Source organism: Brevundimonas sp. GW821-FHT12C05 (assembly GCF_058807475.1).
This window is the reverse complement of record NZ_JBXAQS010000001.1, coordinates 1,771,390-1,877,530: the sequence shown is the minus strand read 5'-3', so window position 1 is coordinate 1,877,530 and position 106,141 is coordinate 1,771,390. Positions and strand designations below refer to the sequence as shown.

General features: G+C 68.5%; 123 protein-coding genes, 5 tRNA genes and 1 pseudogene (2 of these 129 running past the window's edge). 88 read left to right on the top strand and 41 right to left on the bottom strand.

Annotated features, from left to right (window positions below; translation table 11 throughout):
• On the bottom strand, positions 1 to 653 hold the 5' portion of the coding sequence (locus AC1RRF_RS09165; RefSeq protein WP_492834090.1) for an NmrA family NAD(P)-binding protein. The gene continues 247 nt to the left of window position 1, outside the view; only the first 653 of its 900 coding nucleotides appear in the window; it begins with the start codon at positions 651 to 653; its stop codon lies beyond the left edge, outside the window.
• A 189-nt stretch (positions 654 to 842) separates the two neighbouring features.
• On the opposite strand from AC1RRF_RS09165, the gene AC1RRF_RS09160 reads away from it, so the two are divergent.
• Complete coding sequence (locus tag AC1RRF_RS09160) at positions 843 to 1,961, top strand: ankyrin repeat domain-containing protein (protein ID WP_492834089.1); 1,119 nt, start codon at positions 843 to 845, stop codon at positions 1,959 to 1,961.
• Positions 1,958 to 2,524, top strand: coding sequence for a hypothetical protein (locus tag AC1RRF_RS09155; protein WP_492834088.1), 567 nt, complete (start codon positions 1,958 to 1,960; stop codon positions 2,522 to 2,524). Before AC1RRF_RS09160 ends, AC1RRF_RS09155 begins: the two co-directional genes overlap by 4 nt.
• A gap of 15 nt (positions 2,525 to 2,539) precedes the next feature.
• On the opposite strand, the gene AC1RRF_RS09150 is transcribed toward AC1RRF_RS09155, so the two are convergent.
• A complete protein-coding gene (locus tag AC1RRF_RS09150; RefSeq protein WP_492834087.1) occupies positions 2,540 to 3,193 on the bottom strand; it encodes a TrmH family RNA methyltransferase in 654 nt (217 codons plus the stop codon).
• Positions 3,194 to 3,363: 170 nt separating this feature from the next.
• Here AC1RRF_RS09150 and AC1RRF_RS09145 point away from each other — a divergent pair, with 170 nt between their 5' ends.
• Positions 3,364 to 5,028 carry a serine hydrolase domain-containing protein gene (locus AC1RRF_RS09145; RefSeq protein WP_492834086.1) on the top strand — a complete coding sequence of 555 codons (1,665 nt, stop codon included), beginning with the start codon at positions 3,364 to 3,366 and terminating at the stop codon, positions 5,026 to 5,028.
• A 1-nt stretch (position 5,029) separates the two neighbouring features.
• Here AC1RRF_RS09145 and AC1RRF_RS09140 read toward each other — a convergent pair whose 3' ends face one another.
• Positions 5,030 to 5,839, bottom strand: a complete 810-nt coding sequence (locus AC1RRF_RS09140; RefSeq protein WP_492834085.1) for a hypothetical protein — start codon at positions 5,837 to 5,839, stop codon at positions 5,030 to 5,032.
• 180 nt (positions 5,840 to 6,019) lie between these two features.
• On the opposite strand from AC1RRF_RS09140, the gene AC1RRF_RS09135 reads away from it, so the two are divergent.
• Together AC1RRF_RS09135 and AC1RRF_RS09130 are read left to right on the top strand one after the other, a co-directional pair.
• A complete protein-coding gene (locus tag AC1RRF_RS09135; protein WP_492834084.1) occupies positions 6,020 to 6,226 on the top strand; it encodes a hypothetical protein in 207 nt (68 codons plus the stop codon).
• A gap of 68 nt (positions 6,227 to 6,294) precedes the next feature.
• Positions 6,295 to 6,630: a hypothetical protein gene (locus AC1RRF_RS09130; RefSeq protein ID WP_492834083.1), complete on the top strand. Its 336-nt coding sequence runs from the start codon at positions 6,295 to 6,297 to the stop codon at positions 6,628 to 6,630.
• A 3-nt stretch (positions 6,631 to 6,633) separates the two neighbouring features.
• Here the strand turns inward: AC1RRF_RS09130 and AC1RRF_RS09125 are convergent, their stop codons facing one another.
• Complete coding sequence (locus AC1RRF_RS09125) at positions 6,634 to 8,271, bottom strand: pectate lyase (protein WP_492834082.1); 1,638 nt, start codon at positions 8,269 to 8,271, stop codon at positions 6,634 to 6,636.
• A 209-nt stretch (positions 8,272 to 8,480) separates the two neighbouring features.
• On the opposite strand from AC1RRF_RS09125, the gene AC1RRF_RS09120 reads away from it, so the two are divergent.
• Together AC1RRF_RS09120 and AC1RRF_RS09115 are read left to right on the top strand one after the other, a co-directional pair.
• Entirely contained in the window at positions 8,481 to 10,175 is a 1,695-nt protein-coding gene (locus AC1RRF_RS09120) for a terminase large subunit domain-containing protein (RefSeq protein ID WP_492834081.1), read from the top strand.
• Positions 10,176 to 10,237: 62 nt separating this feature from the next.
• On the top strand, positions 10,238 to 10,738 hold the full coding sequence (locus tag AC1RRF_RS09115; RefSeq protein ID WP_492834080.1) for a hypothetical protein: 501 nt from the start codon (positions 10,238 to 10,240) through the stop codon (positions 10,736 to 10,738).
• Positions 10,739 to 10,759: 21 nt separating this feature from the next.
• Here AC1RRF_RS09115 and AC1RRF_RS09110 read toward each other — a convergent pair whose 3' ends face one another.
• The 3 genes from AC1RRF_RS09110 to AC1RRF_RS09100 all read right to left on the bottom strand — a co-directional run bounded on the left by AC1RRF_RS09110 (position 10,760) and on the right by AC1RRF_RS09100 (position 14,914).
• Positions 10,760 to 11,128, bottom strand: coding sequence for a hypothetical protein (locus tag AC1RRF_RS09110; protein WP_492834079.1), 369 nt, complete (start codon positions 11,126 to 11,128; stop codon positions 10,760 to 10,762).
• A gap of 237 nt (positions 11,129 to 11,365) precedes the next feature.
• On the bottom strand, positions 11,366 to 12,829 hold the full coding sequence (locus AC1RRF_RS09105; protein ID WP_492834078.1) for a RelA/SpoT-related domain-containing protein: 1,464 nt from the start codon (positions 12,827 to 12,829) through the stop codon (positions 11,366 to 11,368).
• Between the two features lie 102 nt (positions 12,830 to 12,931).
• Positions 12,932 to 14,914: an acetyl-CoA carboxylase biotin carboxylase subunit gene (locus AC1RRF_RS09100; RefSeq protein WP_492834077.1), complete on the bottom strand. Its 1,983-nt coding sequence runs from the start codon at positions 14,912 to 14,914 to the stop codon at positions 12,932 to 12,934.
• Positions 14,915 to 15,098: 184 nt separating this feature from the next.
• Here AC1RRF_RS09100 and AC1RRF_RS09095 point away from each other — a divergent pair, with 184 nt between their 5' ends.
• The 3 genes from AC1RRF_RS09095 (at position 15,099) to AC1RRF_RS09085 (ending at position 17,937) form a co-directional block, all read left to right on the top strand.
• Entirely contained in the window at positions 15,099 to 16,598 is a 1,500-nt protein-coding gene (locus AC1RRF_RS09095; RefSeq protein ID WP_492834076.1) for a S41 family peptidase, read from the top strand.
• Positions 16,599 to 16,824: 226 nt separating this feature from the next.
• Positions 16,825 to 17,301 carry a peptide-methionine (R)-S-oxide reductase MsrB gene (gene msrB / locus AC1RRF_RS09090; RefSeq protein WP_492834075.1) on the top strand — a complete coding sequence of 159 codons (477 nt, stop codon included), beginning with the start codon at positions 16,825 to 16,827 and terminating at the stop codon, positions 17,299 to 17,301.
• Between the two features lie 48 nt (positions 17,302 to 17,349).
• A complete protein-coding gene (locus AC1RRF_RS09085; RefSeq protein ID WP_492834074.1) occupies positions 17,350 to 17,937 on the top strand; it encodes a hypothetical protein in 588 nt (195 codons plus the stop codon).
• A gap of 38 nt (positions 17,938 to 17,975) precedes the next feature.
• On the opposite strand, the gene AC1RRF_RS09080 is transcribed toward AC1RRF_RS09085, so the two are convergent.
• From AC1RRF_RS09080 to AC1RRF_RS09065, 4 genes are all read right to left on the bottom strand, one after another.
• Positions 17,976 to 21,143, bottom strand: coding sequence for an efflux RND transporter permease subunit (locus AC1RRF_RS09080; protein WP_492834073.1), 3,168 nt, complete (start codon positions 21,141 to 21,143; stop codon positions 17,976 to 17,978).
• Between the two features lie 2 nt (positions 21,144 to 21,145).
• Positions 21,146 to 22,285 (bottom strand): efflux RND transporter periplasmic adaptor subunit, encoded by a 1,140-nt coding sequence (locus AC1RRF_RS09075; protein WP_492834072.1) that lies wholly within the window; start codon positions 22,283 to 22,285, stop codon positions 21,146 to 21,148.
• A 103-nt stretch (positions 22,286 to 22,388) separates the two neighbouring features.
• Positions 22,389 to 22,733, bottom strand: a complete 345-nt coding sequence (locus AC1RRF_RS09070) for a hypothetical protein (protein WP_492834071.1) — start codon at positions 22,731 to 22,733, stop codon at positions 22,389 to 22,391.
• A gap of 409 nt (positions 22,734 to 23,142) precedes the next feature.
• Positions 23,143 to 26,454, bottom strand: coding sequence for an RHS repeat domain-containing protein (locus AC1RRF_RS09065; protein ID WP_492834070.1), 3,312 nt, complete (start codon positions 26,452 to 26,454; stop codon positions 23,143 to 23,145).
• Between the two features lie 478 nt (positions 26,455 to 26,932).
• Between AC1RRF_RS09065 and AC1RRF_RS09060 the strand changes: the two genes are divergently transcribed.
• Positions 26,933 to 27,184, top strand: coding sequence for a hypothetical protein (locus tag AC1RRF_RS09060; protein WP_492834069.1), 252 nt, complete (start codon positions 26,933 to 26,935; stop codon positions 27,182 to 27,184).
• A gap of 154 nt (positions 27,185 to 27,338) precedes the next feature.
• Here AC1RRF_RS09060 and AC1RRF_RS09055 read toward each other — a convergent pair whose 3' ends face one another.
• On the bottom strand, positions 27,339 to 27,890 hold the full coding sequence (locus tag AC1RRF_RS09055; RefSeq protein WP_492834068.1) for an RHS repeat domain-containing protein: 552 nt from the start codon (positions 27,888 to 27,890) through the stop codon (positions 27,339 to 27,341).
• Positions 27,891 to 28,247: 357 nt separating this feature from the next.
• Positions 28,248 to 28,322 (bottom strand) — tRNA-Thr (locus AC1RRF_RS09050).
• 177 nt (positions 28,323 to 28,499) lie between these two features.
• Here AC1RRF_RS09050 and AC1RRF_RS09045 point away from each other — a divergent pair.
• The 16 genes and pseudogenes from AC1RRF_RS09045 to AC1RRF_RS08970 all read left to right on the top strand — a co-directional run.
• Complete coding sequence (locus AC1RRF_RS09045) at positions 28,500 to 28,739, top strand: hypothetical protein (protein ID WP_492834067.1); 240 nt, start codon at positions 28,500 to 28,502, stop codon at positions 28,737 to 28,739.
• A gap of 102 nt (positions 28,740 to 28,841) precedes the next feature.
• Positions 28,842 to 30,131: a UDP-N-acetylglucosamine 1-carboxyvinyltransferase gene (murA, locus tag AC1RRF_RS09040; RefSeq protein WP_492834066.1), complete on the top strand. Its 1,290-nt coding sequence runs from the start codon at positions 28,842 to 28,844 to the stop codon at positions 30,129 to 30,131.
• Positions 30,121 to 30,621: a DUF2948 family protein gene (locus AC1RRF_RS09035; protein ID WP_492834065.1), complete on the top strand. Its 501-nt coding sequence runs from the start codon at positions 30,121 to 30,123 to the stop codon at positions 30,619 to 30,621. The genes murA and AC1RRF_RS09035 overlap by 11 nt, the downstream gene beginning before the upstream one ends.
• The gene (locus AC1RRF_RS09030) at positions 30,618 to 31,079 is read left to right on the top strand and encodes a UPF0262 family protein (RefSeq protein ID WP_492834064.1); all 462 of its coding nucleotides are present in this window, start codon (positions 30,618 to 30,620) and stop codon (positions 31,077 to 31,079) included. Before AC1RRF_RS09035 ends, AC1RRF_RS09030 begins: the two co-directional genes overlap by 4 nt.
• Before the next feature lie 222 nt (positions 31,080 to 31,301).
• Positions 31,302 to 31,661 carry an endonuclease domain-containing protein gene (locus AC1RRF_RS09025; protein ID WP_492834063.1) on the top strand — a complete coding sequence of 120 codons (360 nt, stop codon included), beginning with the start codon at positions 31,302 to 31,304 and terminating at the stop codon, positions 31,659 to 31,661.
• A gap of 187 nt (positions 31,662 to 31,848) precedes the next feature.
• Positions 31,849 to 32,067 carry a translation initiation factor IF-1 gene (infA, locus tag AC1RRF_RS09020; RefSeq protein WP_003164348.1) on the top strand — a complete coding sequence of 73 codons (219 nt, stop codon included), beginning with the start codon at positions 31,849 to 31,851 and terminating at the stop codon, positions 32,065 to 32,067.
• A gap of 12 nt (positions 32,068 to 32,079) precedes the next feature.
• Positions 32,080 to 32,655, top strand: coding sequence for a Maf family protein (locus AC1RRF_RS09015; RefSeq protein ID WP_492834062.1), 576 nt, complete (start codon positions 32,080 to 32,082; stop codon positions 32,653 to 32,655).
• Positions 32,652 to 33,686 (top strand): ribonuclease E/G, encoded by a 1,035-nt coding sequence (locus tag AC1RRF_RS09010; protein ID WP_492834061.1) that lies wholly within the window; start codon positions 32,652 to 32,654, stop codon positions 33,684 to 33,686. The genes AC1RRF_RS09015 and AC1RRF_RS09010 overlap by 4 nt, the downstream gene beginning before the upstream one ends.
• Entirely contained in the window at positions 33,686 to 33,865 is a 180-nt protein-coding gene (locus AC1RRF_RS09005) for a DNA gyrase inhibitor YacG (protein WP_492834158.1), read from the top strand. Before AC1RRF_RS09010 ends, AC1RRF_RS09005 begins: the two co-directional genes overlap by 1 nt.
• 64 nt (positions 33,866 to 33,929) lie before the next feature.
• Positions 33,930 to 34,005, top strand: a tRNA-Phe gene (locus AC1RRF_RS09000).
• A 640-nt stretch (positions 34,006 to 34,645) separates the two neighbouring features.
• Positions 34,646 to 35,551, top strand: coding sequence for a MotA/TolQ/ExbB proton channel family protein (locus AC1RRF_RS08995; protein WP_492834060.1), 906 nt, complete (start codon positions 34,646 to 34,648; stop codon positions 35,549 to 35,551).
• A gap of 5 nt (positions 35,552 to 35,556) precedes the next feature.
• The gene (locus AC1RRF_RS08990; RefSeq protein ID WP_492834059.1) at positions 35,557 to 35,994 is read left to right on the top strand and encodes an ExbD/TolR family protein; all 438 of its coding nucleotides are present in this window, start codon (positions 35,557 to 35,559) and stop codon (positions 35,992 to 35,994) included.
• A 12-nt stretch (positions 35,995 to 36,006) separates the two neighbouring features.
• On the top strand, positions 36,007 to 36,726 hold the full coding sequence (locus tag AC1RRF_RS08985) for a TonB family protein (protein WP_492834058.1): 720 nt from the start codon (positions 36,007 to 36,009) through the stop codon (positions 36,724 to 36,726).
• Between the two features lie 143 nt (positions 36,727 to 36,869).
• The gene (locus AC1RRF_RS08980) at positions 36,870 to 37,613 is read left to right on the top strand and encodes a M48 family metallopeptidase (RefSeq protein ID WP_492834057.1); all 744 of its coding nucleotides are present in this window, start codon (positions 36,870 to 36,872) and stop codon (positions 37,611 to 37,613) included.
• A gap of 72 nt (positions 37,614 to 37,685) precedes the next feature.
• Positions 37,686 to 37,762, top strand: a tRNA-His gene (locus AC1RRF_RS08975).
• Between the two features lie 219 nt (positions 37,763 to 37,981).
• A pseudogene (locus AC1RRF_RS08970) lies at positions 37,982 to 38,413 on the top strand (methyltransferase domain-containing protein); the annotation flags it as partial.
• A 238-nt stretch (positions 38,414 to 38,651) separates the two neighbouring features.
• On the opposite strand, the gene AC1RRF_RS08965 reads toward AC1RRF_RS08970, so the two are convergent.
• Positions 38,652 to 40,490, bottom strand: a complete 1,839-nt coding sequence (locus AC1RRF_RS08965) for a patatin-like phospholipase family protein (RefSeq protein WP_492834056.1) — start codon at positions 40,488 to 40,490, stop codon at positions 38,652 to 38,654.
• Between the two features lie 123 nt (positions 40,491 to 40,613).
• A complete protein-coding gene (locus tag AC1RRF_RS08960; protein ID WP_492834055.1) occupies positions 40,614 to 41,012 on the bottom strand; it encodes a DUF1489 family protein in 399 nt (132 codons plus the stop codon).
• Positions 41,013 to 41,144: 132 nt separating this feature from the next.
• On the opposite strand from AC1RRF_RS08960, the gene AC1RRF_RS08955 reads away from it, so the two are divergent.
• Positions 41,145 to 41,444, top strand: a complete 300-nt coding sequence (locus tag AC1RRF_RS08955; RefSeq protein ID WP_492834054.1) for a putative quinol monooxygenase — start codon at positions 41,145 to 41,147, stop codon at positions 41,442 to 41,444.
• A gap of 1 nt (position 41,445) precedes the next feature.
• Here AC1RRF_RS08955 and AC1RRF_RS08950 read toward each other — a convergent pair whose 3' ends face one another.
• The 6 genes from AC1RRF_RS08950 to AC1RRF_RS08925 form a co-directional block, all read right to left on the bottom strand.
• Entirely contained in the window at positions 41,446 to 43,434 is a 1,989-nt protein-coding gene (locus AC1RRF_RS08950) for an acetyl/propionyl/methylcrotonyl-CoA carboxylase subunit alpha (protein ID WP_492834053.1), read from the bottom strand.
• Positions 43,435 to 43,541: 107 nt separating this feature from the next.
• Complete coding sequence (locus tag AC1RRF_RS08945) at positions 43,542 to 44,678, bottom strand: DUF3667 domain-containing protein (RefSeq protein ID WP_492834052.1); 1,137 nt, start codon at positions 44,676 to 44,678, stop codon at positions 43,542 to 43,544.
• Positions 44,679 to 44,729: 51 nt separating this feature from the next.
• Positions 44,730 to 45,719 carry a DUF3667 domain-containing protein gene (locus AC1RRF_RS08940; protein ID WP_492834051.1) on the bottom strand — a complete coding sequence of 330 codons (990 nt, stop codon included), beginning with the start codon at positions 45,717 to 45,719 and terminating at the stop codon, positions 44,730 to 44,732.
• A gap of 6 nt (positions 45,720 to 45,725) precedes the next feature.
• A complete protein-coding gene (locus tag AC1RRF_RS08935; protein ID WP_492834050.1) occupies positions 45,726 to 46,631 on the bottom strand; it encodes an enoyl-CoA hydratase-related protein in 906 nt (301 codons plus the stop codon).
• Between the two features lie 182 nt (positions 46,632 to 46,813).
• Positions 46,814 to 47,194, bottom strand: coding sequence for a hypothetical protein (locus AC1RRF_RS08930; protein ID WP_492834049.1), 381 nt, complete (start codon positions 47,192 to 47,194; stop codon positions 46,814 to 46,816).
• A 67-nt stretch (positions 47,195 to 47,261) separates the two neighbouring features.
• A complete protein-coding gene (locus AC1RRF_RS08925) occupies positions 47,262 to 48,854 on the bottom strand; it encodes a carboxyl transferase domain-containing protein (RefSeq protein WP_492834048.1) in 1,593 nt (530 codons plus the stop codon).
• Between the two features lie 240 nt (positions 48,855 to 49,094).
• On the opposite strand from AC1RRF_RS08925, the gene AC1RRF_RS08920 reads away from it, so the two are divergent.
• The gene (locus AC1RRF_RS08920; protein ID WP_492834047.1) at positions 49,095 to 50,441 is read left to right on the top strand and encodes an MATE family efflux transporter; all 1,347 of its coding nucleotides are present in this window, start codon (positions 49,095 to 49,097) and stop codon (positions 50,439 to 50,441) included.
• Here the strand turns inward: AC1RRF_RS08920 and AC1RRF_RS08915 are convergent.
• Positions 50,407 to 50,796: a bleomycin resistance protein gene (locus AC1RRF_RS08915; RefSeq protein ID WP_492834046.1), complete on the bottom strand. Its 390-nt coding sequence runs from the start codon at positions 50,794 to 50,796 to the stop codon at positions 50,407 to 50,409. The two genes, AC1RRF_RS08920 and AC1RRF_RS08915, sit on opposite strands and share 35 nt — an antisense overlap.
• Positions 50,797 to 50,894: 98 nt before the next feature.
• Between AC1RRF_RS08915 and metG the strand changes: the two genes are divergently transcribed.
• Together metG and AC1RRF_RS08905 are read left to right on the top strand one after the other, a co-directional pair.
• Entirely contained in the window at positions 50,895 to 52,601 is a 1,707-nt protein-coding gene (metG, locus tag AC1RRF_RS08910) for a methionine--tRNA ligase (RefSeq protein WP_492834045.1), read from the top strand.
• Positions 52,602 to 52,681: 80 nt separating this feature from the next.
• A complete protein-coding gene (locus AC1RRF_RS08905; protein WP_492834044.1) occupies positions 52,682 to 53,071 on the top strand; it encodes a lysozyme inhibitor LprI family protein in 390 nt (129 codons plus the stop codon).
• A 141-nt stretch (positions 53,072 to 53,212) separates the two neighbouring features.
• On the opposite strand, the gene AC1RRF_RS08900 is transcribed toward AC1RRF_RS08905, so the two are convergent.
• Genes AC1RRF_RS08900 through rlmB form a run of 4 tightly spaced genes read right to left on the bottom strand, consistent with a single transcriptional unit; the run spans position 53,213 to position 56,439 of the window.
• Positions 53,213 to 54,337, bottom strand: coding sequence for a glutathionylspermidine synthase family protein (locus tag AC1RRF_RS08900; RefSeq protein WP_492834043.1), 1,125 nt, complete (start codon positions 54,335 to 54,337; stop codon positions 53,213 to 53,215).
• Positions 54,337 to 54,645 carry a hypothetical protein gene (locus AC1RRF_RS08895; RefSeq protein WP_492834042.1) on the bottom strand — a complete coding sequence of 103 codons (309 nt, stop codon included), beginning with the start codon at positions 54,643 to 54,645 and terminating at the stop codon, positions 54,337 to 54,339. Before AC1RRF_RS08895 ends, AC1RRF_RS08900 begins: the two co-directional genes overlap by 1 nt.
• A 2-nt stretch (positions 54,646 to 54,647) precedes the next feature.
• Complete coding sequence (locus tag AC1RRF_RS08890) at positions 54,648 to 55,496, bottom strand: TerC family protein (RefSeq protein ID WP_492834041.1); 849 nt, start codon at positions 55,494 to 55,496, stop codon at positions 54,648 to 54,650.
• Positions 55,497 to 55,527: 31 nt separating this feature from the next.
• Positions 55,528 to 56,439, bottom strand: coding sequence for a 23S rRNA (guanosine(2251)-2'-O)-methyltransferase RlmB (rlmB, locus tag AC1RRF_RS08885; RefSeq protein ID WP_492834040.1), 912 nt, complete (start codon positions 56,437 to 56,439; stop codon positions 55,528 to 55,530).
• Positions 56,440 to 56,589: 150 nt separating this feature from the next.
• Between rlmB and AC1RRF_RS08880 the strand changes: the two genes are divergently transcribed.
• The 3 genes from AC1RRF_RS08880 to tuf all read left to right on the top strand — a co-directional run bounded on the left by AC1RRF_RS08880 (position 56,590) and on the right by tuf (position 58,074).
• Positions 56,590 to 56,673, top strand: a tRNA-Tyr gene (locus AC1RRF_RS08880).
• A 76-nt stretch (positions 56,674 to 56,749) separates the two neighbouring features.
• A tRNA-Gly gene (locus tag AC1RRF_RS08875) sits at positions 56,750 to 56,823 on the top strand.
• 60 nt (positions 56,824 to 56,883) lie between these two features.
• A complete protein-coding gene (gene tuf, locus AC1RRF_RS08870; protein WP_492832663.1) occupies positions 56,884 to 58,074 on the top strand; it encodes an elongation factor Tu in 1,191 nt (396 codons plus the stop codon).
• Between the two features lie 165 nt (positions 58,075 to 58,239).
• On the opposite strand, the gene AC1RRF_RS08865 is transcribed toward tuf, so the two are convergent.
• From AC1RRF_RS08865 to AC1RRF_RS08855, 3 genes are all read right to left on the bottom strand, one after another.
• Entirely contained in the window at positions 58,240 to 59,277 is a 1,038-nt protein-coding gene (locus AC1RRF_RS08865) for a L,D-transpeptidase family protein (protein ID WP_492834039.1), read from the bottom strand.
• A 73-nt stretch (positions 59,278 to 59,350) separates the two neighbouring features.
• On the bottom strand, positions 59,351 to 60,112 hold the full coding sequence (locus AC1RRF_RS08860) for an SGNH/GDSL hydrolase family protein (RefSeq protein ID WP_492834038.1): 762 nt from the start codon (positions 60,110 to 60,112) through the stop codon (positions 59,351 to 59,353).
• On the bottom strand, positions 60,109 to 60,276 hold the full coding sequence (locus AC1RRF_RS08855; RefSeq protein WP_492834037.1) for a hypothetical protein: 168 nt from the start codon (positions 60,274 to 60,276) through the stop codon (positions 60,109 to 60,111). Before AC1RRF_RS08855 ends, AC1RRF_RS08860 begins: the two co-directional genes overlap by 4 nt.
• A gap of 164 nt (positions 60,277 to 60,440) precedes the next feature.
• Here AC1RRF_RS08855 and AC1RRF_RS08850 point away from each other — a divergent pair, with 164 nt between their 5' ends.
• The 3 genes from AC1RRF_RS08850 to AC1RRF_RS08840 all read left to right on the top strand — a co-directional run bounded on the left by AC1RRF_RS08850 (position 60,441) and on the right by AC1RRF_RS08840 (position 63,546).
• Positions 60,441 to 61,589: a GNAT family N-acetyltransferase gene (locus AC1RRF_RS08850; protein ID WP_492834036.1), complete on the top strand. Its 1,149-nt coding sequence runs from the start codon at positions 60,441 to 60,443 to the stop codon at positions 61,587 to 61,589.
• Positions 61,590 to 61,597: 8 nt separating this feature from the next.
• Positions 61,598 to 62,506: a cupin-like domain-containing protein gene (locus AC1RRF_RS08845; protein WP_492834035.1), complete on the top strand. Its 909-nt coding sequence runs from the start codon at positions 61,598 to 61,600 to the stop codon at positions 62,504 to 62,506.
• 146 nt (positions 62,507 to 62,652) lie between these two features.
• The gene (locus tag AC1RRF_RS08840) at positions 62,653 to 63,546 is read left to right on the top strand and encodes a GIN domain-containing protein (protein ID WP_492834034.1); all 894 of its coding nucleotides are present in this window, start codon (positions 62,653 to 62,655) and stop codon (positions 63,544 to 63,546) included.
• Positions 63,547 to 63,703: 157 nt separating this feature from the next.
• Here AC1RRF_RS08840 and AC1RRF_RS08835 read toward each other — a convergent pair whose 3' ends face one another.
• The 3 genes from AC1RRF_RS08835 to AC1RRF_RS08825 all read right to left on the bottom strand — a co-directional run bounded on the left by AC1RRF_RS08835 (position 63,704) and on the right by AC1RRF_RS08825 (position 66,497).
• Positions 63,704 to 64,456 carry an outer membrane beta-barrel protein gene (locus tag AC1RRF_RS08835; protein ID WP_492834033.1) on the bottom strand — a complete coding sequence of 251 codons (753 nt, stop codon included), beginning with the start codon at positions 64,454 to 64,456 and terminating at the stop codon, positions 63,704 to 63,706.
• A 275-nt stretch (positions 64,457 to 64,731) separates the two neighbouring features.
• Positions 64,732 to 65,490, bottom strand: a complete 759-nt coding sequence (locus tag AC1RRF_RS08830) for a porin (RefSeq protein WP_492834032.1) — start codon at positions 65,488 to 65,490, stop codon at positions 64,732 to 64,734.
• Between the two features lie 305 nt (positions 65,491 to 65,795).
• The gene (locus tag AC1RRF_RS08825; protein WP_492834031.1) at positions 65,796 to 66,497 is read right to left on the bottom strand and encodes a hypothetical protein; all 702 of its coding nucleotides are present in this window, start codon (positions 66,495 to 66,497) and stop codon (positions 65,796 to 65,798) included.
• Between the two features lie 358 nt (positions 66,498 to 66,855).
• On the opposite strand from AC1RRF_RS08825, the gene rpsJ reads away from it, so the two are divergent.
• The 29 genes from rpsJ (at position 66,856) to rplQ (ending at position 82,848) form a co-directional block, all read left to right on the top strand.
• The gene (gene rpsJ, locus AC1RRF_RS08820; protein ID WP_003164367.1) at positions 66,856 to 67,161 is read left to right on the top strand and encodes a 30S ribosomal protein S10; all 306 of its coding nucleotides are present in this window, start codon (positions 66,856 to 66,858) and stop codon (positions 67,159 to 67,161) included.
• A gap of 22 nt (positions 67,162 to 67,183) precedes the next feature.
• The gene (gene rplC / locus AC1RRF_RS08815) at positions 67,184 to 67,942 is read left to right on the top strand and encodes a 50S ribosomal protein L3 (protein ID WP_492834030.1); all 759 of its coding nucleotides are present in this window, start codon (positions 67,184 to 67,186) and stop codon (positions 67,940 to 67,942) included.
• A complete protein-coding gene (rplD, locus tag AC1RRF_RS08810) occupies positions 67,942 to 68,613 on the top strand; it encodes a 50S ribosomal protein L4 (RefSeq protein ID WP_492834029.1) in 672 nt (223 codons plus the stop codon). Before rplC ends, rplD begins: the two co-directional genes overlap by 1 nt.
• The gene (locus tag AC1RRF_RS08805) at positions 68,613 to 68,918 is read left to right on the top strand and encodes a 50S ribosomal protein L23 (protein ID WP_056450366.1); all 306 of its coding nucleotides are present in this window, start codon (positions 68,613 to 68,615) and stop codon (positions 68,916 to 68,918) included. Before rplD ends, AC1RRF_RS08805 begins: the two co-directional genes overlap by 1 nt.
• Before the next feature lie 5 nt (positions 68,919 to 68,923).
• Complete coding sequence (gene rplB, locus AC1RRF_RS08800) at positions 68,924 to 69,757, top strand: 50S ribosomal protein L2 (protein WP_492312739.1); 834 nt, start codon at positions 68,924 to 68,926, stop codon at positions 69,755 to 69,757.
• Positions 69,758 to 69,759: 2 nt separating this feature from the next.
• Positions 69,760 to 70,038 (top strand): 30S ribosomal protein S19, encoded by a 279-nt coding sequence (rpsS, locus tag AC1RRF_RS08795; protein WP_141626256.1) that lies wholly within the window; start codon positions 69,760 to 69,762, stop codon positions 70,036 to 70,038.
• A 3-nt stretch (positions 70,039 to 70,041) separates the two neighbouring features.
• Positions 70,042 to 70,422 (top strand): 50S ribosomal protein L22, encoded by a 381-nt coding sequence (gene rplV / locus AC1RRF_RS08790; protein ID WP_291837498.1) that lies wholly within the window; start codon positions 70,042 to 70,044, stop codon positions 70,420 to 70,422.
• Positions 70,422 to 71,177 carry a 30S ribosomal protein S3 gene (rpsC, locus tag AC1RRF_RS08785; protein ID WP_492834028.1) on the top strand — a complete coding sequence of 252 codons (756 nt, stop codon included), beginning with the start codon at positions 70,422 to 70,424 and terminating at the stop codon, positions 71,175 to 71,177. Before rplV ends, rpsC begins: the two co-directional genes overlap by 1 nt.
• Before the next feature lie 3 nt (positions 71,178 to 71,180).
• On the top strand, positions 71,181 to 71,621 hold the full coding sequence (rplP, locus tag AC1RRF_RS08780) for a 50S ribosomal protein L16 (RefSeq protein WP_183203626.1): 441 nt from the start codon (positions 71,181 to 71,183) through the stop codon (positions 71,619 to 71,621).
• Positions 71,621 to 71,818: a 50S ribosomal protein L29 gene (rpmC, locus tag AC1RRF_RS08775; protein ID WP_291837507.1), complete on the top strand. Its 198-nt coding sequence runs from the start codon at positions 71,621 to 71,623 to the stop codon at positions 71,816 to 71,818. The genes rplP and rpmC overlap by 1 nt, the downstream gene beginning before the upstream one ends.
• A 9-nt stretch (positions 71,819 to 71,827) precedes the next feature.
• Positions 71,828 to 72,079 (top strand): 30S ribosomal protein S17, encoded by a 252-nt coding sequence (rpsQ, locus tag AC1RRF_RS08770; RefSeq protein ID WP_141626261.1) that lies wholly within the window; start codon positions 71,828 to 71,830, stop codon positions 72,077 to 72,079.
• 18 nt (positions 72,080 to 72,097) lie between these two features.
• Positions 72,098 to 72,466 (top strand): 50S ribosomal protein L14, encoded by a 369-nt coding sequence (gene rplN, locus AC1RRF_RS08765; RefSeq protein WP_055832151.1) that lies wholly within the window; start codon positions 72,098 to 72,100, stop codon positions 72,464 to 72,466.
• A 1-nt stretch (position 72,467) separates the two neighbouring features.
• The gene (gene rplX, locus AC1RRF_RS08760; protein ID WP_291837519.1) at positions 72,468 to 72,776 is read left to right on the top strand and encodes a 50S ribosomal protein L24; all 309 of its coding nucleotides are present in this window, start codon (positions 72,468 to 72,470) and stop codon (positions 72,774 to 72,776) included.
• On the top strand, positions 72,776 to 73,333 hold the full coding sequence (rplE, locus tag AC1RRF_RS08755) for a 50S ribosomal protein L5 (protein ID WP_291837521.1): 558 nt from the start codon (positions 72,776 to 72,778) through the stop codon (positions 73,331 to 73,333). Before rplX ends, rplE begins: the two co-directional genes overlap by 1 nt.
• A gap of 19 nt (positions 73,334 to 73,352) precedes the next feature.
• Positions 73,353 to 73,658 (top strand): 30S ribosomal protein S14, encoded by a 306-nt coding sequence (gene rpsN / locus AC1RRF_RS08750; RefSeq protein ID WP_291837526.1) that lies wholly within the window; start codon positions 73,353 to 73,355, stop codon positions 73,656 to 73,658.
• A 15-nt stretch (positions 73,659 to 73,673) separates the two neighbouring features.
• Positions 73,674 to 74,072 (top strand): 30S ribosomal protein S8, encoded by a 399-nt coding sequence (rpsH, locus tag AC1RRF_RS08745; protein ID WP_141626265.1) that lies wholly within the window; start codon positions 73,674 to 73,676, stop codon positions 74,070 to 74,072.
• Position 74,073: 1 nt separating this feature from the next.
• Positions 74,074 to 74,607: a 50S ribosomal protein L6 gene (rplF, locus tag AC1RRF_RS08740; RefSeq protein ID WP_291837532.1), complete on the top strand. Its 534-nt coding sequence runs from the start codon at positions 74,074 to 74,076 to the stop codon at positions 74,605 to 74,607.
• Between the two features lie 3 nt (positions 74,608 to 74,610).
• The gene (rplR, locus tag AC1RRF_RS08735; protein WP_492834027.1) at positions 74,611 to 74,967 is read left to right on the top strand and encodes a 50S ribosomal protein L18; all 357 of its coding nucleotides are present in this window, start codon (positions 74,611 to 74,613) and stop codon (positions 74,965 to 74,967) included.
• Between the two features lie 12 nt (positions 74,968 to 74,979).
• The gene (gene rpsE / locus AC1RRF_RS08730) at positions 74,980 to 75,588 is read left to right on the top strand and encodes a 30S ribosomal protein S5 (RefSeq protein WP_492834026.1); all 609 of its coding nucleotides are present in this window, start codon (positions 74,980 to 74,982) and stop codon (positions 75,586 to 75,588) included.
• Between the two features lie 5 nt (positions 75,589 to 75,593).
• Positions 75,594 to 75,791: a 50S ribosomal protein L30 gene (gene rpmD / locus AC1RRF_RS08725; protein WP_291837541.1), complete on the top strand. Its 198-nt coding sequence runs from the start codon at positions 75,594 to 75,596 to the stop codon at positions 75,789 to 75,791.
• 168 nt (positions 75,792 to 75,959) lie between these two features.
• Complete coding sequence (gene rplO / locus AC1RRF_RS08720) at positions 75,960 to 76,550, top strand: 50S ribosomal protein L15 (protein ID WP_492312741.1); 591 nt, start codon at positions 75,960 to 75,962, stop codon at positions 76,548 to 76,550.
• A 105-nt stretch (positions 76,551 to 76,655) separates the two neighbouring features.
• Entirely contained in the window at positions 76,656 to 78,032 is a 1,377-nt protein-coding gene (secY, locus tag AC1RRF_RS08715; protein WP_492834025.1) for a preprotein translocase subunit SecY, read from the top strand.
• 21 nt (positions 78,033 to 78,053) lie between these two features.
• Positions 78,054 to 78,614, top strand: a complete 561-nt coding sequence (locus AC1RRF_RS08710; RefSeq protein WP_492834024.1) for an adenylate kinase — start codon at positions 78,054 to 78,056, stop codon at positions 78,612 to 78,614.
• A gap of 87 nt (positions 78,615 to 78,701) precedes the next feature.
• Complete coding sequence (locus AC1RRF_RS08705; RefSeq protein WP_492834023.1) at positions 78,702 to 79,430, top strand: energy transducer TonB; 729 nt, start codon at positions 78,702 to 78,704, stop codon at positions 79,428 to 79,430.
• Between the two features lie 103 nt (positions 79,431 to 79,533).
• Complete coding sequence (locus tag AC1RRF_RS08700) at positions 79,534 to 80,337, top strand: TonB family protein (RefSeq protein ID WP_492834022.1); 804 nt, start codon at positions 79,534 to 79,536, stop codon at positions 80,335 to 80,337.
• A gap of 110 nt (positions 80,338 to 80,447) precedes the next feature.
• Entirely contained in the window at positions 80,448 to 80,816 is a 369-nt protein-coding gene (gene rpsM / locus AC1RRF_RS08695) for a 30S ribosomal protein S13 (RefSeq protein ID WP_492312745.1), read from the top strand.
• 9 nt (positions 80,817 to 80,825) lie between these two features.
• Entirely contained in the window at positions 80,826 to 81,215 is a 390-nt protein-coding gene (gene rpsK, locus AC1RRF_RS08690; protein WP_300292379.1) for a 30S ribosomal protein S11, read from the top strand.
• An 85-nt stretch (positions 81,216 to 81,300) separates the two neighbouring features.
• The gene (locus tag AC1RRF_RS08685) at positions 81,301 to 82,320 is read left to right on the top strand and encodes a DNA-directed RNA polymerase subunit alpha (RefSeq protein ID WP_492834021.1); all 1,020 of its coding nucleotides are present in this window, start codon (positions 81,301 to 81,303) and stop codon (positions 82,318 to 82,320) included.
• A 108-nt stretch (positions 82,321 to 82,428) separates the two neighbouring features.
• Positions 82,429 to 82,848 (top strand): 50S ribosomal protein L17, encoded by a 420-nt coding sequence (rplQ, locus tag AC1RRF_RS08680; protein ID WP_492834020.1) that lies wholly within the window; start codon positions 82,429 to 82,431, stop codon positions 82,846 to 82,848.
• A 92-nt stretch (positions 82,849 to 82,940) separates the two neighbouring features.
• On the opposite strand, the gene AC1RRF_RS08675 is transcribed toward rplQ, so the two are convergent.
• Both AC1RRF_RS08675 and AC1RRF_RS08670 read right to left on the bottom strand, forming a co-directional pair.
• Positions 82,941 to 83,204: a hypothetical protein gene (locus AC1RRF_RS08675; RefSeq protein ID WP_492834019.1), complete on the bottom strand. Its 264-nt coding sequence runs from the start codon at positions 83,202 to 83,204 to the stop codon at positions 82,941 to 82,943.
• Positions 83,186 to 83,692 (bottom strand): hypothetical protein, encoded by a 507-nt coding sequence (locus AC1RRF_RS08670; RefSeq protein WP_492834018.1) that lies wholly within the window; start codon positions 83,690 to 83,692, stop codon positions 83,186 to 83,188. Before AC1RRF_RS08670 ends, AC1RRF_RS08675 begins: the two co-directional genes overlap by 19 nt.
• 96 nt (positions 83,693 to 83,788) lie before the next feature.
• Between AC1RRF_RS08670 and AC1RRF_RS08665 the strand changes: the two genes are divergently transcribed.
• Both AC1RRF_RS08665 and AC1RRF_RS08660 read left to right on the top strand, forming a co-directional pair.
• Positions 83,789 to 84,169: a DUF4180 domain-containing protein gene (locus AC1RRF_RS08665; protein WP_492834017.1), complete on the top strand. Its 381-nt coding sequence runs from the start codon at positions 83,789 to 83,791 to the stop codon at positions 84,167 to 84,169.
• Between the two features lie 83 nt (positions 84,170 to 84,252).
• On the top strand, positions 84,253 to 84,729 hold the full coding sequence (locus AC1RRF_RS08660) for a GNAT family N-acetyltransferase (protein ID WP_492834016.1): 477 nt from the start codon (positions 84,253 to 84,255) through the stop codon (positions 84,727 to 84,729).
• A 3-nt stretch (positions 84,730 to 84,732) separates the two neighbouring features.
• Here the strand turns inward: AC1RRF_RS08660 and AC1RRF_RS08655 are convergent, their stop codons facing one another.
• Together AC1RRF_RS08655 and AC1RRF_RS08650 are read right to left on the bottom strand one after the other, a co-directional pair.
• On the bottom strand, positions 84,733 to 85,605 hold the full coding sequence (locus tag AC1RRF_RS08655; RefSeq protein WP_492834015.1) for an ABC transporter permease subunit: 873 nt from the start codon (positions 85,603 to 85,605) through the stop codon (positions 84,733 to 84,735).
• Positions 85,595 to 86,506, bottom strand: coding sequence for an ABC transporter ATP-binding protein (locus AC1RRF_RS08650; protein ID WP_492834014.1), 912 nt, complete (start codon positions 86,504 to 86,506; stop codon positions 85,595 to 85,597). The genes AC1RRF_RS08655 and AC1RRF_RS08650 overlap by 11 nt, the downstream gene beginning before the upstream one ends.
• Before the next feature lie 97 nt (positions 86,507 to 86,603).
• On the opposite strand from AC1RRF_RS08650, the gene AC1RRF_RS08645 reads away from it, so the two are divergent.
• The gene (locus AC1RRF_RS08645; RefSeq protein WP_492834013.1) at positions 86,604 to 87,839 is read left to right on the top strand and encodes an alkaline phosphatase family protein; all 1,236 of its coding nucleotides are present in this window, start codon (positions 86,604 to 86,606) and stop codon (positions 87,837 to 87,839) included.
• A gap of 21 nt (positions 87,840 to 87,860) precedes the next feature.
• Here AC1RRF_RS08645 and AC1RRF_RS08640 read toward each other — a convergent pair whose 3' ends face one another.
• A complete protein-coding gene (locus AC1RRF_RS08640; RefSeq protein WP_492834012.1) occupies positions 87,861 to 89,258 on the bottom strand; it encodes a serine hydrolase domain-containing protein in 1,398 nt (465 codons plus the stop codon).
• 79 nt (positions 89,259 to 89,337) lie between these two features.
• Here AC1RRF_RS08640 and AC1RRF_RS08635 point away from each other — a divergent pair, with 79 nt between their 5' ends.
• The 3 genes from AC1RRF_RS08635 to AC1RRF_RS08625 all read left to right on the top strand — a co-directional run bounded on the left by AC1RRF_RS08635 (position 89,338) and on the right by AC1RRF_RS08625 (position 92,995).
• Complete coding sequence (locus AC1RRF_RS08635) at positions 89,338 to 90,174, top strand: helix-turn-helix domain-containing protein (RefSeq protein ID WP_492834011.1); 837 nt, start codon at positions 89,338 to 89,340, stop codon at positions 90,172 to 90,174.
• 61 nt (positions 90,175 to 90,235) lie between these two features.
• Positions 90,236 to 91,552: a TCR/Tet family MFS transporter gene (locus AC1RRF_RS08630; RefSeq protein WP_492834010.1), complete on the top strand. Its 1,317-nt coding sequence runs from the start codon at positions 90,236 to 90,238 to the stop codon at positions 91,550 to 91,552.
• Between the two features lie 69 nt (positions 91,553 to 91,621).
• The gene (locus AC1RRF_RS08625) at positions 91,622 to 92,995 is read left to right on the top strand and encodes a trypsin-like peptidase domain-containing protein (RefSeq protein WP_492834157.1); all 1,374 of its coding nucleotides are present in this window, start codon (positions 91,622 to 91,624) and stop codon (positions 92,993 to 92,995) included.
• Here AC1RRF_RS08625 and AC1RRF_RS08620 read toward each other — a convergent pair.
• Together AC1RRF_RS08620 and AC1RRF_RS08615 are read right to left on the bottom strand one after the other, a co-directional pair.
• Positions 92,992 to 93,411 (bottom strand): VOC family protein, encoded by a 420-nt coding sequence (locus tag AC1RRF_RS08620; protein ID WP_492834009.1) that lies wholly within the window; start codon positions 93,409 to 93,411, stop codon positions 92,992 to 92,994. The two genes, AC1RRF_RS08625 and AC1RRF_RS08620, sit on opposite strands and share 4 nt — an antisense overlap.
• 1 nt (position 93,412) lies before the next feature.
• Entirely contained in the window at positions 93,413 to 93,835 is a 423-nt protein-coding gene (locus tag AC1RRF_RS08615) for a VOC family protein (RefSeq protein WP_492834008.1), read from the bottom strand.
• A 71-nt stretch (positions 93,836 to 93,906) separates the two neighbouring features.
• On the opposite strand from AC1RRF_RS08615, the gene AC1RRF_RS08610 reads away from it, so the two are divergent.
• The 6 genes from AC1RRF_RS08610 (at position 93,907) to AC1RRF_RS08585 (ending at position 97,878) form a co-directional block, all read left to right on the top strand.
• Complete coding sequence (locus AC1RRF_RS08610) at positions 93,907 to 95,208, top strand: replication-associated recombination protein A (RefSeq protein WP_492834007.1); 1,302 nt, start codon at positions 93,907 to 93,909, stop codon at positions 95,206 to 95,208.
• A 27-nt stretch (positions 95,209 to 95,235) separates the two neighbouring features.
• The gene (locus AC1RRF_RS08605; RefSeq protein WP_492834006.1) at positions 95,236 to 95,625 is read left to right on the top strand and encodes a hypothetical protein; all 390 of its coding nucleotides are present in this window, start codon (positions 95,236 to 95,238) and stop codon (positions 95,623 to 95,625) included.
• 50 nt (positions 95,626 to 95,675) lie between these two features.
• Complete coding sequence (locus AC1RRF_RS08600) at positions 95,676 to 96,125, top strand: hypothetical protein (protein ID WP_492834005.1); 450 nt, start codon at positions 95,676 to 95,678, stop codon at positions 96,123 to 96,125.
• 39 nt (positions 96,126 to 96,164) lie between these two features.
• Entirely contained in the window at positions 96,165 to 96,584 is a 420-nt protein-coding gene (locus AC1RRF_RS08595) for a hypothetical protein (RefSeq protein ID WP_492834004.1), read from the top strand.
• On the top strand, positions 96,581 to 97,309 hold the full coding sequence (locus AC1RRF_RS08590; protein ID WP_492834003.1) for an RluA family pseudouridine synthase: 729 nt from the start codon (positions 96,581 to 96,583) through the stop codon (positions 97,307 to 97,309). The genes AC1RRF_RS08595 and AC1RRF_RS08590 overlap by 4 nt, the downstream gene beginning before the upstream one ends.
• 68 nt (positions 97,310 to 97,377) lie before the next feature.
• A complete protein-coding gene (locus AC1RRF_RS08585) occupies positions 97,378 to 97,878 on the top strand; it encodes a CC0125/CC1285 family lipoprotein (RefSeq protein WP_492834002.1) in 501 nt (166 codons plus the stop codon).
• Between the two features lie 16 nt (positions 97,879 to 97,894).
• Here the strand turns inward: AC1RRF_RS08585 and AC1RRF_RS08580 are convergent, their stop codons facing one another.
• Together AC1RRF_RS08580 and AC1RRF_RS08575 are read right to left on the bottom strand one after the other, a co-directional pair.
• Entirely contained in the window at positions 97,895 to 99,097 is a 1,203-nt protein-coding gene (locus AC1RRF_RS08580) for a hypothetical protein (RefSeq protein ID WP_492834001.1), read from the bottom strand.
• Between the two features lie 142 nt (positions 99,098 to 99,239).
• Complete coding sequence (locus AC1RRF_RS08575) at positions 99,240 to 99,680, bottom strand: DUF2214 family protein (RefSeq protein ID WP_492834000.1); 441 nt, start codon at positions 99,678 to 99,680, stop codon at positions 99,240 to 99,242.
• 49 nt (positions 99,681 to 99,729) lie between these two features.
• Here AC1RRF_RS08575 and crcB point away from each other — a divergent pair, with 49 nt between their 5' ends.
• The 10 genes from crcB to AC1RRF_RS08525 all read left to right on the top strand — a co-directional run.
• Positions 99,730 to 100,116: a fluoride efflux transporter CrcB gene (gene crcB / locus AC1RRF_RS08570; protein WP_492833999.1), complete on the top strand. Its 387-nt coding sequence runs from the start codon at positions 99,730 to 99,732 to the stop codon at positions 100,114 to 100,116.
• Positions 100,113 to 101,147: an RluA family pseudouridine synthase gene (locus tag AC1RRF_RS08565; protein ID WP_492833998.1), complete on the top strand. Its 1,035-nt coding sequence runs from the start codon at positions 100,113 to 100,115 to the stop codon at positions 101,145 to 101,147. The genes crcB and AC1RRF_RS08565 overlap by 4 nt, the downstream gene beginning before the upstream one ends.
• Before the next feature lie 25 nt (positions 101,148 to 101,172).
• Entirely contained in the window at positions 101,173 to 102,507 is a 1,335-nt protein-coding gene (locus tag AC1RRF_RS08560; RefSeq protein WP_492833997.1) for a putative 2OG-Fe(II) oxygenase, read from the top strand.
• On the top strand, positions 102,504 to 103,184 hold the full coding sequence (locus AC1RRF_RS08555; RefSeq protein ID WP_492833996.1) for an HAD-IA family hydrolase: 681 nt from the start codon (positions 102,504 to 102,506) through the stop codon (positions 103,182 to 103,184). The genes AC1RRF_RS08560 and AC1RRF_RS08555 overlap by 4 nt, the downstream gene beginning before the upstream one ends.
• Positions 103,185 to 103,198: 14 nt before the next feature.
• On the top strand, positions 103,199 to 103,960 hold the full coding sequence (locus AC1RRF_RS08550) for an ATP12 family chaperone protein (protein ID WP_492833995.1): 762 nt from the start codon (positions 103,199 to 103,201) through the stop codon (positions 103,958 to 103,960).
• A 78-nt stretch (positions 103,961 to 104,038) separates the two neighbouring features.
• Positions 104,039 to 104,512 carry a hypothetical protein gene (locus tag AC1RRF_RS08545; protein WP_492833994.1) on the top strand — a complete coding sequence of 158 codons (474 nt, stop codon included), beginning with the start codon at positions 104,039 to 104,041 and terminating at the stop codon, positions 104,510 to 104,512.
• A complete protein-coding gene (locus AC1RRF_RS08540) occupies positions 104,509 to 104,970 on the top strand; it encodes a hypothetical protein (RefSeq protein WP_492833993.1) in 462 nt (153 codons plus the stop codon). Before AC1RRF_RS08545 ends, AC1RRF_RS08540 begins: the two co-directional genes overlap by 4 nt.
• Positions 104,967 to 105,290: a winged helix-turn-helix domain-containing protein gene (locus AC1RRF_RS08535; protein WP_492833992.1), complete on the top strand. Its 324-nt coding sequence runs from the start codon at positions 104,967 to 104,969 to the stop codon at positions 105,288 to 105,290. Before AC1RRF_RS08540 ends, AC1RRF_RS08535 begins: the two co-directional genes overlap by 4 nt.
• A gap of 64 nt (positions 105,291 to 105,354) precedes the next feature.
• Positions 105,355 to 105,777, top strand: coding sequence for a hypothetical protein (locus AC1RRF_RS08530; protein WP_492833991.1), 423 nt, complete (start codon positions 105,355 to 105,357; stop codon positions 105,775 to 105,777).
• A 103-nt stretch (positions 105,778 to 105,880) separates the two neighbouring features.
• A protein-coding gene (locus tag AC1RRF_RS08525; RefSeq protein WP_492312767.1) for an acyl-CoA carboxylase subunit beta crosses the window boundary here: on the top strand, positions 105,881 to 106,141 show its start. The gene runs 1,272 nt beyond the window's last position; only the first 261 of its 1,533 coding nucleotides appear in the window; the start codon lies at positions 105,881 to 105,883; its stop codon lies off the right edge, out of view.

The following is a 106,141-nucleotide window of genomic DNA, read 5'->3' as shown; positions in this document are numbered from 1 at the left end:
GCGCGCGCGACATCGACGATCGTGTAGCGGTCAGGACCTTCGATGGAGACGAGGCCTACGTCGTCGAGCCCCGAGATCAGGCGGCGGGCGGCGGCGCGGCCGAGATCGACGGGGGCGACCATGGGCATCTCGAAATCGAGCGGGAGCATGGTCTGGAGTTCGCCCGTGTCTCGGACCTCGGCCAGCTGGAGGTCGAAGTTGGACAGGTAGTAGGCGGCGCGGTTGACGGCGGCGGGGACGGGTTGGGCGGCCAGGCCCTTCTCCAGGCCGTAGAGGACGCTGGAGTCGCCGGTGGCGGGGGCCAGGGTCTCGCCGGCGACGGCGCCCATGGTGCTCTCGGCGACGACCTTCTCCAGGCCGGAGCCGTCGAGGGCGGCGAGGATGGCGCGGACCGTGGCGGTCTCTTCGGCGTCAGTATCCGTAGAGGGGGCGGCCGGCGGGTTGAGCAGGAACGCGCGGCGGCCGCGGCGGAAGGCGGCGCGCAGGCTGTCGGGATCGCGGGCGTCGACGACGGCGGTTCCGGCGCCTCTGACTTCCAGGGCGGCGGCCTTGTCGGGGCTGTGGATGAGGGCGAGGACGGGGTGGTTCCGGGCCAGGAGGGCGTCGACGCAGGCGCCGCCGACGTGGCCCGTGGCGCCCATGATGACGTACATGGCGGGTCTCCGAAGGTGTGTGGAGAAAGTGGCGGCGGCGAGGGGTGGTTCCCAGACTGCTGACAGGCTCCCGCCGTCGACTGGACGAGAATCACGAAGGACGTCGGCGACGGATGGGCTTCTGCGCCGTTGCGGCCCGGCCGTCCCGCGTTAGCATCGTAGATCCCGAATGAATGGAGGCGTCGGACCATGCCCAAGGCGAAGAAGAAGCTCCTTCCCAAGGACTTCGACGCCCTTCTCAAGGCGGGCGACATCGCCGCACTCAAGACCGTCTTCGACGCCTGTGAACTCGATGCGCGGGGCGGATACGGCAAGCAGACGGCTCTGGCGTTCCGGGATTGTCCGGATGAACTGGCGCGCTGGCTGGTCGGGCAGGGGGCCGATATCGAGGCCCGGGACACTTACGGCCGCACGCCGCTGCACGAACACGCCGGAAGCTGGCAGGGCAAGGTGGAGGCCCTGCTGGACCTGGGCGCCGACATCCAGGCGCAGGACACGGAGGGCGACACCCCGCTCCACAAGGCCGCCCGGTCCGGCAACGCCGGGGCGGTGCGCGTCCTGCTGGCGCGCGGCGCGCGGGCCGACGCGCTCAACGCCGCCGGCCTGACGCCTCTGGCGGCGGGCCTGCAGTACTGCAGCAACGCCCAGATCGAGGCGATGGCGGAGATCTCCGCCCTGCTGCTGGCGGCCGACCCGCCCAGAAAGCCGGGCTTCGTCGATCGGGTCCGGCGCGCCGTTTCGGGTGGCGGCGACGCGCCTGCGCAAGGCCTGCCGCAGATGCGGGCCTTCGTGCAGCGGATCGGGGAGAATTTCGAGTTCCACCGCGCGGGCTTCAATCCCGACTATCTCGAGGCGACCAGCGCCGCGCTGGATCGGCTCTACGTATTGTTCGACGCCCCGCCGGTCCCGCGCCGGCTGATGCACGATGGTCGCGCGCCGATCGTCGTCCAGCCGGGACGCTGGCAGGATCAGCAGCAGGCGCTGTGGGCTTTGCTGGTCCCGTCCAGCGGCGCCGCGGCCACGGTGCAGGGCGAGGTCATCCGCATCGCCGGACGCATCGCCGACGAGGTCGATCGCAACGGCGGCGCCAACTGGGACGCCGACTACCGCCGCATGGGCCAGGCCTTCCTGGCGCACCTCGCCTCGGGCGCGCCCCTGCCTGAAGCCGAACGGGACCGGGCGGCCCGACTGGTCGCGGAGGCGCGCACCCGCGAGGGCGCGGGCGGCGAGCTGTGCGAACTGGCGGTCCGGTGGGTCCGCCTGAACCCCACGCCGGTTCCTCTGTCGGCGCCGGGCTATGCGCGGTGAGGCGTCTGCTCGGCTCGGGTTACGAACCCCATGTCTACGAGGACGGGAGCCGGCTGATCTATCAGCAGCCGGTCGGGTCCGGGCATGCCGATCTGGAGTTCACTTTCGAAATCGCTCGGCGCGACCTCGATGTCCTGCTGGCCGATCCGTATCGCAGGGCGGTGCTGGAAACGGTGGGACACGCGGTGCTGCAGAGGTCCGCCATGCCCGGCGCCGAGCCCGTCACCCAGGCGGATTTCGACGCCCTCGTCGCCCGGGTGCTGCATTCCGATCCGGTGATGCTGGAGCAGTACATCGAGCAGGCTGGCCGGGACTATCACACCGCTTTTCGCATCTATATCGACGACACCCTCGTGCGGTGGTCGGTCAAGACCCCGGAGACGGCGCGGGACAGCGCCCGCCCGTCCAGCGATCCGCCGCCCAATGGCGCACCGCCGTGGGCGCTCAAGCGCGAGCGGGCGTTCAAGGTTGATCCGAACATCGCCGTCCTGCTCAAGGTCGTGATCGTCGTCGCCTTGGCCGCCCTGCTGTGGACTGTGGTCCGTCGGCTGACGGGGGTCTAGGGGGCTTCCGCCCCCTCACTCTCCGACCGGCATCACGGTCGGCAGCGGCTCGGCCCGCTCGCCCCGCTTGTTCCTCAGCCGGTAGCGGCTCTGATAGGCGCGGCGCTGCTTGGCGACCTCGTACAGGACGATGCCCGAGCTGGTGCCAAGGTTCAGGCTCTCGATCATGCCGAACATGGGGATGCTGACGCACAGCGCGCTGCGTTCCACGGCCCGGTCGCTGATGCCGACGGCCTCGCTGCCGAACCAGACGGCCAGCTTGGTCTGGACCGTGTAGTCGCCCTCATCGAGGAAGATGGACGCCTTGCCCTTCACGTGGGGCGAGGTGACGACCGAGGTGAAGCCCTTGCTCTCGAGATAGTCGAAGCAGTCATCGGTGCTGTCGAACCGCCGCACGAAAGTCCACTTCACCGCCGAGACGGAAATCTTCGACAGGGGGCGATCCCCGCGCAGCTCCTGCCAGTCATCGGACAGGGCGCGCTTGGGATCGACGACATAGACCTTCTCGACGCCCATAGCGTTGGCGTTGCGGATCACCGTGCCGATATTCTTGATATCGGACGGGTTCTCGATCACCGCGATCAGGTTCTTGCAGCGGAACGGCTTGATCGCATCGGCGCGGACGCGGACCGACCGCTTCGACGGGGCCTTGGTGTCTTCTTCTTCCATGGCGCCGTTCTAGCTTTGCTTCAGGCCGGCGCGCCACCCGCGATCGTGCCGGGACGACGGATTAGGCGCCGCGCCGACCGTTCACCGAAAGACGGCGCCGTTGGCCGATGCGGTGTTGCGGGCGATCCGAACGGCTGGTCGAAAGGCCGCCTGTTCCGTCGGGGTCTTCCATGCGTTCCATCTCCTGCTTCACCAGCGCCGTGATGGCCCTCGCCTTGGCCGGTCTCGCCTCGAACGCCGCTGCCCAGGCGACGCCGGATGTTGATCTGAACGCCGTGTTCAGCGCCATCGACCCGACCGGCCCGGGGTGCGCCGTGGGCCTGGCGCGGCCGGGACAGCCCGTCCTGCGCGGCGCCCGGGGCATGGCCGACCTTGAGCATCCCGACCCGCTGACGCCCGCCACGGTCTTCGAAAGCGGCTCGCTGGCCAAGCAGTTCACCGCCGCCGCCATGCTGCTGCTGGTTCAGGACGGCAAGCTGGGGCTGGACGACGACATCCGCCTGTATCTGCCCGAGATGCCGGACTACGGGACGCCGATCACGATCCGGCATCTACTCACCCACGCCAGCGGCCTGCGCGAGCAGTGGAGCCTGCTGGCCCTGACCGGCAATCCGCCCGGAACCCAGGTCCACAGCCAGGCGGTCATCCTCGATCTCGCCTCGCGCCAGAGGGGGCTGAATTTCGCGCCGGGCGCCGAGTTCCTCTACACCAACACCAACTACAGCCTCGCCGCGATCATCATCGCGCGGGTCAGCGGCGAGAGCCTGCAGGCGTTCACCGACCAGCGCCTGTTCAAGCCCCTGGGCATGAGCCAGACCCGCTGGCGCGAGGACTTCCGCACGGTGGTCCCGGGCCGCGCGACGGCCTATGCGCCCGCCGAGGGCGGCTTCATCGCCAACATGCCGTTCACCAACGTCGTTGGAAACGGCGGCCTGCTCATCACCCTCGACGACCTGCTGCGCTGGAACGCCTTCCTGGACCATCCCTCCGACCTGCCGGGCGGGGCGCGGCTGGTCGCCGCGATGGAGACGCCGGGCCGCCTGAACGACGGAACCGTCACGCCCTATGGCCTGGGGCTGGAGCTGGACCGGGCGCATGGCCTGCCGCGTGTGGGGCACAGCGGTTCGACCGGCGGATACAAGACCTGGACGGCCCGCTATCCCGACGCCGGGCTGTCCGTCGCCGTGCTGTGCAACAACGGCGGGATCAATCCTATCGCGCTGGGCGAAGCGCTGGCGGACCAGGCGCTGGTCGCCGCCGGCCGTCCGGTCGAGGACCCCGTCGCCCCGGCGCCGGCGGCGCCTCCGTCGGCCGTCCCGTCGGCCGATCTGGCGTCCTATCAGGGCCTGTTCCGGAACCCCGTCACCGGCGAGCTGCTGCGGACGGCGCTGGCGGAGGGGCGGCTGACGTTGATGCAGGGCCGATCCCAGGACCTGATCCCGCTCGGCGGCGAACGGTTCACGCGGGCCGACGGCGACAGCGTCCGCTTCGTCCTGAGCGGGCAAGGGCCGACCGAACTGGTGCTGAGCCATGAGGCGAAGGAGACCCGCTATGGCGCGGTCCAGCCGCCCCTTCAGGATCTCGCCCCCTATGTCGGAACCTATTACAGCGCCGAACTGGATGCGCGGATCAGCGTGGTCCGTCAGGGCGGGGCGCTGGTGATCCGCCAGGCCTTCGGGGTCGAGTGGCCGCTGACGCCGCGTTTCGCCGACGGGTTCTCGACTCCCTTGCGCGGGGTGACGACCTTCGTGTTCACGCGCTCGGCGGACGGGCGGATCGACGGCGTCCGGGCCTGGGCCGGCGGCGCGCGCGACATCGCGTTCGTCCGCCGGTAGGTCAGGCGTCGGGCGGTGTCTCGTCGTCCTCGGGGCGCCGTCGTCCACGGGGCCACGCCAGCGCCCCGAACGCGACCAGCAGGCCCAGCCCGGCGGCGCCCAGCACGATGCGATAGGGCGGCGGAATGCGCTCCGCCAGCGACGGCGGATAGCTCATGTCCCAATAGGATGCTTCGGTCGCCGGCGCCGGCGGCAGGGCCGTTGCCCAGGCGGGCAATTCGGCCGCCGGGGTGGGGATGGAGGGATCGGGCGCGGGCGCCGGCGGCGGTGCGGGCGGCTCGGGCGGATAAGGCTCCTCTCCGGCCAGGACCCGCAGCGTGGCGACGGCCTCGGGGCTGCCGCTACGGAACAGGAAGGCGCCCGAGCAGGGATACTGGAAGACCGTGAAATCCGGCGCCGACGGCGCGCCAGGCTGGGCCCGGCGCAGCGCGATCAGATAGCGGCCGTTCGGCATCCGCTCCGGTTCGCCGAAGGTCGAGTTGTCCCACCTCACCCGAATCCGCCGCGGCGACCGGCCGACCAAGGTGTTCTCCACCGCCACGTCGAAGACCACATAGTCGCCGATCACGCTCTTGGATTCCTCGGGGAAGAGGTCCTTCAGCGCCGGATTGCGCGCCAGCATCTCCCGGTGCTGTCGCCGCCGCTCCTGGTCCAGAACGGTCCTGTAGCCGCTCAGCCGGCCGACCACGACGATCTCCGCCTCCCGAACATCGCGCGGGTCCAGAGAACGGTACATGGCGCAGGCCTGCACCGCCTGGGGGAGCCCGGCCGCCATCAGGCCCAGCGCCAGGACGATCCGGAAAGACTGCATCTCAAGGCCCGCCTTCTGCGATGGAGCGGCCATTCTGGCGCGGGAAGGCTAACGGCGGATTTCGCCGCACGGCTTTTCGTCAGGACACAGCTACGCTTGCGGGACACGGTGGCGGCAGATTCAGGCGCAGGCCCGCGATATCGGGTGGCCCCCCGGGGCCGCAGGCCCTATCTGGAGACCATGACCGACGCAGACCGTATTGAAGCCCTCCTGGACATCGTGGACGACAGCCGGACCGAACAGCCCGCCGCGAGCGAGCAACTGGCTGTGCTGGGACTGGTCGAGCGGCGCGGCAAGGCCCGCTTCTGGCCGACCAACGCGGGCTGGAACCTGATGAGCAGCCTCGGCCGCCCCTTCGACGTCGCCCCGAGCGCCCGCCGGGCCTGACGCCCACTTCCTCGCGATCAAGCAAATCTTCACGCCCCGCCTGCTGAATGGCGCGGCGGAGGACAATCATGCGAACCATTCTGATCGTGGCGGCCGGTCTCGGCCTGGCCGGTTGCGGCGGCGCCGGCGGCGTCAGCCAGCCCGACCTGAAATGCTACACCCTGTCCTCGATGATCCTGTCCGGCCCGCGCGGCAACGCCGACGCCGCCGCCTCCATGGCCTATTACATGGGCCGGCTGGATGCGGCCGATCCGTCGGGCGACTGGGCGAAGGCCATGCCGGCGACGCGAACCGCGTTGACGGCGCTGCCCGAGGCTGAACTGCAGCGGCTGGTCAAGGACTGCGGCGACGGGCTCGCGGCCAGCGTGGCGCGACAGAAGGCCGTCCGCGAGGCGGCACGTTAGGGTTCAGGCTCCGCCCAGCGCCTCGATCAGCACGCCCATGTTCTTGATGTACTCGCCGGTCGAGATTCCCATCACCGGATAGTCGGTGATGTAGGGCGAGGTGTCCGAGGCGTCGCCCACGCGGGTGATGCGGAACTCGCCCGGCGCCACCTCGGGCGAGCCGTCGCCGATATAGGGATTGCTCACCGCCTTCAGCGGCGTGGGCCAGTAGCCGCGGCCGTTCAGCCCCGCCACCAGTCCGGCGATGACGGCGGGCTCGGCCGGCGGGCGGCGCCCGTCGCTGGTCATGTCCGAGACCGAGATGTCTTGCAGGGTGAAGTAGCGGGGCAGGGCCACCGACCCTCGCGGCGCCAGCAGGGGCGAGCCCTCCGACGCCTGCTCCGGCGTCATCGCCATGAGCCGCGCGTATTCGGCCCGCATGCGCTCGACATTGACCGCCCGGAACGAGCTGTAGTGGATCACCGTGTCGTTGGGATCGCCGTCGACATAGTAGGCGCCGTTGACGACGTTCGAGCCGCGCCGGTGCACATACAGCGGCCTGTTGGTTCCCGGCTCGATGAAGGTCGGATGCGTCCGGCCGTCGCGCTGCAGCCGCTGCGGCAGGCGCACGCCGTCCAGCCAGTCCAGCGCCTCGGGCACGCGCGCCAGGTATTTCCGGTCGCCGGTCAGGCGGTAGAAGCTGAACAACTGCTCGATGTTCGCCGCCGTGGTGTGGGTGGCGTAGGCTTCGGGTTCATAGGTCCGGGCGGCGGCGGGCTTCAGCGTATCGGCGTGATGCTGCAGCCCCCATCCGGCCTGGGGCGCCGGCTGCTGGCAGGCCAGGAAACAGTCCATCGCCCGCCGGATCGGATCGTCCAGTCTGCGGTCATTGAGCGTCTGGCGGCAGAAGATCAGGAATTTGATGTTCTCGCCCGCCACGTCGTCGTTGAAGGTGATGTAGCCGGTGTAGTCGGGCCGTCCGTGCAGCCCCGCCCCGTCGGTGCGCGGATAGCGCTGCGGCCAGCCGCCGTTGGCGTACTGGCTGTCCAGGACGAAGCGGATGGCCTTGTCCAGCGGCGCTCGCCACTCGCGCTCGCGCTTCTCCAGATACAGCCGCAGCAGGAACTGCGACGCCTCGGAGGTGCCCGCGTCGTCGAAGGTGGCGTTGCCGTAGTCGTGGTGGAATTCCTCCATCCGCCAGGCGTTCTTCCCATACGTCTCGTACCAGCGGCGCAGGGACTCGGGCCCGGCGGTGTCGATGACGTAGTTCCAGCCGCCCGAGGGATGCTGGCCCCTGACCAGCGCCCGCGCCGCGCCGGCGGCGGCCTCGTAGAACTGTTCGTCGCCGGTGGCGTGGTACGCGTCCAGGAACAGGTGGCCCATGGTCCCGGTGCCCGGCGGTTGCACCCAGATCATCGTCGGCGCCGCTTCCAACTCGCCCCAGCGGCGCGAGAAATCGGGCAGGGCGGACCAGACATAGCCGCCGCCCACCGACGCCTCTTCGGTCATGAACCGCGTCGCCCGCTTCATTGTCGCCAGCACGGCCGCTCGGTCGGGCGCGGCGGCCTGCGCGCCCGTTCCCGCGAAAGCGGGCAGGGCGGCCAGCAGCGGCGCGGCGGCGCCCGCGGCCAGCAGGCCGCGACGGGACAGGGTCTGGGTCATGCCGGCATCCTCGCGGCGGTCAGAAGGCCCGGCAAGTTGGGTTGTTCCTGACACCGGTGTCAAGGCTGCGCGCCTTTCCCCTCGAGAATGGAGGAAGATCGCGCCGAACCATCACAACCCCGGTCCCCAACGCATTGATCTCCAAGCCAACCCACCCCCGCCAGCGTCTTATTCCCGACGTCCCTCCGGCCCCGTGGGATAATGAGGGGATGGGAACGACGGCGACATCGACGGATCGGGACGAGGCGCTGCGGCAGGCGCTGGCCTTCACCTTCCACCGCGAAGACCCCGAAGCCACCATCGCCTCCATTGAGGACCAGGTCGCGAAGTTGTCCGACGGGGGCCGTTCTGATGACGCCGGTCGCCTGATGCGTGTCGGCATGACCGCGGTGCGGTTCTGGCAGATGAAGGAGCGGCTGCGCGCCCGCCATGCGCCGCCCGCGCGACCATCAAAACCGGCTCCCGACCCGGATCCCGATCCCGAACCCGCCCTCCCGCCCATCGAACTGCGCCCGGCCCAGCGCCCGCCCAAGGCAATGCCCGACGGCTCGGACTGGCGCACCTGGCTGTTCCTGGGCGGGCGCGGCGCGGGCAAGACCCAGGCGGGCGCCGAATGGCTGGCGGACCAGGCCGAGGTCCTGGGCAAGGGCGGCCGCCTGGCCCTGATCGGCCCGACCCTGCACGACGTGCGCGAGGTGATGATCGAGGGCGTCTCGGGTTTGCGCGCGCTGCCGCGCTGGACGGCCAAGACCCGTCCGGTGTTCGAAAGCTCGCGCCGCCGCCTGAAATTCGCCAACGGCTGCATCGCCTACGCCTTCTCGGCCGAGGATCCCGACAGCCTGCGCGGGCCCCAGTTTTCGGCCGCCTGGGCCGACGAGTTCTGCGCCTGGCGGGCCTCCGGCGCACGCGGCGCCGCCGAGACCCTGGCCCTGCTGCGGATGGGGCTGCGCTTGCCGCTTCCTCCCCCGGCGGGGGAGGGCGACCGCGAAGCGGCGAAGGGGCGCCCGACGCATCCCCGCCTCCTCGTCACGACGACCCCGAAACCCACCCGCGCCCTGGTCCGCCTCAAGGACGAAGCCTCCTGCGCCGTCACCCACGCGAGCGCCGCGGACAACGCCGACCACCTCGCCCCCGGCTTCCTCGACGGCCTTCGCGCCCTCTACGGCGGCACGAAACGCGAGGCGCAGGAGCTGGAGGGCAGGATCGTCGAGCTCGACGGCTCCCTGTTCACGGCCGAGATGATGGTCCGGGCGCGTTCTCCCTCCCCTTTATGGGGAGGGATGTCGACGCGCAGCGGCGACAGGGTGGGGTGCGTATCCGAGCGCGCGGTTCCCCACCCGTCTGTCGCTGCGCGACAGCCACCCTCCCCAGGAGGGGAGGGAGAAGCGGAATACGAACGCATCGTCGTCGCCATCGACCCGCCGGCCACCGCCTCGGGCGACGCCTGCGGCATCATCGCGGCGGCCTCTCGCCTGCGCCCGGACGGCGTGCGCGAGGCGGTGGTGCTGGCTGACCGCTCGGCCCACGGCCTGTCGCCCGAGGAGTGGGCCCGCCGCGCCGTGGCCCTCGCCCGCGAGGTCAAGGCCGGCTGCATCGTCGCCGAGGTCAACCAGGGCGGCGACATGGTCGTCTCGGTCCTCAAGGCCGTCGACCGCCCGCTCCCCGTCCGCACCGTTCGCGCCACCAAGGGCAAGGTCCTGCGCGCCGAGCCGGTCGCCGCCCTCTACGAACAGGGCCGGGTCAAGCATGCGGGGATGTTCGAGGCGCTGGAGGAGGACCTGCTGATGCTCGGCTCCGAGCTCGGCGAAGGCTCGCTCGACCGCGCCGACGCCCTGGTCTGGGCGGTCACCGACCTGCTGCTGGACCGGCCGGGGGCGAGGGGGCCGAGGGTGCGGGCGTTGTGATAAGAGGATCGGGCGCGGCCCCGCGGCGTGGCGACCCCAATGACTCTCTCAGGCGGACTCTGATGCAGAACGAACTGGTGTTCCGGACGGGCCTGGCGAAACGAACCCTGGGGTGGCTCGTCTTTCTGGGCGCCGCGGTCGCTCTGGCCGCCATGATCTATGGCCTTGTCACCCACCTCGATACGCAGACCTCGGCCGATCTGTGGTCCGGACTGGTCATCGGGGTCTTCCTCGCCGGCCTCATGGCGCTCGGGATTTCAATCCAGAGCATGCGCTGGAGCATCGAGGGCGAAACGGTCGTCTTCCGTCATCTGTTCAGAACCAGGACGATCCCCGTCTCCGGACTGGCCGGCTACGGAAAACTGATCATCATCGTCGCCGCCGCGCCCATCGCCCACCTGGACCTCTACGATCGCGACCTGAAGCACGTCGTCCGGCTTCCCATGGGCCTGAAGGACGAGGCGAAGGCGGAGGCCTGGTTCGCACAACGCTTGCGCCCCGTCGTCAACGACGGCAGCGCCGCACTGCCCCGGCTGAGGTTCGCCGACACGCCAAGAGGCTGAGGGGAGCCGAGGGTGAGCAGATTATACGTCGCCGTCGGTCGCGGCGATCATCGCGGGGATGATCGACCAGCCGGCCGCCCGGGCGATGGCGGCGGTCGAATTTCCGTCAATGACCAGCCATCGGCCTTCGCTGATCGACTGAACGTCAATCGGCGCGCGAAGCGCTTGCCGACCGTTTCGCGCCGCCTCCATGTACCGGACCGCGTTCGCGACTCCCTCGGGCCGCAAATGCGAGAGGACGAGTTGATCGACAGGCAACTCGGTTTGTCCCTCTACCATGACGAAATACGCGGAAGCCTCTTCCGGCAGGGCCAGCGCCAGAGCCGTGATTTCAGGGGGAAGGGGGATCAGTTCGATCTCCGATCCGTTGAATACTGGAATAATGGTCATGGCCACGGCTCGACGGGATGGACGGAGAACGATGGTTAACGGGTTATAGACCGTTGCCGGTGATGATGGGGTTGGATAAGCAGACAACCGAAACCATTTGCTTTCGTGGCCTCGAGTTTCAAACTGAACCGGTGATCGACGATGAGTCGCCGGGCAACAAGGGATTGAAGTAGATGCGCACGATCAAGCGTCCGTATTTCGCAGAAGCCGCTCGACGCCCCTATTTCGCCTGATCGCCTATCGCTTCATCGTTTCGAGCAACTCCAGTTCGAAATAGCGCCGCCAGCCCAGGCGCATATGCAGATCCGCATATGCGTCCGTAATCGCAGCGTCATCCTGGGATATCTGGGCGGCCCTGAGGCATTTCTCGATCCCGTCTCGCGCCACCCTCGAGGTGACCGCAAAGGTGATCATCGCCAAGCCTTCGCTATCCATCAGGTCACTTGCAAACGTCTTTCCCGGATGGGTTTGAAGCGCGGGCTTGGCGAAGAATGCCGTGATCTCGGCTTCAATCGCGGTCCGCTCGGACCTCAGTTGCGTCGGCGTATGATATTCCCGCTCGATCATGAAGGTGATCCGGTTGAACTCCAATGAGAGTCGATCCGGCGGATCCATCTTGGTGTAGGCGGTATCGCCTTCAATCTGCTCGCAATACTCGATCGCTCCGTCCAGGTCGCCGATCACATAGAACACGAGCGGCACAGCGCGGACTTCAACCGATTTGATCTGGCCGGCCTTGAACAGGGCTCCGGCCTCGGCGAGCCAATCATCGGCATGTTTGCGGAACAGGCGTGTCAAATCCCCGCCCGGACGTTGGCTGGCGACCACGCCGGCCAAAATCCAGGCGAAGCGCCGCGCCTCAGGGCCGCCTCGACAGCATTGATCCAGGTTCTTGATCAATTGCTGCAGCCGCTTGCTGTCAGCCGGCTCCGACGGCAACCACGACTTTGCGTCCTCGATCATATCGCGAAGGGCGAGCACATTCGGCGGACGAGGGGCGCCGGCCCAGACCTCCTCCGAGTATTTGAGCATCCCTTCGAAGACCTGTTGGCGCGCGGCGCGGCGCGTTTCTTCCTCCACATTCCAGTTGGCCGTGATCATCTCGCGGATCAGTCGGCTCTGATTTTCAAGGCTTTCGATCGTGTCGGCGACCGATCCCATCAGCGCGCTGAGGCGTGGGTCGAAGGCTCGCGCCGGCTTGTATGTGAGGTCGTGCATCTTCCGTGACCATGCGTTGTGAAGCAGGGTCTTGAACTGCACCTCGAAATGGAGCGCCTCTCCATTGATCGTGAAGGTATAGTTGAGATGCGTGGCGTAGTAGCCATTGAAAGCTTCGTGCTTGACCTCGTCCTTGAACTTCGCCTTCCGCGAACGAAGAGCCCGCTTCGCGGCCTGCACAGCCTCCTCAACATAGTCCGGATAGGCGATAACCATCGTTATGCCGACGATGTCGTTGATCTCCAGAAAGTGCGCGGTGGTGGGGCTTTTGCCCCATTTGCGGACCTTTGAAGCGATCTTTTCCGGCGACTTGAAGGGCCCGCCCGCGGCGGCATTGTCGGGGCGGCCGTAAACTTCGATGATCTTGTCGGAGCCGAGCCGTTCGCGAACACCCTCGCACGCGTCCAGCGCCAACCGGTTCACCCGGCGGTAGTCATCGCTGTATCGCTTCAGAAACTCGTCAGCCTTCGAATAGCCGCTCATTACGCTCCCCGTTTGTCCCCAAGACCGACAACCCGGCTAACGATAAAACGACTTTACTGCAACGCTGGCGGGTGGAACTCCTCGCCGATCAGGGCGAGCCCCTCACCCGAACTCCACCAGTACGTCATCCGCCGCCACCGGATCGCCGGCCTTGGCGCTGACGGCCTTCACCACGCCGTCGCGCTCGGCCTTGAGGATGTTCTGCATCTTCATGGCTTCGATGATGGCGACGGTTTCGCCGGTCTTGACCTCCTGGCCGACGACGACCGGGATGGCGACGACCAGGCCCGGCATCGGGCTCAGGACCATCTTGGAGGTGTCCGCCGCCACCTTCTCCGGCAGGCGGGCGTAGAGGTCGGCCAGGCGGGGGCGCAGCACGCGGACGCGGGCCTTGGCGGCGCGGTGGCGGATCTGGAAGCCGTCGGCGACGCGGGCGACCTCGGCGGTGAAGGGTTCGCCGTCCAGTTCGGCGCGGAACTGGGGTTGGCCCGGACGCCAGTCGATCTCGGTCAGGCGGGCGTGGCCGCCGCCGGTGAAGGCCAGCAGCAGGGCCTCGTCCTCGTCATAGGACAGGTCGACGCCATGGGGAGCCTTGTCGATCAGGACGATCCAGTCGGTGCGGTCGGACGGGTCGCCGTCCTGCTCGGCGATGATCTCGTTCATGGCCACGGCGGCGGCGGCGATGAGGTGGACCTGATGCGGCGAGGGAGGCAGGCCGTGGAAGCCCTCGGGGAACTCGTCCTTGATGTAGCTGGTCGAGATATTGCCCGAGCGGAAGCGGGGCTGGTCCATCACGGCGGCGAGGAAGGGCACATTGTGGCCCAGGCCGGCCAGATGGGTGTCCTCCAGCGCGCGGGCCATGCCGGTCAGGGCCTCGTCGCGGGTCGGAGCCCAGGCGCACAGCTTGGCGATCATGGGGTCGTAGAACATGCTGATCTCGTCGCCCTCGCGGACGCCGCTGTCATTGCGGACGACATAGCCGTCCTCATGCTCGCCTTCCTCGGGCTGCTCGTAGCGGACCAGGCGGCCGATGGAGGGCAGGAAGCCGCGGTAGGGGTCCTCGGCGTAGATGCGGCTCTCGATGGCCCAGCCGTTGATCTTCAGGTCCTTCTGTTCGAAGGCGAGTTTCTCGCCCCAGGCCGAGCGGATCATCTGCTCGACCAGATCGACGCCGGTGATCAGTTCGGTGACCGGGTGTTCGACCTGCAGGCGGGTGTTCATCTCCAGGAAGAAGAACGACTTGTCCTGGCCCGCCACGAACTCGACCGTGCCGGCGCTGTCGTAGTTCACGGCCTTGGCCAGGGCGACGGCCTGGGCGCCCATGGCGGCGCGGGTGGCTTCGTCCAGCAGCGGGGAGGGGGCCTCCTCGATGACCTTCTGGTTCCGGCGCTGGATCGAGCATTCGCGCTCGAACAGGTGGACGACGTTGCCATGCTTGTCGCCCAGCACCTGGATCTCGATGTGGCGCGGGTCGATGATGAATTTCTCGAGGAAGACCCGGTCGTCGCCGAAGGCGTTCAGCGCCTCGGCCTTCACCGCCGCGAAGCCTTCGGCCATGTCGTCGTCGGAGTGGGCGACGCGGATGCCCTTGCCGCCGCCGCCGGCGGAGGCCTTGATCATGACGGGGTAGCCGATCTCGCGGGCGATCTTCACCGCTTCCTCGGTCGAATCGATCAGACCCATGTGGCCGGGGACGGTGGAGACCCCGGCGTCCTGGGCGAACTTCTTGGAGGTGATCTTGTCGCCCATGGCGTCGATCGCCTCGGGATTCGGGCCGATGAAGGCGATGCCTTCGGCCTTCAGGCGGCGCGCGAAGCCGGCGTTCTCGCTCAGGAAGCCGAAACCGGGGTGGACCGCTTCCGCGCCCGTTTGACGCACCGCGTCCACGATCTTGTCCGCCAACAGATAGCTTTGCGCGGCGGGGGCGGGGCCGATCAGAACGGCCTCGTCGGCCATTTCGACGGCCAGCGAACCGGCGTCCGCTTCAGAGTACACCTGCACCGTGGCTATGCCCATGCGGCGGCAGGTCTTGATGATGCGGACGGCGATTTCGCCGCGATTGGCGATCAGGATCTTCTTGAACATGAAGGCTCGACTGTGAAGCGGACGATCCGCCTGCGGAGGCGCTTCGCCCCGATTAGGCCGCGATCACCGGGGAGTAAACCGGACGGGGGCGTTCATCCGAACGGGGTAGAGGCTTGGCAAGTCTGTCACCCTTGGGCTTTAACGTCGCCACGCCCTGTTCAATTCGGCTCCGGAGCCTGACTTCATGTCCCGTTTCCTCCCCGCCGCGGCCGCCGCCGCACTGGTTCTCGCTGTCAGCGCCGGCTCCGCCTTCGCCCAGGATTTCCGCGCCCTCGCCCGCCAGGACCTGCAGGCGGCGCATGACGAGCTGGCCGCCAACCACCCGGCGCCGGCCATCCCCGGCCAGCCCAGCACCGACTTCCGCGCCTGGCTGGACACCGGCCTGCAGGATTCGCTGGGCCGCGCCAACCGCGTCAACTCGGGCGACGCTCACGCCTATCTGCTGCGCTACTACGCGGCGGGCTTCCGCGACTCGAACATCCAGATCAACCCGACCTATGAAGGCCTCGGCCCGTATTTCGGCACGTCCTGGGCCGGTTTCGCCACCGGCTGGCGCGGCGGCAAATATGTCGTGACCTACGTCAAGCCGGGCCTGCGCGGCGCCAACGTGCCGCGTGTCGGCGACACGGTGGTGTCGTGCAACGCCATCCCGATCGAGGAGTTCGCCCGCGACAAGCTGGACCGTTGGGAAGGCAATCTGGACACCGAAGCCGGTCGCGTGACCTCGGCTCCTTACCTGACCTGGAACCGCAACAACCCGTTCGTGAACGGCGTGCCGTCGATGTGCGAGTTCGCCACCGGCAACCGGCGCGCGCGCGCCGTCACCCTGCGTCCCGAGCCGCTGGTCGCCGGTGACCTGGAAGCCGCCTACCGCGCCACCGTCTACATGCCGTCGTCGACCCCCCTGTCGGTCGAGACGGTCAACGGCCGCCCGTGGATCAATGTCCACTCGTTCGCCGACTCGGCGGGCTGGGACGCCTTCAACTCGGCCGTCGAGGCCCAGGCCGCCCAGCTGCGCGGCCCGCAAGGCTTCGTGCTGGACCTGCGCGGCGCCTCGGGCGCCTCGGCCTACACCTCGACCGCACGCGGCTATGGCCTGGCCAACCGCATCTGGACGCCGGAGTTCACCACCAGCCGTCAGCCGGCCGCCGGCGCCATCACCTACCGCGCCACCGCCGGCAACCGCACCTGGTACGCCGAGACCCTGGCGCTGATGCAGGCTGACCCGCGCTTCTCGCAGGAAGCCCCGGCTGTGATCGAACAGACGGCCGCCATCGTGGCCGCCTTCGACGCCGCCATCGCCGCCGGCCAGCCGACCTTCACCCTCGAAGGCCGCGCCTCCATCGCCGACACGGGCGCCGCCAACCCGGTTCAGGGTCCGGTGATCGTCCTGGTCGACGCCGGCTGCTCGGGCGGCTGCCTGGACACGCTGGACCTGGTGTCCAAGCTGCCGAACGTCCGCATCGCGGGCACGACGACGGCGACCGACACCATCTTCATCGAGCCGACGAACCGCCGCCTGCCGTCGAACTATTCGGAGCTGAGCTACGGCCACAAGGCCTGGACCGCCCGTCCGCGCCCGAACAACACCCCCTACATCCCGGCCGCCGGCCTGGTGTACACGGGCGACCCGGCCGACCAGGCCGCCGTCCAGGCCTGGGTGGGCACGCTGTTCGGGGGCTGATTGGCTTCTGAGGGTTGAGAGAATGGGGGCCGGGCGGGGAACCGTCCGGCCCTTTTGCTGTCTCCCTCCCCCGAAGTGGGGAGGGATGTCGGCGCGCAGCGACGACAGGGTGGGGAACTGTGCGGTCGCTCCCCACCCGTCCCGCTTCGCGGTCCACCCTCCCCATGAGGGGAGGGAGAAGGCGGAGGTACTGGACCCGCAACCGTCCGCTTCCTATCTCAGCGCCATGACCGACACCCGCCGTTCCCCTTCCGGATACGATCTGACGCCGCCGAATGAGGCCGAGCGCGAACGGCTGGAGGCGGACCTGACGGCCGAGGAGGCGCGGGTCCTGCTGTCGCACGGCACCGAGGCGCCGTTCTGCGGCGTGCTGCTGGGCGAAAAGCGGGCAGGGGTCTTCTGCTGCCGGGAATGCGGCCTGCCGCTGTTCCGGGCCGGGACCAAGTTCGAGAGCGGCACCGGCTGGCCCAGCTTCACTGAACCGGTGGACGAGAGCCACGTCACCGCCATCACCGACACCAGCTACGGCATGGTGCGGACCGAGACGATCTGCGCGCGCTGCGGCGGGCATCAGGGGCATGTCTTCCCCGACGGACCGCCGCCGACCGGACTGCGCTACTGCATCAATTCGGTGGCGCTGGAATTCGTGCCTGAGGGCGAGCCGCTGCGCGATCCGTTGCAGCGCGGAGATGGAAACGCCTGACCTTGGCCTTAATCAGGGCTAGGGTGGGTTTGGTACAGGAGTAGGCGCATGGTGATTTCCGCACTGATGATGGCCGCGGCCCTGGGGGGCGGCGATCCCGACGGGGTCGTGACGACCGCGCCGACGACCAATGTCGATCTGACCGCCGTGACACGGCCCGTGGCCCCGACCGCCGAGGGCGCGGCCCAGCAGGCCGCCGAGCCGCACAACCTGACCACCGACCAGCAGATCGATCGCTGGATCGCCTCGCGCGATCCGGAGGCGCGGCCCTACGCCAACAGCGTCATTGCCGACCGCGACGTCCGCGACACCCGGGTAGACCGCAAGATGCACAGCGAGTTCACCGCCGGGATCGGCACCGGCGGCTATCGGGACTTCGGCATGGCCGTGACCCTGCCGATCGGCCAGAACGGCACCCTGGGCCTGAGCTACCGGCAGACCGAGAACAGCCCCTACGGCTATCGCTATGGTGGGTACGGCTATGGCTACGGCGGTTACGGCCGCTCGCCCTATTTCAACGACAGCGGCTACATCTTCCCGGGCCGCTACGACGCCGAGGTCCCGCTGGACCACGAACGGCGCCTTGCCCGGCCCAACGGGCTGCCGGCGGGAACAGCCGCAGATTCGACCTTCTGAGATCAGGGGCCCGGTCGAAAGACCGGGCCCTTTCTCTTTCAGCCCCCCTTCGTCCGCCGTCCCAGCGAGGCCAGGACCGGCAGGACGATCAGGGTCAGCAGGGTGGCCGAGGTCAGGCCGCCGATGACGACGGTGGCCAGCGGCTTCTGGACCTCGGCGCCCGGACCCCAGGCGAACGCCATGGGGATGAAGCCCAGCACGGCGACGAGCGCCGTGGTCAGGACCGCGCGGAGGCGGCTGACGGCGCCGGCGACGGCGGCCTGGATCGGCGGTTCGCCGGCCTTGAGGCGTTCCAGAACCGCCTGCATCAGGACCAGACCGTTGAGGGTGGCCACGCCGGAGACGGCGATGAAGCCGACCGCCGCCGAGATCGACAGGGGCATGCCCCGCGCCGCCAGCGCCAGGGCGCCGCCGACGAGGGCCAGGGGCACCCCGGCGAAGACCAGCGCCGCATCCCGCACCGAGCGCAGGGCCAGGAACAACAGGCCGCCAATGGTCAGGAAGACCAGCGGCACGATCAGGGCCAGACGGGCGGAGGCGCGCTCGAGGTTTTCGAACTGACCGCCCCAGTCCAACCAGCCGCCGACCGGAGGCTGGACCTCGGCCGTCACCGCGCGCCGGGCCTCGGCGACGAAGCCGCCCAGATCGCGGCCGCGAACGTTGGCCTGGACCACGATGCGGCGCTTGCCGTTCTCGCGGCTGATCTGGTTGGGACCTTCCCCCGCCTCGAAGCGGGCGACGGCGGAGAGGGGGACGGTCGGGGCGCCGGACTCGGACTCCTCGGGCATGACCGGCAGCTGGGTCATGATCCCGGGATCGTTGCGCAGGGCGTCGTCGAGGCGGACGACCACGTCGAAGCGGCGGTCCCCCTCCAGCACATGCCCGGCCTCGCGTCCGGCCAGGGCGATGGCCAGGGCATCGGCGGCGTCCGAGGCGTGGATGCCCTGGGCCGCCGCGATGGTGCGGTCGACGCGGGCGGTCAGGGTCGGCTGGCCGGAGACCTGCTCGACGCGGACGTCGGCGGCCCCGTCGATGCGCCGCAGGACGGCGGCGACCTGCTCGGCCGAGCGGGTCATGGCCTCGAAGTCGTCGCCATAGACCTTGACCGCCACGTCCGAACGAACCCCGGCGATCAGCTCGTTGAAGCGCATCTGGATCGGCTGGGTGAACTCATAGCTGTTGCCGGGGAGATGGCTGAGCGCCTCCTCCATCCGCTTGACCAGTTCGGCCTTGGGCAGGGACGGGTCGGGCCAGTCCTTGCGGTCCTTCAGCATGACGAAGGTGTCCGAGATGGACGGCGGCATGGGGTCGGACGCCACCTCGGCGGTGCCGGTGCGGGTGAAGACGCGCTCGACCTCGGGCATGGCCTTCAGCGTCGTCTCGACGCGGAACTGCATGGCCTGGCTCTGCTCCAGCGAGGTGGAGGGGACGCGCAGGGCCTGGACGAGGATGTCACCCTCATCCAGCGTCGGCACGAACTCGCTGCCCAGCATCATGAAGGCGATGACGCCCGCCGCGAGGGCGGCGCCGGCCCCGGCCAGGACGGCGCGGGGACGGGCCACGGCCGCCTTGAGCAGGGGCTCGTAGCGGTTGCGGACGGCGCGGCTGATCTTCGTCTCGCCGTCCTCATGCCCGGCCTTGGGCTCGCGGACCCAGAGGGCGGTCAGGGCCGGGACGAAGGTGAAGCTGAGGATGAAGGCGCCGGCGAGGGCCAGCATGACGGTGGCGGCCATGGGGCCGAACATCTTGCCCTCGACCCCCTCGAACATCAGCAGCGGGGCGTAGACCAGCAGGATGATGGCCTGGCCGAAGGCGGCGGGTCGGGCCATCTCGCGCGCGGCCGAGGCGGCGATCGACAGACGTTCCGCGACAGCCAATGGGCGGCCGGTCTCCTGACGCTTGAGGGACAGGCGGCGCAGGGTGTTCTCGACCACCACCACGGCGCCGTCGACGATCAGGCCGAAGTCGAGCGCGCCGAGGCTGAGCAGGTTGGCGCTGATGCCGAAGCGGTTCATCGCCGTGGCCGCGAACAGGAAGGCGAGGGGGATGACCAGCGCCGTGATGATCGCCGCCCGGACGTTGCCCAGGGCGAAGAAGAGCACGGCGATGACGAGGGCCGCGCCGAGCGCGAGGTTGTGCTCGACCGTGCTGATGGTGGCCTCGACCAGCGCCGTCCTGTCCAGGACAGGGCGGATCATGACGCCGGGCGGCAGGCTGGCCTGGATGGTCTCCAGCTTGGCGCCGACGCGTTGGGCCACGTTGCGGGAGTTCTCGCCCTGCAACATCAGGGCGGTGCCGACGACGGTCTCGTGGCCGTCGGAGCTGGCCGAGCCGAGACGGGGCGCGCGGCCGGTCTCGACCACGGCCACGTCGGAGACGCGGATGACCTGTCCGTTGCGGTTCAGGATCGGGGTGGCGGCCAGCTCCTGAAGCGTGCGGACGCGGGCGTCGGCGCGGACGATCCAGGCCTCGCCCGCGCGGTTGACGTAGCCGGCGCCGGCGATGCGGTTGGCGTGCTCCAGCGCCTCGACCAGCTGGACCAGGCCGACGCCGTAGGCGGCCAGTTTCGCCGGATCGGGATGGACAGCGTATTCCTTCACATAGCCGCCCAGCACGTCGATGCCGGCGACCCCGTCCACGCCGCGCAGCTGGGGCGCGATGATCCAGTCCTGGACCGTGCGCAGATAGGTCGCCTTCTCGGCGTCGGTGGTCAGGCGCTCGCCCTCTGGCGTGACGTAGGGGACGCCGGTCCGGGCGGCGGCGCCCTTCATCTCGACGGTCCAGATGTAGACCTCGCCCAGGCCGGTCACGACCGGTCCCATGGAGGGGGTCAGGCCGTCGGGCAGGTCGGAGCGGGCGTCCTGCATCCGCTCGTTGACCAGGTTGCGGGCGAACCAGATGCTGGTGCTGTCGGTGAAGACGGCGGTGATCTGGGAGAAGCCGTGGCGCGACAGGGAGCGGGTCTCGACCAGGCCGGGCAGGCCGGAGAGGGCCGTCTCGAGCGGGAAGGTGACCTGGCGCTCGACCTCCTCGGGCCCCAGGGCCGGGGCGACGGTGGTGATCTGGACCTGCCGGTTGGTGATGTCCGGCACGGCGTCGATGGGCAGCCGGGTCAGCTCGCGCGCGCCGACGACGGCCCATAGCAGGGCCAGGACGATGATGAGCCAGCGGTGGCGGACCGCGGCGTCGATGATGCGGTTCAACATGATCAGTGCCCGTGCTCCGCCTCGCCCTTGGCCAGTTCGGCCTTGAGCAGGAAGGCGCCGGCGCCGGCGATGCGTTCGGACCCGGTCAGGCCCGAGAGGATCTCGATGCGGCCGCCGGCGGTGGCGCCGGTGACGACGGGCCGGGCGCGGAAGCCGGTCGCTTCCCGCACGAAGACCGAGGGCGCGCCCTCGACCGTCTGGACCGCATCGGCCGGGACGGTCAGGCCGTCGCCGCCGCCGACCGACAGGCGGGCGGAGAGGATGGTGCCGGCGGCGGGGGCGCGTCCCGAGGGCGCGGCGCGGACGACGGCGGTGCCGCCTTCCGTGGCCGGGGCGACGGCGATGACCACGGCCTCCAGCGTCTCGCCGCCGGCCAGATCGGCGCGCAGCCGGGTTCCGACGGTCAGCAGGCGAGCAGCGGCGGGCGGGGCGTCGAAGACCAGTTCGGTGCGTCCGGCGTCGGCGATCTGGGCGACCTGCAGGGCTTCTTCGTGCAGGACCACGCCGGGAGCGGCGAGCAGGCGGGTGACCACGCCGTCGGCGGGGCTGCGGACCACCACCACCCCGTCGGAGCCGGGCGAGCCCCAGGCGGCGACGCGGGCGCGGGCGGCGCGCAGGCGGGCGTCGGCGCTGCGCGATTCGGCCTCGCTGACGTCCACGCGGGCGCGGGGCATGTAGCCGCGGTCGAACAGGGCGCGGTCGCGGGCGGCGGCGGCGCGGGCGGCTTCGGCCTCGGCGGCGGCGGCGTCCATGTCGGCGCGGGCCGAAGCGCCTTCAGGACTGCGCAGGGTGGCCAGGGCGGCGCCGCGCCGGACGGTCGAGCCGGGGCCGACGTGGACGGCGGTGACCACGCCCGCCAGCGGGGCGTCGACGCGGGCTTCGGCGCCCGGAGCGACGGCGACGCGGCCGGGCAGGCGGTATTCGCTTCCGCCGCCTCTGGTGACGGCGGCCAGGCTGACCCCGGCGGCGGTCGCCTGCTGTTCGGTCATGGCGAGGAAGCCTTCGGGAGCGGCTTCTTCCTCGGCGTGGTTCTCGGCGGGCGACGGGGCGGGCGGGCTCAGCAGCTGGGCGCCGCCGAAGCCGACGCCGAGAGCGGCGATGACGGCGGCGCCGGTCATCAGCCAGTGTTTACGGGTGGTCATGGAGGTCTCTGGATGGGCCCGCGAACGCGTTGATGCGCGCTCGGGCGAGCCGGGGATCTGATCAGGATGAAGGGAGGGGCGCGACGCGAAAGGCCGCGCCGGATCAGACCCGTGGGGGGCGTTCGAGACCGTAGGCGGCCTGCAACGGCGCGCCGGGGGACGAGGCCCAGCGCGAAACGCCGTGGCGTTCGCTGGGGAGCGGCAGGGCAGGGGCCGGGGGCTGGGGCGCCGCCGCGTGCGGGGCATGGCAGCAGCCGTGTCCGCAGACGATGACGCAATGCTCGCAGGCCGGATCCTCGCAAGGCGCGGCGGCGCCGGCGGCGGCTGCGGGCGGCGTCTCGTCCGCGCAGGCCACGGCGGCCGTCGCGGGCATGACGGCGACCAGGGCGAACAGCAGCGCGGCCAGAAGGCCGACCTTGTTCAGCAGGGTTTGCGCGCGCCGGAGCATGATGCGGACGTAGCACGGGTCGGCGAGGCTGTCGCGGACGGGGTGTCGCAGGGCCGGCTTCGGGCGGCGTTTCGACCGGTTCGCTACCAGCTCGAGATGACAAGGGGTGTGTGTCAGTAATCCTATCCGGATTTCGGAGCTGCGCCCTGCAACGGCTCAAGGGCTCGCATCTGACGGAGAAGTTCCTCGAATTTCGATATCATTTCCATCTGCCGACGAGCCCCCCCCATCTGCATCTCGAAAAGCTTGCCTGCTTCAAGCCTAAACGGTTCAACCACTTCAGATTCAGACGGCCACGATAGGAAGTCATCCCACTCATTCGGGTGCTTCAGCGGTCTTCCGTATATGAATCGCTCTATTAAATCCGCAGCCTCAGCAACGCTTGACGGCGTTGGGTTGTTTTTTTTCATCATGGCCGATAGTGCCAGAAATTCACGTGAGGATTTTTCATCACTGATTTCAACCAGTTTCCGGCTAAACGGAACTGATAGACCCCGAAATTCTTACTACCATGCCATCCCCACCCCAGTCGAAGATTTGATGACGAATTGAACAGAGGGGTGTTGCCGCCGTACCTAGTTCCGAAGATAGGTCCCCGCACTCCGAAGGTGGGTGAGCGAGCCATCCACGTAACCGCCGCAGGGCCCGCACTCAAACCTCCGACAACTGCAACCGGCGCGAGAACTGGCGCCCACATCCAACTGTTCTCGTCCATTGCATCCTGATAGGCGGCTCTGAACGGCGCATATTGGGGATCGGTCTGGATCGGCGGCCCCTGGACTTCCGCGCCCGGGAAGTACGACCCGGTGCCGTTCCCTGGTCCAAATATGCCTGACCGAACGCCTCCTGAACCCGAGGCCGTTCCTCGCGAATCCCAGGTTCTGGTGCAGATTTGCGCCCCGCCGGGCGTACCGCCGCTCCACGGGTCGGTCTCGCCCTGCTCCGTGACGGGTTGGGTGACACAGACCGTCCGCCAGCGCCCCAGGCCCGTCGGATCAACAAAATTGATGGGGTCAAGTCCGACATAGGCATAGAGATTGGGGCCCTCGTCGTATCCGATCGGGTCGGTCTGCAGGAACCGACCGAGTTCGGGCGCGTAAGCGCGGGCGCGATAGTTGTAGAGACCGGGGGCGAGGACGGCCTGTCCGGTGTACTGGAACCGGTCGGAAGCCGTCGCGACACCGTACTCGTCGTAGACGTTGACCCCGATGACGTTGGCCGAGGCGTCAGTCAGGCCGACGACGGAACCGCGCTCGTCCGCCAGCTGCTGGTAACGGGGGCCGCCCGTGAACAGGCTGGCGACCGGCATGTCCAGACCGGGTCCGGGGATGTGGCGGGCGACCAAGACGCCCGAGCTGTTGTACTCGCCCACCAATTGTTCGCCGGCGTACTGGTAGCGTACGCCCGAACTTGCCGAACTGTAGAGTCTGTCGGCGGGATCGTAGGCGAAGCTGTATCCGCTGCCGCCGATCGTGGCCGACGTCAGACGGTTCGATGCGTCGTATCCGTAGCTCGATCCTTGCGCCGTCGCGATGTTGTGGTTGGCGTCATAGGTGACGCCGGTTCCCCCGACGCTCGTCAGCCGGTTCAGACCGTCGTTGGCGTAGGCCGTCGAGCCGACGCCGAGCGTGTGGACATAGGCTGAGTTCGACACCGTGCGGCTGGCGATCTGACCGGCCGCGTTCCACGTATAGCCGAAGGTCACGTCGTTGGCCGTACCGGCCGCATCGTGGCTCAGGCTCGTCATCCGGCCAGGGGCGTCATAGCCCCAGGCCGTGGTCGTCCCGTTGCCGCGCACCAGGGTGCTCGGCCGTCCGAGGGCGGTGTAGGTATAGGTCGCCAGCACCCCCGTCCCCGACGTCGCCCCGTTCTCGCGGATCGCGGTCACTGCGCCGTACAGATCGTGGTCGTACCGAACATAGACGGCGTCCGGCCAGGTGATCCGGGTCTGGCGGCCAGCGGCGTCGTATTGATAGCTCATCGCGCCCAGCGGCCCGGCCTCCGACGTGAGGCGAGACAGCGGGTCCCAGGCGTAGGTCAGGGTCTGGCCGCCGCCCGCGGAGGTCAGCGTCCGGCCCAGGTTGTCGTAGGTGTAGGCCAGATCCATGGTGCCGGAGGGGGCGTCGATCGCCGTCACCCGCCCGAGGTTGTCCAGCGCCAGCGTCGTGATCTGCCCTGCCCGGTCGCGACCGGAGACCGTCCGACCGTAGATGTCGTAGTCGGTCTGCTCATAGTCGGTCGATGATGTCCCGCCGCCGATCGGGTTCGGGTAGCGCATCCTCACCGGCCGGTCGAAACCGTCGTAGACCTGGATCGAGACGTTGCCGTTCCCGTCGGTCAGGGTGTTGACCCGGCCGTTGGCGGCATAGGTCACGCTTTCGGTGATCGCCTCGGCCAGACCATAGGCCGTGGTCGTGGTCAGGGGGCGGCCCGCGGCGTCATAGGTCGCCCTCGAGATTCGGTCCGGGCCGTCGCTTCCGACCGTCGTCGCCGTACAGGCCGACGGCGGCAGGCTTCCCCAGGTCGCCGGGTTCATGCGGATCGCCACGCAGTCGGGCCGGCCGGCGGCGTCGTAGCTGACCTGCTGGACACCGATGGTGGCGCCCGCCCCGGTCTGCTGGCCGATCAGCCCCGGACGGCCCCGGTCGTCATAGACCGTGATGTCCCGCACCAGCGGGTTGAAGGCGGACCAGTTCGAGTCGGTGTAGCCCGGGGTCACGCCCGTCTCGGCCAGGGTGACCTGGCCGCGCGGATTGTAGGTCATCCGCTGGGCCCGGTTCAGACCGGCACCGACGCCGTCTGGATCCGGGCCGACCACGCCGACGACCTGGCGGGCGCTGTCGTAGCGGTAGCGGGTCGTGTCGTCCGATCCCGCCAGAGGGCCATCCACCGTCGCGACGTCGCCTTCCGGCGTATAGGTCACCGCGGTCGTGGCGATGGCCGGATCGACGCCGGAGCCCTGGCTGACCGACGTCGGCCGCAGGTTGTTGGCCACGCCGGTCGAGCCGTAGGCGACGGTCGTCAGGACTTCGTCCGCCGTTCCGTCGCAACTCGTCCCGGTCGCGCAGGCCGAGGTCTCGACCGGCAGGATCACCGACGCCGCCGCCGCGACGATCACGCCCGAACTGTTCTTGTACTGGGCGGTCTGGGCCGCATAGGCGAAGCGGGTCTGCGGCCGGGCGGCGCCCGTCGTCGGCGCCGGAGCGGTGATGGTCAGCGGCCCGCCGTGGGTGCTGTCCCAGGTGTAGTCCGTGACGTTGCCGAGCGCGTCCGTGGTCGATGTCGGCCGGTTGCAGGTCACCGGGTTGGCGCACGTCAGCGGATAGGCCGCGCTTGTGACGATATTGGCCAGGCCGGAGCCGGGCTTGGCGACCGATGTCGTCTGGCTGATGTTGCCGCGGTCGTCATAGGTGACCTGGGTGTAACTTCCCTCCGAGGCGGTGACCCGCGTCACCCGCTCATGAGCGTCGTATTGATAGGAAAGGGTTTCGCCGCCCGCGTTCGAAACCGTGACGGGACGGCCGGTAGTCAGATCCGCGACGACGGTAAGGGTCTGACCCAGCGGGCCGGACGCGACAGCGGTCCGTGCGCCGCCGGAGTCCGTGAACGCATAGGACCACGCGCCCGAGGCGTCCGTCGCCCCAACCACGATTTGCGACGTATCGTAGTCGATATTGATATCGTCGCTGGTCGAGCCCGGATAGCGAACGCTATCGATCAACCCCTGGCCGAAGCCTGTGTAGGTGTACGTCGTGACCCGGCCCGACTGATCGGTCGATGTGAACGGGCGGTCTTGATTGCTGAGCGTGACGCTCGGCCAATTCCTTGTGAGCCCAGGGCAAGAATTTGCGGATGGATTGCAATAATCCACCGCGTTATTGATTCCGGTAACCGACTTTAGCCTGAGCCAAGACTCCACGTCGGACGTAGAGTCTGATTGATACGTGTACTTTAGCTGATATCCGAGATTATTGGTTATCGATTGAAGGCGAGTGGCGGGTGTCGAAAATATACACTGGCCCTTGCTATTATACTCTGTACAATAATCCTCGGTTATATAGTGGTAATCCGTCTTTACTCCATCGGCCGCTTTGTAGGAGAGCAGATTCTGCCCGGTGCCCGCCAGGCCCCACGGCGTGCGGCTGAAATAGAACTCGTTCGTGAACGTCGCGACATTGCCGCGGGAATCCGTGACGGTAATGAGCGGCACCGAATTCACTATCGTCTGCACCATGGTGGAGCCGTTGGCGAACTGCGACACCCACCACGTCCCATTCCAGGTGAAGGGCTCGGAAATCGGGCCGGCGCTTACAAGCGCCGGAGATGAGGTGAAGGAGATCGTGCCGATGTTCAAATCACGCCAGCCGCCGTGGCCGAGGAAGATGCGGCCGAACGTCAGACCTCCCGCGTTCGGATCTCCGATCGCGACTTCCATGACGCTGTGGTTGTAGGTTCCGGAGACCATGTCCACGCCCTGGGGACCGGGCGTATAGTGCGTGGGCGGGGTCGGCTGCACCTGAGCGGCGGCCGGGCTCGCCGAAACCGCCGCGATGAGCACGGTCGCCGCCGCGGATCCGAAGAGCGCGCCCTTAAAGTTGCGGCGGGTCATCGGCCGACCTCCTGGCCGGTCGCATTCCCGGATCGCCAGACCTCGTCCCCCGCCTCGCTGGTCAGCAGCAGGGCCCCGTCGTCGCCCAGCGACACCCAGGAGGCGCCGGAAGCGCTCGCGGTCGTGGGCCGGGGCAGGAACAGCGCCTGACCGCCGTCGGTCAGCCGGAACGCCGCGGCGAGGGACGGAGCGCCCGCGAGCGCCGGGGCGGGCGCATCGCCGGACCACAACTCCAGCCGACCCGACGGCCTGAACGCCAGACTGTAGCGGCCGTCGGGAGAGGTCAGCGCCTCGTCCGGCTGAAGCCACCGGTTCGCCGGCAGTCGCGACACCGCCGCCCAGGTCGTCGCCCCGGCTCCGTTGCGCGCGGTGCGGTTGTTCGCACCGTCGTAGGCGTAGGCCGACGTATGGGTGTTCGTCCCGTTCGAGGTGGTCACCCCGGTCAGCCGGCCGTTGCCGTCATAGCTGTAGGATTGGGTGACCTGCGCCAGACACGCGCCCGGCGCGGCGAGCGCGAACGCCGCCGCCAGAACCGCAACAACTCTCATGAAAGACTCCCCCTGTCGGCCGCGACCGTTCATCCGATGATTGAGGGAGTCAAGGCGCTGTAAAGCTGCATCCGGTCCGGCCGTGGCGACGATGAACGTCGCCGCGATCCACACCGGGTCGGGCACGCGGCGGTGGGGTTTGCTTTCTCGACTATGGCGAAGGGCCGCCATGGTTTGCGGGCCGCGAGATCAGCGTCGCGACAGCAGGCCATGCCGAAAGGCCGCGCTTCGTCTTCAGTCGGGGGAGTTGCTGAAACCGCGCGGACAGGCGGTGCGCCCAAGGCGTGCGCAGGGTCCAAAACGACTTAGGGCGCGACCAGCGAGGTCGCGCCCTAATGTTTTTCCCGAAGGAAAAGATGGTGCCGCCGGGGGGAATCGAACCCACGACCTCAGCCTTACCAAGGATGCGCTCTACCACTGAGCTACGGCGGCGAAATCTGAGGAAGCGGCCCTATAGCCAACGTCGTGGCGGGGGGGAAGCCCTATTTCCGCTTGGGTGTGAAAAGTTTGGCGACCGGGTTCGCCTGATCGGAGGGCGACCGTGGACAAGGTTCGCGTTAACGGTGTCGGGGCCTTGCGCGGCGCCGCGACGCGGGCTCTGATCGATTCATGGACAAGCCCGAGACGACCGCTCCCGAAGCCGCCGCCGTCCCCGAGGCCCCGCCGGCCGCGCCCGCGCCGGTGAAGGCCGCCTCGACCGCGGAAGTATCGACCGGCGTTTCCGGGGCGACCGCGCCCGCCGGTCCGGCCCGCGCCAAGTCCGAGAAGGCGCTTCGTCTGGCCAAGGCGCTGCGCGACAACCTGCGCCGCCGCAAGGTCGCGGCCAAGCCTGCAAGACCGAGCAACTGAAAGTCATCGGCCGCACCGTTCGCGCGGCCTTTCGCTCCCCCGGCGGACCGCGCTAGATAGCCGATCCCCCTGACGCCCCCGCGCAGGGCCGCAAGAGACCACATGGACAGCATCGCCATCACCGGCGGCGCCCAGCTGAACGGGATCATCCCCGTGAGCGGCGCCAAGAATTCCGCCCTCAAGCTGATGGCCGCCTCGATCCTGACGGATCAGCCGCTGCTGCTGACCAACATGCCGCGTCTGGCGGACACGAAATTCCTGGGCAAGCTGCTGCAGGCCCTGGGCGTCGAGGTGACCGAGCGCGATGGAGTGGACGGTCAGGAGACCCTGTTCCACGGCGCCACGATCAGCTCGACCTTCGCCCCCTATGATCTGGTCCGGCAGATGCGAGCCAGTTTCAACGTGCTGGGGCCGCTGCTGGCGCGCACCGGCGAGGCCAAGGTGTCGCTGCCCGGCGGCTGCACCATCGGCGCGCGTCCGGTGGATCTGCACCTGCAGGCGCTGACCGCCCTGGGCGCCGAGATCGAGCTGGACGAGGGCTATGTCACCGCTCGTGCGCCCAAGGGGCTGCGCGGCGCCGAGATCGAGTTCCCGTTCGTGTCGGTGGGCGCGACCGAGCACGCCCTGCTGGCCGCCGTGATGGCGAACGGGACGACGGTGCTGCGCCGCGCCGCGCGGGAGCCGGAGATCGGCGACCTGGCCCGCTGCCTGATCGCCATGGGCGCCAAGATCGAGGGCGTCGACACCGACGTGCTGACCATCACCGGCGTGACCTCGCTGGGCGGGGCGGAGTGGTCGGTGATCCCGGACCGGATCGAAATGGGCTCCTACGCCGTCGCGGCCGCCATGGCCGGGGGCGAGGTGCGGCTGACCAAGGCGCGCGCCGGGCTGATGACCGCCCTGACCGAGAAGATGGTCGCCGCGGGCGTCGAGGTGACCCCGACCGACGACGGCGTGATCGTGAAGCGCGATCCCACGCAGCGTCTGCGGGCGGTCAATCTGGAGACCGAGGTCTATCCGGGCTTCGCCACCGACCTGCAGGCCCAGTTCATGACGCTGATGACGACCGCCGAGGGCGAGAGCGTGATCCGCGAGACCATCTTCGAGAACCGTTTCATGCACGCGCCCGAGCTGGCGCGGCTGGGCGCCGACATCCACGTCCACGCGGGCGAGGCGGTGGTGAAGGGCGTCGAGGTGCTGCACGGCGCGCCCGTCATGGCGACCGACCTGCGCGCATCCGTCAGTCTGGTCATCGCGGGCCTTGTCGCCCAGGGTGAAACCACGGTCGGACGCGTCTATCATCTGGATCGCGGTTTCGAGCGTTTGGAAGAGAAGCTGGGCGCCTGCGGCGCCGACATCCGGCGGATCAAGGGCGAGACGCATGAGCATTGAGGCCGAGGGCGTGGCGGACGAAGCGGTGATCAAGTCGCCGATGGAGCCCCTGCGCCTGCTGGCCGAGGACGCCGACGACCTGAGCATCATCTCGGTGGCGCTGCAGGACGCGATCATGCGTCCCAAGGACATCGTCTGGGAGCGAAACGCGCGGCTGCTGACCGTGGCGCTGAGCCGGTTCTGCTGGGAATGCGGCGGGACGCGGGTGATGGCGGCCATGCAGTTCGGCGACGTGATCGCGGTCAAGAGCCGCCGCCTGCCGCGCGGGCCGGAGATCGCCCTGGAACTGCTGGCCATGGAGTTCGAACCGGGCGAGGCGCCGGGCGGACGCATCATCATGATGTTCGCCGGGGGCGGGGACCTGCGGATCGAGGTGGAATGCCTCGACGCCGTGCTGACCGACCTGTCGGAACGCTGGCCGGCCCGGATTGCCCCGACCCATCTGGAAGGCTCCATCGAGGCGGCGCTGGCGGAGGCGGGGGCCTCGTGAGCGAGCACAGGCTGGTCTCCATCGAACTGGATGCGGCCTCCCTGCCGGCGGCTTCGGCCGAGATCGAGCACGAACGCCGCGTCGCCGTCTTCGACCTGGTCGAGAAGAACAGCTTCGAGCCCGCGGGCGCGGCGACGGGGCCCTATGCGCTGAAGCTGTCATCGCAGGACGGCCGGCTGGTTTTCGATATCGCCGGACCGCAGTTCGCCAAGGCCCACGGCCTGTCGATGTCGCCGCTGACCAAGGTGATCAAGGACTACATCGACATCTGCGACAGCTATTATGAAGTGCTGCGCGGCGCCGACGTGGGCAAGATCGAGGCGATCGACATGGGCCGCCGGGGTCTGCACAACGAAGGAGCCGAGCTGCTGAAGTCCCGCCTGGACGGCAAGATCGCCATCGACCACGAGACGGCCCGGCGGATGTTCACCCTGGTGACGGCGCTGTACCGGCGGTGAAGACCTGTCCTCCCCGTTGCGGAGCAATGGGGAGGTGGCGCGGCGCGAATACGCGCCGTGACGGAGGGGGCGGCGCAGGCGTTCGCCGTCCATACGCCATACCCGATCTCCCTCTGCTGCCCCCTCCGTCTCGTCGGCTGACGCCGACGATCCACCTCCTCATCGCTTTGCGACGGGGAGGAGGTGGGGTATCTTAAGGTTGTACGGTCTTGGGGTTCGACGATGGCTGACAGCATCAGCTTCGAGCGGGCGCGACGTTTCCGGCGAAACCTGACGCCGCCGGAAGCCAGACTCTGGCGCCATCTGAAGGGCGACAAACTGGCCGGGCTCAGCTTTCGGAAGCAGCATCCGATCGGCCCCTACATCCTGGACTTCTATTGCGCGGCGGCGAAGCTGGCGGTCGAGGTGGACGGAGCCTCCCATGACAATGAGGCCCGCGCCGCGCACGACGCGCGTCGAACGGTCTGGTTGGGAACGAAAGGCGTGCGTGTGATCCGCATCCGGGCGCTGGCGGTTCGGGATGAACTGGACGGCGTTCTGGACTTCATCCGGCGAGAGTCGGAGATGCGGTTGGCGCGCTAATCACTTGCCGTCCGCGCCGCCCCCTCCGTCACGCTGCGTATCCGCAGCGCGCCACCTCCCCATTCGCGACGCGAACGGGGAGGAGAACTCGACTAGCTCGCCTTTTTCGGGCATATGCCCGCTCCTTCGACGCGCGCTCCGCCCGGCGCGCGGCGTCTACTCGTATCCACCGGGCGTGAGAGGCCGCATGGCTAAGGAAGAACTGCTCGAGTTTCCCGGCGTCGTCAGCGAACTGCTGCCGAACGCGACGTTCCGCGTGACGCTCGAGAACGACCACGAAATCATCGCCCACACCGCGGGCAAGATGCGCAAGAACCGCATCCGCGTGCTGGCCGGCGACAAGGTCCTGGTCGAGATGACGCCCTACGACCTGACCAAGGGCCGCATCACCTACCGCTTCAAGTAAGGGCCGGCTCAGATGAGCCGTCCTGAGCTTGTGCTGGCTTCGGCCAGCCCGCGCCGCGTGGAGTTGCTGGCGCTGGTCGGGATCAAGCCCGACCGAATCGAACCCGCCGACATCGACGAGACCCCGCTGCAGGGCGAGACGCCGCCGCGCCTGGCCGCGCGCCTGGCCATCGGCAAGGCGCGGGTCGTGGCCGAGCGCGCGCCGGACGCCGTGGTGCTGGCCGCCGACACCGTGGTGTCCGTGGGCCGCCGCTTTCTGGAGAAGGCCGCCGACGAAGCGGAATGCGTGCGCTTCCTCAAATTGCTCTCGGGCCGGGGGCACCGGGTCTATACCGGCGTGGCCGTGATCGCGGGCGGCAAACTGACCCATCGGGTGGTCGAGACGCGGGTGACCTTCAAGGTCCTGTCCGACGCCGAGATCAACGCCTACGTCGCCTCAGGCGAATGGAAGGGCAAGGCCGGAGGCTATGGCATCCAGGGTCGGGCCGGGGCCTTCGTGACCCGTCTGGTCGGCAGCTATCCGGCCGTGATGGGCCTGCCGTTGCCTGAAAGCGTGAACCTGCTGGCCGGCGCGGGCGTCAGGCCGTGACGGTCGAGGTCTTCCTGGACGACACGCCCGGCGAGCTGAGGGCGGTGGTCGAACGGGACGGCCGAGCCGAACACATCCTTATAGAGAGAGCCGATGCGCCGCCGCAGACGCGGCTGGGCGCGCGCTCGGTCGCGCGGGTGCGTCAGTCGGCGCCCGGACTGAAGGGCGCCTTCGTCGACCTGGGATCTCATGAGGGTGGGGGGCTGGAGGCCTTCATGCCGCTGAAGGGCGGGATCTCCGCCCCGGTGGGAGCCAAGGTCGAGGTCGAGATCTCGGCCGAACGGCGCGAGGCCAAGGCGCCGGTGGCGCGCTGGCTGGGCGTGGGGCAGGGGGAGCCCCGCCTGCTGGCCGCCGCGCCGACGCTGATTGAAACACTGGCGCGGATCGCGCCGGGCGCGGAGCCGATCACGGGCCGGGCGGCGATCGAGGCCGGATGGGCCGCGGTCGAGCAGGCCCAGGGGCCGGCGGCCGTGCCGGGCGGCCAGGTCCATGTCGAGCGCACGCGCGCCATGATCACCGTCGACATCGACCTGAACGCCCACGACATGGGCCGGGCGCACTCGCGCGACGAGACGAATCGCCTGGCCCTGAAGGCGGCGGCGCGACTGATCCGGCTGAATCGCTGGGGCGGGCTTGTGGCGGTCGATCTGATCGGGACCCAGCACGACGGCAAGGCGGTCCTGGCCGCCGCCCAAAGTGCGTTCGGCGATGATCCGTCGATCGTCTACGGGCCGGTGAACCGGTTCGGGGTGCTGATGCTGTCGCTGCCGTGGGGGCGGACGCCGCTGGAAGAAGTCCTGTATGTCGAGCCGCGCCTGCGGCTGCCGCGGCCCGAACGGGCGGCGCAGGAGGCGGTCCGGCGGCTGCGGGCCGCGCTGCTGGAAGACACGACGCGGGCGCGGGTGACCCTGACCTGCGCCACGGGGATCGCCGCCCTGGCCGCGCCGCTGGTGGCGCAACTGGGGCCGCGGGCCCATCTTAAAACCGATGCCGGCTTGAGGCCGGGCGATTCCAATATTGAGGCCGAGTGATCATGGCGACCTGCGCCATCTGCCGCCGCGCGCCGGCGGATCCGAAATACAAACCCTTCTGCTCCAAGCGCTGCGCCGACGTGGATCTGCAACGCTGGTTCACTGGCGGCTACGCCATACCGGTGCGAGAGGACGAGCCCACGGACGAGGGCGGGAACCTTGGTTCGCAAGAAGACTGACAGAGGTGCTTGCCTCCCGAAAGCGGCTCGCTTATAGACCCCGCTCCCTCGCTTCAAAGCGTGCGCCCGGGTAGCTCAGTTGGTAGAGCAGTGGATTGAAAATCCACGTGTCGGTGGTTCGAATCCGCCCCCGGGCACCATCTTCCTTTGAGATGGCGCAGTCTCCGGAAGGAGACGCCTTCTCCCCTCCAGACAATATGTCGGCCATATTCGCCGGAGCGCCTCAGCCTCCGCGACGAAGACCGCTGTTCGGTATGATCCCGTATGCGGAATTTCCCTTATAAGAGGTGGGAACGACCCCGTTAACACAGGTTAACGGGTCTGGATTTACGGGCGTGTCGGACTGGTTGGAACGATTTGCTCAATCGGGGTTCGTTTTTCCAAAAGGATGCTCCGTACACCCTCGCAAAGGGTCGGACTTTCTGCCCAACCATCACGAAATTGACGCTTTCAACCTGAAACTTCAGTGATGAGCGTGCGTGCTCTCCCCCGAGGGGAAAAGCGCCGTTGCGCACTTGACGCTCTGGTATGCGTTCGCCAAAGGAGCTTGACCGCTTTCCTTTGCGAGCGGCCGGGAGGGGTTGGGAAAACGGTTTCCCAAGGCCTGTCGACACCGCCCCGGAAGCCCTAGGCAACCGGAAGCGTTCAGGAGGCGTTCCGCAGATCAGGGTTCAGTGAATCCTCGACGCTGCGGGCGAGATTTTCATCGGGAGCCGGCCGCCAAATTGGCCTGTTCCCTGGGTTCCACGAGTCAGACACCAAAGCAGGAACTGGCGAACTATGCTCGATTTCAAAAAGACCAACATTCTTCTGGCCATGGCCGGCGCTGCCGTCCTGATGGCTGGTTCGCCGGTCCTCGCGCAGGAAGCCGCTCCGGCCGCTCCCGCCGCCGCGACGGCCACCCCGGCTGACGCCGCCGCCACTCCGGCCGCGGCCCCGGCCGCCGACGCTGCTGCGGCTCCGGCCGCCGACGCTGCTCCCGCTGAAGAAGGCGGCGCTCACAAGCTGACCATCGCGACCATGTTCATGGACGCCGGTCTGATCGTTAAGGTCGTCATGATCGGCCTGGTCCTGGCCTCGATCTTCTCCTGGACCCTGCTGCTCATCAAACTGTTCGAGTTCGGCGCCCTGAACCGCGCCACCGACCGCTTCCTGGAAACCTTCCGCTCGGCCCGCACCATCGCGGACATGCGCAAGGTCGCCACCTCGGACGAGTTCGAAGGCAACCCGCTGGCCGACATGGCCGCCGCGGCCACCGACGAAATCGAACTGTCGCGTCAGGCCGGCCTCTCGGTCACCGGCGAACACTCCGACTCGGCCCTGCTGCGCGCGCAGCAAGCTGTCTCGGCGGTTCAGTCGGGTCTGGCCAAGCGCCTCTCGGGCGGCCAACAGTTCCTGGCCTCGGTCGGTTCGACCGGTCCGTTCATCGGTCTGTTCGGCACCGTGTACGGCATCATGAACTCGTTCATCGGCATCGCGAACACCAACACGACCAACCTGGCCGTCGTCGCCCCCGGTATCGCCGAGGCGCTGCTGGCCACGGGTATCGGTCTGTTCGCCGCTATCCCGGCGGTTATCTTCTACAACTACTTCAACACCCGCATCGCGGCGTACGGCACCCGTTCGGACGGCTTCAACGCCGAACTGATCAACGCCATCTCGCGTAACCTCGACAAGGGGGCGTAACCCGGATGGCCGCCAAACTTTCAGGCGGCGGCGGTGGCAAGTGGGCCATTGAGCAGAACTCTGACATCAACGTTACGCCTTTCGTTGATATCATGCTGGTTCTGCTCATCATCTTCATGGTGGCGGCTCCGCTCGCCACTGTGTCGGTGGAGGTGAAGCTGCCGACTGCGGTCGCCAAGCCCGCGCCCAATCCGCCCAAGCCGTTCTACGTCTCCATCCAGGACAACGGCCGCGCGTACATCGGTGACGACGAGGTGGAGATCACCTCGGTCGGGGCAGAACTGTCCAAGCTGATCGGCAACAGGCCTCCGTCGGATGAGCGTATCTTCATCCGTGCGGACCAACAGACCCGGTACGGCGATTTCATGCAGGTCATGAATTCGCTCCAGGATCACGGTTTCTATTCCGTGGCTCTGGTCGGTGAAGACCAGTCGTTGCAGTAGGGTGGTGAACTCATGACAGACGTTGAATATCACCGCAGCCGCTACGACCCGCCGCGCAAGAAGGGCTTCCTCGGGGTTCCCCCGGGCGTGCTCATCGTCAGCGTGCTGTTCGTCCTGGCCCTGTTCGGCCTGCTCGCCATCTACCTGATCAACATGCAGTTCACGCTGCGCGAGGTCCGGTACCAAGATGACACCGTGGACGTCGAGCTGATCGAACCGATCCCCGAACCGCCCCCTCCGCCGCCGCCTCCGCCGCCGCCGACCGACACGCCCCCGCCGCCCAAGCTGCAGGTGCGTATCCCGGCGATCGTGCCGAACGTGACGCCGGTCGAGCCGGTCCGCATCGAGCCGGTCAAGAAAGAAGACCGGATCGAGAACACCGCACCGCCGGTCATCACCCCGGATCCCCCGCGCCCGGCCCCCATACCGGCCCCGGCCCGTCCGTCGGTGATCACCAACCCGAGCTGGGCCCGTCAGGTCCCGCCCGAGTTCCCGGAACGCGCTCTGTCCCGCGGGATCGAGTCGGGACGGGTGACCCTTCAGTGCACCGTTCAACCGAACGGCAGCCTGTCGAACTGCTCCGTGGTGTCCGAGGACCCCGCGGGCGCCGGCTTCGGCCAGGCCGCTCTGGCGGCGGCTCGCCGGTCGCGCGTTGCGCCCCGCACCGTCGACGGCGCCGCCGAAGGTGCGACGGTTCGCTGGACGACCCGCTTCGTTCCGCCCGCGGACTGAAGCGACTGAAACCAACTACGGAACGCCCCGGAGGAAACTCCGGGGCGTTTTCGTTTGCGCGAGGCGCCGTCCGTCGAGGCTTGCGCGCGAGCGCCCGGCCGGTGAAGACTCAGTCTCCGGCCCAGCTTTCGCGGAGAATCCCGATGAACCGTCTCGTCCTCGTCGCCCTGATGACCGCCGGCGCGGCGCTGTCTGCCTGCGCCTATAACGACACCCTGGGGCGCAGCCAGTTCCTGATCGTGGATGACGCCGCCCTGACGCAGCAGGCGGACGCCGCCTGGGCGCAGGCGCTGCGCACCCAGAGGGTTTCGAACGACGCCGCCGCCCTGAGCCGCATTCGCACGGTCGGAGGCCGGATCGTCGAGGCCGCCGGCCTGTCGGACCGGCGCTGGGACTATGCGGTCTTCGTCAGCGACGCGCCGAACGCCTTCGTCCTGCCGTCGGGCAAGATCGGCGTGACCACCAGCCTGCTGGCCCTGGTGCGCAATGACGACCAGCTGGCCGCCGTGCTGGGTCACGAGGTCGGCCACGTCGTCGCCCGCCACGCCGCGGAGCGCTATTCGACCAGCGCCGCGACGGGGTTGGTGTTGAGCGGGGTGCAGGGCGCGGCCGGGGACTATGGCCAGGCGGCGGGCGCGATCGGCGGGCTGGGGGCCCAACTGGGCGTGCTGCTGCCCTTCTCGCGCCGGGACGAGCTGGAGGCCGATCGGCTGGGCGTCGACTATATGCAGCGCGCCGGCTATCGCCCGATGGAATCCATCGCCCTGTGGCGGCTGATGCAGGCCCAGCGGCAAGGTTCCACGCCCGAGTTCGCCTCGACCCACCCGTCCGACACGACGCGGATCAACGCTCTGGAGCAGTATATCGCGGGGCGGGGATGGAGCTGAGAGGCCCAGCCCTCACTTCACCCTTGATCACCAAAGGCGACGCGGCTAAAGACGCCGCTCGCGCGGATACGTGCAGCCTTAGCTCAGTTGGTTAGAGCGCCGGTTTGTGGAGCCGGAGGTCCTCAGTTCAAACCTGAGAGGCTGTACCATCGCCCTTCCACGCTTCCCCTGACAGTTTGGCTTTCTGCTGCGCCGCTCGTGCGTGGGAAGTGGCTAGTGATTAGTGGCTAGTGGTTGGCCGCCAGCGTGCGATGGGGCCGTCTGCGCCGCCTTTCCGCCGGCGACCACTGACGTCGCGGCATCGAACCACTAACCACTAGCCACTAATCACTTGCCCGGCGCCGTCCCCAGCCGGTTAAGCTCGCCCCATGAGCAACCCGCCGCCCACCTGGGATCCCCAGCAGTACAGTCGTTTCGAGGCCGAGCGGGATCGCGCGGCGCTGGACCTGTTGCTGCGCCTGCCCGGCGATCTGGAGCCCCGGCGGATCGTCGACCTGGGTTGCGGGACCGGCCAGCACGCGGCCCTGCTGAAACGCCGCCATCCCGAGGCGCACGTCGTCGGACTGGATTCGAGCGCGGCGATGCTGGAGCAGGCGCGGGCGCTGGGCGCGGATGTGGACTGGGTGCAAGCCGATCTGGCGACCTGGACGCCGCCGGCGCCGGTCGATCTGATCTTCGCCAACGCCTCGCTGCAATGGCTGCCCGACCATGAGGGGCTGCTGCGCCGGCTGACCGGCCTGCTGGCGCCCGGCGGCGTGATCGCGGTGCAGATGCCGCTGGCCTGGGACACCCTGCACTACCGCACCATGCGCGCCGTCATGGCGACCGGGCCGTGGTCGGAGCGGCTGTTGGACCGCGAGACGATCCAGGCCCTGCTGAGCCCGGAGGCCTATTACGGCGTGCTGGCCGAGGCCTGTGAGGCGGTGGATGTATGGTCCACCACCTATCTGCACGCTCTCACGGGTGAAAACGCCGTGCTGGAGTGGATGAAGGGCACGGCGCTGAGGCCGCACCTGACGGCGTTGAACCATGACGCCGCTATGCGGGACGCTTATCTTTCCGCCCTGGGCGACGCTCTTTCCGCGGCGTTTCCGCGGCGTCCGGACGGGGTGACGCTTCTGCCCTTCCCGCGTCTGTTCCTTGTAGCCCGGCGATCCGGCGGCGACGCAGGCCGGTGACCGGGCCGTCCAGCTTGTCCAGCTCGGCCTTCATGGCGCGATAACCCGCGTCCACGGCGGGGAGGAAGCCCTTCCAGTCGCGGATGTCGACGCCGTCGGGCGTGGGCTGGACCAGGATGTCGGTGACGGCGCGCGACCGCTCGATCTCGGCGTCGGTCGTCAGGGTGGCCGAGCGCATCATGATCGAGACGATGGGCGGGCCGCGCCGCCAGGCGCCGGTGGCCAGCAGCCGCCAGATCGACGGCGGATGCTCGATCAGGGCCGGATCGACGCCGCGCGCCTGGGACATGTCGATGCCGATGACGGGCCCCGAGGTCATCTGGCGCATGACCTCGGTGGGCAGGTTGCTCAGCACCGCGCCGTCGACCAGCACCTGGCCGTCGATGACGATAGGCGGCAGCAGGCCCGGGATGGCGATGGTGGCGCGCATGGCCCGGCGCATGAGGCCGCGGCGGTGCACCTCGATGCGGCCCGCGGTCAGGTTGGTCGAGACGGCGAAGAAGGGCCGGACCAGGTCGGCCATGTCGATGTCGCCGTAGGCGGCTTCCAGCAGACGCTCGACCTTCTTGGCCCGGGTCATGGCCAGCATGGGGAAGGTGATGTCGGACAGGGGGTCGCTGTCGACGAACGACCGGCTGATGCGCTCCTCCAGCTCCTCCTGCGACCAACCCAGGGCGGGGCCGGCGGCGATGACCGCGCCCATGGAGGCGCCGCCGACGAAGTCCACGGGAACGCCGGCCTCCCTCAGGGCGCGCAGGGCGCCGATGTGGGAATAGGCCCGGGCGCCGCCGCCGGACATGACCACGCCGACCGCCGAGCCGGTGACCACGCGGGCCACGCGGGCGGCGTCGTCCTGATCGCCCTCGACCGCCTGGAACCAGCGGCCCGGCTGGATCGAGTCGATCCAGACCGCGGTGTTGGCCGGGCGGGCCATGCGCGGGTCGCGCAGCAGGATCAGGTCGGTGCGGCGCTGAGCGTCCAGCACCCCGGCATGGGGCAGGGGGCGGTTGGGCGGGGCCAGCAGGCACTGGCCGACGATGAAGAGGCGATCGACCTGGCGGGCGCACAGGGCGGCCCAGGCCGGTTCGTCCATCTCGGCGACGTAGAGGACGAAGTCGTGGGCGTCCTCGACCCGGCTGAACCATTCCGAGGCCGAGGAGAGGGCGGAATGGTCGATGACCTGGCAGGTGAAGCCGTCGGCCTCGATCGCCGCGGCGATGCGCTCGACGAAGGCGCGGATGGGCCGGGGACGAGCCGAGATGAAGCCGAAGACGCTGGGCTCGCCGCCGCCCGACCGGCGGTCGCGGGCGCGCTGGATCATCAGGCGCGACAGCTCGACCATCAGGTCCGGCTCGGTGCGTGCGGCCTCGAAGAAGGCGTCGCGGGGCAGGGCCAGGACTTCGGAATCGCGCAGGGCGACGACGTCGGCGGTGTGCGGGCTGCCGGCCAGCATGGCCATCTCGCCCGCCGGCTCTCCGGGGCGGATGACGCCGACGAACTGGGGCGGCTGGTCGTTGGCCTCACGGCGGAAGACGCCCAGACGGCCGGAGCGCAGCAGGTAGAGGGTGTCGGACGGATCGTCCTCGGCGAACAGGGTCTCGCCCCCGGTCAGGGCGAACCAACTGGCCGGCGTGTTTCGCCCGCTCTCGAAGATGCGGTGCAGGGCGTCTTCCAGGCGGTCGGAGCGGACGGGGGGCATGGCGGCCAGGGTCCAGGGTTCAGGGTCTGGGAGAGGGGGAGGGACTGGGAACGACACGAGCGGCGAGGATGGCTAGATATGGTTACCGAAACCCCTAACCCCTAGTTTTTGGGGGCTCAGACCTTACCAGGCGCCCAAGGCCCGCAGCTCCTGCGCCAGGTCGTCGGGCAGATCGGTCGCATCGGCCACAGTCAGGTCGGCCGGAGCGTCCTTGCCGTCCAGATAGCGCCAACCCTGGAAGGGGCGGCGGGCCAGGGGCGCGGTGCGGATGACACGGGCGTCGATGCGGATTTCGCAACGGCTGGCCGGGCCTTCGCCGATCGTGGAGACATCGAGGATGGGCTGGCGGCACAGGACCGAGCCCTTGATGACCCAGTACAGGGAGCCGCCGTCCTCCAGCTCCGTCGCCCGCTTGGGCGTCATGCGGGTGTGGACGATGCGCCAGTCGCTGAGGGCGGCGTTGCGCTCCAGGGTCTCGACCTCGGAGACGCCGACGCACAGCTTGATCATGTGAAGAGGCATGCGGGTAGGAATAGGGAGTGGGGGGGCGGTGCGGAAGGGTTGGGAGCCGGTATTCTCGGGCCCCTCGATCTTCGGCTCCCTAATTTGGAGTACCCGGCGACAGGCGGCCCGCCGAAGCGTATGATTCCCTGCATGTATGGACTGATCGGCAAGATGACGGCGGCCGCGGGTCAACGCGAGGCGCTGACGGCGATTCTGCTGGACGGGTTGGCGGGCATGCCCGGCTGCCTCAGCTACATCGTCGCCCACGATCCCGCGGACGCGGACGCCATCTGGGTGACCGAGGTCTGGACCGACGAGGCCGCGCACCGGGCCTCCCTGCAGATCCCCGAGGTCAAGGCGGCGATCCGCAAGGGCATGCCGCTGATCGCGACCTTCGGCGACGCCCAGGTGACGACGCCGGTGGGCGGAGTGGGGATGACCGGAGTCTAGGTCAGGCCTCGGCGGCCGCCTTCACGACGGCCAGAACCACGCCCTCGCCGACCTGTTCGCCGACGGCGACTGAGACGCTTTCGACCACGCCGTCGAACGGAGCGACCAGGGCGTGCTCCATCTTCATGGCTTCCAGCACCACGACAGGCGCGCCCTTGGCGACCGTGTCGCCCGCGATGGCCGGGGCGGCGACAATCTTGCCGGGCATGGGCGCGCGAAGCGAGCCGTCGGAGGCGGGGCCGGAGGCGGAACCGGTCAATCGCGGCAGGAATTCGAAAGCGTCGCCATCTTCAAAGACGACGATACGGCCGTCCCCCGTGTTCGCGCCTGAGATCTGCGCGCCGTCGATGAAGACGTAGTCGGGCGTTCCGATCACCTGGAAGGCCTCGTCTCCGAACTCGACATCAAAGGTCGAATGACGCGGAGGGCCTTCGCCATGGACGCCCCACAGGTTCGCCTGAACGCTTTCGCCGTCGCGGTAGAGCACGACCGGGGTCCGGGACTCTCCGTTCATCCGGAAGGCGAACAGGCCGTCAGTCCAGGGCGACAGCTCATTGGTCCGCAAAGCGTCATCGGCGCGCAGGCCGACAATGGCCAGGGCGGCGGCGGTGGTCCGCGAGGACGGGGAGGTGGGGACGAGAGCCGCTTCCTCCGCGGCAATGAACCCCGTGTCGACATCGCCCGCCACGAAGCGCGGATGCTCCAGGCAGCGGACCAGGAAGCCGGCGTTGGTCTTGACCGGCCAGACCTCGACCTGAGCGGCGGCGTCGGCGAGTGCTTCGGCGGCGTCCTCGCGGGTATCCTCGTGCACGATCAGCTTGGCGATCATGGGGTCGTAGAATTGGCTGACCTCGCCGCCCTGCATCACGCCGGTGTCGACGCGGATGTCTTCCGGCATGACGAAGTGATCCAGCCGGCCGATGCTCGGCAGGAAGCCGTGGGCCGGGTCCTCGGCGTAGAGGCGGGCTTCCATGGCCCAGCCGTTCATCGGGATGTCGGCCTGCTTCAGCGGCACGGGTTCCCCGGCGGCGACGCGGAACTGCCATTCGACTAGGTCGACGCCGGTGATGCTTTCGGTGACCGGGTGCTCGACCTGGAGCCGGGTGTTCATCTCCATGAACCAGATGCGGTCGGCCTTGAGGCCGTCGGAGGCGTCGGCGATGAATTCGATGGTGCCGGCGCCCTGGTAGTTCACGGCCTTGGCGGCGCGGACGGCGGCGTCGGTGACGGCCTTGCGGGTAGCCGCGTCCATGCCGGGGGCCGGAGCCTCCTCGATCACCTTCTGGTGGCGACGCTGCAGGGAGCAGTCGCGCTCATGCAGGTGGACGACCTCGCCATGGCTGTCGCCGAAGATCTGCACCTCGATGTGGCGCGGGCGGGTGATGTAGCTTTCGATCAGGACGCGCGGGTCGCCGAAGGAGGACTGGCCCTCGCGACGGGCGGAAGCGAGCCCATCCGCGAAGTCCTCGGCCCGGTCGACCTTCTTCATGCCCTTGCCGCCGCCGCCGGCGACGGCCTTGATCAGGACGGGGAAGCCGATCTTGTTGGCCTCGGCGGTCAGGGTTTCGTCGGACTGGTCCTCGCCCTGGTAGCCGGGCGTGACGGGCACGCCGGCCTCGATCATCAGCTTCTTGGCGGCGTCCTTCAGGCCCATGGCGCGGATCGAGGACGGCTGCGGGCCGATCCAGACGATGCCGGCGGCCATGACGGCCTCGGCGAAGTCGGCGTTCTCGGACAGGAAGCCGTAGCCGGGGTGGATGGCTTCGGCGCCGGTTTCCTTGGCGGCGGCCAGCACCTTTTCGGCGACCAGATAGGACTCCCGCGCGGCGGCGGGGCCGATCAGGACGGCCTCGTCGGCCTCGCGCACGTGCAGGGCGTTCGCGTCGGCTTCGGAATAGACTGCGATCGTGCGAATCCCCATCCGCTTGGCGGTGCGGAAGACGCGGCAGGCGATCTCGCCACGATTGGCGACCAGGACGGATTTGAACATGGGGGTTTCTTAGAGTGGCGAGTGGCGGGTGGCGAGTGGCGAGTGCGCCGGAACGCTTCAAGCCGTGACGCACATCCTCGTCACTCGCCACTCAATACTCGCCACTCCTAGTGCCCCGCCATCTCGTTGAAGCCGAGGTAGAGCCACAGGATGGCCAGGATGGCGAATGTCACCGTGGTCAGATTCCACAGCACGAACATCCGCGCCAGCGTGCCGATGGTGCTGCGCTGGTAGGCGCCCTTCATGTGGATGAAGAGGTGCACCGGGGAGAGCAGCAGCAGCCACCAGGCCCAGGGCGTCAGGATGCCCAGCGCCATGATCACGATCAGCAGCAGCAGTTGGAACGACAGCGAGTGCATCGAGAAGATGACGTGGTCGAAGACATAGAAGCGGCGGTTGAAGACGAACAGAATGGTCAGCATCAGGGCCGAGACCGGCAGGGCCAGGATGGCGACCCGGTGGGCCCAAATCTCGAGGATCAAGGCGAAGCGCGCCGGGTCCTGACGCACCTGCTCCATACGCGAGTTGAACCAGTGATCCAGATCACGGATTTTCTCGGCGTCGGCGGTGTCGGCCATTTTCGGCGCCGCGTCGGCGCCCGCCTTGGTCTGGGCCGAGACGTCCTCGGCCAGATTGCGGCCGAAGGCGGCCCAATCCCCGCGCGCGGCGGCGATCTGAGTGCGCTTCTCGACTTCGCTCAGGTCCGGATCGGCCATGACCTCGGCCTCGTAAGCCTTGGCGGCCTCGCTGCCCGGCGTGATGTTTCGGTGGTTCGCGTCGTCGGCGTCCGCTGTGGCGGCGCCGTGGGTCTGGGTCGAGGCCGCCTCGCCGCCGTGGCCTTCCGCCGCTTCGTGTTTGTCCGCGCCCGCCTTCATGGCGGCGTGGCCGACGAAGAAGGCGACCAGCAGGATGACCAGGAACATGCGGAAGGGCGCGACCTGGGAGGCGCGCTTGCCCTCCAGATACTCGCGGGTCAGCTTGCCGGGGCGGCGCAGCAGGTCGGGCAGGGTCGAGAACAGGCGGCCATCCAGGTGCAGCAGGCTCTCGACCGCCTCGACGGTCAGTTTCCAGATCGACTTGTGGAAGTCCTCGGCCAGCTGGCCGCACTCATGACAGTGCGGTCCGATCAGCGGCGTCTGGCAGTTGGCGCAGGGCGTGCCGGGCGGAATGTCCGCGTGCTCGCGCCTCCACTTCAGCCAGCCGCCGGCCGAGGCGAGACCCGCCGTTTCCAGTTCACCCGACATGATCCCCCCGTCCGATTCTACTCGACTGACGGAGTTCTAGGGTCAGCAAGCCTAGCCGGAAAGGCCCAGAAACATCACGGACATCAGGAAGGCGGTGAAGGCGAGCAGGGTGAGGACGCTCAGGGTCAACGCCCGCAGCACCGACTGGACCCATCCGCTGCCGTAGGCCCCCTTCAGATGCACGGTGGCGTGGACGAAGGCGGCGACCATGATGAGGAAGGTCGCCAGGCCGGTGAGGAAGGTCGGAAGCAGGCTGGCCAGGGCGCTCAACAGGGCCAGGAAGCCGAGGCCGTACAGGGCGACGACTGCGTGGTGATACAGGCTGAACCGCCGCCGCCAGGCGAACATCAGCCACAGGATGGCGACCGAGATCGGCACCGTCACGAACGACAGCTTGTAGCTGAGACTCTCGATCTTGTAGCCGTAGTACTCGGGGTTCTTGCGCAGCTTGGCCAGCAGGTCGAAGAGCCCGGCCACCGGACCGTTCAGCCCCAGCTCGCGCCGAAGGGCCTCGGGATCGGCGGGATCGACGGCGGTGCGGGTGCCGTCGGGATTGTCGACCCAGAAGCCGGTCTCGCGGCCATCCTCCGCGCTCTTGGCCTCCGCGCTCTTGGCCTCTGTGCTGTTGGGGACCGCCGCTGTGTGGGCCGGGCCCGGCTCGGCCTCGGCCAGGCCCCCGAGGTTGAGCATGTGCCGCCCGGTGAAGTTCGGGAACAGAAACAGCAGGAAGACCGCGAACAGGAACAGGTGCAGCGGCGCGACATAGCGCGCCCGGCGCCCGGCCATCCATTCGCGGCTCAGCTTGCCCGGGTTGAAGGCGAGCAGGGGCAGGGTGCGCCACAGGCGGCCGTCGAAATGGGCGATGCCCTCGGCGAACTCCTCGACGAGGTGTTTCAGCTTGTCGTGCAGGTGGGCTTTCTGCCCGCACGCGTGACAGAAGGCGCCGACCATCTCGGTCTCGCAATTGGCGCAGATCGGGCCTTTCGGCTTCGTCTTGCGCACCCGTTTCGGCTTCTCCGCCGCGACCGCCCCCGCCGTCATGATCTCTTACTCAGCCCATTTGGGTTTGCGCTTGTCGAGGAAGGCGCGGACGCCCTCCTGGCCCTCTTCCGAGACGCGGGCGCGCGCGATGCGCTTGGCGGTCTCGTCCATCAGGCCGCCGTCGATCTTGTGGCCGGAGACGTAGTGGACCAGCCGCTTCGCGTCGCCCATGGCGCCGGGCGCGTTGGCGCTGAGGCTGTCGGTCAGCATGGAGATGAACTCGTCCACCGACCCCTCGGGCAGGACCAGGTCGATCAGGCCCGCGTGGGCGGCGTAGTCGGCATCGAAGATGTTGGCGGTCAGGAACAGCTGGCGCGCGCGACGGGCGCCGATGGCCTCGACCACATAGGGGGCGATGGTCGCCGGGATCAGGCCCAGCTTGACCTCGGAGAAGGCGAAGCGGGCGCCCTCGACGGCCACCGCCATGTCGCAGGCGGCCACGATACCGGCCCCGCCGCCCATGGCCGAGCCCTCGACGATGGCGCAGGTCAGGGCCGGAACGTCGTGCAGGGCCTTGAGCATCTTGGCCAGGCCCATGGCGTCGTCCCGGTTGTCGCTTTCGCTCCAGTTCGCGGCGTCGCCCATCCAGCCCAGGTCGGCGCCGGCGCTGAAGGTGCCGCCCGCGCCACGCACGAAGACCACGCGGACATGGTCGGCGCCGTGCAGGGTCTCGAACGCCTCATGCAGGGCGCCGATGACAGCGGCGTCGAAGGCGTTGCGCTTCTCGGGCCGGTTGATGGTGACGAAGACCACGCCGTCGGCGGTCGAGTCGATCTGCACCAGGTCGTCATTGGCGTCCGGCGCCGGATCGGCCACCAGCGGATGGACGATAGCGTTGATCTCGGCGGCCTCGGCGTCGGTGATGTCGAGGGCGTCTTCGGGTTGAGTCTCTTCGGGCTTCTTGTCGGTCATGGGACTTTCAACGCTTCAAACGTGACCCTTCTCCCCTCGGGGAAGAAGGTGGGCGGCGAAGCCGTCCGGATGAGGGGGACTATGGCCGCATCTCTGCCGCCCGAAGGCGGATCGCGTCCAGAAGAATGTTGCGGCCCTTTGGGCCACCTTCTCCCCCGAGGGCAGAAGGCAACGATAACAGGTCAGTTCTCCGCCTTCGCCGGGCAGCGGTGCACGACCCAGTCAGGGCCGTCGCCGTAGGTGAAGGTGAGCGTCTGGCGGTCGTCGGAGAGGATCAGGGTGCGGTATTCCTCCTCCGTCCCCTCGAAGTCCTCATACCGGACGTGGACGTTGACGCCGCCAAGTTCGGCCGGGCGGACGGCGAGGACCGTGTCGCCCGCCTCGAAATAGGTGATGAAACCCGCGTCGATGCTGAGGTTCAGGCCGCTTTCACGGTCCCCGCATTTCGACAGGTCGCTGCTCCAGTCGCCGTGGAAGCGCTCGGGAATGGCGGGCTGTGGCTCCTGGGCCTGGACGGCGGGGGCTGACAGCGACAGCGCGATCAGGGCGGTCAGAGGGATCATCGCGACTCCTTTGATGCGGTAACGCGCCAAACAGGATCCTTCTCCCCCGGGGGAGAAGGAAACCCCATCACATCCGGAACACGCCGAACGTCGTGTCCGGAATCGGGGCGTTGAGCGAGGCGGAGATGGCCAGGCCGAGCACGTCCCGCGTCTGGGCCGGGTCGATGACGCCGTCGTCCCACAGGCGGGCGGTGGCGTAGTAGGGGTTGCCCTCGTCCTCGTATTTCTGTCGGACCGGGGCCTTGAAGGCCTCGGCCTCCTCGGGTGTCCAGGTGTCGGCGTCGCGGTGGACGGTGGCGAGGACCGAAGCGGCCTGCTCGCCGCCCATGACGCTGATCCGGCTATTGGGCCAGGTGAAGAGGAAGCGTGGGCTGTAGGCGCGGCCGCACATGCCGTAGTTGCCGGCGCCGAAGCTGCCGCCGATCAGGACGGTGAATTTGGGCACCTCGGCCGAGGCGACGGCGGTGACCAGCTTGGCGCCGTGCTTGGCGATGCCCTCGGCCTCGTATTTGCCGCCGACCATGAAGCCCGAGATGTTCTGCAGGAACAGCAGCGGGATCTTCCGCTTGCAGGCCAGTTCGATGAAGTGGGCGCCCTTCTGGGCGCTTTCGCTGAACAGGACGCCGTTGTTGGCCAGGATGGCGACCGGATAGCCCCAGATGCGGGCGAAGCCGCAGACCAGGCTGGTGCCGTACAGGGCCTTGAACTCGTCCAGCTCGGAGCCGTCGACGATGCGGGCGATGACCTCGCGGACGTCATAGGGGGCGCGCACGTCGTCGGGGATGATGCCGTACAGCTGTTCCGGATCGAGCGCGGGGGCGCGCGGCTCGCGCACGTCCAGCGCCACGGTCTTCACCGTGTTCAGGTTGGCCACGATCGAGCGGACGATCTCCAGCGCGTGTTCATCGTTTTCGGCGACGTGGTCGACCACGCCCGACTTGCGGCCGTGGGTCTCGGCCCCGCCCAGCTCCTCGGCGGAGATGACCTCGCCCGTGGCGGCCTTCACCAGCGGCGGGCCGGCCAGGAAGATGGTGCCCTGGTTGCGGACGATGACGGTCTCGTCGGACATGGCCGGCACATAGGCGCCGCCGGCGGTGCAGGAGCCCATGACACAGGCGATCTGGGGGATCGACTTCGCGCTCATCCGGGCCTGGTTGAAGAAGATGCGGCCGAAGTGGTCGCGGTCGGGGAAGACCTCGGCCTGGTGCGGCAGGTTGGCACCGCCGGAATCGACCAGATAGACGCAGGGCAGGTTGTTCTGCTCGGCGATTTCCTGCGCCCGCAGGTGCTTTTTCACAGTCATGGGGAAGTAGGCGCCGCCCTTCACCGTCGGGTCGTTGGCGACGATCATGACCTCGCGGCCCGAGACACGGCCGACGCCGCAGATCATGCCCGCGCCGGGGGCCTCATCCTTATACATGCCGCCGGCGGCCAGCTGGCCGACCTCCAGGAAGGGCGAGCCGGGGTCCAGCAGACGCTCGACCCGGTCGCGGGGCAGGAGCTTGCCGCGCGAGACGTGGCGGTCGCGGCTGGCGTCGGAGCCGCCGCGGCCGGCTTTGGCCACCTTCTCGTAAAGCTCGTCGCGCAGGGCGCGGTTGTGGGCGTCGAGCGCCTTGAAGGCGGCGCTGTGAGGATCGATGGCGGACGTCAGCTTGGGCATGCGGGAGGTTTAGGCGGCTTCGCGGGCAGGGGGAAGCGGGGCGTTCTCCCTCCCCCCGAAGTGGGGAGGGATGTCGGCGCGTCAGCGACGACAGGGTGGGGAACTGTGCGGCCGCTCCCCACCCGACCTCGCTGCGCTCGGCCACCCTCCCCATGAGGGGGAGGGAGAAGCCCTCCTTATGCCACCCCTGCCTCAACCCGGGTTGACCTTCACTGTCCCCCGTGGCCTGTCGCGCGTCCCATGACCGTGCTCAGCCCCCAGACCCGCGCCACCCTGAAAGACCTGCTGAACCTCGCCTGGCCGGTGGTGCTGGCGCGTATCGGCATCATGACCATGGGGCTGACCGACGCGATCGTGGTCGGCCACTATGCGTCGCGCGAACTGGCCTATCACTCGCTGGCCTGGGCCCCGTCGTCGGTGGTGCTGACCACGGCGGTCGGCTTGATGATGGGGGTGCAGATCCTGACGGCCCGCCTGCGCGGCGAGGGGCGGCATGCCGAGATCGGCGCGGTCCTGCGGCGCGGCGTCGTCTACGCCATTCAGATCGGCGTCGCCGCCATGCTGGCCCTGGCGGTGTTCGGCCCCTGGGTCATGCAGAACGTCCAGTTCGGCGAAGGCCTCGGCGAGGGCGCCTCCGGACCGCTGGTGGTCTTCGCCCTGTCCATGCCCGCCTATCTGATCTCGATCGCCGGGCAGTTCTTCCTGGAAGGGCTGTCCAAGCCCAAGCCGGGCATGTGGGCCATGTGGGTGGCCAACGGCGTCAACATCGGCCTGAACCTGCTGCTGGTGCCCGACCTGCTGGGGCTGGGCGTCGACGGGGCCGTCGCCTCGGCCTGGGCGACGTTCGGCGCGCGGACGGCGCTGGCCGTGTTCCTGGTGATCTACATCCTGCGCCTGCCCGAGGCGAAGACCTGGAACCTGTGGACCAAGCCGGCGCGCGATCGCGCGGTCGAGCGCGAACAGGTCAAGGTCGGCCTGGGCGCCGGCGCGTCGAACTTCATCGAGGTCGGGGCCTTCGCGGCCATGACCCTGATCGCCGGCATGCTGGGGACCAATGAGACCGCCAGCTGGGCCATCGTGATCAATATGTCGGCGATCGTCTTCATGCTGCCGATGGGGCTGTCGTCGGCGACGGCGGTGCTGGTCGGACGGGCGTACGGCGCGCAGGACCGGGCGGGCGTGATGCGCGCCGGCCTGGCGGGCATCGGCGTGGTCGCGGTGCTGACCCTGATCGTGGCCCTGGTCATCTGGCCGACGGCCACGGTGGTGGTGGGCGCCTATACGGCCGATCCGGCCCTGATCGCGATCGCCGGACCGGCGCTGGTGCTGGCCACCCTGTTCTTCGTGGCGGACGGCATCCAGGTGGTGGCGGCCCAGGCCAACCGCGCCGCGGGCGACGTCTGGTGGCCGACGATCATGCACTTCCTGTCCTACGGCGCGATCATGATGCCGCTGGGCTGGGTGCTGGCGCACAGGATCGGGGTGGACGGACTGGTGTGGGCGGTGATCATCGCCAGCCTGGTCTCGGGCGCCTTGCTGACGGGTCGGTTCCTCAGGGTCGCGCGACGGCTGCCGCACGTTCTGTGAAGCGCAGCGTATTGCCGTCCGGGTCGTCGACGTAGAATTCGCGCGTGCCCCAGGTCTGATCCAGCGGACCCTGGTGGACCGGCGAGTCCGGCTTGCCGGACGGGTCCAGGCCGCGGGCCCGAAAGGCCTCGAACAGGGCGTCGATCCCGGCGACCTCGACCACGATGGCCTGGCCGAAGACGCCGTCGCCCCGGTGGCTGGACAGGTTCAGCACCTCGCCGTCCCGGGTCAGCCAGGCGAACCCCGGATCCGTCAGTTCGGACCACTCGCGGCGCACTTCGAAATCCAGCACGCCGGTGTAGAAGCCGACCGAGCGGAGGATGTCGCTGCATTTGACGGTGGGGATGATGGCCATGCCCGGAATTTACACCGGCGGCCTCTAATCACATAGCTGAGGTGACGTCCGCGGCCCGGCCCTCTATATCCGTCGCCTCCCCAGACTCCCGGAACACCATGGCCCGCATCCTCATCACCTCGGCGCTGCCCTACATCAACGGCATCAAGCATCTGGGGAATCTGGCGGGGTCGATGCTGCCGGCGGATGTCTATGCGCGGTTCAAGCGCGCCCAGGGCCATGAGGTCCTCTACATCTGCGCCACCGACGAACACGGCACCCCGGCCGAGCTGGCCGCCGCCGCCGCCGGGCAGGACGTGCGCGCCTATTGCGACGAGCAGCATGAGATCCAGAAGGCCGCCGGCGAGTCGTTCGGCCTGAGCTACGACTGGTTCGGCCGGTCCTCCAATGACCCCAACCGCCGCCTGACCCAGCATTTCGCCAAGGTGCTGGAGGAGCGGGGCCTGATCGAGGAGCGGGTCGACCGGATGATCTATTCCGTCGACGACGCCCGCTTCCTTCCGGACCGCTATGTCGAAGGCACCTGTCCGCACTGCGCCTATGAAAAGGCGCGCGGGGACCAGTGCGACAACTGCGGGCGACTGCTGGACCCGACAGACCTGATCGATCCCTATTCGGCGGTCTCGGGCTCGCGGAACCTGGAGGTGCGCGACACCCGCCACCTCTATCTGCTGCAGACGAAGCTAGAGCAGCCGATCCGCGACTGGATCGGGACCAAGACCGACTGGCAGACCCTGGCCAGGTCCATCGCCTACAAACACCTCGACGAAGGCTTGATCGACCGGGGCATCACCCGCGACCTGAAGTGGGGCGTGCCGGTGGTCGGACCCGACGGCGGGCCGCGCCCGGGCATGGAGGGCAAGGTCTTCTACGTCTGGTTCGACGCCCCGATCGAATACATCGGCGCCACGGAAGAGTGGGCCGACGCCAACGGCGGGACCTGGCGCGACTGGTGGCGGACCGACGAAGGCGCGGACGACGTCCGCTACGTCCAGTTCATGGGCAAGGACAACGTCGCCTTCCACACCGTCAGCTTCCCGGCCACCATCCTGGGCTCGGGCGAACCGTGGAAGACGGTCGACACCCTGAAGGCCTTCAACTGGCTGAACTGGTATGGCGGCAAGTTCTCGACCAGCCAGAAGCGCGGCGTCTTCATGGACCAGGCGCTGGAACTCCTGCCCGCCGACTACTGGCGCTGGCACCTGACGGCCTACGGCCCGGAGCATTCGGACGCGGCCTTCACCTGGGAGCAGTTCCAGTCGACGACGAACAAGGACCTGGCCGACGTGCTGGGCAATTTCGTCAACCGGATCGTCAAGTTCACCGAGAGCAAGTTCGAGGGCGTCACGCCCGAGGGCGGCGCCCTGACCGAGGTCGAGCAGTCCTTCTTGGCCCAGCTGAAGGGCGGCATCGCCGAGGCGACGGCCAATCTGGAAGACATGGAGTTCCGCAAGGCGGCGCAATCGATCCGCGCCCTGTGGGTGCTGGGCAATGAGTATCTGCAGGTCGCGGCGCCCTGGACGGCCTTCAAGACCGATCCGGAACGCGCCGCCACCGCCACCCGCTTCGCCCTGAACCTGGTCGCCCTGTTCGCCCGCCTGGCCGCGCCGGTCATCCCGGCGTCGGCGGAGAAGATCGCCGCCAGCGTCGGCTCGACCGACCTGTCGTGGCCGTCGGCGAACGAGGACCTGCTGGCCGCCGTGCCGGTCGGTCGCCCGGTCGCCGCCGCCAGCGTCCTGTTCGCCAAGATCGAGGACGAGCAGGTCGCCGAATGGAGCGCGCGCTTCGGCGGCGCGGAGGGCTGATAACGCCCGGCGTCGCTTCGATGCATTGACCTTCGAGCGGCTCACCGGCGATCGTGCGGGACGTCTGAGGAAGTGTTCGAATGCCCTTGCTTGCCATTCTTCTGTCCGTGGGCGTTCTCGCCGCGCAGGACGCCTGCGCCGATGTCGGCGGTCAGCTTGAGATGACGGGCTGCTACGCGGACGCGCGCGACCGGGCGAAGGCTGAACAGGGCGTGATCCTGTCGCGGATCAACCGGGCGCTGGATGCTCTTTCGGCGGATGACGGCGTTGAACCACGAGAGGCGAAACTGGCGTTGAGCGAGGCTCAGTCTCACTGGAACGCTTTCGCCATAGCGGACTGCGGGGCCGGCGAGGCCCTGTTCGGCGACGGCGGAGCCTTCGCCCTGGACGCTCTGGATTGCGAGATTACCCACCTTGAAGACCGCAATCGCCAGCTTCGCGATTTCGAGAACAGATATCTCGGCCGCTGATTTTCCTGACCGGCCCGTTGAACGTCCCTCGTGATCACGATGATCGCTCTGGCCCTTCGAGCCCGACCGAACACGCCGTCGGCGCCGATCCGGCGCTGGGGGCGCGTACGGCCCTGACGCAGGATGGGTAAGGCGAAGCCTTCAGTCCTCGATCATATGCGGCACGAAGCGGGCCGTATTGCCGGTGATCAGCCCGGCCTCGCGCACGCCCATGCCGACGGCTGAACCGTCGACGATCCAGCTGCCGATGACCGGGTGCTGGCCGACGAACTCAGGCAGGTCGTAGAGGCGCTGCCAGACGAAGCCTTCCTCGCCATAGTCGCCGCCCGTGGCCTCGACCACCTTGCCGTCCCTGACGATGGAGATGTTGGCGCCCTCGCGGGCCAGGATCGGCTTGCGGGCATGGTCGCCGGGCAGGGGCTCGAACGACGCCTCCAGCAGGTTCGGGTGGTTGGGGAACAACTCCCACAGGATCGGCAGCAGGGCTTTGTTCGACCAGATCATCTTCCAGATCGGCTCGATCCAGACCGTCGGCGAATGGACGATGCGCGAGCCGTAGTCCTCGTTGATCAGCCATTCCCACGGATAGAGGTGGAACAGGGAGCGGATCGGCGCGCCTGTGGCGTCGGCGAAGCGCAGGCCGGTCCATTCGATCTGGTCGATCGGCAGGGCGATGCTCTGGACCCCGCCCTCGCGCGCGACGTCGCGCATATAGGCGACAGTGACGGCGTCCTCGGCCGCGCCTTCCTCGGCCCAGGTGAAGTGGACCGGTTGGGGAAGGGCGGGGGCGATCTCGGCCCAGCGGGCGATCAGGGCGTCATGGATGCCGTTGAACTGGTCCCGGCCCGGAAAGACCGCCTCCAGCCAGTCCCACTGGATGACCGAGGCCTCCAGCAGGGAGGTGGGGGTGTCGCAGTTGAACTCGAACATCTTGGGCGGCGAGACACCGTCATAGCCGAGGTCGAACCGGCCGTAGTTCAGCGCTGGCGGTTCCTCGTCCCAGGCCTTGCGGATCAGGGGGACGGCGAAGTCGGGGATGCCGAAGCGGTGGAACAGGTTCTGGTCGATGATGTGCTGACCGGCGGCCAGGCACAGGGCGTACAGCTCTTCGGTGGCCTGCTCGATCTGGCGGATCTCGCGGCGGCTGAAGCGGTAGCAGGCGGCCTCGTTCCAGTAGGGCAGGTCCCCGGCGGTGTGCCAGACGAGGCCCAGGGCCTCGACCCGCTCGCGCCAGTCCGGGCGGGGCGCCAGCGGCAGCCGGTCCATCAGCCGCCCGAGGAGCCGCGCGCCGAGGCGCCGAAGCCGCCGCGCGGGGCGGTGTGGCTGCCGCCCGAAACCTTCTCGCCGTAGTTGGAGCGGGCCGTGGCGCGGTTGCCGTAATACCAGAAGGCCCCGCCGCCCCCGCCGCCGGTGCGGCGGCAGTTCTGGTCGGGGATGCGCGCGCCCGAGGCGTCGGTGCAGACGCGGTTTGTGGCCTGCTGTCGCTGTGGCCCGCAGGCGCTGATCGACAGGGCCGCCGCCACCGAGGTGGCGAACGACAGCTGGCGCACGACGGTGTTCAGCGGTGTCGTCATGGTCAGTGGGCCGGTTGCGCCGGAACGTCGAGCGGCGGCGGCAGGTCGGCGGGCGTCGCCCCCGGCTGGGTCATGCAGGTCCGCAGCGCGGCTCCGGACTCCGCCTTGCAGTATTTGGCCACCTCCTTCGGCGTGATCTGCAGGAAGGCGGGGATGGCGGCATTGTGCTGGGCCAGGTTCAGGGTGCGGACCACGGTGGCGCGGTAGCCGTCCCAGATCATGTGCAGGGCGACGTACAGGACGATGACCAGACCCAGGTAGCCGATCCAGCGGAAGCGGTGCAGCAGCTTGGCGATATAGGTCGCCGCCACGCCCATCAGGCCGATCGACAGGACCAGGCCGAAGACCATGATCCACGGGTGCTCGTGGGCCGCGCCGGCCACGGCCAGCACATTGTCCAGCGACATGGTGATGTCGGCGATCATGATCTGGACCAGGGCGGCGCCGAAGGTCTTGCGCTTCAGGCCCAGTTCCTCGGGCGACGGGCCCTTGCCGTGCTCGATGCTCAGCGCCAGCTCGAGTTCCTTCTCGGCCTCGGCCTGGTCGTGGGTCGCCTGCTCGCGCAGCTCGCGCCACATCTTCCAGCACACCCACAGCAGCAGCAGGCCGCCCGCCAGCAACAGGCCGATCAGCCCCATCAGCCAGCCGGTGATCAGGGCGAAGCCGATGCGCATGACCACGGCGGCGATCAGGCCGATCATGATCGCCTTCTTGCGCTGCTCCTGCGGCAGGGCGGCGGCGGCCAGGCCGACGGCGACGGCGTTGTCGCCCGCCAGCACCAGATCCATCATGACCACCTGGCCCAGGGCGGTCGCCTGCGAGGCCAGTTCGGGAGAGCTGAAGAATTCCATTTCCGCTCTCTAGCGTCGGTGCGGCATCCTGTCAGCCGCCCTGTTTGCGTACCGCTTCATAAAGCGCGATGGCGGCCGCGTTGGAGACGTTCAGGCTCTCGAATCCGCCCGGCATGGGGATCTTGGCCATGGCCTCGCAGTGTTCAGCCACCAGCCGACGGACGCCGTCGCCCTCAGAGCCCATGACCAGCACCGTCGGCTGGGCGTCCAGGGCCTGTTCCAGCGTCAGCTCGGCCGCGCCGTCCAGCCCGACGGCGCGCCAGCCCATGTCGGCCAGCCGCTCCAGCGCGCGCGACAGGTTGGTCACCCGGGCGCAGGGCAGGCGTTCGGTGGCTCCGGCGGAGGCTTTCGCGAGCGCGCCGGCCAGGGCGGGGGAGTGACGGTCCTGAACCACGATCCCCCTGGCCCCGAAGGCCAGGGCCGAGCGGAAGATGGCGCCGACGTTCTGCGGGTCGGTCAGCTGGTCCAGCATGACGATGACGCCGGACGCGTTCTCGGCGATGTCCTCCAGCGCCACGCCTTCCAGCGGCGTGACCTTGAAGGCCAGGCCCTGGTGCACGGCGCCGGCGGGCAGCATCCGGTCCAGCGCCTGCGGCTCGATCACCTCGACCTTGTGGCCGTGCGGGGCCAGGCGGTCGCGCTCGATCTCGGCGGCGCGGTCCGGCGTGGCCAGCAGCCGGCCCATGCCCTTGCGGGCCGGATTGGCCAGGGCGGCCAGCACGGGATGACGGCCCCAGACGAAATTATCGGCGTCCGCCTTGGCGCGCGAACCGCGCGGCGCGGAATCACTGAAGGTCTTGGCGGGCGGATTGGGGTTCCAACCGCCGCGATCGGGTCCGCCCTTGCCGGCGGCCTTCGGAGCGTCGAAACGCCCGCCGGGCTTACTTCCGGGGGCCGATTTTTTGCCCGATTTCCGGTCGTTGCGTTCTGGATTTCTCGACACTATAAGACGCCCTCCGATTTGGAGCCCTGAGGGCTTTCGGGTCTGGCGCACCTCCTAAAGCAGGCGTCGCGGGATCACGAGGGCCTTTGTTGCGCCGGGGACCGAAAGGTCGCTGACGCGATGGTCCGGACGGTTTTGAAAAGCGCGTTTGGGGGAATGTCCCGAGCGGCAAAGGGGGGGGACTGTAAATCCCCTGCGTAAGCTTCGCAGGTTCGAGTCCTGCTTCCCCCACCACGCGCTTTCAAAACGACGGGCCGGACCCCATATCGGGTCGGCGGTCGAGGGCTTGAGGGCCTAAGGCCGTCTCCGTGCGGGTATAGTACAATGGTAGTACAGCAGCCTTCCAAGCTGAATATGTCGGTTCGATTCCGTCTACCCGCTCCAAGGTTTTTGATCAGCATCGCGCCCCTCCGCTGACGGACCCGGGCCACAGGAGTTTTGGCCATGGCCAAGGAAAAGTTCGAACGCACCAAGCCGCACTGCAACATCGGCACGATTGGTCACGTTGACCACGGCAAGACGACGCTGACGGCGGCGATCACGATGACGCTGGCCAAGGCCGGCGGCGCCAAGGCGATGAACTACGCCGACATCGACGCGGCGCCGGAAGAAAAAGCGCGCGGCATCACGATCAACACGGCGCACGTGGAATACGAGACGGCCAACCGTCACTACGCCCACGTCGACTGCCCGGGCCACGCCGACTACGTGAAGAACATGATCACCGGCGCCGCGCAGATGGACGGCGCGATCCTGGTGGTTTCGGCCGCTGACGGCCCGATGCCGCAGACCCGCGAGCACATCCTGCTGGCCCGTCAGGTCGGCGTGCCGGCCCTGGTCGTGTTCATGAACAAGGTCGACCTGGTCGACGACAAGGAACTGCTCGAGCTGGTCGAGATGGAAGTGCGCGAGCTGCTCTCGTCGTACCAGTTCCCGGGCGACGACATTCCGATCACCATGGGCTCGGCCAAGGCCGCGACCGACGGCGTGAACCCGGAAATCGGCGAGAACCAGGTCCTGGCGCTGATGGAAACGGTCGACAGCTACATCCCGCAGCCGGAGCGTCCGGTCGACCTGCCGTTCCTGATGCCGGTCGAAGACGTGTTCTCGATCTCGGGCCGCGGCACCGTGGTCACGGGCCGCGTCGAGAAGGGCATCGTCAAGGTCGGTGAGGAAGTCGAGATCGTCGGCATCCGTCCGGTCCAGAAGACGACCTGCACGGGCGTGGAAATGTTCCGCAAGCTGCTGGATCAAGGTCAAGCGGGCGACAACGTCGGCGTGCTGCTGCGCGGCACCAAGCGTGAAGACGTCGAGCGCGGCCAGGTGCTGTGCAAGCCGGGTTCGATCACCCCGCACACCAAGTTCCTGGCCGAGGCCTACATCCTGACCAAGGAAGAGGGCGGCCGTCACACGCCGTTCTTCACCAACTACCGTCCGCAGTTCTACTTCCGTACGACCGACGTGACCGGCATCGTGCACCTGAAGGAAGGCGTGGAAATGATCATGCCGGGCGACAACGCCGAGCTGAACGTCGAGCTGATCACCCCGATCGCCATGGACCAGGGCCTGCGCTTCGCCATCCGTGAAGGCGGCCGCACCGTCGGCGCCGGCGTCGTCGCCAAGATCATCGAGTAATCTTTGCTCGATGCGCTAACGCTCGCGACGCGGTCGCTTGCTTCTTGAGCGCGTAACGCCTCAAGCCGCGAGCCTCCGCGAGGCGAGCATAGGCAAACAAAATGAGACGGCCCCCGGAGCGATCCGGGGGCCGTTTTGCTGTCCGACACCGGCGGAGGAGCGAGGTCAGACGAAACGAACCGTCACCCCCGGCTTCACCGCCGCCGCCAGCTGCCAGGCGTCCCAGTTGGTCAGGCGGACGCAGCCGTGCGAGGCCGTCTTGCCGATCTTCTCCGGATCCGGCGTGCCGTGGATGCCGTAGCTGGGCTTGTTCAGGTCGATCCAGACCACGCCGACCGGATTGTTGGGCCCGGCGGGAACGACGATCTTGCGGTCGCCGGGTCCGTAGCTGAGCTTGGCCGGATCGTAGGTGTAGTCGGGATTGCGGGCCACGCCGTTGACCCGGACCGTGCCGCTGGGGGTCGGGTTGTCGCCACTGCCGATGGTGGCGGGATAGAAGGCCAGCAGGCGGCCGTCGGCGGCGAAGGCCCGCACCGATCCTTCGGCCTTGTCGACCACGATGTGGTCCACCTCGGCCGGCAGGGGCGCCGCGCCGATGGCGGGCACGACGATGCGCTGGCCCGCGCGGCGGAAGTCGATCCCGGGATTCAGGCCCTGCAGCAGGGCCGGGGCGATGTGGAAATGTTCGGCAAGCCGCTCCAGCGGGCTGGAATAGCGGACGCCCCTGGCCGCCTGCTCGGCCAGTTCGCCGGGCGGTGGGCTGAAGGGGCCGGCCACGTCGGCGGCGCTGAGGGTGTGGGTGGTCATGGCCGGGGCGCCGTCGGCTTGGGTCAGCCTGGCCATCAGCTCGGCGTCGATGGCGTCGCCCTGCATCCCGGCCGCCTTGCGGTAGCCCGCCACCGCCTGACGCAGGTTGGAGCCCGCCAGGCCGTCAATGACGCCGGGAGAGAAGGTCGAGCGGTCCAGCAGGATCTGCAGCCGCACCAGGGCCGGATCGGGAGGAACCGCGGCGCCGGGCGTTGGAGCTTGGGCGGGTGGGGCGGCGACCACGGGCGTCGTGATCCGGGCCTCGTCGATCTGGCTCGCGGTCAGGATGGGCGCGCCCGCCTGGGTCGCCGCGGGGGCGTCGGCGGGACGGTCAGGCTGGCCACAGGCGGCGAGGGCGAGCAGGCTGGTCGAGACGAGGATCAGGCGAAAGGACATGCGATTCCGATGCGTTGCAGGTCCGAAGCCAACCCGCCCCGGCAGGGCTTGTTCCCGAACGCCGGTCGCCGGATCAGAGCAGCCGGGGCGCCAGGCCTTCCGCGGTCACCTCGGCCCAGCAGGCGTAGCCGGCGTCGTTGAGATGCAGGTCATCCGGACCGACCCCGCCGTGCTCCAGTCCGGACCAGCCGGCCATGGCGTCGAAGCGGCGCAGCACGGCGTAGCCGCCCTTGCGGCCCTCCTCGGCGATGCGGCGGGCCATGGCGCCGAGCGCGGGATTACGGCCGCGGAACGACATGTTGGCGGTGTTCTCGGGCAGGCGCTGCGGGTCGATCAGCAGCACGTCGACGTCGGCGGCCCGCAGCACCGCCTCGCCGCGGTGGAAGTCGGCGAACACGTCATCGACCATCCGGTTGCGCAGCACGTCATTGGTGCCCAGCTGCCAGATGACCAGGTCGACGCGGCCGGCGGCCAGTTCGCGCTCCAGCCGGTTGGCGGTCTCCCGGGCCGTCTCGCCGCCGATACCCCGGTTGATCACCGTCACGTCCACCCCGGGCATGCGCCGCTCCAGTCCGCGTTCCAGCAATGGGGCGAAGCCCAGCTCACGGCGGCTGGCGCCGATGCCCTCGATCGAGGACGAGCCGACCGCGAGGATGGTCAGGCGGCCCCTGCGGACGGCGGCGCGGCTGCGCGTCAGGCCGCCGTTGTCGGCGACGAAGCCGGTCTCCAGCGGGCAGACCGCTATGGCCGGGGCGGGAACGGGCGCGGGCGTCTGTTGGGCCAGGGCGACCGAGGGGACAGCGAAGGCGAAGGCGAAGAGGACGGCTGTCTTCAAGGATTGGGCTTTCCGGTGGCGGGGTCTGTGGCGGTTTCACCCGAGTTGGACGAGTCTCCCGCGCCCGCCGGTTCGGTGGCGGGACGCGGTGGGCGGCCGTCGCGGTCGGGACGCTGGTTCTCGTTCTCGGTCTCGCGGCTGGGCGGGCGGTTGGGATCGGCCATGAGGCTCTCCTGAGGATGGGACAAGGTCAACGTCATCGGCGCGCGGGGGCTCCCGCGGGCAGGATTCATTAACGATGAACGCTCACCGGGCTGAAACGGGCGCCGTGGCATGAAGTCTGCTGCGAACGGCCCGTGATGACGGTCCGGGGGGCGGAAGGACGGCGATGACCGGGTTCAAGGTCGACATCCTCAAGGCGAGTGAGCTGGGCGACGCCGAGTGGGCGGCGTGGCGCGCTTTCCTGATCGCCAACCCGGCGCTGAACAGTCCCTATTTCCGGCCCAGCTTCACCCGCGTCGCCGGACAGGTCAGCCCGGACGCGGCGGTCGCGGTCTTCTCGCGGGACGGCGAGATCGCCGGCTTCTTCCCGCACCAGCGCCGGGGATCGGCGATCCAGCCGCTGGCCGCGCCGATGAACGACTATCACGGCGTCATCGCCCGCCCGGGCGAGGGACCGACGCTGGAACAGGTTTCGGTCCTGATGGGCGGCGCGCGTCTGAACGTCACCGCCTGGGTGGGCGACACTCCGCTGGGCGAGGACCGGCGGACGGTGCAGGTCGAGCTGGGCGACGAAGGCTATGACGGCTGGTACGCCGAGCGGCGCGCGACCTTCGGCAAATTCTTCAAGGACAAGGAACGCGCCCGGCGCAGCATGGAGGCCGAACTGGGTCCGCTGCGTGTCGAGCGCGGCCTGCATGACCCGGCGCTGCTGGACTGGTTGATCGATCTGAAGCGGGATCAGTACAAACGCACCAACCGGCACGACATCTTCGCCTGCGGCTGGACCGCCGATCTGCTGCATGCCCTGCTGCAGACCGAGGGCGAGAACGGCTTCGGCGCCTCGATGGCGGGGCTGTGGGCCGGGGACCGGCTGACGGCGATCGAGTTCTCGCTGCACGCGGGCGACCAGTATCACTTCTGGTTCCCGGGCTATGAGCCGTCGCTGGCGCGCTGCTCGCCCGGCATCCTGCTGAGCATGGACACCATGCGGCTGGCCGCCGAACTGGGCTACCGCACCTTCGACTTTGGGTTCGAGGGCGAGCACTACAAGAAATACTTCTGCAACGGGGTCCATGTCGTCCGCGAGGCGATGGTCCTGAAGCCCGGCCTGGGCGCGACGGTCAGCCAGGCGGCGGTCAAGGCGCTGGATCTGGCGGGCGAGGGGCGCGGCGAGAAGCTGCGCGCCAGCGTGCGCCGCCGCTGGGCCGCGATCGAGGCCTGCGAGACCACTCCAGCCAACCGCTTCCGCGGCGCGATGCAGGCGGCGGGCGCCGCCCTGGCCAAGGCCCGCAACGCTTCCGGCGCTTCAGCGTGAGACAGAGCATGATCGAAACCCGCACCCGCTATTCCGGCCCGATCCATCAGGCCCAGGTCCATCCGCACACGCTGGTGGAGCAGGGCTTCGCCACCGACGAGTCGCTGGCGGCCATCCTGGACCGCTATCCGGCCGAGTTGTTCGACATCAACCTGTACGACTACGACGACGACGGGCAGGTCTCGCTGCGCACCGGCGCGCGGGGGCGTCTGGACGGGGCCGAGCTGCTGGCCGCGATCCAGCAGGGGCGTCTGTGGGTCAATATGCGCGAGGTCGAGACCGGCTGGCCGGAACTGTGGGCCGCCGCCCTCGCCGAGTTCGGCAAGGTGCAGGGCGCCTATCCGGGGATGCGGGCGGTCAAGAACGCCGGCCAGCTGATCCTGTCCTCGCCCAAGGCGCGGGTGCCCTACCATTTCGATCCGGCGGGCGTGGTCCTGTTCCACATGCGCGGTCGCAAGCGGGTCTATGTCTATCCGGGCGACGAGCAGCACCTGCCGGAAGAGAACATGGAGCAGGTGGTCGCCCGCCAGACGACCGAGGAGCTGCCCTACACCCTGGCGTTCGAACAGGACGCGCAGGTGATGGACCTGGAGCCGGGACAGGCCCTGACCTGGCCGATCTATGCGCCGCACCGGGTGGAGAACCTGGACCGGTTCTGCGTCTCCCTGTCGATGGACTTCCAGACCTGGCCGTCGCGGTTCCGCAACGGGGCGCTCTACACCAATGCGGTGCTGCGCAGCCGGGGCGCGCGGCCGCGCATGACCGACCGGATGGCGACGCCGGAGCTGGCGGCGCGCTGGGCCGCGTCGCTGGCGCTGAAACGGACGGGCGCCCTAAAGAGCCGGCTGGAGCATTTCGAGCGCGATTTCGAGCCGGAGGTGGGCGTCGCCGACGGCGCGGGGGCCCTGCGCGTCTGAATTTCCTGACAGGGAAGGCTTCCGACGCCAGACGGGGCGGGCTTTCCGGCGGACATTCTTACAACGGGGTCATGACCTCGTTTTAAAGTGACTTCGGCCCTCGGCGGACGCACCCTTTCCTCACATTCAGGACAGGGAGGTCCACCATGAAACTCGCAATCGCCACCGCCGTATCGGCCGTCGCCCTCGCCGCCGTGGCCGGGCCCGCCTTCGCCAAGGAGCCGAACGTCGAGATCCGCTACGCCGTGGCCCGGGTGGCCGTGGTCGTCGAGGATCGCTCCGACGTGGCCGTCGAGGTCGAGCAAGGCTCGTCCCGTCTGCCGCGCGTCGAAGTGACCCGCAACGGCGACGAAATCCGCGTCAACGGCGGCCTGCGCCGCCGCGGCGGTCTGTTCAACGGCGGCAGTGACGGCATCAACAACTGCAATAACGGTCCCGACGGCGGCCGCGCCGGCGAAGGCGCCTGGGCCGAGGTCCGCGGCATCGGCCGCGTGAACGTCTCCGACGCCCCGCTGATCGTGATCCGCACGCCCCGCGACGTCAGCGTCAACGCCAGCGGCGCCATCTACGGCTCGGTCGGCCGGGGCGCCCGCTCGCTGGATCTGGGTCACGGCGGCTGCGGTCGCTGGGATGTGGCCAATGTCGACGGCGCCGTGTCGCTGAGCATCGGCGGCTCGGGCGATATCCGCGCCGGGACCTCGTCGTTGCTGGAAGTGGCGATCGGCGGCTCAGGCTCGGTCACGGCCGGAGCGACCCGCGATCTGAATGTCTCGATCGGCGGTTCGGGCGATGTGACGGTCTCGCGCCTCGACGGCCCCCTGGAGGTCGCCATCGGCGGCTCCGGCGACGTGGATATCCGCAACGGAACCTCTCCGAACGTCGACATCAGCATCGCCGGCTCGGGTGATGTGAACTTCGGCGGCGTCGCCGGGGACGTTGATGTCTCGATCGTCGGCGGCGGCGATGTCACCATCGCCCGCGCCACCGGCTCGGTCAGCCGCTCGATCATGGGCGGAGGAGATGTGCGAATCGGCAACTGACCCCCTGCAGTCGCCGTAACGGGAAAGGCCCGGGGATGTGGAACCCCCCGGGCCTTTTTCATGCGCGCCGTTCAGGCCGGAGAGGCCCCAGACAGCAAAAGGCCCCGGCGGATCGCTCCGCCGGGGCCTTCGCTTACGCGATGTCGACTAGGGAGCCTTAGAGGGCGCCCAGCAGGCCGGCGATGCCGGCGCCCGGCAGGGCGGCGCCAGCGCGGTCGCGCGCCTGGAGACCGCCGCCGAAGCTGTAGCGCAGGCCGAGGGTCCAGGTGTCGATGGTGACGTCTTCGATGTCACCGCGGTTGAAGCCGGCCGCGACCGAGAACGGGGTGTTCGCGATCTCGTACTCGGCGCCCACGCCGTAGGTCCACAGGTCGGCGTCGGTGCCGACGATGTCCACCTTCGAATAGCCCACGCCCGCGTTCAGGCGCAGGTTCGGCATGACGTAGTAGGCGGCGTCGCCGGCCACGGTCCAGGCGTCGACGTCGATGTCGTCGGCGGTGGTGTAGGCGACCGAGCCGGTCAGGGTGGCGTTGGCCAGGTACTTCTGGACTTCACCGCCGAAGGTCCAGGCGGTTTCGTCACCGGCGTCGGCGGCGCCGACGAAGCCGCCGAAGCGCAGGTCCGAACCGGCCAGGCGGGTCAGGTGAGCCGTGCCGGCGACGCCGGTGTCGTTGGCTTCGTCGTTATGGGCGACCGAACCGGCGAAGGTGGCGGTCCAGCCGGCGAAGGCGTCAACGGCGACGACGCCGTCAATGGCGTAGCTGTCGGTGTCGGCGTCGGCCGAACCGAAGTCGACCGTGCTGTTCGAGTAGGAGACGCCGACCGAACCGACCGGGCCCGACTGGGCGAAGGCCGGAGCGGCGACCAGGGCGGCGGCGACGGCCGAAGCCAGCAGGAGAGACTTTTTCATTTTTTGATTTCCTTATGGGGCGGCGCCGGGGGGAGGGCGCCACGGCGGCGTTGCTACCAGTCGCCCGCGTGGCGGAGCTATTACAAAAGGGTCACAAAAACAGCACTTTGGGTCCTGTGGCGGATCGGCAACGCATTGTGGCGCCGATGTGTCTGGACTGGGGCTGAAGGTCGCCGAAGGGCCGCGAAGTCGCCGGACTCGGGCGGCCGCGAATTGAAAAAGGCCCCGGCGGATCGCTCCGCCGGGGCCCCGGTCTTTTCAGGTCTTCAGTGGGCTTACAGGCCCAGGGCGAAGATGCCGGCGGCGCCGCCGACCGAACGGGTCAGGTTGGCGCCGGCGCGTTCGCGCTGCTGCAGGTCGCCGCCGAAGTTGAAGCGCAGGCCCAGCGACAGGGTGTCGACGTCCAGGTCCACGTCATCCAGGGTGGTGCGGTCCCACGAAGCGAAGACGCTCATCGGGCTGCCGTTGAGCTGGTACTCGGCTGCGGCGCCGTAGCTGTAGGCGTCCAGGTCCGTGCCCGAGACGTCGATCTTGCTGTAGGCGACGTTGGCGTTCAGGCGCAGGTTCGACAGGACATAGTAGCCGCCGTCGACGCCCACCGACCACAGGTCGGCGTCCAGGTCGTTGATCGTGCCGTAGCTGACGGCGCCGGTGAGGGTCGCCTTGTCGAAATACTTCTGCACTTCGGCGCCGGCGCTCAGCAGGCTTGCGCCCCGGGTGGCGTCGGAGGCGGCGACGAAGCCGCCGGCGCGCAGGCCGTTGAACTCACGCGTGAGGTGCAGTTGGCCCGAGAAGGTCTTCTCGTCGTCGAAGGCGCCGTCCTGCCACGCCATCTTGGCGCCGAGGGTGACGGTCCAGTCGCCCAGGACCGGTCCGGCGGCGACGCCGTCGATGGCGTAGCTGTCGGCTTCGGCGTCTTCGGCTTCGACCTGGTGCCAGGTGGCGCCGATCGAGCCGGTCGGGGCGGTTTGGGCCAGGGCGGGGGCGGCGGCGAAGGCCGCGACGGCGGCCGTGGCGAGGAAGAGAGTCTTCATAATGCCTACAGGTTTACAGGCAGCCGCGGGGAGTCGCGCTGCGGGAGGGCACGGCTACCAGCGCGGGAAAGAGCTTCGCCATTACAAACACGTCACAAACCTTGGTGCGACAGGCGTGTTGCGAACAGGCCACGCTTTGTGGCGTAAATGCGGCGGTCGGTGACAGGGTGTCCTGACGGACTGAACCTGGATCATGCGGCGGCATGCCTGCCGCAAGAGGCTCTATATATAAGGAGCGATAGAGAGCGGTTCGGCCTGTCGCCTGGGCGTCTCCGCGGCGCGGCTGAAGCGAGGCGTCCGGTGGATCAGAAGGGCGCCGGAATCCGGCGGACGATGTCCAGACGGTCGCTCGTCAGCCGGAGGTCCCACATCGGATCGCCGGGATCGCCCTCGGTGGCGACGAAGGACACGCCGTCCGCGCCCCGGTCGCGCCCGATCAGGTAGATCCGGTCCAGTGGAAGGGTGGCGAGAGCCTCCAGCGGATCCGCTGGGCAATGGTACGGCCGGAACTCGCTACGGCAGTGCACGGCGACGCCCGCGGGGCGGCCGTCGCGAACGCGCCGCTGGATGTCCGCGAGTCGAGCAAGCTCGTCCGCGGCGACCGCCGCGGCGTTCGGGTTCACCCAGGCGAATCTGTCCGTGATCCCGGGCGCGCAATCGGGCGCGATGCCTATCTCTGTGTGGCGGTTCACCGTTCCGAGCGGCCGCACCCCCTGACCCGCCGCCTCGACGCCGACCACGGCGACGTCACGGCTGCAGACGCCTGAGGACCTGGACTGGGCGGGATAGTAGAAGCGGATCGTGGCCCGGGGGGAAGCGCCGGGGGGCAGGGGCGGGGCCATCCTCTGATCGGGGGCCAGGTCGTGGCGCACGACGCCTTCGGCGCCGGGGACCGCCAGCTCCCGCGCCAGATCGGCCGAAGGGCGGCTGAGGATCATCTCCCCCAGCGGGACGGCCTGCGGGGGCCCCGCCGACAGCAAGATCAGGGTAAGGCCGAGCATCGTCATCGCGCTGAACCCCTGTTCAAACCTGGAACAAGCGGAACCTCGCTCGCGCCCTGCGAAATCAATGTCTGCCACGTTTTCGCCGCTTGACGAAGCGGGACTCAATCGGCATAAGCGCCCACTCTTGTTGGACCGGCTGTGCAACGAAGCCCTCGGGTGGGTTGCAGACGCGGTTCGCAGGAACGACCTGAGTGCCTGTTCTTTGCAGCTCCTTGGGACATCAACGGCCTCCGCGGGCGACTGCGTGGGCCGATCGTTTTTGCGGACGTGCGTACTCTGAAGGCCTTTTGGCCTGAAGACCTCCGGTCTTTGAAATGGTTCACAGGGACGCAGGTTCGCCTGCTTGGGAATAGCTACCGATATGGATCAAAGCATCCGCATCAGGCTCAAGGCCTTCGATCACCGCGTCCTCGACTTTTCGACGCGCGAGATCGTCAACACCGCCAAGCGCACGGGCGCGACCGTTCGTGGTCCGATCCCGCTGCCGACCCTGATCGAAAAGTTCACCGTGAACCGCTCTCCGCACGTCGATAAGAAGTCGCGCGAGCAGTTTGAAATCCGCACGCACAAGCGCGTGCTCGACATCGTCGACCCCACCCCGCAGACCGTGGACGCGCTCATGAAGCTCGACCTGTCCGCCGGCGTGGACGTCGAGATCAAGATTTAATCGAAGAAAGAGGCGGGATCCGATGCGCACGGGCGTGATCGCCAAGAAGCTGGGCATGACCCGCGTGTTCGCCGATGACGGCGCGCACGTACCGGTCACTGTGCTTCAGCTCGACGGCTGCCAAGTCGTCGGCCAACGTACCCAGGAGCGTGACGGCTACGTCGCTCTCCAGCTGGGCGCTGGCACCAAGAAGGCCAAGAACACCAACAAGGCTCAACGCGAAGCTTTCGCGAAGCTGGAAGTGGAACCCAAGGCCTATGTCACCGAGTTCCGCATCGATGCGGACGCCATGATGGATGTGGGCGCCGAGTTTTCGGCCGATCACTTCGTCGCCGGCCAGAAGGTCGATGTCCAAGCCGAGACGATCGGTAAGGGCTTCGCCGGCGCCATGAAGCGCTGGAACTTCGGCGGTCTGCGCGCCACGCACGGTGTTTCGGTCTCGCACCGTTCGCACGGCTCCACGGGTAACCGTCAGGATCCGGGTCGCACGTTCCCGGGCAAGAAGATGGCCGGCCACCTCGGCCAGGAAGTCGTCACCACCCAGAACCTGACCGTCTTCCGCGTTGACGCGGAGCGCGGCCTGATCCTGATCAAGGGCGCTGTTCCCGGTCACGAAGGCACGTGGGTCAAGATCCGTGACGCCATCAAGAAGGCCCGCCCGGCCGACGCCCCGTTCCCCGGCGGCGTGAAGTCGAACAAGGCCGCCGCCGCGGCTCAACCGGCTGAAACGCCGGCTGAGGAAGCTCCGGCCGCCGAGTCCACCGAAGGCGGTGAAGCGTAATGAAACTCTCGGTCATCAAACTCGACGGTAAGGCTGCCGGCGACGTGGAACTGTCGGATGTCGTCTTCGGCATCTCCGACATCCGCGGCGACCTGCTGGCCCGTTACGTCAACTGGCAGCTGGCCAAGCGCCGCGCCGGCACCCACAAGGTTCAAACCCGCAACGAGAACTCTCGTACGGGCAAGAAGATGTACAAGCAGAAGGGCACCGGCGGCGCTCGTCACGGTTCGCGCCGTGCCCCGCAGTTCGTCGGCGGCTCGCGCGCCTTCGGTCCGGTCGTTCGCGACCACGGCTTCTCGCTGCCGAAGAAGGTCCGCGCCCTGGCCCTGCGTCACGCGCTCTCGTCGAAGGCCAAGGCCGGCGACCTGGTCGTGGTCGACAGCATCGCCCTGAAGGACGCCAAGACCGCTGGTCTGCGCGAAACCTTCGGCAAGCTGGGCTGGGCCAAGGCCCTGATCATCGCCGGTCCGGAAGTTGACGCCAACTTCGGTCTGGCCGCCCGCAACATCCCGATGGTGAACGTCCTGCCGAACGCCGGCCTGAACGTTTACGACATCCTGCGGGCCGACAAACTGGTGCTGACCAAGGCGGCTGTCGAAGCCATCGAGGCCACCTATGCCGACTACAAGCCCTCGCGCAGCGAGCTGGCTCAAGCGAAGGGAGCCGCGTAATGGCCGGCGCTCAACCCACCGCGCGTCACTACGACACCATCCTGGCTCCGGTGATCACCGAGAAGGCCACGATCCTGTCGGAACAGAACAAGGTCGTCTTCCGCGTCGCGGACAACGCCTCCAAGGACGAGATCGCCGCTGCGGTCGAAGCCCTGTTCAAGGTCAACGTGCTGAAGGTCAACACCCTGGTTCAAAAGGGCAAGACCAAGCGTTTCCGCGGCATCATGGGCCGTCGGGTCGACATCAAAAAAGCGATCGTGACGCTGGCTGAAGGCCAGTCGATCGACGTCACCACGGGGCTCTGATCCAGATGGCCTTGAAAACCTACAATCCGACTTCGCCGGGCCGTCGCGCCCTGGTGCTGATCGACCGCTCGGAGCTCCACAAGGGCCGTCCCGAGAAGTCGCTGACCGAAGGCCTGACCAAGTCGGGCGGACGCGGTCAGGGCGGTCGTATCGCTGTCCGCTTCCGCGGCGGCGGCGCCAAGACCCTGTACCGCAAGATCGACTTCAAGCGTCGCAAGTTCGCCACGGCGACCGTCGAACGCCTGGAATACGATCCGAACCGGACCGCCTTCATCGCCCTCATCGTCTATGAGGACGGCGAAAAGGCCTACATCATCGCGCCGCAACGCCTGAAGGCGGGTGACTCGGTGGTCGCCGGTGAAAAGGTCGACGTGAAGCCGGGCAATGCGATGCCGCTGCGCTCGATCCCGGTCGGCACGATCATCCACAACGTCGAAATGAAGCCGGGCAAGGGCGCCCAGCTGGCCCGTTCGGCCGGCGCCTACGCCCAGCTGGTCGGTCGCGATCAGGGCTACGCCCAGATCCGCCTCGGCTCGGGCGAGCTTCGCATGGTCCTGGACGGCTGCATGGCCACGGTGGGCGCGGTTTCGAACCCCGACCACATGAACCAGAACCTCGGCAAGGCCGGCCGCAAGCGTCACATGGGCTGGCGTCCGCACGTTCGCGGCGTCGCCATGAACCCGATCGACCACCCGCACGGTGGTGGTGAAGGCCGGACCTCTGGTGGTCGCACCCCGGTTACGCCGTGGGGCAAGGACACCAAGGGCACCCGGACCCGCAAGAACAAGGCGACGGACAAGTACATCATCCGCACTCGCCACGTTAAGAAGGCTCGCTAAGAATGGCTCGCTCCTCCTGGAAAGGCCCGTTTGTCGACGGGTATCTGCTCAAGAAGGCCGACGCCGTTCAAACGTCGGGCCGCAAGGACGTGATCAAGACCTGGTCGCGCCGCTCCACCATCCTGCCGCAGTTCGTCGGTCTGACGTTCGGCGTCCACAACGGCCAGAAGCACGTGCCGGTGATCGTCTCTGAAGAGATGGTCGGCATGAAGTTCGGCGAGTTCGCCCCGACCCGGAACTTCCCGGGTCACGCGGCGGACAAGAAGGCCAAAAGGAAGTAACTGATGGCCCAGACCAAAAACCCCCGCCGGGTCGCCCTCACGGAAGCCCGCGCCAAGCTGGTGAACGTCCGGATCAGCCCGCAAAAGCTGAACCTGGTCGCCCAGTCGATCCGCGGTCTGCCGGTGCAGAAGGCGCTCAACGAGCTGGAATTCAGCCGTAAGCGCATCGCCACCGACGTCCGCAAGGTCCTGTATTCGGCGATCTCGAACGCCGAGAACAACCACAACCTCGACATCGACAACCTCGTCGTCGCCGAGGCCTTCGTGGGCAAGAACCTGGTGATGAAGCGTTTCGCGAGCCGCGCTCGTGGTCGCTCGTCGCGCATCCTGAAACCGTTCAGCGAGATCACGATCGTGGTCCGTGAAGCCGGCGAGGCCGCCTGATGGGTCAGAAAATCAATCCGATCGGTTTCCGCCTCGGCGTGAACCGCACGTGGGACAGCCGCTGGTTCGCCGACGGCGCCTCCTACGCCCGTCTGCTGCACCAGGACCTGGCGCTGCGCACGTGGCTCAAGGAACGCCTGCAGGCCGCCGGCGTGTCGCGCATCATCATCGAGCGCCCGCACAAGAAGTGCCGCGTGACGATCTACGCCGCCCGTCCGGGCGTCGTGATCGGCAAGAAGGGCGCCGACATCGAGAAGCTCCGCAAGGACATCTCGGCCCGCACTGAAGGCGAAGTTCACCTGAACATCGTCGAAGTCCGCAAGCCGGAAACCGACGCGCAGCTGATCGCCGAGAACATCGCGCAGCAGCTGGAACGCCGTATCGCGTTCCGCCGCGCCATGAAGCGGGCGATGCAGTCGGCCATGCGCCTCGGCGCCAAGGGCGTCCGCATCAACGTTTCGGGCCGCCTCGGCGGCGCTGAAATCGCCCGTATGGAATGGTACCGCGAAGGTCGCGTGCCGCTTCACACCCTGCGCGCCGACATCGACTACGGCTTCATCCAAGCCAAGACGACGTACGGCATCATCGGCGTGAAGGTCTGGGTCTTTAAGGGTGAAGTGCTCGAGCACGACCCGATGGCCCAGGACAAGCGTTGGGCCCAGGAAGCCTCGGGTCCGTCGTCGAATGAAGGCCGCGAACGCGGCGGTCCCCGTGGGGATCGCGGTCCGCGTCGTGACCGGGGACGTGAGAGCTAAGTCATGCTGCAACCGAAGAAGACCAAGTACCGCAAGGCCTTCAAGGGCCGGATCCATGGCTCCGCCAAGGGCGGCTTCTCGCTGAACTTCGGCTCGTATGGGCTGAAGACGGTCGAGCCGGAACGCATCACCGCGCGTCAGATCGAGGCGGCCCGCCGCGCGATCACCCGCCAGATGAAGCGTCAGGGCCGCGTCTGGATCCGCGTCTTCCCCGACCTGCCCGTCACGGGCAAGCCGGCTGAAGTCCGGATGGGCAAGGGCAAGGGCGCCGTGGACCATTGGGCCGCGCGTTGCCACCCGGGCCGTATCCTGTTCGAAATCGACGGCGTGCCGGACGACATCGCTCGCGAAGCGCTGCGCCTCGGCGCCGCCAAGCTGCCGGTCCGCACCAAGGTGGTCACCCGCCTCGACGCCGGCATCGCCCATGTGGAGGCTGCTGCCTGATGGCCAAGATCGCCGATCTCCGGTCGCAAACCGCCGACCAGCTGTCCGACGAGCTGCTGAAGCTCAAGAAGGAACAGTTCAACCTGCGTTTCCAGGCCGCCACCGGCCAAATGGAAAAGACTCACCGCGTTGGTGAAGTGCGCAAAGACATCGCCCGCATCTCGACGCTTCTGCGCGAGAAGCGCGTGAACGCGTAAGGAACGAATATGCCCAAGCGAATTCTCGAAGGCGTGGTCGTCTCTGACAAGGGCGACAAGACTGTCATCGTCAAGGTCGAGCGCACCCTGCTGCACCCGGTTCTGAAGAAGACTGTCCGTCTCTCCAAGAAGTACCACGCCCACGACGAAGCGAACGCCCTCAAGGTCGGTGACCTGGCCCGCATCGTCGAGTGCGCCCCGAAGTCCAAGCTGAAGCGCTGGGAAGTCCTGTCGGACGCCTCGGCCGCCTCGGCTTCGTAAAGAGAAGGATCGGATCCTATGATCCAGATGCAAACTAACCTGGAGGTAGCCGATAATTCGGGTGCTCGCCGGGTCATGTGCATCAAGGTGTTGGGCGGCTCCAAGCGCCGCTACGCCTCGGTGGGCGACACCATTGTCGCCTCGGTGAAGGAAGCGATTCCGCGCGGCCGCGTGAAGAAGGGCGACGTCGTTCGCGCCATCGTCGTGCGCACCGCCAAGGACATCATGCGCAAGGACGGCTCTGTCATCCGTTTCGACAAGTCGGCCGCCGTCATCGTCAACAAGCAGAACGAGCCTGTCGGCACGCGGATCTTCGGCCCGGTTCCCCGCGAACTGCGCGCCAAGAACCACATGAAGATCATCTCGCTGGCTCCGGAGGTCCTGTAACATGGCCGCCAAGATCAAAAAGGGCGACAACGTCGTCGTCCTGACCGGCAAGGACAAGGGCCGCACGGGCCAGGTCCTCAAGGTCCTTCCGACCGAAAACCGCGTCCTGGTTCAGGGCATCAACATGGTTCAGCGCCACACGCGTCCGACCCAGGGTGACCCGCAGGGCGGCATCAAGAACAAGGAAGCGTCGCTTCACCTGTCGAACGTCGCGATCGCCGACGCCAACGGCAAGGCGACCCGCGTCGGCTTCAAGGTTGAAGGCGACAAGAAGGTTCGCTTCGCCAAGACGACGGGAGACGTCATCTGATGGCCGACACCAAATACACTCCGCGCCTCAAGGGCGAGTACGTTTCACGCATCCGCGGCGAGCTGAAGACCAAGTTCGGCTACACCAACGAGATGCAGATCCCCAAGCTGGACAAGATCGTCCTGAACATGGGCATCGGTGAAGCCGTGGCTGACTCCAAGAAGGCGACCGCCGCCCTCAAGGATCTGACGCAGATCGCCGGCCAGAAGGCCGTGCCGACCAAGGCCCGCAACTCCATCGCCGGCTTCAAGCTGCGCGAAGGCATGGTTGTCGGCGGCAAGGTCACCCTGCGCGGCGACCAGATGTACGAGTTCCTGGACCGGTTCATCACGATCGCGCTGCCGCGCGTGAAGGATTTCCGGGGCCTGAAGGGCACCTCGTTCGACGGTCGCGGCAACTACGCCACGGGTCTGAAGGAGCACATCGTGTTCCCGGAGATCAACTACGACCAGATTGATCAGATGTGGGGCATGGACATCATCGTCTGCACCACGGCCAAGACCGATGAGGAAGCCAAGGCTCTCCTCACCGAGTTCAAGTTCCCGTTCGTGAACTGAGCGGGAAGGGAAACAGACAATGGCTAAGAAGTCCGCTGTAAACCGTAACGAGAAGGTCAAGGCCCTCGTCGCGAAGTACGCCGACAAGCGCGCCGCCCTGAAGGCGACCGCGAACAACGAGTCCCTCCCGCTTGAGGAGCGCTTCGAAGCGCGCCTGAAGCTGGCGGAACTGCCGCGCAATTCCGCGCCGAACCGCATCCGCAACCGCTGTGAGGTGACGGGTCGTCCGCGCGCCTACTATCGCAAGCTGAAGATGAGCCGGATCGCCCTGCGTGAGCTGGGCAACCTGGGTCAGATCCCCGGCCTGACGAAGTCGAGCTGGTAAGGGGAGCATAAAGTCATGATGATCAACGATCCCCTGAGCGACATGATCGCCCGCATCAAGAACGCCGCGACCCGCAAGCGTTCCAAGGTGCTGACCCCGGCTTCCCGTCTGCGCCAGCGCGTCCTCGACGTGCTGCAGGACGAAGGCTACATCCGCGGCTACAACCTGGTTCAGAACCCGGGTGAGTTCCCGCAGTTCGAGATCGAGCTGAAGTACTTCGACGGCCAGCCGGTGATCGCCGAGATCGCCCGCGTGTCGAAGCCCGGCCGTCGCGTCTATTCGGCCATCAGCGATCTGAAGCCGATCAAGAACGGCCTCGGCATTTCGATCCTCTCGACGTCCAAGGGCGTCATGTCGGACGCTGCCGCCCGCGACGCGAATGTCGGCGGCGAAGTCCTCTGCAGGGTCTACTAAGATGTCCCGTATCGGCAAGAAAACCATCGCGATCCCGAAGGGCGTCACTGTCGCCCTCGACGGTCAGACCGTCTCGGTGAAGGGTCCCAAGGGCGAACGCACCTGGACCGTCGCTGAAGAGATCGAAGTCAAGCAGGAAGGCGACGAGCTGTCGCTGACCCCGCGGGCTGACACCCAACGCGCCCGCGCGATGTGGGGTCTGTCGCGCACGCTGGTCGACAACATGGTCGTCGGCGTCACCACCGGCTTCGACAAGACGCTGGAACTGGTCGGCGTCGGCTATCGCGCGGCGATGAAGGGCAACCAGCTGTCGCTGCAGCTCGGCTTCTCGCACGACGTCGACATCGATCCGCCGGCCGGCGTCAGCTTCGCTGTTCCCAAGCAGACCGAGATCAAGATCTCGGGCGCGGACAAGCAAGCCGTCGGTCAGATCGCCGCCGTCATCCGCAAGCTTCGTCCGCCGGAGCCCTACAAGGGCAAGGGCGTGCGCTACCAGGGCGAAACCGTCCGGCGCAAGGAAGGCAAGAAGAAGTAAGTCATGGCTCTCTCTCTTCAACAAAAAGCCAAGCGCCGCTCGGAGCGCAACCGTCGCCGCCTGAAGGCTGTCGCCAACGGTCGCCTGCGTCTGTCGGTCTCCCGTTCGGACAAGAACATCTCGGCCCAGATCATCGACGACGTCCAGGGCGTCACGGTGGCCGCCGCCTCGTCGCTGGAAGGCGGCAAGGGCAGCAAGGGCTCGGACGTCGCGTCGGCCGCCGCCATCGGCAAGCTGATCGCCGAACGCGCCAAGGAGAAGGGCGTCACCGACGTCGTCTTCGATCGCGGCGGTTACATCTATCACGGACGGGTGAAGGCGCTGGCGGAAGCCGCGCGTGAAGCCGGCCTGAACTTCTAAGGGACGCGACAGATGGCGCAACAACCCCAACGCGGTGGCGGCGGCAACGACCGCAACCGTCGTGACAACCGCAACGCTCCCGCTGTCGACGGTCCGGACTCGGACATCGTCGAGAAGCTGGTGCACATCAACCGCGTCGCCGCCACCGTGAAAGGCGGCCGTCGCTTCAGCTTCGCCGCCCTGATGGTCGTCGGTGACGGCAAGGGCCGCGTCGGCTTCGGTCACGGCAAGGCGCGCGAAGTGCCGGAAGCCATCCGCAAGGCGACCGAAGAAGCCAAGAAGACCATGATCAAGGTTCCGCTGCGCGAGAACCGCACCCTGCACCACGACGGCGCCGGCCGTTGGGGCGCCGGCAAGATCATGATGCGCGCCGCTCCTCCGGGAACGGGCGTCATCGCGGGCGGTCCGATGCGCGCCGTGCTCGAAACCCTCGGCGTCCAGGACGTCGTGGGCAAGTCGACCGGTTCGTCGAACCCCTACAACATGATCCGTGCGACGTTCGAGGCCCTCAAGGTCCAGTCGTCGCCGCGTCAGGTCGCTTCGAAGCGTGGCAAGAAGGTCGCCGACCTGATGGGCCGCCGCAACGACGGCGCCTCGTCGCCTGAAGCCATCGAGGGCTGATAGACATGGCCAAGACCGAATCCAAAGCCACCGTCACCATCCGCCAGACCGGTTCGCCGATCCGCCGCAAGTCGGACCAGCGCGCCACCCTGTCGGGCCTGGGCCTGAACCGCGTGGGCCGTGAGTCCACGCTGGAAGACACCCCGTCCGTCCGTGGCATGATCGCCAAGGTCGCGCACATGGTCGTCGTGGTCGAGAAGTAAGCTGCTCCCGCCCTTTCGGGGGCGGGACAAGTCGCCGCTTGCGGCGGCAGGGCAAGGGCGGCTATAGGCCGCCCTTCCTTGCGTTCCGGACCTGTCCGGGGCGCGACACAGACATCAACGCCGAGTCCGCTCCCTGAGCGGGCGCTAGAACCCGAAAGGATCAGGCACATGAAACTGAACGAAATCCGCGACAACGAAGGCGCCCACAAGAAGCGCATGCGCGTCGGCCGTGGCCCGGGCTCGGGCAAGGGCAAGACCGCCGGTCGCGGCGTCAAGGGCCAGAAGTCGCGTTCGGGCGTCGCCATCGGCGGCTTCGAAGGCGGCCAGATGCCGCTGTACATGCGCATGCCCAAGCGCGGCTTCAACAATCCGAACGCGCTGAAGCTGGCCGAAGTGAACCTGTGGCGCCTGCAAGACGCCATCGACGCCGGCAAGCTGGACGCCAAGGGTGAGATCAAGGGCGACGCCCTGGTCGCCGCCGGCGTCATCCGCCGCGTCAAGGACGGCGTCCGCGTTCTGGGCACCGGCGAAATCAAGGCCAAGCTGAACCTGGTCGTGTGGTCGGCCTCGGCCGGCGCCGTCAAGGCGATCGAAGCCGCCGGCGGTTCGGTCGTTCAGGAGCGCATCGCTGCTGAAGCCAAGGCCGCCGCTCGCGTCGAGAAGCGCAACGCCGCCAAGGGCAAGGCTCCGGCCCCCAAGGCGCCGAAGGGCGACGCCAACAAGGTCTCGGCCCGCGCCAAGCGCACGGCTGCGAAGTAAAAAGACTAGGGGGCGCCCTCGCCACGGGGGCGCCCTTCTCCTATCTGGACGCAGGCGCGGACTCGTCGTCCGATGCGCCGCGTTCTGATCAGTCGGGGTGACACTATGGCTTCGGCCGCCGAACAACTCGCAGCAAACATGAACATGGGCTCGTTCGCGCGTGCGACCGAGCTCCACAAGCGCCTGCTCTTCACGGTGCTGGCCATGGTCGTGTTCCGTATCGGCTGCTACGTGCCGATCCCCGGGATCAACAACGAGGCCTTCCTGGCCTTCTTCCAGAATCCGGAAGGCAACCGCGGCATCCTGGACATGTTCAACATGTTCTCCGGCGGCGCCGTGCAGAACATGGCCGTCTTCGCGCTGAACGTGATGCCGTACATCTCGGCCTCGATCATCGTGCAACTGATGGGCGCGGTGTACCCGCCCTGGGAGAAGCTGCGTAAGGAAGGCGGCGAGAGCGGCCGCAAGCAGCTGAACCAGTACACCCGTTACCTGACGGTCGTTCTGGCGCTGGCGCAGGCCTTCGGCATCGCCACCCAGCTGAACGGCCAGGCCGGCCTGATCGACGAGCCGGGCCTGTTCTTCATCATCACCACCACGACCTGCCTGACCGCCGGCACCATGTTCCTGATGTGGCTCGGCGAGCAGGTGACCGCGCGCGGCGTCGGCAACGGCATCTCGCTGATCATCTTCGCCGGCATCGTGGCCGTCCTGCCGGGCACCATCGCCCGCCTGTTCGGCCTGGCCCAGCAAGGCCAGATGTCGCCGGTCGCGCTGATCTTCATCGCTGCCATGGCGGTGGCCGTGGTCATGTTCATCGTCTTCATGGAGCGCGCCCAGCGCCGTCTCCTGATCCAGTATCCGAAGCGCCAGGAAGGCAACCGGATGGCCGGGGGCGAGCGCTCGTTCCTGCCGCTGAAGGTCAACACCGCGGGCGTGATCCCGCCGATCTTCGCCTCGTCGCTGCTGATGCTGCCGACGACGGTCGCTTCGCTGACCGCCACGGCCAACCTGCCGCCGTGGATGGACTGGCTGCCGCTGGTCACCGGACAGATGCAGCACGGCCAGCCGCTGTTCAGCGCGCTGTACGCGATCCTGATCGTCTTCTTCTGCTTCTTCTACACCTCGATCACCTTCAATCCCGAGGACACGGCCGAGAATCTGCGCAAGTACGGCGGCTTCCTGCCGGGCATCCGTCCGGGCAAGCGCACGGCCGAGTATCTGGACTACGTCCTGACCCGCCTGACCGTGATCGGCGCGGCCTACATCACCGCCGTCTGCCTGCTGCCCGAGATCGTCGTCGCCTACTTCGGCAACGGCCTGTATTTCGGCGGCACCTCGGTGCTGATCGTGGTCTCGGTGACCATGGACACCGTGGCGCAGATCCAGTCGCAACTGCTGGCGCACCAGTACGAAGGCCTGATCAAGAAGGCCAAGCTGCGTGGCCGGGGCAAGGGCGTGACCGCGCCCGCGCGCCGCTGATCTAATCGCGAGGGGGAAGCGATGAACCTGATCCTGTTCGGGCCGCCGGCGGCGGGCAAGGGCACCCAGGCCAAGCGTCTGGTCGAGACGCGGGGCATGATCCAGCTCTCGACCGGCGACATGCTCCGCGAGGCCATCGCCTCGGGTTCGGAGCTGGGCAAGGAGTGCCAGGCCATCATGTCGCGCGGCGACCTGGTGCCGGACGCGGTCGTCATCGCCCTGATCGAGGCCCAGCTGAAGGCGGCGGAAGACGCCGGCGGCGCCATCTTCGACGGTTTCCCCCGCACCCTGGCCCAGGCCGAGGCGCTGGACGCCATGCTGGCCAAGCTGGGCAAGAAGATCGACCACGTCATCCGCCTGAAGGTGGACGACGAGGCTCTGCTGTCGCGGGTCGCCACGCGCTTCGCCGACCAGGGCCGTCCGGACGACAACCCCGACAGCTTCAAGGTCCGCCTGGACGCCTACAACCGCAACACGGCGCCCCTGCTGCCCTACTATGCGGACAAGGGCCTGCTGACCGAGGTCGACGGCATGGGCTCCATCGCCGCGGTCTCCGAAGCCATCGACGCCGCCCTGGTCTGATCCGGGGTCCGGCGCCGGCCCGCTCGACCTAGCGGGCGTACGATCCGTGACAGCGCGCGTTCATGTCCCATGTGGCATAGAACGCCGGTGAAGACGGGACATCCGATCCTGAAGGACCGCCGGGTCCGCAACGCCGGCATCGCCGCGGGCATCCTCGCGGCGCATCTGGTCGTGGCCGTTCTCATCGGTCGGGGCGGGCCGGCGGGACCTCTGGTCCTGCCCACGCCGCCGTTCGACGTCATCCTGTTCCGCCCGACGGTTCCGCCGCCCCCTCCGCCTCCGCCGCCGCCGGAACAGCCCGTGCGCAGCCAGGGGGGAGGGGCGCCCGCCGCGCCGTCGCGCGTTCACCTGTCGCCCCGCCCCCCCGAAGTTCCGCCCGAGCTGACGGCTCCGGTCACGCCGGCGCCCGAGCCCGCCCTGACGGTCGGCGTGGCTCCGATCGCCTCGCCCGAGCCCGGCATGGGACAGGGCGGGCAGGGCACGGGCCTGGGAACGGGCGTCGGCGCCGGAAACGGGCCCGGCTCGGGCATCGGCCCGATCATCCTGAAAGGCGCCAACGCGCGGGAGATCCGCGATGACACGCCGCGCGAACTGCGCCGGCGGGCGCGCGGCATCGACGTCACCGTCAATTGCGAAATCCGTCTCGACGAGCGGCTGGAGGGCTGCCGCGTGGTCGACGAACGGCCGGCGGGGCAGGGGTTCGGCGCCGTGGCGGTCCGCATCGCCGAAGGTCGCTTCCGCATTCGCCCCGCCCGCGGCCCCTCTGGTCAACCTGTCGCCGGGGGACGCATCACCATCGGGGTGATCTGGCCCTGAGGGCCGTTCGGCGCCGGGAGACCCCGGTTCGACGAAGAGGGTTGCCCGGACGAAAAACTGGCGGATAGTGCCGATGGGGGCTGAGCAGGGGAGGTGCGCCGCCGTGCTTGTGATCGACCACCAGCCGCCCAGGACGTCGCGCGGCTCGCGCTACACCGCCTTTCTGATCGTCCTTATCCTTCACCTGCTGGCCTTCCTGTGGCTGGCGTTGGAGCGGGCCGGGGTGTTCCCGCCCGAGATTCCGGCCATCGAGGTGATGCTGTTTCCAGGCGGGGGCGGCGGCCAGCCTGACGCGCCCGCGGAGACGACGGCGGCCTCGGCGCGCCGCGCGACCCCGTCTTCGGTCCATGTCCCGCTGGACTCCACGCCTGAGCCCGACAGCCTGACCGCGCCGATCGATCCGGCGCCTCCGGCCCTGATCCCGCCGCTGAATCCGGGCCTTGAGGCCGCGGTTCAGCCCGAGGCCGCCCCGTTCGGCGCGCCGCAGGGCGCGGCGGGCGCCCAGGCGGGCGAGGGCGGCGGCGTGGGGACCGGCGTCGGAACCGGCGTTGGAACCGGCACGGGCGACGGCGTGGGCGCGGGCGCGGGCAACAGCCCCTCGCGCTGGGTGCGCACCCTGACCGCGGCCGAGCGTGACGCCCATTATCCGCGCGCCACCGCATATCGCCGGCTGTCGGGACGGGTCGTGTTGAGCTGCGTGACCTACGCCAGCACCCGTATCGAACGTTGCCGGGTGCGTTCGGAGAGCCCGGGCGGGCAGGGGTTCGGTGCGGCGGCCCTGCAATCGGTGCGGCTGATGCGCCGCCGGCCGCCGGTCGTGAACGGGCGGGTGAAATCGTCCCATCGCGAGGACCTGGTGATCTTTTTCACGCCCCCGCCGCCGGCCGAGACGCAACCAACCCGTTGACGGAAGCTGAATCCCCTGTATAAGGCCCGCTTCCGCGAAGGGCGCGTCACGCTCCTGGTCTGTTGACCGGAGCGTTTATTGCGTCCGCACACGCGTATCTGGAGAGCTTCGTGGCCCGTATCGCTGGCGTCAACATCCCGACCAACAAGCGCGTCGAAATCGCGCTGCAGTACATCCATGGCATCGGCCCCGCCGCCGCCAAGGACATCACCGGCAAGGTCGGCATCGAAGCCGCCCGTCGCGTCAATCAACTGACGGACGCCGAAGTGCTGCAGATCCGCGAGACCATCGACCGTGATCACACCGTCGAGGGCGACCTGCGCCGCGAGACGTCGATGAACATCAAGCGTCTGATGGACCTGGCCTGCTACCGCGGCCTGCGTCACCGTAAGGGCCTGCCGGTCCGCGGCCAGCGCACCCACACGAACGCCCGCACCCGCAAGGGTCCCGCCAAGCCGATCGCCGGCAAGAAGAAGTAAGAGATAACGATGGCCAAGGAACCGGGTCGCGTAAAGAAGCGCGAGCGCAAGAACATCACGTCGGGCGTCGCCCACGTGAACGCCAGCTTCAACAACACGATGGTGACCATCACCGACGCTCAAGGAAACGCGATTTCCTGGTCGTCGGCCGGTCACATGGGCTTCAAGGGTTCGCGTAAGTCGACCCCGTACGCGGCCCAGATGGCTGCCGAAGACGCGGCCAAGAAGGCCAGCGAACACGGCGTGAAGACGCTGGAAGTCAACGTCTCGGGTCCCGGTTCCGGCCGTGAATCCGCGCTGCGCGCCCTGCAGGCCGCCGGCATGACCATCACGACCATCCGCGACGTCACGCCGATGCCGCACAACGGTTGCCGTCCGCCCAAGCGCCGCCGCGTCTAAGCGAACGACGACTGAACCATCTCCGCCGGTCCTGACGCCCTGACGAGGAGCGAGGGGCCGGCGAACTCCGTACCGAGGGACACCCATGATCGAACGAAACTGGCAAGAGCTGATCCGTCCCGAGAAGCCGCAGATCGAGGCGAGCTCCGACCCCCAGCGCAAGGCGCGCCTGGTCGCTGAGCCCCTGGAACGTGGTTTCGGCGTGACGCTCGGCAACGCCCTGCGCCGCGTTCTCCTGTCGTCGCTGCAAGGCGCCGCGGTGACCGCGATTCAAATCGACGGCGTCGTCCACGAATTCTCGTCGCTGGAAGGCGTGCGGGAAGACGTCGTCGACATCGTGCTGAACATCAAGCAACTGGCGCTGCGCATGCACGCCGAAGGCCCCAAGCGTATGACCCTACGCGCCACGGGCCCCGGCGTCGTCACGGCCGGCCAGATCGACGTCCCCGCGGACATCGAGGTGCTGAACCCGGATCACGTCATCTGCACCCTGGATGACGGCGCTTCGGTGCGCATGGAACTGACCGTCCAGAACGGCAAGGGCTATGTCGCGTCGGAGTTCAACCGTCCGGAAGACGCCCCGATCGGCCTGATCGCCGTCGACGCCCTGTACTCGCCGGTCAAGCGCGTCGCCTATCGCGTCGAGCCGACCCGTCAGGGCCAGTCGCTGGACTATGACAAGCTGGTGCTGGAAGTCGAAACCAACGGCGCCGTCTCGCCGGTTGACGCGGTGGCCTACGCCTCGCGCATCCTGCAAGACCAGCTGCAGATCTTCATCACCTTCGACGAGCCGAAGAAGGCTGTGGAAGCGTCGGACGGCAAGCCCGATCTGCCGTTCAACCCGGCCCTGCTGAAGAAGGTCGACGAGCTGGAACTGTCGGTCCGTTCGGCCAACTGCCTGAAGAACGACAACATCGTCTACATCGGCGACCTGATCCAGAAGACCGAGGGCGAAATGCTTCGCACCCCGAACTTCGGCCGCAAGTCGCTGAACGAGATCAAGGAAGTTCTCGCGACGATGGGCCTGTCGCTCGGCATGGATGTGCCGAACTGGCCGCCCGAAAACATCGAAGACCTGGCCAAGAAGTTCGACGACCAGATCTAGTTTCAACCCTCCGCCCATGACCCTTTCGGGATCGCGGAGCGGTTAGAATGATAGAGCCCCAGGTCCACGCGGTATCGTGGAAACCAGGGTTGAGTAGGAGAGACCCCGATGCGCCACGGCGCCGCCTATCGCAAGCTCGGCCGCACGGCCAGCCACCGCACCGCGATGTTCGCCAACATGGCTGCGTCGCTGATCAAGCACGAGCAGATCACGACGACCCTGCCCAAGGCGAAGGAACTGCGTCCCTTCGTCGAGAAGCTGGTCACGCTCGCCAAGAAGGGCGACCTGCACGCTCGCCGTCAGGCGATCAGCCAGGTCCGTGACGTGCCGCAGGTCGGCAAGCTGTTCGAGACGCTCGGCCCGCGCTACGCCGAACGTAACGGCGGCTACATCCGCATCATGAAGGCCGGCTACCGCCACGGCGACAACGCCGCCATGGCCGTGATCGAGTTCGTCGATCGCGACGTGGACGCCAAGGGCCTGGACTCGGGTCCGGTCTATGAAATCGAGGGCGACGACGAAGCGTAAGCTTCGCTCGTTGGGGCACTGAAGAAGGCGGCCGGTGCGAACCGGCCGCCTTTTTTCTTGGACCGTGAAGCGGATCGAGGGAGCGCCCGGGATCAGTCCTCGATCCAGGCGGCGGCGACAAGGACGAGTTCCGGGACGGTTGTCAGGGCCGCTTCAATCCGGGCCACCAGCCCGTTCGGATCGGACGTCTGGACCTCGATGTCGAAGCCGCCGCCCTGCAGGTCCGCGCCGCCGCCGATGATCGCGGCGGGGGCGTCGCGCGCCAGGATATCGGCCACGATGCGCTCTGCGGTCTGACGGCCGTGACCTTCGAACGACAACAGGAGGACGCCCGGGGTCAGGGGGTCAGCTCCCATCCGCTGTCATCCTCCTTGAACCGATAGTCGCGGCGCAGCAGCCTTGCCGTGATCTTCCAGGTGTGGGCGTCGTCCAGGGGAAGGGAATGCCGAGGCAGGTTGCGCCGATCCACGCCAGCCGGTTCGTCGATCAGCCCGTCCGTGCGCAGGTCGAACACCTTGCCGCCGATCTGGAGCAGGGCCTGCCCGACAGGCCTCATCCGCGAGACCCGTCGTCCCAACAGGCGCCAAGGGGTGGGATTGTTGCGGGTCTGGACGAAAATTCCCGACCCCGTGAGCAGGTTGTGCAGGATCAGCGGCTTGTCCTCGATGTCCTCCGGCGGCGTCTGTGTCGCGCTGACGTGGTCGAAGACGTCGACCAGCTTGCCGGATTTCGAGGACGCCAGCGCCACATAGCCGAACGCGTAACCGTGACCGTCCGCCAAGGTGACGCAGAACAGATCGCCGTCCTTCAGATTTGGCCGCCTGGCTTTCTTGACTTCGACCATCCGTCGCCCCTGTTGTCCGTCAGGATTAAGGACGCAGGCCGTCCCGGGTTCCCTCGAGGGAGGACCGGCGGCGACCCTTCGCAATGCGGAGACGACATGAGTGACGAGGTGAGGGTCATGGGGGGCGCGTCGGTGCTGGTGTGCGCCGCGGAGGGACCGCGCGTCACCCGCGAGGCCGACGCGCTGGACCTGATCGGCGGGCTGTGGGGGCTGGAGGTCGACTGGCTGGTCCTGCCGACGGAGCGGCTGGGCGAGGACTTCCTGCGCCTGCGCACGGGTCTGGCCGGGGCGGTGATCCAGAAATTCGTCACCTATCAGGTCCGGCTGGCCATCGTCGGCGACATCTCCGCCGAGCTCGCGACCAGCGGCGCCCTGACCGATTTCGTCCGCGAGTCCAACGCCGGTCATCGGGTGTGGTTCGTTCCGGACCTGGCGGCGCTGGAGGCGCGACTGGCTGCGCGGTCTGAAGTCGCCTGACCTCTGGCGATCGGCCGATTGAAGAGGAAAGGGGGCTTACCCCATCCGCTCCCGCTTCCCAGATGGGAGGCGAGGAGAACGCCATGCCGACAGCCGAAGCCGTGATCACCATCGAACCCTACCGTCCCGACCATGCCGCCGCGTGGCGGTCCCTGAACGAGGACTGGCTGGTCGCGGGCGGCTATGTGCTGGAGGCCAAGGACCAACTGGTGCTGGGCGACCCTCAGGGGGCGATCCTGAGCAAGGGCGGCCACATCTTCATCGCCGAACAGGACGGGACGCCGGTCGGCTGCTGCTCCCTGATGGCGATGGACGACGGCGGCTTCGAGGTCGGCAAGATGGCAGTGCTGGAGCAGGCGCGCGGATTGAACCTGGGTCACCGCCTTCTGGAGGCCTGCGAGACGGCGGCGCGGGCGGCCGGGGCGCCGCGCCTCTATCTGGAGACCAATACGGCCCAGACCCACGCCATCGCCCTTTACCGACGCTTCGGCTTCACCGACCTGCCGCCCCGGCCCAGTCCCTATGCCCGGGCCGACGTGTGGATGGAAAAGCGGTTCTGACCGCTACTCCTTGGACAGGTCCTGCCGGTTGAACCAGGCCAGGGCGCCGGCGAGCGGGACCAGCGTCCACAGGACCATGCTGATCACCGACTTCAACAGCGTGCCGTCGGGTGCGGGCGGCGCGCCTTCGGGCTGGATCACCACCAGCTTCAGGATATCCATGGCCGCGCCGGGGTTCACCAGGATCGACAGCCAGGCGTCGGGCATGACGCCCATGGAGCCGAGGACCTGGGGCGTGAAGAATTGGGCGACGCCCATCACCAGCGGTACGAACAGGGCGACCAGCAGCGACCGCGTGACCACGGCGGCCAGCATGCCCATCATCGTGAACTGGATGATGCGCAGCCAGCTCAGGCCGACACCGGCTAGGAACTGGCCGAACAGTTCGCCGGTGAGGCCGAACGTGATCGGGCGGGTGAAGACGCTGGCGCGGATCAGGGTCTCGAAGACCCCGGCGATCAGCATCAGGCCCATGGCCCCCAGCGCCAGCAGGGCCGTCACGGCCAGCTTGCCCAGCAGCAGGTTGGCCCGGCTGTTGCGGGCGCTGATCAGCCGCCAGGTTTCCCAACGGTAGTCGCCGGCGTAGATCGTCGCCGCGCCGATCAGGACGAACAGCAGCAGGGCCGGGTTATCCAGCTTGGCGGCGTTGCTCGTGACGGCTTCGACCAGATTGATGGGTGCGGAGGACATCAGCTCCATCACCTGCGGCGGCATCTTGGTGTCGGCGGCGATCTTGGCCTCGCTGCCCTTCATCACGAAGATGCCGATGGCGCCGAAGATTACGCCCATGACCGGCACGAAGACGGTGCTCCACAGCAGGGTGGTGCGGTTCTTCCAGAGGCGGAAATTCTCCGCGCGAATGGCGTCAGCCAGCATGATCGGCCTCCGGGGTCTGCACGGAGCCCGTCTCGGTGAAGAAGATGGCTTCCAGATCGGTGCCGACCCAGCGCGCCTCGTGGATGTCGACGCCCTGTTCGACCAGGGCGCGGATCAGGGCCGGACCTTCGCTGCGCTTGACGTCGGCCAGGACGGCGTCGCCGTCACGGGTCGCCGCCACGCTGAGCGCGCCCAGCACCTTCTCGATCGGCGTGCCGACCAGTCGCAGGCGTTCGCCGACGGCGGTGAGCTCGCCGACCGCGCCTTCGCGGACCAGCTTGCCCTTGTTGAGGATGGCCACGCGGTCGCAGACGCGCTGGACCTCGAGCAGCTGGTGGCTGGCCAGGACGACGGTGACGCCGTCCTCGGTCGCCAGCGAGCGGATCAGGGCGCGCATCTCCTGGATGCCGGGCGGATCCATGCCGCTGGTCGGTTCATCCAGGATGACCAGCTCCGGACGGCTCATCAGCGCGGCGGCGACGCCCAGGCGCTGCATCATGCCGACCGAGAAGCCGCGCACCTTGCGGTCCGCCGCCTGGGTCAGGCCGACGCGCTCCAGCCAGTGGGGGATGTCGGTCTCGCCGCCGACGCCGTGCTCCAGCGCCAGCCAGCGCAGGACCTGGCGGGCGGTCATGAAGGGTGGGAAGCGCGGGGTCTCGATCATCGAACCCATGCGGCGCATGGCGCCCACGTCGCCGACGCCGCCCCCCATCACGGTGGCCGTGCCGTCCGTCGCGCGGATCAGGCCCAGCAGGATGCGGAACAGGGTCGACTTGCCGGCGCCGTTCGGCCCCAGCACGCCATAGACCCCGCCCTTGGGGATGGTCAGGTCCAGCCCGTCGAGGGCGCGCACGGAGCCGTAGGTCTTGGTCAGCCCACGGGTTTCAATCACAGCGTTCATGGAAAGGAGCTTGGCCGTGTGAACAGCCCGAGGCAAGGCGTTGTCGTGCTGTCGCAGATTAAGCTTAGGCAATCTCCAGTCTCGCTGGAGTTTCCGTATGGTTTTGCGCCCCCTGTTCCTGCTCATCCTCGTGGCCGCGATGGCGGCCGGCCTGTCGGCCCAAGCCCAGGCTCCGGCCCAGGAGCCCTATCGGCCCGTCATCCTGGTCGGCATCGACGGGTTCCGCGCCGACTATCTGGAGCGGGGACTGACCCCGACCCTGTCACGACTGGCGGTTGAGGGCGTCCAGGCCGAGGGCGGCATGCGGCCGTCGTGGCCCAGCGTGACCTTCCCGAACTTCTATACGCTGGCGACCGGCCTGCACCCGGACCACCACGGCCTCGTCGCGAATATGATGACGGACCCGAACCTGCCCGGCCGCCGCTTCTCGCTGGGCAATCGGGCCGAGGTCATGGACCGGGTCTGGTATGACGCCGCCGAGCCGATCTGGGTCACGGCCGAGAACGCCGGCCTGCGCACCGCCACCCTGTTCTGGCCGGGTTCGGAGGCCCCGATCCGGGGCGTGCGGCCGACCTACTGGCTGCCGTTCGAACAGACGGTGCCGTCGCTGGCGCGGGTCAACATCCTGCTGGCCTGGCTGAGCCTGCCCGAGGCGGAGCGTCCGCAACTGGCGACCCTCTATTTCAACGTGCTGGACCACGCCGGGCACGAGTACGGCCCCGATGCACCCGAGACCGATGCGGTGCTGGTCGACATCGACGCCGCCGTGAAGGCGCTGGTGGACGGGTTGGAAAATCAAGGGATCGAAGCGGACCTGGTCATCGTGGCCGATCACGGCATGGCGCCGATTTCGGGTGAACGGGTGATCTTCCTCGACGACAAGGTCGACGCCGCGGCCGTCACCGTCACGACCCACGGGCCGGTGGCGACCCTGGATCCTGTCGCGGGCCGTGAGGCCGAGGTCGAGGCCGCCCTGCTGGGGGCTTCGCCGCATATGGAATGCTGGCGCAAGGGCGAGGTCCCGGCGCGACTGGCCTACGGAACCAATCCCCGCATCCCAGCCATCGTCTGCCTGGCCGAGACGGGCTGGATCATCGGCACGCGCGAGCGGACTGACCCGGCCCGGGTTCGCGGCGGCGCGCACGGCTTCGACAATCAGGCGCCCGAGATGCGCGCCCTGTTCATCGCTTATGGCCCCGATCTGGCGCGGGGCATCCGACTGCCCGAGATGGACAGCGTCGACGTCCAGCCGCTGCTGGCCCGGCTGCTGAAGCTGCCGGTCCCGGCGGGCGACGGCCAAGCGGCGGACACCGAGGCCGCGATGGCGCGCTAGGTGAGGGGAGGGCTCCGGCGATCAGTCGATCCGGCGGAAGATCAGGTTCTCGATCCGTCGTCCGAAGCTGACCGTCAGCCTGTCCCCGTCCGCCTTCAGTCGAAGCGGGCCGGTGACCACCGCGCCGTCGGACCCCGCCCGCAACCCGCCCCAGTCCTCGACAATGGGCTCCGGCGACAGGGGAGAGCGGATCGTGACCTGCACGCCGTCCTCGGCCGGACGAATGTCATAGTCGATGCCGGTCTCCGCCGAGATCCAGCGCCCGACCAGGCTGGCCCGCGCGGTCTCGGACGCCGGCTCCGGCGCGGGACGCGGTCCGGACGGAGCAGGGGGCGGCGAGGGTGTCGCCATCGGCGTGCCTAGGAACGCCTCGGCGATCGCGCCCGGGGTCACGTCGGTGCGGTTGCACAGCACGATCGCCCCGACCGGCGCTTCGGCCTGCCGGATGTATTCCGCGCGGAAGCCCTCCGAGCCGCCGTCGTGGCTGAGCCACAGGACATCGTCGCGGTCTTCCAGGCCGATCCCGGCGCCGTAGGGCGTTCCGAACTCGGGCAGGGTCGCGATCGCGCCGTCGGCCAGACGGCCGGGCTCGACGAACAGGGCTTTCACTGTCGGGGTCCAGGCGCCGCGACCGGCCCGGAAGGCCGCGTCGAAGCGGGCCAGGTCCTCCACCGTCGTGACCAGGCCGCCCGAGCCGGGAAGGGAAGGCTGGTCGTCCGCGATCCGGAAGCTCCCGTCGCGAAGACGCCGGTAGCCGTGGGTGGTCAGGCCTTCGGCCACGAAGCCGGTCCCGGTCATGCCCAGCGGGGCGAAAAGGGTTTCGCGCGCATAGTCCGCCAGGGTCTGGCCCGAGACCCGCTCCACCAGCTGCGCGAGCATCAGGTAGTTGCCGTTGGAATAGGCCGCGCGGCTTCCCGCCGGGAAATTGTTGCTATCCAGCCCGCGCATCATCGCCAGCACCGCCGCCGGCGCCGCCTCGCCCATGCGTTCGATCCCCGAGAGCGCCATCAGGGTGGTGTGGTCGCGCACGCCCGCCGTCTGGTTCAGCAACTGGCGCACCGTGGCTCCCTGTAGCGCGCCGGCCATGTCCGGCAGCCATCGGGCCGCCGGCGCGTCCATCTCGATCCGGCCCGTATCGACAAGGCTCAGCACGGCCAGGGCGGTGAATTGCTTGGAGGCCGAGGCGATCAGGAACCCCGTGTGCGCGGTGATCGGCGCGGCGGCCTCGATGTCGGCCAGGCCCGCCGCGTCGAAGGTCGGTCCGGCGGGGCTCAGCACGGCGACCGCGCATCCCGGCTGGGCGCCCTCCCGCATCGCGGCCAGGGGATCGCTCGGGGCCGCGAAGGCGTCGCCCGGCGGAACGCTCATCACCACGGTCAGGGCCCAGACGCACGTCAGTCGGGTGGGGGATTGATTCATGAACGGCGTTCTCCGGCTGGATTGACGCTAGCGCCATCCCCGGCTCATCTCCTGTAGAAATCGGAACCGGACAAACCCCGTGCTGGCCCAGTCGACGCCGCCAAGGATGGAGCTTACCTCGCGGGTCGCGTCGCCCGACCTGCAGCCGTTCGTCTCGGCCTTCATCGAGCGGAAGGATCTGACCGCGCTCCAGGCCATGCGGGAACTGCCCGTGCCGGCGCCGCTGATCCAGATCATGCTGGGCGCCGATGTTCACCTGACGGACGGCCCCACGACGGCGACCGTCCCGCGCATGGGGCTGTGGGGACCGTCATCCACCACGCCGTGGTCCCGGACCGAGCAGCCCATGCATGCCTTCGTCGCCGTGTTGACGCTCAGGGGCGCGGCGGTGCTGGCCCGGGCGGCGGAGGGACCGATCGCCGACCGGCGCATGAATCTGGGCGATCTCCTCGATCCCGAGGCGCGGCGCGGGCTGTCCCGTATCGCGCAGGCGCCGGAGGCGACCGATCGCATCGCCGCCGCGGAGGCCTGGCTTCGCGGCGTCATGGGGCGGGCGGGAGAGCCGAACGCCGCGGAGGCCTTGATGGACGCCATGCTGCAGCATCGGGTCCGCGGCCCCGTCGCCGGGATCGCGCGCGGATGCGGGATTTCCGAGCGCGCGCTGCACAAGCGTTGCCATCGCCTGATCGGCTGGTCGCCAAAGCGCGTGCTGCGCATCGCCCGCCTTCAGCGCCTGCTGCGCACTCTGCACCCCTCGCCCTGGCTCTCATCGGGGGATGAGGACGACGCCCGCCTGGAGTACGCCGACGACTCGCATCTGGCCCGTGACCTGATGGATCTCACCGGTCTGACGATTTCGGCCTACCGCGCGTCCAAGATCGCCAGCCGCGATCGGTTGGTGCACACCCTCATCTGATCGTGGCCCGTCGGGCCGGCGCGGATGGCGTCCGAAGGCCTGGAGCGCTATCCACCACGCCATGAACGCCCTCAACGACCTGAAAGTCCGCCGCGCCGCCATCGCCTTCATCCTGGTGACGGCGGTGCTCGACGTCATCGCCATGGGGATCATCATTCCCGTGCTGCCGCAGCTGGTGGTCGAGTTCGTCGGCTCCAACGCCGACGCCGGCTGGATCAACGGGGTGTTCGTGGCCCTGTGGGCGGGGATGCAGTTCATCTGCTCGCCCATCATCGGCTCGCTGTCGGACAAGTACGGCCGGCGGCCCGTCATCCTGATCAGCTGCGCCGGGCTGGCGCTCGACTATGTGCTGATGGCGGTGGCGCCGAACCTGTGGTGGCTGGCGGCGGGGCGGATCATCGCGGGCATCACCTCGTCCAGCTTCACCACCGTCTTCGCCTACATGGCCGACATCACCGCGCCGGAGAACCGGGCCAAGGCCTATGGCCTGATCGGAGCGGCCTTCTCGGGCGGCTTCGTGCTCGGGCCCGTGCTGGGCGGTTTCCTGGGCGAGCTGGGGCCGCGCGCCCCCTTCTGGTTCGCCGCCGTTCTGTCGGGCGTGGCCTTCCTGTACGGCCTGTTCGTCCTGCCCGAGAGCCTGCCCCTGGAGAGGCGGATGCCGTTCAGCTGGAAACGGGCCAATCCGGTCGGCGCCCTGATCCTGCTGAAGCGTCACGCCGAGCTGACCGGGCTCGCGATCGTGAACTTCCTGCTCTACTTCGCCCACCACGTCTTCTCGGCGGTGTTCGTGCTGTACGCGGCCCTGCGCTACGGCTGGGGGCCGGTGCAGGTGGGCCTGCTGCTGGCGCTGGTCGGCCTGCTGGACATGATCGTGCAGGGGCTGTTGGTCGGGCCCGTGTCCAAGCGGCTGGGCGAGCGGCCGACCCTGGTGCTGGGCCTGTTCGGCGGCACGATCGGCATCTGCCTGATGGGCTGGGCCCCCACCGGCTGGGCCTTCGTCGCCGCCATGCTGCCCAACGCCCTGTGGGGCCTCGCCATGCCGACGATCCAGGCCCTGATGACCCGCCGCGTCGGCGAGGACGAGCAGGGTCAGTTGCAGGGCGCCAACAACAGCGTCGGGGCCATCGCGGGCGTCCTGTCGCCGCTGTTCTTCGGCTGGGTCTACACCCATTCGACGGGCGGGCATTTCGACAGCGTGGCGCGCTGGATCGAGAGCTGGGCCGGCCATGGGGCGGCGTCGCGCCTGCTGGTCGGCGGCCTCTACGATCCCGGCCTGTCCTTCTACATCGCGGGGGCGGTCCTGTTGCTGGCCGCCGTGATCGGCTGGGTGGTGGCGCGGAAGGCGTCGCGGGCGGAGGCGATCGAGGTGCAAGCGTAACCGCCTTGATCCGGCCCGAAATCCGGAGCGGAATGGGCCATGTCCTTCCCTGACCAGCTATGGATGACGATGAAGACCGGCTCTCTCGCGCTCGCCCTCGCCCTCACGCTCGCTGCCTGCGGACAACCCAACAGCTCAAAGGCCCAGGACGGCGTCTTCGCCGACAACCGGGTCGCGCCCGGCGACGCCACGGCGATGAAGTCCAGCTTCGCGCCGGTGGTCCGCGCCGCCGCGCCCGCCGTTGTCAACATCGCCGCGCGGGGCGTGCAGCAGGTCCGTGATCCCTTCTTCGGCATGCCGGGCCAGCGCGAAACCGGCTCGGTCGGCTCGGGCGTCATCGTGCGGCCGAACGGGGTGGTTGTGACCAACTATCACGTCGTCAACGGCATGAGTTCGATCCGGGTGATCCTGAACGACCGGCGCGAATTCAACGCCCGCGTGGTGCTGGGCGACGAGCGCTCCGACCTGGCCGTGCTGCAGCTGGAGGGCGTCAGCGAACGCCTGCCGGTGCTGAACATCGACGATCGCGAGGAGCAACAGGTCGGCGACCTGGTGCTGGCCATCGGCAACCCGTTCGGTGTCGGCCAGACGGTGACCAACGGCATCATCTCGGCCCTGAACCGGACCGAGACCAATATCTCGGACTCGGGCTCCTTCATCCAGACCGACGCGGCCATCAACCCCGGCAACTCGGGCGGGGCGCTGGTGGACATGGACGGCGACCTGATCGGCATCAACTCGGCCATCTTCTCGCGTTCGGGCACTTCGTCCGGCGTCGGCTTCGCCATCCCGGCCTCGATGGTCAAGCGGGTGGTCGACAACGCCGTCGGCGGCGCCTCCGTGGTCGTGCGCCCCTGGCTGGGCGTGAAGGGCGAGACGGTCAGCGCCGACATCGCCCGCAGCCTGGGCCTCGAGCGGCCCCAGGGCGTCGTCGTCACCCAGGTCTGGCCCAACGGCCCCGGCGCCCGGGCGGGCATCCGCGAGGGCGACCTGATCGCCGCCGTGGACGGCGCCGAGATCAACGACCAGGGCGGACTGAACTTCCGTGTCGGCCTGCACGACCCGAACGAGACGGTCGAGGTCACCGTCGTTCGCGACGGCCGCCGCCAGACCCTGAACGCCCGCATCGCGCCGCTGCCCGGCGACCCGGACACCGACAAGGCGACCCTGATCCAGCAGGGCGGCCTGTCGGGCGCCCAGGCCGTGGCGCTGAACCCGGCCCTGGCCGACAGACTGGGCGGCGACCCCTTCTCGACCGGGGCGATCATCACCGGCGTGCAGCGCGGCAGCTACGCCAACCGGGTCGGATTCCAGGCCGGGGATGTGGTCGTGGCGATCAATGGCCGTCCGGTCAGCGCCCTGACCCAGCTGGCCAACGTCGGCCGCGGGGCCGAGGTGAGCATCAACCGTCGCGGCCGCACCATGACCGGGACGATCCGCTAGCTGTCGCGCTTAGGTCCGGTGATCGACCAGACGTGTCCGAACGGGTCGCGCAGCTTGCCGTGCCGGCCGTAGAACTCATCGGTGGCGGGACGGATCACCGTCGCGCCCTCGCGCTCGGCCCGGGCGATCCAGGCGTCCACGTCCTCGACGGCCAGGGCCACGGTGACGGCGGTCCCGCCCAGCCGCGCGGGCGAGCGCATGCCGATGGTCCCGTCCGGATCGGGAAATTCGTCGGCCAGATAGATCGCCCCGCTGTTGGCCAGCACCAGCATGGCGTGGCCCAGCCGGCCGTCGTCCATATCGTACCGCGCCGTCTCGCGCGCGCCGAAGGCCTTCACGTACCAGTCCAGCGCCACATGTCCGCGATTGACCATCAGATAGGGGACGACGGGCGGATCGGGCGGGACGTAGGTCATCTCACCGGCCCTTGATCGGCGCCCCGATCGACCAGGTGTGGCCGAAGGGGTCCTTCAACTGGCCGTAGCGGTCGCCCCAGAACTGGTCCGCCAAAGGGAACAGGGGCACGCCGCCTGCCAGGATGGCGCGGTTCCACCATTCGTCGGCGTCATCGACCTGCAGATGCAGGGTCACGCCGCGCGGCACGATGTCCTGCTCGCCGTTGTACTCGGGGAATTCGTCGGCCAGCAGGACGTTGGCGCCGTTGATGACCAAGGCGGCGTGCATCAGGCGCTCGCCGTCCTCGGCCAGCATGCGTCGTTCTTCCCGGGCTCCGAAGGCGCGCTGATAGAATTCGATCGCGGCCTGGCCGCCGCGCGAAGGGATGGTCAGGTGGGGGCTGATGCCGGCGGTCGGTCCCTGGGTCTTCGGAGCGTCTGCCATGTCATTCTCCTTGGTGCCTGCGCATAGTAACGCGTGAAACCGGCGCCGTTAACGCCTATCTCTGGGCGTCCATGACCGACCTGTTCGAAGCTTCCGGCATCCATCCTCCCGACGCGCCCCTGGCCGACCGCCTGCGGCCGCAAACGCTCGACGAGGTCGTCGGCCAGGACCATCTGCTGGGCGAGGGCGGGCCGATCCGGCGCATGGTCGAGGCGGGTCGCCTGGGGTCCATGATCCTGTGGGGGCCGCCCGGCACCGGCAAGACCACCATCGCCCGCCTGTTGGCCAAGGCGGCCGGGTATCAGTTCCAGCAGATCAGCGCCGTCTTCTCCGGCGTGGCCGACCTGAAGAAGGCGTTCGAGGCCGCCCGCATGCGCCGCGCGGCGGGGCAGTCGACCCTGCTCTTCGTCGACGAGATCCACCGTTTCAACCGCGCCCAGCAGGACGGCTTCCTGCCGTTCGTGGAGGAGGGGATCGTCACCCTGGTCGGGGCCACGACCGAGAACCCCTCGTTCGAGTTGAACGGGGCGCTGCTGTCCCGCTCGCAGGTCTATGTGCTCAAGCGGCTGGACGATGCAGCGCTGGATCAACTGTTGATCCGGGCCGAGGCGATGGAGGGCAAGAGCCTGCCCCTGACGCCCGAGGCGCGCCATGCCCTGCTGGCCCTGGCCGATGGGGACGGCCGTTACCTGCTGACCATGTCCGAGGTCTTGTTCGACCTGCAGGGGGTGGAGCCGCTGGACGTCCAGGCCCTCGCCGGCATCCTGCAGAAGCGCGCCCCTGCTTATGACAAGAGCAGAGAAGAACACTATAACCTCATATCCGCGCTGCATAAATCAGTTCGCGGGTCAGACCCTGACGCGGCCCTCTACTGGCTGGCGCGGATGCTGAACGGGGGCGAGGATCCGCTGTATCTCGCGCGCCGGATCGTGCGCATGGCGGTCGAGGACATCGGCGAGGCGGACCCTCTGTCCCTCCTGGTCGCCAATGCGGCCAAGGATACGTACGACTTCCTCGGCAGCCCGGAGGGCGAGCTGGCCCTGGCCCAGGCGGTGGTCCACTTGGCCACTGCGCCCAAGTCCGTGGGGGTCTATGAGGCCTTCAAGGCGGCCAAGCGCGCGGCGGCCGAAACCGGCTCCTTCATGCCGCCCGCCCACATCCGCAACGCGCCGACCAAGCTCATGAAACAGCTCGGCTACGGCAAGGGCTACCAGTACGACCCCTCGACGCCGGAGGGCTTCTCGGGCGCGAACTTCTTCCCCGACGAGATGGAGCGCCGCGTCTTCTACCAACCGAAGGGCGAGGGCCACGAGGCCAAGGTCAAGGAACGGCTGGACCGCTGGGCCGAGATGCGGGCGCGGAAGGAGGGCTGAGCGCGAATGACGGTGCGAAGGATCCCTATGGCGTGGGGGCTGTTCCCGATCGCCGTGGCCCTGCTGCTGACGACGCTGTCTGTGTTCGGCGCCCTGGACCTGCGCGACTGGGCGGGGCTCTGCGGCCTGGTGGCGCTGCCGATCTCGGCCCTGCTGGTCTTCGGCGGTTTCGAGCGGCGTTGGTGGCTTCCTGCGATCCTGCTGACCATGGTCGCCGTCGGCTTGGGCGCGCTGGCCAACGCCTGGCTGACGATCCATCTCCTGACCTCGGCGGGCGTGCCCAAGCTGCTGCTGCTTGAGCTGAGCGCCGTCCTGGTCGTTCTCGGTGCGCCGCTGGCGCTGTTCAGCGGCCTGCTGACGGCGCTCACGGTCTGGAGGGGCTGGTTGCGGCGCCCTGCGGCTGCACCGTTGCCGTAACGGCGGTTCCGGAGCATTCTCCTGCGATCACATGACCTTGGGAGGGGACCATGACTGATGCCAACTCGATGACGGTGAAGACGCCCTGGCACCTGTGGGTGGTGGGGATCGTGGGCGTGCTGTGGAATTCCTACGGCTGCTACGACTTCACCATGACCAATCTGAAGGGCGAGGAATACCTGCGCGGCTACGGCATGACCGAAGCCCAGATCGCCTATTTCCACGCCATGCCCGCCTGGACCCACGCCACCTGGGCCATCGGCGTGTGGGGCGGGATGCTGGGGGCGATCCTGCTGCTGCTGCGCAAGAAATGGGCGCTGCACGCCTTCATCCTGTCGTTCCTCGGCTTCCTGGGCGGGCTGGTCTACAGCTACGGGATGTCCGACGCCTCCAAGGTGATGGGGCCGAACGCCTGGGTCATGAACGTCGTGATCGGCGCCGGCTGCGTCTTCTTCATCTGGTACGCCTGGTTCGCGACGAAGCGGGGCGTGCTGCGCTGAGGGCTTGGGTCCGGGACGGATCGTGCTAAGCGGTCGGGCATGATCCTGACCGCGCCACGCCCCACCCTGACCCTCGCCGCCGTCTGCCTCGTCGGGCTGGGCGTCCTCGCCCAGTGGCTCTTGGGCTATCGCGTCAGCGCGGGCTCGGCGCACGCGATGGAGGTGCTGGCCTTGTTCCTCTATGGGGCGGCCATCGTGCTGCTGCTGGCCCCGCTGGGCCGGGGCAAGGCGCTGATCGCCGGGGCCCTGGCCTTCATCCTGATGGCCTGGGCGGTGCACCTGAACGCCCGCCTGTCGGCCTTCCTTCAGATCGAGGCCGGAGGGCAGGTGATCGCCGCCCACCGCATCCTGCTGGCCACCCTGTTCGTCGGCCCGTTCGCCGGGATCATCACCGGCGTCGTGACCGGGCTGATCGCCCGCTTCGAGCGCATCCGCTGGACGCCGAAGACCGTCGCGTGACCACCCGCGCGCCCGTTTCCCTGACCGAGGACGAGATCGCCGCCGTCCGCTCGTGGGTGATCCTCGAGGACGAGCACGTCATCGCCTTCAACAAGCCGTCCGGCCTGTCCAGCCAGGGCGGACGGATCCAGGTGCATACGCTGGACGACCTGCTGTGGGCCTTCATGCGCTCGAACGGTAAGCGGCCGGAGCTGGTGCACCGGCTCGACCGGGACACCTCCGGCGTCATCCTGGCGGCCCGGACCAAGCCCGCCGCCGGGTTCCTGGGCAAGGCGCTGCAGGCGCGGCGGTTCAAGAAGACCTATCAGGCGCTGCTGTCGGCGGCGCCCGAGCCCCGGGCCGGGACCATCGACACGCCGTTGGCGCGCCAGGAGATCGGGCGGGAAAGCTATATGCGCGCCGTCAGCGCCGATGCGCCGGGCGCCCAGGCCGCGCTGAGCCGCTACCGCACCCTGTCGGCGTCGGAGGACGGCGCCCTGGTTGAGCTGGACCCGGCCACCGGGCGGATGCATCAGCTGCGCGTCCACATGGCCTCCATCGGGCGGCCCCTGGCCGGGGACGTGCGCTACGGCGGCGCCCTGACCTTCGCGGGCCGCGCGGCGCCCCGACTGATGCTGCATGCCTCGAAACTGGTCTTCCCGCACCCGTCCGGCGGCTACGCCACGGTGGAAGCGCCGCTGCCGGACGATTTCGAGACGCTGAAGGCGGCGGCGGGGCTCTCGTAACATCGGCCGCCGTGACAGGAACCACTGCGTCCCGCTACGGTTAACCTCCGGAAGCCTCGGAGCCTGTCATGAAGCGCCTTGTCCTGCCCCTGATCCTCGCCGCCGGTCTCGGCCTGTCGGCCTGCGCCAGCCTCGCCCCCTACGGCGCCCAGATGGGGCCGAACGGGCAGGGCTATTCCGAGCAGCGGATTGAATCCAACCGGTTCCGCGTCACCTACAACGGCGTCGGCGCGCCCGGGCCCGTGGCCGATTACGCCCTGCTGCGCGCGGCCGAGCTGACCACGGCCGAGGGCTATGACTGGTTCGAGGTCACCCAGCGCTGGACCGACGGCCGTCCCGACAGCGCCGGCGGCATGCGCCCCAGCGTCGGCGTCAGCTACGGCAGCGGCCGTTACTCCAGCCCCTACGGCCGCTATTCCTCGTCCGGCGTGGGTCTCGGCGTCGGCCTGAACTTCACCGGCCCGTCCGCGACCTCGACCTCTCTGGAAGTGGTCATGGGCCGCGGCCAGCGTCCGGACCGGCCTGAAGCGTATGACGCCCGGGGCGTGCGGGACGCGTTGCGGCGGTAGAGACTAGTCCCTGGCGTCAACGCCCCCGCGTCAGCGCCCGGTATTCCACCAACCGCTCCTTGTCGCGCCGCACCTGGTCGGCCACGGCGTTGTCGACGTCCAGCGAGGCGTAGCGGACCCAGCCCTCGACGCCCAGCTTGTCCTGGATGGCCGCCACCGGCGTGCGCCAGCGGAAGTAGGACAGCCAGGTGACGCCCAGACCCAGCGCGACGGCCGCGGCTTGCAGGGCGCGGAAAGCGCCGGCGTCGGCCGGGGCGGGCTCCAGCAGGAACAGGGCCAGCCAGACCACGAACACCAGCGGCGTCATGATCCGCTGCGCCCAGCGCATCCAGTAGCGCTCGCGGCGGACACGCCACAGCTCCATCTGGACGTACTTCTCCAGGTACTCCATCCGCGCGCCGATCCACATGGTCAGGCGGGTCAGGTACAGGGCGCGCTGGCCCCAGCCCTTGCCGTCCATCTGGTATTGGGTCTCGGCCTGGTCAGCCATGGCGCGGGCGCTGGTGAACAGGTTCTGCAGCTCGCGGGTCCGCGTCACGATCTCACGCGACAGTTCGTAGGAGTCGTTCTCCAGCTGGAAACGGTACTGGATGAACAGGATCGCCTGCGCGGCCCAGAAGACGCCGACCACGGCCAGCATGGCGGCGAAGGCCAGGCCTAGTCCCATCGGCGGCGAGCCGGTCCAGGTCGAGAACCAGGTCGGCCCCAGCGTCGCCAGCAGGGTGAAGGCGACCAGGGCCGCCAGCTGGCTGCCCCGCTTGACCGAGACGTGCACCACCAGCGCGCGGAAGACGCGGCGGCCGTAGTCGTGGATCAGCTTGCGGATATCGCTGTCGACCGGGAAGCGTTCCTCGATCTGGCGGCTGAACAGGACGTGGAAGCGGTCCGGCTTGCCTTCGCTCTCCCAGAAGGGGAACAGGTCCAGCGGCTGGTTGAAATACTCGTCGATATGGCTCGACACGGCGGCCACCGAGGCCGGGTCGTACGAGAAATACTCGCTGTCCTGGATCGGCCGCAGGATGCCGTCGGCGCTGCGCAGGGGCGGGGCCGAGGCGTGCGACGTCGGCTGCGGGATCTCGCGGTTCGGGCTGTCCTGCGCCCCCGGGGGCGGTGGATTCGGCGCGGCCTGGAGACGCGAGTCGGCGCCATGGCCGCCGTGGCCGCCGTCGAAGGGCGAGGCGTGCGGGTCGGGCGCGTGGTTGTGATCGTCGTGCGACATGGCGCTTCGGCGGTCCTCAGGAATCTCGATGCCCGGCACTATGGCAGATCACGCCGCAGGGCGGACGGCGTTCTCTCACGACGCGAAGCGCCGCTGTTCGGGTATCGCCGTTAACCCTGTCTCCCGGCAAGTGAAGTTTCGGTCAGAACGGGTAGCGCGCCGTGGCGGCGGCGCAGGCCAGCAGGACGACCAGCAGCAGCGCCTGCAGGTTCAGCGCGCCGACGACCCGCTTGCGCTCCGCGATCGGGGGCTGGAAGCCGGCCTCGGCCCGCGCGGCCTTCGCCCAGCGCAGGAAGGCCACCGTCGGTCCGATGGAGATCAGGCCGATCAGGACGAAGGTCGCGATCTTGGCCCAGAAGAAGGGATTGGCCTGGTAGAAGGCCCAGCCCTTGCCGCCCCAGATCACCCGCCCGATCCCGACCAGCACGATCAGGGTCGCCGTCCCGCCGTAGCCGCCGTCCAGCCGCGACAGCCGCTTGATGTCGACGACCGGCGCGCCCGCCAGCACCCGCTCGACCGCCAGCATGGCGACAAGGCCGAAGACCAGCAGGTGGTGGATGATGGCGAGGATCAGGTCGGTCATCGGGCGTCTCCCTTCGCAATGCCGCAAACGGGGTTATAAGCCCCGGATCATGACACGTTTTCTCATCGTTGCAGCCGGGGGTGCGCTGGGCGCCATGGCCCGCTACGGCCTGGGACGACTGCTGCCCGTGACCGGCGGCTGGCCGTGGCCGACGCTGACGGCCAATGTCGCCGGCGGCCTGCTGATGGGACTGCTGACCGGCTGGCTGGCCTTCCGGGGCGGGGCCCAGGGCGAGACGATCCGCCTGTTCGCCGCCGTCGGCGTGCTGGGCGGCTTCACCACCTTCTCGGCCTTCTCGCTGGAGACGGTCCTGATGATCGAGCGCCGTCAGTTCGCCATGGCGTCCGGCTATGTCGCCGTTTCGGTGGCCGCTTCGGTCATCGCCCTGTTCCTCGGCCTGATGCTGGCCCGCCGCGCTTTCGGAGCCGCAATTTGACCGACGAGACCCCCACGGACGCCCCGGAGGCCCCCAAGCGGGAAGTCCTGACCATCTATGTCGCCGAGGCCGAGGACGGCATTCGTCTGGACCGGTGGTTCCGCCGGCGTTGGCCGCACCTGTCGAACATCCAGGTGCAGAAGATGGCCCGCAGCGGCCAGATCCGCGTCGACGGCGCCCGCATCAAGCCTGAGGGTCGCCTGACCGCCGGCGCCGCCGTGCGCGTGCCGCCGATCCCCGACGACACCTCGCGTCAGGCGGGCGACGCCCACACCCTGTCGGAACAGGACATCCGCTTCGCCAAGTCGCTCGTGATCTACGAGGACGACATGGTCATCGCCCTGAACAAGCCGCACGGGCTGGCGGTGCAGGGCGGCACCAAGACCAGCCGCCACGTCGACCGCTTGCTGGGCGCCTGGGGCGAGGGGATGGAGCGTCCGCGCCTGGTGCACCGCCTTGACCGCGACACCTCGGGCGTCCTGCTGCTCGGCAAGGGGCCGGAGGCGGCCAAGCGGCTGGCCGGCGCCTTCGCCCGGCGCCAGGCCAAGAAGACCTACTGGGCCATCGTCATCGGCAATCCCAAGCCGTCGGCCGGCCAGATCGACATGCCGCTGAAGAAGACCGGCATCAACGACTTCGAGATGATGCGCCCGGCCGAGCGCAAGGATCCGCGCGCCGAACCGGCCGAGACCGCCTTCGCCACCATCAGCCGGGCCTCCCACCGCGCCGCCTGGATGGCGCTGCGCCCCTTCACCGGCCGGACGCACCAGCTGCGCGCCCACATGGCCGCGATCGGCCACCCGATCCTCGGCGATCCCAAGTACGGCGACGAGAAATCGAAAGAACTGTCGGGCGGGCTGAAGCTGCAGCTGCACGCCCACCGGATCGAGCTGGACCACCCGTCGGGCGGCAAGCTGATCGTCGAGGCGCCGCTGAGCCCCGAGATGAAGGCCGGCTTCGCCCACTTCGGTTTCGACCCGCATGAGGGGGCGGGGGAGGACCCGTTCGAGGGCGTGAGGCGGCAGCGATGAACCGCGCCAGCACCCTCAGGCTGAAATGACGCCGTCGCCGCGAGATCCCCAGGCCCTGGTCGAGCGCCTTGCGGCGGTGGCCGCGCGCCCGGCCAGCGCGGTCGCGGAGCACAATCTGGCGGCCCTGCTGGGCGACCTCGGCCGCTCCGCCGAGGCCGAGGCGGCCGCCCGCCGCGCCTTCGCCAAGGGCGGCGACGCGCCCGAGACCTGGCTGGTCCTGTCGCGGGCCCTGGTGGCGCAGAACAAGCATGACGATGCGGACGCCGCCTATCGCGAGGCGCTGGCGCGCCGGCCCGGCTATATCGACGCCGTCCGGGACTTGGCCCAACTGATCTGGATGCGCACCGCGGACGGCGAACGGGCCCTGGAGCCGGTGCGCGAGGCGCTGGCGCGAACGCCCGCCGACCGGGCCCTGCACCTGCTCCGCGCCAGTCTGATGGAGTATGCGGGCGACGACGCCCGGACCGTCTGGCGAACCCTGACTGAAGCGGCGGGACCGGATCATCCGGAGGTGGAGCTGGCCGCCGCCCATGCCGCCCTGTCCTTCGATCTGGATCAGGCCCTGACCCACGCCCTCAAGGCGACAGCCCTCGCCCCGGGCGACCTGCGGGCCTGGCTGCGGCTCACCGAGGTGCGGCTGGCCCGGCGCGAAGCGGACCAGGCCCTCGGCCTGATCGAGCCGCTGGCGGAACGCTTCCCCGCCGATCAGAGCGTCCTGTCTCTGCTCGGCCTCGCCCGCCGGCTGGCGGACCGCGCCTGGTATGACGCCGACCTGGTGCGCGGCCATCTCATCGACACCCCCGCCGGCTGGTCGGATCTCCCGTCGTTTCTCGCCGATCTGGCCGTGTCCTTGCGCCGGCTCCACGGCCTGCGGACCCATCCGGTCGGCCAGAGCCTGCGCCACGGCACCCAGACGGCGGTCGATCTGAAGGCCAGCGACGATCCCGTGATCCAGGCCTTCTTCAGCGCCGTTCACGGCCCGATCACCCGCCATGTCGCGGGTCTGGGCGCCGGCTCCGATCCCACGCGCAGGCGCAATACCGGCGCCTGGCGGATGGCGGGCTGCTGGTCGGTCCAGCTGGCGCCCGGCGGCTTCCACGCCCCCCATGTCCATCCCAATGGGTGGCTGTCCTCGGCCTGCTATATCGAGGTGCCCGCCGCCGTCGACGCGGGCGGCCACGAGGGCTGGCTCGGCTTCGGCGGCGCCCCCTTCGCCCCCGACGTCTTCCCGCCCGTCCGGTTCGAGAAGCCCGAGCCGGGCAAGCTGGTGCTTTTCCCCTCCTATCTGTGGCATGGCACCGTCCCGTTCACGGGCGAGCGGCCTCGCCTGACCCTTGCCTTCGACGTCGTACCCGCATGACCTTCTCCAGCCGCCCGCTCGCCGTCTTCGACATCGACGGCACCCTTGTCGACAGCCGCGCCTCCATCCACCGCGCCGCCTGCGAGGCCGCGCGCGACATGGGCCTGCCCGAGCCCGAGTATGACCGGGTGCGCCAGATCGTCGGCCTGTCCCTCGATCACGCCATGGCCGTGCTGGAGCCGGGCCTGGACGCCGAGGGGCTGGCGCGCTTCGTCGCCGGCTTCCGCGCCAGCTTCAACCGCATGTACGCCGACGGGCACGAAGAGCCGCTGTACGACGGGGCCATGGATCATCTGCGCCGCCTGCACCGCGACGGCTGGCGCCTGGCGCTGGCGACCGGCCAGAACCGCCGCGGCGTCGCCCGCAACCTGGCCCGCCAGGGCTGGGCCGAGATCTTCCTGTCGTCTCACTGCGCCGAGGACGGGCCGGGCAAGCCGGATCCCGCCATGCTCCACGCCGCCATGGCCGCCTGCGACGCCGACCCGGCCTCGACCGTCATGATCGGCGACACCGCCCACGACGCGACCATGGCCGTCAACGCCGGCGTGCTGCCGCTGGGCGTCGCCTGGGGCTTCCACACGGCCGAGGAACAGATCGCCGGCGGCGCGCGTCACGTGGCCAAGAGCTTCGGCGAACTGAACGTCGTGCTGGACGGCTTCGCCCGCAGCTACGCCTGATATCGAGACACACGATGAGCCACATTCCCCCCCTCGATCCCATGGTCGCCGCCCGCAAGGGCTTCCGCGAGTCCGAAGAGCGGCTGAAGCGCTTCTGGAAGACGGTCGATATCAGTGAAGGGGAGGGGGGCTGGACCGTCCTGCTCGACGGCCGCGCGCCCAAGACTCCGGCCCATGCCAAACTGACCCTGCCGACCGAGGCCGCCGCCCGCATGGTCGCCGACGAATGGGCCGCGCAGGGCGAGTTCATCGAGCCCGGGACCATGCCCGCCACCCGCCTGGCCTCCACCGCCATCGACCGCGTCAGCCAGGTGCGCGAGGCCGTGGCCGACGAGGTCGCCGCCTACGCCGGGTCGGACCTGCTCTGCTATCCGGCCGAGGCTCCCGGCTCGCTGGTTGAACAGCAGGCGCGCGAATGGGCGCCGTGGCGCGACTGGGCCCGGGAGCTGGGCGTCCCGCTCCAGGTCGCCGAAGGCCTCCTCCACACGGCCCAGGACCCCGCCGCCGTCGCCCGGGTGCGCGCGCTGGCGTTGGACCTGGACGATTTCGCCCTGACCGGCCTCGCCGCCCTCACGCCCCTGCTGGGCTCGGCGGTGCTGGGGCTGGCGGTGCAGCGTGGGGCGCTGTCGGGAGAGATGGCCTTCGACCTGTCGCGTATCGACGAGGCCTTCCAGGAGAGCCGCTGGGGCGTGGACGAGGACAACGCCGCCCGCACCGCCTTCCGCCGCGCCGAGGCCGTGCTGTTCGACCGGTGGTTCCGCAGTCTGGAGCGCTGACTTTCCAAAGCGGAAAGTTTTCACTTGCCAAGTTGGAAAGTCATGTCATTTTCCACTTTGGAAAGTGAGAAGCACGCCATGACCGACGACAAGCCTCCCCCCGCCCTGAGCCCCGCCGAGGCGCTCGCAGCCATCGAGAAATCCCGCCGGGCCGTGCACGACCGCGTCGCCGGCGGCGGCTGGCGCTACGACCTGACCTATTCGGTCATCGCCGCCGGCATGGTCGCCGGCCAGGTGTTCGACGTGCCCTACAATGTGCTGGCCAGCACCTTGGGCGTGCTGGGTCTGACGATCATCTTCCAGCGCGAGACCAAGCGCACCGGCCTGCGCGTGACCGGCCTGTCGCCGCGCTGGGCCCGCTGGGTGGCCATCGGCATCGGCCTGCTGTTCGCCGCCGCCATGATCGGCCTGCTGGTCATCCGGCGGCTGTCGCCGGAGACCTCTCCGCTGCTGATCGCCGGCGTGGCGGGCGTGGCCGTTTTCGTCGTCGCCCTGATCGGGTCGCGGATCTGGCGCCGTGTCTATCGCGCCGAGATGAGGCTGGACCGATGAGCCCGATCGACGCTGAGTTCCAAACGCCGGCCGAGGCGCTGGAGGTCGTTCAACAGGCGAAGAACGCCGTGGCGGAACGCCTAACGGTGCACTGGGGCTGGGACGCCGCCTTCGCCCTGGCCATCGGTGCCGTCTACGCGGTCCACGCCCTGCCGCCGCCCCTGGGGGCGTTGACCATGGTCCCGTTCGTGATGCTGGTCGCGTGGCTGGTCGTTGTGCGCCGCTCGCGTTCGGGCTTCTGGATCCAGGGGCCCGGCCCCCGTTCCGCCCGTCCGTACTCCATCGCCCTGAACCTGCTGCTCGGCGCCATGCTGCTGGTGGTCCTGGCGTCGTCCCTCCTGCTGGGACTGAGGTGGCCGGCGCTGGCGGCGGGCGCGATCGCAGCGGCGGGGACCTTCGTCCTGTCGCGGCTCTGGGGCCGGGCCTACCGGCGGGCTCTGACGGGAGAGGCGGGATGACGCCGCCGACCTTCGACCCGGTCATCCATGCGCCGGGCCGGCTGCAGATCTGCGCCATCCTGTCCAGCGTCGACGAGGCGGAGTTCTCCACCCTGCGCGACACGCTGGCGGTGTCCGATTCCGTCCTGTCCAAACACCTGAAGCAGCTGGAGGAGGCGGGCTATATCGCCGTGCGCAAGGCCGCCGCCGAGGGCCGCCAGCGCACCTGGGCCAGCCTGACCCCGGCCGGCCGCAAGGCCTTCGCCGCCCATGTGGCCGAGCTGACTCGACTGGCGGGGATGACCGCGCCGGCCCCGGGCGGGCAGGGTTTCGTCGGCTAGACGCCTTGCAACCGCGCGCGGAGGTTCTAGCGTCCGGGGGCAAAGGCGTTTCAGGGAGCTTCCGATGGCAACCGTCGTCCTCACCGCGAGCCTGTTCGCCGCCGTCCTCGCGGTCCCGCCCGCGAGCGCGGCCCCGGCCTTTCAGGAGAGCCTCCGACAGTTCGCGGATGCCCGGGAGGCCCAGCGGAGCATGCCCCCGGCGCCCGCCAGATGCGCCACGACCGGCGCCTGCGTCGCGACCCTGCTGCCCCTGAACGGGCCGGACGACCTCCGGTGGGTTGGCTTCTGGGCCGACCCGACCATGCGGATCGAGTGCGTCGACAGCGCGACGGCCGGCTTTCGCGTCGATTGCGACGCGTCCGACGCTGTGCGTGTCGTCGTGCCGCCGGCTCAGGAGACGTGCGCGGTGAATGCCGACCACAGCTGGAACTGCACCTTCGAGCCGCGCCCCGACAGGCCCTATCGGCCCGGCCCCGGCGCCGGTTAGCCGCCGTCGATCGTCGCCTTATCCCCGCCGGGACGGGCGTCACGCTTGCCGCCCGGCGGTTCGCCTTTTAAGCCCGTGCGGGAGACACGGAAAGCGACTCCCCATGCAAGACATCCTCGACAAGCTTGAAGCCCGCCGCGCGGCCGCCCGTCTCGGCGGCGGCGAGAAGCGGATCGAAGCCCAGCACGCCAAGGGCAAGCTGACCGCGCGCGAGCGGATCGAGGTCCTGCTGGACGAGGGCTCCTTCGAGGAGACCGACATGTTCGTGGAGCACCGCTCCCACGATTTCGGCATGGAGAAGCAGCGCGTCCCCGGCGACGGCGTCGTCACTGGCCGCGGCACCATCGGCGGCCGTCTGGTCTAT

Coding starts and splice junctions, on each gene's coding strand:
- AC1RRF_RS09160 (WP_492834089.1), top strand. CDS start 843: ATGCCCAAGGCGAAGAAGAAGCTCCTTCCCAAGGACTTCGACGCCCTT.
- AC1RRF_RS09150 (WP_492834087.1), bottom strand. CDS start 3,193: ATGGAAGAAGAAGACACCAAGGCCCCGTCGAAGCGGTCGGTCCGCGTC.
- AC1RRF_RS09145 (WP_492834086.1), top strand. CDS start 3,364: ATGCGTTCCATCTCCTGCTTCACCAGCGCCGTGATGGCCCTCGCCTTG.
- AC1RRF_RS09140 (WP_492834085.1), bottom strand. CDS start 5,839: ATGCAGTCTTTCCGGATCGTCCTGGCGCTGGGCCTGATGGCGGCCGGG.
- AC1RRF_RS09135 (WP_492834084.1), top strand. CDS start 6,020: ATGACCGACGCAGACCGTATTGAAGCCCTCCTGGACATCGTGGACGAC.
- AC1RRF_RS09130 (WP_492834083.1), top strand. CDS start 6,295: ATGCGAACCATTCTGATCGTGGCGGCCGGTCTCGGCCTGGCCGGTTGC.
- AC1RRF_RS09125 (WP_492834082.1), bottom strand. CDS start 8,271: ATGACCCAGACCCTGTCCCGTCGCGGCCTGCTGGCCGCGGGCGCCGCC.
- AC1RRF_RS09120 (WP_492834081.1), top strand. CDS start 8,481: ATGGGAACGACGGCGACATCGACGGATCGGGACGAGGCGCTGCGGCAG.
- AC1RRF_RS09115 (WP_492834080.1), top strand. CDS start 10,238: ATGCAGAACGAACTGGTGTTCCGGACGGGCCTGGCGAAACGAACCCTG.
- AC1RRF_RS09110 (WP_492834079.1), bottom strand. CDS start 11,128: ATGACCATTATTCCAGTATTCAACGGATCGGAGATCGAACTGATCCCC.
- AC1RRF_RS09105 (WP_492834078.1), bottom strand. CDS start 12,829: ATGAGCGGCTATTCGAAGGCTGACGAGTTTCTGAAGCGATACAGCGAT.
- AC1RRF_RS09100 (WP_492834077.1), bottom strand. CDS start 14,914: ATGTTCAAGAAGATCCTGATCGCCAATCGCGGCGAAATCGCCGTCCGC.
- AC1RRF_RS09095 (WP_492834076.1), top strand. CDS start 15,099: ATGTCCCGTTTCCTCCCCGCCGCGGCCGCCGCCGCACTGGTTCTCGCT.
- msrB (WP_492834075.1), top strand. CDS start 16,825: ATGACCGACACCCGCCGTTCCCCTTCCGGATACGATCTGACGCCGCCG.
- AC1RRF_RS09085 (WP_492834074.1), top strand. CDS start 17,350: ATGGTGATTTCCGCACTGATGATGGCCGCGGCCCTGGGGGGCGGCGAT.
- AC1RRF_RS09080 (WP_492834073.1), bottom strand. CDS start 21,143: ATGTTGAACCGCATCATCGACGCCGCGGTCCGCCACCGCTGGCTCATC.
- AC1RRF_RS09075 (WP_492834072.1), bottom strand. CDS start 22,285: ATGACCACCCGTAAACACTGGCTGATGACCGGCGCCGCCGTCATCGCC.
- AC1RRF_RS09070 (WP_492834071.1), bottom strand. CDS start 22,733: ATGCTCCGGCGCGCGCAAACCCTGCTGAACAAGGTCGGCCTTCTGGCC.
- AC1RRF_RS09060 (WP_492834069.1), top strand. CDS start 26,933: ATGAGCGGCACCGAATTCACTATCGTCTGCACCATGGTGGAGCCGTTG.
- AC1RRF_RS09055 (WP_492834068.1), bottom strand. CDS start 27,890: ATGAGAGTTGTTGCGGTTCTGGCGGCGGCGTTCGCGCTCGCCGCGCCG.
- AC1RRF_RS09045 (WP_492834067.1), top strand. CDS start 28,500: ATGGACAAGCCCGAGACGACCGCTCCCGAAGCCGCCGCCGTCCCCGAG.
- murA (WP_492834066.1), top strand. CDS start 28,842: ATGGACAGCATCGCCATCACCGGCGGCGCCCAGCTGAACGGGATCATC.
- AC1RRF_RS09035 (WP_492834065.1), top strand. CDS start 30,121: ATGAGCATTGAGGCCGAGGGCGTGGCGGACGAAGCGGTGATCAAGTCG.
- AC1RRF_RS09025 (WP_492834063.1), top strand. CDS start 31,302: ATGGCTGACAGCATCAGCTTCGAGCGGGCGCGACGTTTCCGGCGAAAC.
- infA (WP_003164348.1), top strand. CDS start 31,849: ATGGCTAAGGAAGAACTGCTCGAGTTTCCCGGCGTCGTCAGCGAACTG.
- AC1RRF_RS09015 (WP_492834062.1), top strand. CDS start 32,080: ATGAGCCGTCCTGAGCTTGTGCTGGCTTCGGCCAGCCCGCGCCGCGTG.
- AC1RRF_RS08995 (WP_492834060.1), top strand. CDS start 34,646: ATGCTCGATTTCAAAAAGACCAACATTCTTCTGGCCATGGCCGGCGCT.
- AC1RRF_RS08990 (WP_492834059.1), top strand. CDS start 35,557: ATGGCCGCCAAACTTTCAGGCGGCGGCGGTGGCAAGTGGGCCATTGAG.
- AC1RRF_RS08985 (WP_492834058.1), top strand. CDS start 36,007: ATGACAGACGTTGAATATCACCGCAGCCGCTACGACCCGCCGCGCAAG.
- AC1RRF_RS08980 (WP_492834057.1), top strand. CDS start 36,870: ATGAACCGTCTCGTCCTCGTCGCCCTGATGACCGCCGGCGCGGCGCTG.
- AC1RRF_RS08965 (WP_492834056.1), bottom strand. CDS start 40,490: ATGCCCCCCGTCCGCTCCGACCGCCTGGAAGACGCCCTGCACCGCATC.
- AC1RRF_RS08960 (WP_492834055.1), bottom strand. CDS start 41,012: ATGCCTCTTCACATGATCAAGCTGTGCGTCGGCGTCTCCGAGGTCGAG.
- AC1RRF_RS08955 (WP_492834054.1), top strand. CDS start 41,145: ATGTATGGACTGATCGGCAAGATGACGGCGGCCGCGGGTCAACGCGAG.
- AC1RRF_RS08950 (WP_492834053.1), bottom strand. CDS start 43,434: ATGTTCAAATCCGTCCTGGTCGCCAATCGTGGCGAGATCGCCTGCCGC.
- AC1RRF_RS08945 (WP_492834052.1), bottom strand. CDS start 44,678: ATGTCGGGTGAACTGGAAACGGCGGGTCTCGCCTCGGCCGGCGGCTGG.
- AC1RRF_RS08940 (WP_492834051.1), bottom strand. CDS start 45,719: ATGACGGCGGGGGCGGTCGCGGCGGAGAAGCCGAAACGGGTGCGCAAG.
- AC1RRF_RS08935 (WP_492834050.1), bottom strand. CDS start 46,631: ATGACCGACAAGAAGCCCGAAGAGACTCAACCCGAAGACGCCCTCGAC.
- AC1RRF_RS08930 (WP_492834049.1), bottom strand. CDS start 47,194: ATGATCCCTCTGACCGCCCTGATCGCGCTGTCGCTGTCAGCCCCCGCC.
- AC1RRF_RS08925 (WP_492834048.1), bottom strand. CDS start 48,854: ATGCCCAAGCTGACGTCCGCCATCGATCCTCACAGCGCCGCCTTCAAG.
- AC1RRF_RS08920 (WP_492834047.1), top strand. CDS start 49,095: ATGACCGTGCTCAGCCCCCAGACCCGCGCCACCCTGAAAGACCTGCTG.
- AC1RRF_RS08915 (WP_492834046.1), bottom strand. CDS start 50,796: ATGGCCATCATCCCCACCGTCAAATGCAGCGACATCCTCCGCTCGGTC.
- metG (WP_492834045.1), top strand. CDS start 50,895: ATGGCCCGCATCCTCATCACCTCGGCGCTGCCCTACATCAACGGCATC.
- AC1RRF_RS08905 (WP_492834044.1), top strand. CDS start 52,682: ATGCCCTTGCTTGCCATTCTTCTGTCCGTGGGCGTTCTCGCCGCGCAG.
- AC1RRF_RS08900 (WP_492834043.1), bottom strand. CDS start 54,337: ATGGACCGGCTGCCGCTGGCGCCCCGCCCGGACTGGCGCGAGCGGGTC.
- AC1RRF_RS08895 (WP_492834042.1), bottom strand. CDS start 54,645: ATGACGACACCGCTGAACACCGTCGTGCGCCAGCTGTCGTTCGCCACC.
- AC1RRF_RS08890 (WP_492834041.1), bottom strand. CDS start 55,496: ATGGAATTCTTCAGCTCTCCCGAACTGGCCTCGCAGGCGACCGCCCTG.
- tuf (WP_492832663.1), top strand. CDS start 56,884: ATGGCCAAGGAAAAGTTCGAACGCACCAAGCCGCACTGCAACATCGGC.
- AC1RRF_RS08865 (WP_492834039.1), bottom strand. CDS start 59,277: ATGTCCTTTCGCCTGATCCTCGTCTCGACCAGCCTGCTCGCCCTCGCC.
- AC1RRF_RS08855 (WP_492834037.1), bottom strand. CDS start 60,276: ATGGCCGATCCCAACCGCCCGCCCAGCCGCGAGACCGAGAACGAGAAC.
- AC1RRF_RS08850 (WP_492834036.1), top strand. CDS start 60,441: ATGACCGGGTTCAAGGTCGACATCCTCAAGGCGAGTGAGCTGGGCGAC.
- AC1RRF_RS08845 (WP_492834035.1), top strand. CDS start 61,598: ATGATCGAAACCCGCACCCGCTATTCCGGCCCGATCCATCAGGCCCAG.
- AC1RRF_RS08840 (WP_492834034.1), top strand. CDS start 62,653: ATGAAACTCGCAATCGCCACCGCCGTATCGGCCGTCGCCCTCGCCGCC.
- AC1RRF_RS08835 (WP_492834033.1), bottom strand. CDS start 64,456: ATGAAAAAGTCTCTCCTGCTGGCTTCGGCCGTCGCCGCCGCCCTGGTC.
- AC1RRF_RS08830 (WP_492834032.1), bottom strand. CDS start 65,490: ATGAAGACTCTCTTCCTCGCCACGGCCGCCGTCGCGGCCTTCGCCGCC.
- AC1RRF_RS08825 (WP_492834031.1), bottom strand. CDS start 66,497: ATGACGATGCTCGGCCTTACCCTGATCTTGCTGTCGGCGGGGCCCCCG.
- rpsJ (WP_003164367.1), top strand. CDS start 66,856: ATGGATCAAAGCATCCGCATCAGGCTCAAGGCCTTCGATCACCGCGTC.
- rplC (WP_492834030.1), top strand. CDS start 67,184: ATGCGCACGGGCGTGATCGCCAAGAAGCTGGGCATGACCCGCGTGTTC.
- rplD (WP_492834029.1), top strand. CDS start 67,942: ATGAAACTCTCGGTCATCAAACTCGACGGTAAGGCTGCCGGCGACGTG.
- AC1RRF_RS08805 (WP_056450366.1), top strand. CDS start 68,613: ATGGCCGGCGCTCAACCCACCGCGCGTCACTACGACACCATCCTGGCT.
- rplB (WP_492312739.1), top strand. CDS start 68,924: ATGGCCTTGAAAACCTACAATCCGACTTCGCCGGGCCGTCGCGCCCTG.
- rpsS (WP_141626256.1), top strand. CDS start 69,760: ATGGCTCGCTCCTCCTGGAAAGGCCCGTTTGTCGACGGGTATCTGCTC.
- rplV (WP_291837498.1), top strand. CDS start 70,042: ATGGCCCAGACCAAAAACCCCCGCCGGGTCGCCCTCACGGAAGCCCGC.
- rpsC (WP_492834028.1), top strand. CDS start 70,422: ATGGGTCAGAAAATCAATCCGATCGGTTTCCGCCTCGGCGTGAACCGC.
- rplP (WP_183203626.1), top strand. CDS start 71,181: ATGCTGCAACCGAAGAAGACCAAGTACCGCAAGGCCTTCAAGGGCCGG.
- rpmC (WP_291837507.1), top strand. CDS start 71,621: ATGGCCAAGATCGCCGATCTCCGGTCGCAAACCGCCGACCAGCTGTCC.
- rpsQ (WP_141626261.1), top strand. CDS start 71,828: ATGCCCAAGCGAATTCTCGAAGGCGTGGTCGTCTCTGACAAGGGCGAC.
- rplN (WP_055832151.1), top strand. CDS start 72,098: ATGATCCAGATGCAAACTAACCTGGAGGTAGCCGATAATTCGGGTGCT.
- rplX (WP_291837519.1), top strand. CDS start 72,468: ATGGCCGCCAAGATCAAAAAGGGCGACAACGTCGTCGTCCTGACCGGC.
- rplE (WP_291837521.1), top strand. CDS start 72,776: ATGGCCGACACCAAATACACTCCGCGCCTCAAGGGCGAGTACGTTTCA.
- rpsN (WP_291837526.1), top strand. CDS start 73,353: ATGGCTAAGAAGTCCGCTGTAAACCGTAACGAGAAGGTCAAGGCCCTC.
- rpsH (WP_141626265.1), top strand. CDS start 73,674: ATGATGATCAACGATCCCCTGAGCGACATGATCGCCCGCATCAAGAAC.
- rplF (WP_291837532.1), top strand. CDS start 74,074: ATGTCCCGTATCGGCAAGAAAACCATCGCGATCCCGAAGGGCGTCACT.
- rplR (WP_492834027.1), top strand. CDS start 74,611: ATGGCTCTCTCTCTTCAACAAAAAGCCAAGCGCCGCTCGGAGCGCAAC.
- rpsE (WP_492834026.1), top strand. CDS start 74,980: ATGGCGCAACAACCCCAACGCGGTGGCGGCGGCAACGACCGCAACCGT.
- rpmD (WP_291837541.1), top strand. CDS start 75,594: ATGGCCAAGACCGAATCCAAAGCCACCGTCACCATCCGCCAGACCGGT.
- rplO (WP_492312741.1), top strand. CDS start 75,960: ATGAAACTGAACGAAATCCGCGACAACGAAGGCGCCCACAAGAAGCGC.
- secY (WP_492834025.1), top strand. CDS start 76,656: ATGGCTTCGGCCGCCGAACAACTCGCAGCAAACATGAACATGGGCTCG.
- AC1RRF_RS08710 (WP_492834024.1), top strand. CDS start 78,054: ATGAACCTGATCCTGTTCGGGCCGCCGGCGGCGGGCAAGGGCACCCAG.
- rpsK (WP_300292379.1), top strand. CDS start 80,826: ATGGCCAAGGAACCGGGTCGCGTAAAGAAGCGCGAGCGCAAGAACATC.
- AC1RRF_RS08685 (WP_492834021.1), top strand. CDS start 81,301: ATGATCGAACGAAACTGGCAAGAGCTGATCCGTCCCGAGAAGCCGCAG.
- rplQ (WP_492834020.1), top strand. CDS start 82,429: ATGCGCCACGGCGCCGCCTATCGCAAGCTCGGCCGCACGGCCAGCCAC.
- AC1RRF_RS08675 (WP_492834019.1), bottom strand. CDS start 83,204: ATGGGAGCTGACCCCCTGACCCCGGGCGTCCTCCTGTTGTCGTTCGAA.
- AC1RRF_RS08670 (WP_492834018.1), bottom strand. CDS start 83,692: ATGGTCGAAGTCAAGAAAGCCAGGCGGCCAAATCTGAAGGACGGCGAT.
- AC1RRF_RS08665 (WP_492834017.1), top strand. CDS start 83,789: ATGAGTGACGAGGTGAGGGTCATGGGGGGCGCGTCGGTGCTGGTGTGC.
- AC1RRF_RS08660 (WP_492834016.1), top strand. CDS start 84,253: ATGCCGACAGCCGAAGCCGTGATCACCATCGAACCCTACCGTCCCGAC.
- AC1RRF_RS08655 (WP_492834015.1), bottom strand. CDS start 85,605: ATGCTGGCTGACGCCATTCGCGCGGAGAATTTCCGCCTCTGGAAGAAC.
- AC1RRF_RS08650 (WP_492834014.1), bottom strand. CDS start 86,506: ATGAACGCTGTGATTGAAACCCGTGGGCTGACCAAGACCTACGGCTCC.
- AC1RRF_RS08645 (WP_492834013.1), top strand. CDS start 86,604: ATGGTTTTGCGCCCCCTGTTCCTGCTCATCCTCGTGGCCGCGATGGCG.
- AC1RRF_RS08640 (WP_492834012.1), bottom strand. CDS start 89,258: ATGAATCAATCCCCCACCCGACTGACGTGCGTCTGGGCCCTGACCGTG.
- AC1RRF_RS08630 (WP_492834010.1), top strand. CDS start 90,236: ATGAACGCCCTCAACGACCTGAAAGTCCGCCGCGCCGCCATCGCCTTC.
- AC1RRF_RS08625 (WP_492834157.1), top strand. CDS start 91,622: ATGAAGACCGGCTCTCTCGCGCTCGCCCTCGCCCTCACGCTCGCTGCC.
- AC1RRF_RS08620 (WP_492834009.1), bottom strand. CDS start 93,411: ATGACCTACGTCCCGCCCGATCCGCCCGTCGTCCCCTATCTGATGGTC.
- AC1RRF_RS08615 (WP_492834008.1), bottom strand. CDS start 93,835: ATGGCAGACGCTCCGAAGACCCAGGGACCGACCGCCGGCATCAGCCCC.
- AC1RRF_RS08610 (WP_492834007.1), top strand. CDS start 93,907: ATGACCGACCTGTTCGAAGCTTCCGGCATCCATCCTCCCGACGCGCCC.
- AC1RRF_RS08605 (WP_492834006.1), top strand. CDS start 95,236: ATGGCGTGGGGGCTGTTCCCGATCGCCGTGGCCCTGCTGCTGACGACG.
- AC1RRF_RS08600 (WP_492834005.1), top strand. CDS start 95,676: ATGACTGATGCCAACTCGATGACGGTGAAGACGCCCTGGCACCTGTGG.
- AC1RRF_RS08595 (WP_492834004.1), top strand. CDS start 96,165: ATGATCCTGACCGCGCCACGCCCCACCCTGACCCTCGCCGCCGTCTGC.
- AC1RRF_RS08585 (WP_492834002.1), top strand. CDS start 97,378: ATGAAGCGCCTTGTCCTGCCCCTGATCCTCGCCGCCGGTCTCGGCCTG.
- AC1RRF_RS08580 (WP_492834001.1), bottom strand. CDS start 99,097: ATGTCGCACGACGATCACAACCACGCGCCCGACCCGCACGCCTCGCCC.
- AC1RRF_RS08575 (WP_492834000.1), bottom strand. CDS start 99,680: ATGACCGACCTGATCCTCGCCATCATCCACCACCTGCTGGTCTTCGGC.
- crcB (WP_492833999.1), top strand. CDS start 99,730: ATGACACGTTTTCTCATCGTTGCAGCCGGGGGTGCGCTGGGCGCCATG.
- AC1RRF_RS08560 (WP_492833997.1), top strand. CDS start 101,173: ATGACGCCGTCGCCGCGAGATCCCCAGGCCCTGGTCGAGCGCCTTGCG.
- AC1RRF_RS08555 (WP_492833996.1), top strand. CDS start 102,504: ATGACCTTCTCCAGCCGCCCGCTCGCCGTCTTCGACATCGACGGCACC.
- AC1RRF_RS08550 (WP_492833995.1), top strand. CDS start 103,199: ATGAGCCACATTCCCCCCCTCGATCCCATGGTCGCCGCCCGCAAGGGC.
- AC1RRF_RS08545 (WP_492833994.1), top strand. CDS start 104,039: ATGACCGACGACAAGCCTCCCCCCGCCCTGAGCCCCGCCGAGGCGCTC.
- AC1RRF_RS08540 (WP_492833993.1), top strand. CDS start 104,509: ATGAGCCCGATCGACGCTGAGTTCCAAACGCCGGCCGAGGCGCTGGAG.
- AC1RRF_RS08535 (WP_492833992.1), top strand. CDS start 104,967: ATGACGCCGCCGACCTTCGACCCGGTCATCCATGCGCCGGGCCGGCTG.
- AC1RRF_RS08530 (WP_492833991.1), top strand. CDS start 105,355: ATGGCAACCGTCGTCCTCACCGCGAGCCTGTTCGCCGCCGTCCTCGCG.